This window comes from Pseudomonas sp. PARCl1, from assembly GCF_947311875.1.
GTDB classification, from domain to species: Bacteria; Pseudomonadota; Gammaproteobacteria; order Pseudomonadales; family Pseudomonadaceae; genus Aquipseudomonas; species Aquipseudomonas juntendi.
This window is the reverse complement of sequence record NZ_CAMZMX010000003.1, coordinates 57,456-172,798: the sequence shown is the minus strand read 5'-3', so window position 1 is coordinate 172,798 and position 115,343 is coordinate 57,456. Positions and strand designations below refer to the sequence as shown.

At 60.6% G+C, this 115,343-nt stretch carries 96 protein-coding genes, 2 tRNA genes and 1 pseudogene (2 of these 99 cut by a window edge); 69 read left to right on the top strand and 30 right to left on the bottom strand.

Annotated features, from left to right (window positions below; genetic code table 11):
* From QME24_RS03010 to QME24_RS02980, 7 genes are all read left to right on the top strand, one after another.
* Positions 1–983, top strand: the 3' portion of a protein-coding gene (locus QME24_RS03010; protein WP_281690761.1) for a phage tail tube protein. It extends 187 nt beyond the left edge of the window; 983 of the gene's 1,170 nt are visible here — the last part of the coding sequence; its start codon lies beyond the left edge, outside the window; its stop codon occupies positions 981–983.
* Positions 984–1,040: 57 nt separating this feature from the next.
* Entirely contained in the window at positions 1,041–1,526 is a 486-nt protein-coding gene (locus QME24_RS03005) for a hypothetical protein (protein WP_281690760.1), read from the top strand.
* Positions 1,527–1,600: 74 nt separating this feature from the next.
* Positions 1,601–1,870 (top strand): hypothetical protein, encoded by a 270-nt coding sequence (locus tag QME24_RS03000; RefSeq protein WP_230852949.1) that lies wholly within the window; start codon positions 1,601–1,603, stop codon positions 1,868–1,870.
* Positions 1,871–1,925: 55 nt separating this feature from the next.
* Positions 1,926–2,261, top strand: a complete 336-nt coding sequence (locus QME24_RS02995) for a superinfection immunity protein (protein ID WP_281690759.1) — start codon at positions 1,926–1,928, stop codon at positions 2,259–2,261.
* 56 nt (positions 2,262–2,317) lie between these two features.
* On the top strand, positions 2,318–5,224 hold the full coding sequence (locus tag QME24_RS02990; protein WP_281690758.1) for a phage tail length tape measure family protein: 2,907 nt from the start codon (positions 2,318–2,320) through the stop codon (positions 5,222–5,224).
* Between the two features lie 9 nt (positions 5,225–5,233).
* Positions 5,234–5,377: a hypothetical protein gene (locus tag QME24_RS02985; protein ID WP_281690757.1), complete on the top strand. Its 144-nt coding sequence runs from the start codon at positions 5,234–5,236 to the stop codon at positions 5,375–5,377.
* Between the two features lie 16 nt (positions 5,378–5,393).
* A complete protein-coding gene (locus tag QME24_RS02980; RefSeq protein WP_281690756.1) occupies positions 5,394–5,816 on the top strand; it encodes a hypothetical protein in 423 nt (140 codons plus the stop codon).
* On the opposite strand, the gene QME24_RS02975 is transcribed toward QME24_RS02980, so the two are convergent.
* Positions 5,804–6,019, bottom strand: coding sequence for a hypothetical protein (locus tag QME24_RS02975; protein ID WP_102084418.1), 216 nt, complete (start codon positions 6,017–6,019; stop codon positions 5,804–5,806). The genes QME24_RS02980 and QME24_RS02975 overlap by 13 nt on opposite strands.
* A gap of 134 nt (positions 6,020–6,153) precedes the next feature.
* On the opposite strand from QME24_RS02975, the gene QME24_RS02970 reads away from it, so the two are divergent.
* The 10 genes from QME24_RS02970 (at position 6,154) to QME24_RS02925 (ending at position 15,321) form a co-directional block, all read left to right on the top strand.
* Positions 6,154–6,606 carry a transposase gene (locus QME24_RS02970; protein WP_281690755.1) on the top strand — a complete coding sequence of 151 codons (453 nt, stop codon included), beginning with the start codon at positions 6,154–6,156 and terminating at the stop codon, positions 6,604–6,606.
* The gene (locus tag QME24_RS02965) at positions 6,603–7,082 is read left to right on the top strand and encodes a DUF1833 family protein (protein WP_281690754.1); all 480 of its coding nucleotides are present in this window, start codon (positions 6,603–6,605) and stop codon (positions 7,080–7,082) included. Before QME24_RS02970 ends, QME24_RS02965 begins: the two co-directional genes overlap by 4 nt.
* Positions 7,083–7,084: 2 nt before the next feature.
* Entirely contained in the window at positions 7,085–7,489 is a 405-nt protein-coding gene (locus QME24_RS02960) for a hypothetical protein (protein WP_281690753.1), read from the top strand.
* Positions 7,458–10,511 (top strand): host specificity factor TipJ family phage tail protein, encoded by a 3,054-nt coding sequence (locus QME24_RS02955; protein WP_281690752.1) that lies wholly within the window; start codon positions 7,458–7,460, stop codon positions 10,509–10,511. The genes QME24_RS02960 and QME24_RS02955 overlap by 32 nt, the downstream gene beginning before the upstream one ends.
* Before the next feature lie 56 nt (positions 10,512–10,567).
* Entirely contained in the window at positions 10,568–12,562 is a 1,995-nt protein-coding gene (locus QME24_RS02950; protein ID WP_281690751.1) for a sialidase family protein, read from the top strand.
* Between the two features lie 13 nt (positions 12,563–12,575).
* Positions 12,576–13,652 (top strand): hypothetical protein, encoded by a 1,077-nt coding sequence (locus QME24_RS02945; protein ID WP_281690750.1) that lies wholly within the window; start codon positions 12,576–12,578, stop codon positions 13,650–13,652.
* A gap of 61 nt (positions 13,653–13,713) precedes the next feature.
* Entirely contained in the window at positions 13,714–14,145 is a 432-nt protein-coding gene (locus QME24_RS02940; RefSeq protein WP_281690749.1) for a lysozyme, read from the top strand.
* Positions 14,142–14,651 carry a DUF2514 family protein gene (locus QME24_RS02935; RefSeq protein WP_281690748.1) on the top strand — a complete coding sequence of 170 codons (510 nt, stop codon included), beginning with the start codon at positions 14,142–14,144 and terminating at the stop codon, positions 14,649–14,651. The genes QME24_RS02940 and QME24_RS02935 overlap by 4 nt, the downstream gene beginning before the upstream one ends.
* Before the next feature lie 13 nt (positions 14,652–14,664).
* Positions 14,665–14,889, top strand: a complete 225-nt coding sequence (locus QME24_RS02930) for a hypothetical protein (RefSeq protein ID WP_125855462.1) — start codon at positions 14,665–14,667, stop codon at positions 14,887–14,889.
* 87 nt (positions 14,890–14,976) lie between these two features.
* Positions 14,977–15,321, top strand: coding sequence for a S24 family peptidase (locus tag QME24_RS02925; protein ID WP_281690747.1), 345 nt, complete (start codon positions 14,977–14,979; stop codon positions 15,319–15,321).
* Between the two features lie 5 nt (positions 15,322–15,326).
* Here QME24_RS02925 and QME24_RS02920 read toward each other — a convergent pair whose 3' ends face one another.
* Entirely contained in the window at positions 15,327–16,505 is a 1,179-nt protein-coding gene (locus tag QME24_RS02920; RefSeq protein ID WP_281690746.1) for a tyrosine-type recombinase/integrase, read from the bottom strand.
* Between the two features lie 236 nt (positions 16,506–16,741).
* The gene (locus QME24_RS02915) at positions 16,742–17,821 is read right to left on the bottom strand and encodes a patatin-like phospholipase family protein (protein ID WP_280091192.1); all 1,080 of its coding nucleotides are present in this window, start codon (positions 17,819–17,821) and stop codon (positions 16,742–16,744) included.
* Between the two features lie 201 nt (positions 17,822–18,022).
* On the opposite strand from QME24_RS02915, the gene QME24_RS02910 reads away from it, so the two are divergent.
* The 5 genes from QME24_RS02910 (at position 18,023) to QME24_RS02890 (ending at position 22,037) form a co-directional block, all read left to right on the top strand.
* A complete protein-coding gene (locus tag QME24_RS02910; protein ID WP_029886952.1) occupies positions 18,023–18,331 on the top strand; it encodes a PepSY domain-containing protein in 309 nt (102 codons plus the stop codon).
* Positions 18,331–18,645, top strand: a complete 315-nt coding sequence (locus QME24_RS02905) for a PepSY domain-containing protein (RefSeq protein ID WP_280091191.1) — start codon at positions 18,331–18,333, stop codon at positions 18,643–18,645. The genes QME24_RS02910 and QME24_RS02905 overlap by 1 nt, the downstream gene beginning before the upstream one ends.
* On the top strand, positions 18,646–19,314 hold the full coding sequence (locus tag QME24_RS02900) for a response regulator transcription factor (RefSeq protein WP_009685936.1): 669 nt from the start codon (positions 18,646–18,648) through the stop codon (positions 19,312–19,314). It abuts the gene before it with no gap.
* Positions 19,311–20,627, top strand: coding sequence for a sensor histidine kinase (locus QME24_RS02895; protein WP_280091190.1), 1,317 nt, complete (start codon positions 19,311–19,313; stop codon positions 20,625–20,627). The genes QME24_RS02900 and QME24_RS02895 overlap by 4 nt, the downstream gene beginning before the upstream one ends.
* Positions 20,628–20,879: 252 nt before the next feature.
* Complete coding sequence (locus QME24_RS02890; RefSeq protein WP_280091189.1) at positions 20,880–22,037, top strand: HPP family protein; 1,158 nt, start codon at positions 20,880–20,882, stop codon at positions 22,035–22,037.
* Here QME24_RS02890 and QME24_RS02885 read toward each other — a convergent pair.
* Complete coding sequence (locus tag QME24_RS02885; RefSeq protein WP_009685932.1) at positions 22,011–22,877, bottom strand: LysR family transcriptional regulator; 867 nt, start codon at positions 22,875–22,877, stop codon at positions 22,011–22,013. The two genes, QME24_RS02890 and QME24_RS02885, sit on opposite strands and share 27 nt — an antisense overlap.
* Positions 22,878–23,055: 178 nt before the next feature.
* Here QME24_RS02885 and QME24_RS02880 point away from each other — a divergent pair, with 178 nt between their 5' ends.
* Positions 23,056–24,945 carry a propionyl-CoA synthetase gene (locus QME24_RS02880; protein ID WP_054904142.1) on the top strand — a complete coding sequence of 630 codons (1,890 nt, stop codon included), beginning with the start codon at positions 23,056–23,058 and terminating at the stop codon, positions 24,943–24,945.
* A 5-nt stretch (positions 24,946–24,950) separates the two neighbouring features.
* On the opposite strand, the pseudogene zapE reads toward QME24_RS02880, so the two are convergent.
* Positions 24,951–26,018: pseudogene (gene zapE / locus QME24_RS02875) on the bottom strand (cell division protein ZapE); the annotation flags it as partial.
* 130 nt (positions 26,019–26,148) lie between these two features.
* Positions 26,149–26,391, bottom strand: coding sequence for a DUF465 domain-containing protein (locus QME24_RS02870; protein WP_009685928.1), 243 nt, complete (start codon positions 26,389–26,391; stop codon positions 26,149–26,151).
* Positions 26,392–26,648: 257 nt separating this feature from the next.
* Between QME24_RS02870 and QME24_RS02865 the strand changes: the two genes are divergently transcribed.
* Positions 26,649–26,723: transfer RNA gene (locus tag QME24_RS02865), tRNA-Gln, on the top strand.
* Positions 26,724–26,864: 141 nt separating this feature from the next.
* Here QME24_RS02865 and QME24_RS02860 read toward each other — a convergent pair.
* From QME24_RS02860 to QME24_RS02850, 3 genes are read right to left on the bottom strand one after another with little or no spacing between them, the layout of a single operon-like run.
* Positions 26,865–29,264 carry a response regulator gene (locus QME24_RS02860; protein WP_054904141.1) on the bottom strand — a complete coding sequence of 800 codons (2,400 nt, stop codon included), beginning with the start codon at positions 29,262–29,264 and terminating at the stop codon, positions 26,865–26,867.
* 13 nt (positions 29,265–29,277) lie between these two features.
* Positions 29,278–29,739 carry a response regulator gene (locus tag QME24_RS02855; protein ID WP_009685925.1) on the bottom strand — a complete coding sequence of 154 codons (462 nt, stop codon included), beginning with the start codon at positions 29,737–29,739 and terminating at the stop codon, positions 29,278–29,280.
* A 6-nt stretch (positions 29,740–29,745) separates the two neighbouring features.
* Entirely contained in the window at positions 29,746–32,004 is a 2,259-nt protein-coding gene (locus tag QME24_RS02850) for an ATP-binding protein (protein ID WP_054904140.1), read from the bottom strand.
* A gap of 267 nt (positions 32,005–32,271) precedes the next feature.
* Here QME24_RS02850 and QME24_RS02845 point away from each other — a divergent pair, with 267 nt between their 5' ends.
* The 7 genes from QME24_RS02845 to QME24_RS02815 are packed head-to-tail and all read left to right on the top strand — an operon-like array spanning position 32,272 to position 38,609.
* Positions 32,272–32,799: a spore coat U domain-containing protein gene (locus tag QME24_RS02845; protein WP_192439904.1), complete on the top strand. Its 528-nt coding sequence runs from the start codon at positions 32,272–32,274 to the stop codon at positions 32,797–32,799.
* Positions 32,800–32,829: 30 nt separating this feature from the next.
* Positions 32,830–33,366, top strand: a complete 537-nt coding sequence (locus tag QME24_RS02840) for a spore coat U domain-containing protein (protein WP_192439905.1) — start codon at positions 32,830–32,832, stop codon at positions 33,364–33,366.
* Positions 33,367–33,384: 18 nt separating this feature from the next.
* Positions 33,385–33,915, top strand: coding sequence for a spore coat U domain-containing protein (locus QME24_RS02835; protein ID WP_009685920.1), 531 nt, complete (start codon positions 33,385–33,387; stop codon positions 33,913–33,915).
* A gap of 3 nt (positions 33,916–33,918) precedes the next feature.
* Positions 33,919–34,422, top strand: a complete 504-nt coding sequence (locus tag QME24_RS02830; protein WP_054904137.1) for a spore coat U domain-containing protein — start codon at positions 33,919–33,921, stop codon at positions 34,420–34,422.
* A gap of 39 nt (positions 34,423–34,461) precedes the next feature.
* Entirely contained in the window at positions 34,462–35,238 is a 777-nt protein-coding gene (locus QME24_RS02825) for a molecular chaperone (RefSeq protein WP_054904136.1), read from the top strand.
* Between the two features lie 60 nt (positions 35,239–35,298).
* Positions 35,299–37,641: a fimbria/pilus outer membrane usher protein gene (locus tag QME24_RS02820; RefSeq protein WP_280091188.1), complete on the top strand. Its 2,343-nt coding sequence runs from the start codon at positions 35,299–35,301 to the stop codon at positions 37,639–37,641.
* Positions 37,638–38,609, top strand: coding sequence for a spore coat U domain-containing protein (locus tag QME24_RS02815; RefSeq protein ID WP_192439906.1), 972 nt, complete (start codon positions 37,638–37,640; stop codon positions 38,607–38,609). Before QME24_RS02820 ends, QME24_RS02815 begins: the two co-directional genes overlap by 4 nt.
* 21 nt (positions 38,610–38,630) lie before the next feature.
* Here QME24_RS02815 and QME24_RS02810 read toward each other — a convergent pair whose 3' ends face one another.
* The 4 genes from QME24_RS02810 to QME24_RS02795 form a co-directional block, all read right to left on the bottom strand.
* Positions 38,631–39,779: a M14-type cytosolic carboxypeptidase gene (locus QME24_RS02810; RefSeq protein ID WP_192439907.1), complete on the bottom strand. Its 1,149-nt coding sequence runs from the start codon at positions 39,777–39,779 to the stop codon at positions 38,631–38,633.
* A gap of 96 nt (positions 39,780–39,875) precedes the next feature.
* Positions 39,876–40,679 carry a 2,5-didehydrogluconate reductase DkgB gene (dkgB, locus tag QME24_RS02805; RefSeq protein ID WP_280091187.1) on the bottom strand — a complete coding sequence of 268 codons (804 nt, stop codon included), beginning with the start codon at positions 40,677–40,679 and terminating at the stop codon, positions 39,876–39,878.
* A 261-nt stretch (positions 40,680–40,940) separates the two neighbouring features.
* Positions 40,941–41,435: a DUF934 domain-containing protein gene (locus tag QME24_RS02800; protein ID WP_009685913.1), complete on the bottom strand. Its 495-nt coding sequence runs from the start codon at positions 41,433–41,435 to the stop codon at positions 40,941–40,943.
* Positions 41,419–43,071, bottom strand: coding sequence for a nitrite/sulfite reductase (locus QME24_RS02795; RefSeq protein ID WP_054904132.1), 1,653 nt, complete (start codon positions 43,069–43,071; stop codon positions 41,419–41,421). The genes QME24_RS02800 and QME24_RS02795 overlap by 17 nt, the downstream gene beginning before the upstream one ends.
* A gap of 214 nt (positions 43,072–43,285) precedes the next feature.
* On the opposite strand from QME24_RS02795, the gene QME24_RS02790 reads away from it, so the two are divergent.
* A complete protein-coding gene (locus QME24_RS02790; RefSeq protein WP_054904131.1) occupies positions 43,286–44,362 on the top strand; it encodes an ABC transporter substrate-binding protein in 1,077 nt (358 codons plus the stop codon).
* A 277-nt stretch (positions 44,363–44,639) separates the two neighbouring features.
* Here the strand turns inward: QME24_RS02790 and QME24_RS02785 are convergent, their stop codons facing one another.
* Together QME24_RS02785 and metH are read right to left on the bottom strand one after the other, a co-directional pair.
* Positions 44,640–44,858 (bottom strand): DUF2970 domain-containing protein, encoded by a 219-nt coding sequence (locus tag QME24_RS02785; RefSeq protein ID WP_009685910.1) that lies wholly within the window; start codon positions 44,856–44,858, stop codon positions 44,640–44,642.
* Positions 44,859–45,018: 160 nt separating this feature from the next.
* A complete protein-coding gene (gene metH, locus QME24_RS02780) occupies positions 45,019–48,726 on the bottom strand; it encodes a methionine synthase (protein ID WP_054904130.1) in 3,708 nt (1,235 codons plus the stop codon).
* Positions 48,727–48,906: 180 nt separating this feature from the next.
* On the opposite strand from metH, the gene QME24_RS02775 reads away from it, so the two are divergent.
* From QME24_RS02775 to QME24_RS02755, 5 genes are all read left to right on the top strand, one after another.
* The gene (locus tag QME24_RS02775) at positions 48,907–51,207 is read left to right on the top strand and encodes a fatty acid cis/trans isomerase (RefSeq protein ID WP_054904152.1); all 2,301 of its coding nucleotides are present in this window, start codon (positions 48,907–48,909) and stop codon (positions 51,205–51,207) included.
* 113 nt (positions 51,208–51,320) lie between these two features.
* Positions 51,321–52,355, top strand: a complete 1,035-nt coding sequence (locus QME24_RS02770) for an acyltransferase (protein ID WP_054904129.1) — start codon at positions 51,321–51,323, stop codon at positions 52,353–52,355.
* Positions 52,356–52,413: 58 nt separating this feature from the next.
* A complete protein-coding gene (gene nfuA, locus QME24_RS02765) occupies positions 52,414–52,998 on the top strand; it encodes a Fe-S biogenesis protein NfuA (protein ID WP_003250416.1) in 585 nt (194 codons plus the stop codon).
* Between the two features lie 301 nt (positions 52,999–53,299).
* Positions 53,300–53,908 (top strand): SCO family protein, encoded by a 609-nt coding sequence (locus QME24_RS02760; RefSeq protein WP_192439911.1) that lies wholly within the window; start codon positions 53,300–53,302, stop codon positions 53,906–53,908.
* Positions 53,909–54,391 (top strand): copper chaperone PCu(A)C, encoded by a 483-nt coding sequence (locus QME24_RS02755; RefSeq protein WP_029884912.1) that lies wholly within the window; start codon positions 53,909–53,911, stop codon positions 54,389–54,391.
* Positions 54,392–54,423: 32 nt separating this feature from the next.
* Here QME24_RS02755 and QME24_RS02750 read toward each other — a convergent pair whose 3' ends face one another.
* From QME24_RS02750 to QME24_RS02715, 8 genes are all read right to left on the bottom strand, one after another.
* Complete coding sequence (locus tag QME24_RS02750; protein WP_029884913.1) at positions 54,424–54,651, bottom strand: hypothetical protein; 228 nt, start codon at positions 54,649–54,651, stop codon at positions 54,424–54,426.
* 72 nt (positions 54,652–54,723) lie between these two features.
* Positions 54,724–55,557, bottom strand: coding sequence for an AraC family transcriptional regulator (locus QME24_RS02745; protein WP_280091184.1), 834 nt, complete (start codon positions 55,555–55,557; stop codon positions 54,724–54,726).
* Entirely contained in the window at positions 55,554–55,868 is a 315-nt protein-coding gene (locus tag QME24_RS02740) for an AzlD domain-containing protein (RefSeq protein ID WP_009685903.1), read from the bottom strand. The genes QME24_RS02745 and QME24_RS02740 overlap by 4 nt, the downstream gene beginning before the upstream one ends.
* Positions 55,865–56,557: an AzlC family ABC transporter permease gene (locus tag QME24_RS02735; protein WP_054904126.1), complete on the bottom strand. Its 693-nt coding sequence runs from the start codon at positions 56,555–56,557 to the stop codon at positions 55,865–55,867. Before QME24_RS02735 ends, QME24_RS02740 begins: the two co-directional genes overlap by 4 nt.
* A gap of 121 nt (positions 56,558–56,678) precedes the next feature.
* Complete coding sequence (locus tag QME24_RS02730; RefSeq protein WP_047149981.1) at positions 56,679–57,374, bottom strand: hypothetical protein; 696 nt, start codon at positions 57,372–57,374, stop codon at positions 56,679–56,681.
* A gap of 139 nt (positions 57,375–57,513) precedes the next feature.
* A complete protein-coding gene (locus QME24_RS02725) occupies positions 57,514–58,596 on the bottom strand; it encodes a hypothetical protein (RefSeq protein WP_054904125.1) in 1,083 nt (360 codons plus the stop codon).
* 39 nt (positions 58,597–58,635) lie between these two features.
* On the bottom strand, positions 58,636–59,274 hold the full coding sequence (locus QME24_RS02720; protein WP_054904124.1) for a LysE family translocator: 639 nt from the start codon (positions 59,272–59,274) through the stop codon (positions 58,636–58,638).
* A 2-nt stretch (positions 59,275–59,276) separates the two neighbouring features.
* Complete coding sequence (locus QME24_RS02715; RefSeq protein ID WP_054904123.1) at positions 59,277–60,065, bottom strand: YqcI/YcgG family protein; 789 nt, start codon at positions 60,063–60,065, stop codon at positions 59,277–59,279.
* 160 nt (positions 60,066–60,225) lie between these two features.
* On the opposite strand from QME24_RS02715, the gene QME24_RS02710 reads away from it, so the two are divergent.
* Together QME24_RS02710 and QME24_RS02705 are read left to right on the top strand one after the other, a co-directional pair.
* Entirely contained in the window at positions 60,226–61,146 is a 921-nt protein-coding gene (locus QME24_RS02710; RefSeq protein WP_054904122.1) for a LysR substrate-binding domain-containing protein, read from the top strand.
* A gap of 117 nt (positions 61,147–61,263) precedes the next feature.
* The gene (locus tag QME24_RS02705; protein ID WP_054904121.1) at positions 61,264–61,755 is read left to right on the top strand and encodes a GNAT family N-acetyltransferase; all 492 of its coding nucleotides are present in this window, start codon (positions 61,264–61,266) and stop codon (positions 61,753–61,755) included.
* A gap of 52 nt (positions 61,756–61,807) precedes the next feature.
* On the opposite strand, the gene QME24_RS02700 is transcribed toward QME24_RS02705, so the two are convergent.
* Positions 61,808–62,896: an asparaginase gene (locus tag QME24_RS02700; RefSeq protein WP_281690745.1), complete on the bottom strand. Its 1,089-nt coding sequence runs from the start codon at positions 62,894–62,896 to the stop codon at positions 61,808–61,810.
* 399 nt (positions 62,897–63,295) lie between these two features.
* Between QME24_RS02700 and QME24_RS02695 the strand changes: the two genes are divergently transcribed.
* From QME24_RS02695 to QME24_RS02665, 7 genes are all read left to right on the top strand, one after another.
* Entirely contained in the window at positions 63,296–64,249 is a 954-nt protein-coding gene (locus QME24_RS02695) for a sugar ABC transporter substrate-binding protein (RefSeq protein WP_009685894.1), read from the top strand.
* A gap of 26 nt (positions 64,250–64,275) precedes the next feature.
* Positions 64,276–65,829, top strand: a complete 1,554-nt coding sequence (locus QME24_RS02690) for a sugar ABC transporter ATP-binding protein (protein WP_054904119.1) — start codon at positions 64,276–64,278, stop codon at positions 65,827–65,829.
* Complete coding sequence (locus tag QME24_RS02685; RefSeq protein ID WP_054904118.1) at positions 65,826–66,818, top strand: ABC transporter permease; 993 nt, start codon at positions 65,826–65,828, stop codon at positions 66,816–66,818. Before QME24_RS02690 ends, QME24_RS02685 begins: the two co-directional genes overlap by 4 nt.
* A gap of 4 nt (positions 66,819–66,822) precedes the next feature.
* Complete coding sequence (locus QME24_RS02680; protein WP_029884924.1) at positions 66,823–67,845, top strand: LacI family DNA-binding transcriptional regulator; 1,023 nt, start codon at positions 66,823–66,825, stop codon at positions 67,843–67,845.
* A gap of 15 nt (positions 67,846–67,860) precedes the next feature.
* On the top strand, positions 67,861–68,769 hold the full coding sequence (gene rbsK / locus QME24_RS02675) for a ribokinase (RefSeq protein ID WP_054904117.1): 909 nt from the start codon (positions 67,861–67,863) through the stop codon (positions 68,767–68,769).
* Positions 68,766–69,164 carry a D-ribose pyranase gene (gene rbsD / locus QME24_RS02670; RefSeq protein WP_009685887.1) on the top strand — a complete coding sequence of 133 codons (399 nt, stop codon included), beginning with the start codon at positions 68,766–68,768 and terminating at the stop codon, positions 69,162–69,164. Before rbsK ends, rbsD begins: the two co-directional genes overlap by 4 nt.
* Before the next feature lie 72 nt (positions 69,165–69,236).
* Positions 69,237–70,238: a nucleoside hydrolase gene (locus tag QME24_RS02665; RefSeq protein WP_054904115.1), complete on the top strand. Its 1,002-nt coding sequence runs from the start codon at positions 69,237–69,239 to the stop codon at positions 70,236–70,238.
* On the opposite strand, the gene QME24_RS02660 is transcribed toward QME24_RS02665, so the two are convergent.
* Complete coding sequence (locus QME24_RS02660) at positions 70,210–70,422, bottom strand: hypothetical protein (protein ID WP_054904114.1); 213 nt, start codon at positions 70,420–70,422, stop codon at positions 70,210–70,212. The two genes, QME24_RS02665 and QME24_RS02660, sit on opposite strands and share 29 nt — an antisense overlap.
* Before the next feature lie 275 nt (positions 70,423–70,697).
* Between QME24_RS02660 and QME24_RS02655 the strand changes: the two genes are divergently transcribed.
* A complete protein-coding gene (locus QME24_RS02655) occupies positions 70,698–71,027 on the top strand; it encodes an I78 family peptidase inhibitor (protein WP_054904113.1) in 330 nt (109 codons plus the stop codon).
* A 76-nt stretch (positions 71,028–71,103) separates the two neighbouring features.
* Here QME24_RS02655 and QME24_RS02650 read toward each other — a convergent pair whose 3' ends face one another.
* Together QME24_RS02650 and QME24_RS02645 are read right to left on the bottom strand one after the other, a co-directional pair.
* Positions 71,104–71,316, bottom strand: coding sequence for a cold-shock protein (locus QME24_RS02650; protein WP_003250656.1), 213 nt, complete (start codon positions 71,314–71,316; stop codon positions 71,104–71,106).
* 162 nt (positions 71,317–71,478) lie between these two features.
* The gene (locus QME24_RS02645; RefSeq protein WP_054904112.1) at positions 71,479–71,784 is read right to left on the bottom strand and encodes a hypothetical protein; all 306 of its coding nucleotides are present in this window, start codon (positions 71,782–71,784) and stop codon (positions 71,479–71,481) included.
* A 334-nt stretch (positions 71,785–72,118) separates the two neighbouring features.
* Here QME24_RS02645 and thrS point away from each other — a divergent pair, with 334 nt between their 5' ends.
* From thrS to QME24_RS02540, 20 genes are all read left to right on the top strand, one after another.
* Positions 72,119–74,041, top strand: coding sequence for a threonine--tRNA ligase (thrS, locus tag QME24_RS02640; protein ID WP_054904111.1), 1,923 nt, complete (start codon positions 72,119–72,121; stop codon positions 74,039–74,041).
* A complete protein-coding gene (infC, locus tag QME24_RS02635; RefSeq protein WP_012052879.1) occupies positions 74,041–74,592 on the top strand; it encodes a translation initiation factor IF-3 in 552 nt (183 codons plus the stop codon). The genes thrS and infC overlap by 1 nt, the downstream gene beginning before the upstream one ends.
* A 60-nt stretch (positions 74,593–74,652) precedes the next feature.
* Positions 74,653–74,847 (top strand): 50S ribosomal protein L35, encoded by a 195-nt coding sequence (rpmI, locus tag QME24_RS02630; protein WP_003250667.1) that lies wholly within the window; start codon positions 74,653–74,655, stop codon positions 74,845–74,847.
* 27 nt (positions 74,848–74,874) lie between these two features.
* Complete coding sequence (rplT, locus tag QME24_RS02625; protein WP_003250671.1) at positions 74,875–75,231, top strand: 50S ribosomal protein L20; 357 nt, start codon at positions 74,875–74,877, stop codon at positions 75,229–75,231.
* Between the two features lie 109 nt (positions 75,232–75,340).
* Positions 75,341–76,357, top strand: a complete 1,017-nt coding sequence (gene pheS, locus QME24_RS02620; RefSeq protein WP_280091421.1) for a phenylalanine--tRNA ligase subunit alpha — start codon at positions 75,341–75,343, stop codon at positions 76,355–76,357.
* 31 nt (positions 76,358–76,388) lie between these two features.
* Positions 76,389–78,770: a phenylalanine--tRNA ligase subunit beta gene (gene pheT / locus QME24_RS02615; RefSeq protein ID WP_054904110.1), complete on the top strand. Its 2,382-nt coding sequence runs from the start codon at positions 76,389–76,391 to the stop codon at positions 78,768–78,770.
* Between the two features lie 4 nt (positions 78,771–78,774).
* The gene (gene ihfA / locus QME24_RS02610) at positions 78,775–79,077 is read left to right on the top strand and encodes an integration host factor subunit alpha (protein WP_003250679.1); all 303 of its coding nucleotides are present in this window, start codon (positions 78,775–78,777) and stop codon (positions 79,075–79,077) included.
* Positions 79,058–79,414, top strand: coding sequence for a MerR family transcriptional regulator (locus QME24_RS02605; RefSeq protein ID WP_009685877.1), 357 nt, complete (start codon positions 79,058–79,060; stop codon positions 79,412–79,414). The genes ihfA and QME24_RS02605 overlap by 20 nt, the downstream gene beginning before the upstream one ends.
* Positions 79,415–79,530: 116 nt before the next feature.
* Positions 79,531–79,607: transfer RNA gene (locus QME24_RS02600), tRNA-Pro, on the top strand.
* 351 nt (positions 79,608–79,958) lie between these two features.
* Positions 79,959–84,140, top strand: a complete 4,182-nt coding sequence (gene pglW, locus QME24_RS02595; protein WP_064590784.1) for a BREX system serine/threonine kinase PglW — start codon at positions 79,959–79,961, stop codon at positions 84,138–84,140.
* Between the two features lie 43 nt (positions 84,141–84,183).
* Positions 84,184–87,909: a BREX-2 system adenine-specific DNA-methyltransferase PglX gene (gene pglX / locus QME24_RS02590; protein WP_281690744.1), complete on the top strand. Its 3,726-nt coding sequence runs from the start codon at positions 84,184–84,186 to the stop codon at positions 87,907–87,909.
* A 16-nt stretch (positions 87,910–87,925) separates the two neighbouring features.
* Positions 87,926–91,600, top strand: a complete 3,675-nt coding sequence (locus QME24_RS02585) for a hypothetical protein (RefSeq protein ID WP_064590780.1) — start codon at positions 87,926–87,928, stop codon at positions 91,598–91,600.
* Between the two features lie 4 nt (positions 91,601–91,604).
* Positions 91,605–94,394 (top strand): BREX-2 system phosphatase PglZ, encoded by a 2,790-nt coding sequence (gene pglZ, locus QME24_RS02580; protein WP_064590921.1) that lies wholly within the window; start codon positions 91,605–91,607, stop codon positions 94,392–94,394.
* 18 nt (positions 94,395–94,412) lie between these two features.
* On the top strand, positions 94,413–95,732 hold the full coding sequence (brxD, locus tag QME24_RS02575; RefSeq protein WP_064590779.1) for a BREX system ATP-binding protein BrxD: 1,320 nt from the start codon (positions 94,413–94,415) through the stop codon (positions 95,730–95,732).
* A gap of 24 nt (positions 95,733–95,756) precedes the next feature.
* Positions 95,757–97,868: a DEAD/DEAH box helicase gene (locus QME24_RS02570; protein WP_064590777.1), complete on the top strand. Its 2,112-nt coding sequence runs from the start codon at positions 95,757–95,759 to the stop codon at positions 97,866–97,868.
* Positions 97,869–98,531: 663 nt separating this feature from the next.
* On the top strand, positions 98,532–101,993 hold the full coding sequence (gene recC, locus QME24_RS02565) for an exodeoxyribonuclease V subunit gamma (RefSeq protein ID WP_064590775.1): 3,462 nt from the start codon (positions 98,532–98,534) through the stop codon (positions 101,991–101,993).
* Positions 101,990–105,664 (top strand): exodeoxyribonuclease V subunit beta, encoded by a 3,675-nt coding sequence (recB, locus tag QME24_RS02560; RefSeq protein ID WP_064590773.1) that lies wholly within the window; start codon positions 101,990–101,992, stop codon positions 105,662–105,664. The genes recC and recB overlap by 4 nt, the downstream gene beginning before the upstream one ends.
* On the top strand, positions 105,661–107,754 hold the full coding sequence (gene recD, locus QME24_RS02555) for an exodeoxyribonuclease V subunit alpha (protein ID WP_064590771.1): 2,094 nt from the start codon (positions 105,661–105,663) through the stop codon (positions 107,752–107,754). Before recB ends, recD begins: the two co-directional genes overlap by 4 nt.
* A 291-nt stretch (positions 107,755–108,045) precedes the next feature.
* Complete coding sequence (locus tag QME24_RS02550) at positions 108,046–108,639, top strand: tetratricopeptide repeat protein (protein ID WP_064590769.1); 594 nt, start codon at positions 108,046–108,048, stop codon at positions 108,637–108,639.
* A gap of 510 nt (positions 108,640–109,149) precedes the next feature.
* Positions 109,150–109,932: an NAD-dependent deacylase gene (locus QME24_RS02540; protein ID WP_081272915.1), complete on the top strand. Its 783-nt coding sequence runs from the start codon at positions 109,150–109,152 to the stop codon at positions 109,930–109,932.
* Here the strand turns inward: QME24_RS02540 and QME24_RS02535 are convergent.
* The 3 genes from QME24_RS02535 to QME24_RS02525 all read right to left on the bottom strand — a co-directional run bounded on the left by QME24_RS02535 (position 109,929) and on the right by QME24_RS02525 (position 113,724).
* Entirely contained in the window at positions 109,929–110,465 is a 537-nt protein-coding gene (locus tag QME24_RS02535) for a GIY-YIG nuclease family protein (RefSeq protein ID WP_281690743.1), read from the bottom strand. The two genes, QME24_RS02540 and QME24_RS02535, sit on opposite strands and share 4 nt — an antisense overlap.
* 55 nt (positions 110,466–110,520) lie before the next feature.
* Entirely contained in the window at positions 110,521–111,552 is a 1,032-nt protein-coding gene (locus QME24_RS02530) for a WYL domain-containing protein (protein ID WP_281690742.1), read from the bottom strand.
* 75 nt (positions 111,553–111,627) lie between these two features.
* The gene (locus QME24_RS02525) at positions 111,628–113,724 is read right to left on the bottom strand and encodes an AAA family ATPase (RefSeq protein WP_064590760.1); all 2,097 of its coding nucleotides are present in this window, start codon (positions 113,722–113,724) and stop codon (positions 111,628–111,630) included.
* A 204-nt stretch (positions 113,725–113,928) separates the two neighbouring features.
* Between QME24_RS02525 and QME24_RS02520 the strand changes: the two genes are divergently transcribed.
* Together QME24_RS02520 and QME24_RS02515 are read left to right on the top strand one after the other, a co-directional pair.
* Positions 113,929–115,146, top strand: a complete 1,218-nt coding sequence (locus QME24_RS02520) for a hypothetical protein (protein ID WP_064590757.1) — start codon at positions 113,929–113,931, stop codon at positions 115,144–115,146.
* Positions 115,147–115,196: 50 nt separating this feature from the next.
* Positions 115,197–115,343 carry the 5' end (the start) of a hypothetical protein gene (locus QME24_RS02515; protein WP_281690741.1) on the top strand. The gene runs 1,794 nt beyond the window's last position, so the window shows 147 of its 1,941 coding nt (coding positions 1–147); the start codon lies at positions 115,197–115,199; its stop codon lies beyond the right edge, outside the window.

Here is a 115,343-nt window from a genome sequence, read left to right as displayed (position 1 = left end):
TTGGTGGCGATATCGAGAACAAGTGGCGCTTCGGTGCGCTGGACGAGTTCATGGCATCCTGCTTCGGCAAGGCCTGGGCCAGCAACCAGCTCACCATGGGCGACGACCGCATCACCTTCTCGATCGCCTCCTACGCGACCGACATCGGTGTGTCGGCCATCGCCCGCGGTGTGCAAGTCGCCACCATGAACTTCGATTTCCCAGGCGATAACGAGGTCACGGTCACCACGACCATGGCGGCGCGCGCCTGGGATGACAAGGGCGACAACACCTCGTTCATCATCAACGCCCAGCCCGAGACCAGCCAGCGCCGCTTCAGCTTCAAGGACATCAGCGGCCTGAAGATCAACGGCGTCCAAGTCGGCGAGGACAACGCCTGCGTCGACAGCTTCAACCTGCAGTTCGACAACGCCGTCCAGACCCAGCGCTGCATCGGCAATGGCAACCCGTACCCTGGCAACATCATTGCCACCACCTTCACCCCGTCCGGTGCGATCACCATCAGCTGGTCGAAGATGGCCTACGAACTGTGGAAGGCGCAGAAGACCAACGACGCGATCAGCCTGGAATTCACCATCGGCAATGCCGACGGCGGCTACAAGTTCCTGATCCCCGAGATGGAAGTGACCGCTGACTGGCCTGATGGCGGCTCGACCGACATCATCCAGGTGGAACTGAACTACACCGCCCGCCGCGTGGCCCCGACCATCACCCGCCTGCCGGCGCCGATCGTTGTGGCTGCCGTGGATGTCACCCCGGCCACCCTGAGCGTTGCAGTGGGCGACACCGGCGACCTCGAAGTCGTGGTCACCCCGGCCGGTGCCAGCCAGCAAGTCACCTGGACCAGCTCCGCCCCGGCCATCGCCAGCGTGAGCGAGACCGGCCTGGTCAAGGGCCTGACAGTCGGCACCGCCACCATCACCGCGACCAGCGCTGTAGACGGCACAAAGACCGACACCTGCGCTGTCACCGTTACCGCTTAACCCTTTGCCCGGCGCGCCCTGCGGTGTGCGTCGGGCCTTTTACCGCAGAGGAATACCATGGGCATCACCATTGCAAAGAAGCCTGAGCTGGACATCAACGGCGAGCGCTGGGTGCACTTCAAGGTCGGCCCGGACGGCCTGGCCGTGAAATGCGACAAGGGGCCGGACACTGCATCGATTCTGGTCGCATCCATCGCCAACCCGATCTACAAGTCGCACCAGGCTGTGATCCGCCGACACCTTGCCGCGCTGAACCAGCAGGCCGGCGTGGGAACCGCGGGCTTCACCATCGATTCCATCCCAGACGTCGAACTCGAAACCGACGACGACCTGTTCATCGACCTGGCGGCAAAGCACCTGATCAAGGATTGGCAGGGTATCGATGTCGAGGAACGCCCGGGCGAGCCAGCCAAGTACACCCCGCAGCTGTGCAAGGCGCTGATTGAGCAGCTGCCCAGCATCTACTTCCTGGCCCTGCGCACCGGCCTGGACATCGCCAAGCGCATCGAGGAGCAGGCCCAGGCCACTGCGGAAAAGCAGTAGCGGCATATCGCTGGGGTAGGGACTGGGCCGGGCCGGAAAACGAGAAAAAGCGCTGGAAGCATGAGCGCCTCGGGTTGAAGCCCCAAGAGCCGCCAGAGATCGACGATGTGGTCGCCGAGATCCTGGAGGCCTACGGGCACATCGGCCGGTCCCGGCAGTACGTCGGCATGATCGGCGCGCCGGCCCCGATCGCACCGTCTGCGATCACCGAATACCTCGACCGCTACCCCTCGGTGATATGCCGCGAAGAGTTCGATGCCTCCATCTTCGCCCTGGACGACGAGTTCCGCCGGCGGTGGGATGAACAGCAGGAGCAGGAGCGGCAGAAGAGCGCCAAGCGTTGAAGGCCATGTCTTCACTGGATTGTGATAAATTCAGCACAAATCAGGGAGATTTGATATGAACGATGGCTCAAGCCCGCTTGCGGGACTATTTCTGCTCGCGGCTTCCTTCGCGATTTACTTCCTTCCAACCTTTGTTGCTGCGAAGCGAGGCCACCCCAATGGCACCTCGATCTTCCTGTTGGATTTGTTCTTGGGGTGGACAGGCATTGGCTGGCTGGCAGCTCTGATCTGGTCTGCATCTGCAATCCGTAAAGAATCAGGATCAGCTCCAAGTGAGCCAGCCAAAACCGATGCATACGGAAAACTTGAGCGTCTCGCTGCCCTGAAAGACAAAGGGCATATCACGCCAGAAGAGTACGAGCGAGAGAAAGCTAAGCTGCTCAACAGCTGATAACGAATCATCCAAGAACCCGCCTAGTGCGGGTTTTTTTATGCCCGGAGAAAGACATGGCGCAGGAATCAAGGCTTGCGATAACGATCGATTCCCGTAGCGCCAAAAGGAACGCTGACGATCTGACGGCTTCGCTGGAGAAAATGGAGCGTGCCGGCGATGGTGCAAATTCAACGACCGAAGGGCTTTCGTCCAGCCTCGACGAGCAGAGAAAGGAACTGTCCCAGCTGCTCGGTCAGATCAATCCGACCGTGGCGGCTCTTGGGCGCCTGGATGACATGCAGGAAAAGCTGGCCAAGTTCAAGAAATCCGGCGTTGTCGAGAGCGACACCTTTGTGGAGTACACCAATCGCATAAACACGATGCGTGAGGCTCTGGGCGACACATCGGACGGCATGAACAGGGCAGGCATGTCAGCTAAGGCCTACCAGGCGGCCCTACGAGGCCTACCTGCGCAGTTCACTGATATCGCTGTAAGCCTCCAGGCCGGCCAGGCGCCGCTTACTGTATTCCTGCAGCAGGGCGGCCAGCTCAAGGATATGTTCGGGGGCGTTGGGCCGGCTGCAAAGGCAATGGGTGGGTACATCCTTGATCTGATCAATCCGCTAACGGTAGCTGCCGCAGCTGCTGCAACACTTGGCGTAGTCTTCTACGACGTTGAGAAGCAGATCAGCGCATTCAACGCTTCCTTGTTCCAAGGCGGCGCGAACTCAGGTCAGACAGTTGAATCACTGGCTGAGATTGCGAAGTCTGCTGCCAGCCTAACAGGCAGCCTTTCGAGCGCGAAAGATGCAGTAACCGCATTGGCTGCAGCTGGCCATACGAGTGAAATACAGTTCAGGAACCTTGCCCAGGCCGCAACGGCAGTGAGCAAGTTCACCGGACAAAGTGCGGCGGACGTCGGAAAGGCATTCGGCGACCTTGGCGACAATGCCACCAAGGCTGCTCAGAAGATCAGTTCGGAATATGGTCTGCTAACCGCGGCGCAGTATGAGGTCATCCGTGGACTTGACGAGCAAGGCAAGCGCCAACAAGCGCTGGACACCCTGAGCGAGTCGCTGAACAAGAATGCCCAGGAGCGGCTCCGGCGTTATCGCGAATCCCTGTCTGATATTGAGCGCGACTGGCAGGACATCGGAACAGCTATCAGCAACGCCTACAGCCAGGTGAAGGGTGAACTCTTCCCTGATGACGCCAAGCAGATGGAGATTGCTCAGCGAATTCTTGACACTCGCAAGGAAGGCGGCTTCGTTGGTGCGCTATCCAACCTGTTCAGCTTCGGTGACAACACCAACCAGGCGCTACGGGAGCAGATCAAACTGATCACCGAGCGGCGCGGAGCAGCAGCCGCTGCTGCCAAGGCTGAGGCAGAGATCACCACGCGAGAGCAGCGCCGGATAGAAACGTCCAAGCAGCTTGCTGACTTGGCGAAATCTGCAAGGACGCAGACGCAGAAGCTGCAGGACGATCTAAAGGATCTGGACAAGACAAAGGCTGAGTCCATAAAAAACGGTGGGTTTGGCGCGAAAGAAGAGGCCGACTACGCCAAGGCCCGCAAGAACATCGAGCAGGAAATCGCGGACATCAAAACCCGCGAGGCGAAGAAGAGCGCACCTAAGAACGTCAACCGTGGCGTGGCTGAGGCGGAAAACACCTTCGCTCGCCTGTATGGCCAGTACGACCCAGCGGCTCAGGCCGCCAGGGCGCTGACCAAGGAACAGGGCCAACTCGACCTGGCCCTGAGCAAGGGCAAGATCACCCAGGAGGAATACAGCAAGGCGCTGGCCCAAGCCTCGATCAACTACGCTGCTGCCATAAAAGGTGCCAAGGGCCTGACGGCTGCCGAGCAATATCGGGCGCAACTGGAGCGGCAACTGCAAACTGATCGTGAAGAAAATAGGGTCAATGCCGCAGCTGTCGGAACGGGCGACCTGCAAGCGGAGCGAGCAAGAAGTCAGATTCAGCTGGTCCGCGACACGAACACCACGATTCAGAATCTGATGACCGAGAGGGATCGGACTGAATCAGAAAGAGAAAAACAGGCCATCCAAAGGCAGATCGACCTACAGCGTGAGTACCTGCCTCAGCGCATAGCTGAGATGCAAAACGGTTGGGCGATGATGGACCAGGCCATGCTCAACCCGATCAACGGGTGGACGGCTGCCGTGCAGAACTTCGGTAACCAGGCGCGCGACATTGCCGGGCAAACGCAGTCGATCTTCTCCAACGCATTCAACACCATCTCGACCGATATCACCGACGCGATCATGAGCGGGCAGCTGTCCATGAGCACGCTTGGCGATATCGCTTCGAACGTGGTGCGCGAGATCATCGCCGGTTTCGTGAAGATGGGCGTGCAGATGGCGCTGAATGCTGCGCTGAACGCCACTCTCGGCACCGCTGCGGCCGGCCAGAGCATGATCCTGGCGGGTACCACGGCCACGGCCTGGGCACCGGCGGCGGCGATGGCATCCCTTGCAACGCTGGGCGCCAACTCCGTGCCAGCGGCAGCCGCGCTGACCTCGACCACAGCCCTGGCATCCAGCCTGGCTGTGATCCCGGGTTTCGCCACCGGTGGTTACGTGTCTGGCGCCGGTACCGGCACCTCCGACAGCATCATGGCCAGGCTCAGCGACGGCGAGTTCGTGGTGAATGCCGCGGCGACCAAGCGCAACCGGGCGCTGCTGGAGGCGATCAACTCGAATGAGCGGGTATCGGTGGCTGGTGGTGGCGGCTCGGTTGTTTCGACTCAATCGTCCGGTGGCATCCAGGCGCCCGTGGTCGCCCAACCAAACGTCACCGTGAACCTAATCGAAGACCGGTCCCGTGCCGGCACTGTTGATCAGCGCACCGGTGACGACGGCCAGCTGCAGATCGACGCCTTCGTGGCTGACATCTGGGGCGGGGGCGAGCGGGCTCAGGCGATCGAGGCGGCCTACGGGCTTTCGCGCAACCCAACGTAGGGAAACCACATGACTACCGAAACCGACGAGGCCGATGACGGGCCGGGCGCAACTGTGCCCGATCCCGTTCTCCCGCCTGATGAGAAAGAGCTCCTGCTGCAACGGCGGCTCGCCCGCATCGAGGAAGCGCTGGGCCTCAGCCCGATCACCTAAAAATCAGGAGATACACATGAAACAGCAAGCAGTGGCAGAAACCAAATTCCCAATTGGTCGGGCGAAGTCATTCCTCCTGGATCATGACTGGGTCGAGATAACCCGCGGTGAGCCGGTCGACTTGGCTGACTTCGATTTGGGCGTGTGCTTCCAGTGCGGGCTAGCAACCATCACCCGAGATGGCGAGATCTTGCCAGCCACGTCCGAGCTCGAAGTGGAAACGTCGCAGAACGGGTCTGATTGGGTCCCTGCATTCAAGGGTTCGTGGACCCAGCAGTCGCTTGATACCAGCGAGCACGGGATTCAGGTCGAAAGCAACGGCCTCGTACACGTCCGCGCTCGCAAGTCAGTGCAGGAAAACCGTGACGTGCGAGATGACGCAGCTATCAGGGTTCGGCGCAAGGCGGGGCCAAGCGCCGAGATTTGTCAGCCCTCCTGACCTCCTGATTGTGCGCTAGCACGCTCGTCATTGATGCGCTCGATGTCCTTCAGGATGAGATCAATCGAAGATCCTAGGCGGCCTAGGGCTTGATGAAGGAATGCGTTGCACCGCTCATCCTTAGAATCAAGCTCCCCGTATTGGCCAAGTAGCGTTTTGAACTTGTTCAGTTCGTCTCTGGCGACGCTGTGTCGTCCGGTCATGTTTCTCTCCTTATTCACCTATGAAACCCCACTTCCCTTGCTGGGCCCTCACGCCCAGGAAGCGGAGGCGGTCGAGCATAGGTCAGATAGCCATCACATTGCTATCTAGGCCATGCCCTTGACGAGGAACGGCAATGATTCAATACCCGGCAGAATTGCCACTTCCTCTGCAGGAGGGGTATGGGCTGAGCACGGTGGACCCGATGCTTGCCACTCAGATGGTAACGGGGCGCACGCGGTACCGAATCCGGCACCGCTACGTTCCCACGGAAGTGCGGTTCAACTTCAATTTCAGCCAGGCTGAGGCGGGGTTATTTGAGGCCTGGTACGCCCGCACCCTCAACAATGGGCTGGAGTGGTTCGAGATTCGGCTGCAGACGCCAGCCGGATTCATGATCTACCAAGCCCATTTCAAGAGCATACCGGCCGGGCCAGACCTAACCCAGATCACGCGCTGGCGGTATTCGGCCGTAGTCCAGCTCAAAGAGCGGCCATTGATCCCGCCTGGCTGGGAGCAGTTCCCGCAGTACTGGCTGAACAAAGAGATCATCGACTTGGCGATCAACAGGGAGTGGCCTGAAGCATGAGCCTGATTGAGGAGTGCTACGCCTCGGGCAGGGGTGAGCTGGTCGACACGATCGAAGCCAGGAAGGAGGGGGGCACCGTATCCCACCTGTACTGCTCCGGCTGGGAGGACCGGGTGTGCACCACCGAGGACGGTCGGACGCTGACGTTTGTGGCCATGGCCATGGACCTGGCCTTGCCGAAGAACGACAACAGCGCGTTCCAGAACCTGGTCCTCGGCCTGGACAACGTGACCGGGGAGGTGCAGGAGGTCGTGGAGGAGGCGAAGGCAACCGGCGACCGCTTCATCATCACCTTCCGGCGCTACCTTGCTGAAGACCTGTCGTTCCCGCAGGAGCGGTACCGGATGACGCTGCTGAGCCGGGAGTATGAAGACGACGTGGCCAAGCTCACTGCCGGATTCTTCGACCTGCTCAACACCAACGGTCTGCGTACCGTGCTGACCACCACCCTGGCACCTGGCCTCAAGTACCTCTAACCATGATCGAGAAATTCATGCGCGCCCCGTATCGCGAGGGTGCACGGGGGCCTATTGCCTTCGATTGCTGGGGGCTTTGCATAGCCGTGCGCCACCAGGTATTCGGCCTGCCGCTGCTGCCCAGCCTGGGCGCCGTGGGCAAGAACAAGCCCAGAGCCAATACCGAGGCCTATCACGACCTGCGCCAGGGCATGGAGGAGTGCCAGCCCGAGCCCGGAGCCATTGCGGCAGTGTTCCGCGGCTCGCTGTGCCTGCACGTAGGCGTCGTGGTGGAAAGCGAGGGCCGGCTCAAGGTGCTGGACACAAACCCCGGCGGCGCCTGCCTCCGGACAACCGGCGAGTTTGAAGCCGCTCACCCCAAGGTGGTCTATTACCGTGATCGAGTTCTACCCGAACAAGCTGAGTGATACGGCGCCTCTCGGCACCTGGAAGACTGGCCGCCGTATGTCGATCGAGGAGTGGCTGAAGGCACTGGCCCCATCCTACGAGCGCCGGGAAAGCCCGCCAATCAGCGTTGTGCTGAACGACGAGGTGATCGAGCAGCACCTGTGGCACAAGGTAAAGTTCAAGCCCGCTGACCTGCTGCAGATCTACCGCGAGCCGAAGGGCACTGACCCGTTCTCCATCACCTTCGCGCTGTTCAAGGGCGTCAAGGCGGTGGCGAAGGCGATGATGCCAAAGATGCCAGGCATGCCATCCAGCGCTGGCACCCAGCAGGGCGATCCCCTGACCGAGGCCAGCGCCAAGGGCAACAAGGTCAAGCTGGGCGACCCGGTGCGGCAGATCGCCGGCCACCAGCGGGTTTACCCGTCGTACCTGACCCAGCCACGCCGCTACCACCTGGCTCCCCGTGACCAGCGCGTCGAAATGCTGCTCTACATCGGCGAGGGTGAATACGAAGTCCCATCCACCAAGGTGAAGGTTGGCGAAACCCCGCTGATATCCCTCGGCGCAGATGCTTCGTTCACGATCTACCCGCCAGGCGCTGACCTTTCGGCAGATCCGGCTCACATCAACTGGTTCAACGTGCCCGAGGTTGGGGCAAGCTCCAGTGGATCGGCCGGCCTGGAGCTGACGATGGCAACCGAACTCACCCGTTCGGCCACGGCTTCGGCCTACCAGTTCGTTGGCGACACCATCAGCGTTCCGGCCGGCTCCGGCCAGTTCCCGGCCGACTGGTCGAACGGCATCATCATTCGGGTGCTGTCCCCTTACACCTACACGGTGATCGACGGCGGCGCCGGGCGCGACATCATCCGCGGCCCGCTGGAAATGCTGAACCCAACGGTTGGCATGCTGATCGAGGTTGCTGGTGCGAACGCCGGGCTGTACGTGGTGAACAGCTATACGCCATACAGCCCTGGCGTGCCTGCCAACCCGGGTACTGCGTCCACGCTGACCGGTTCGGCTGCGCCAAGCCGCTACGACTTCAACGTCACGCCTCTGACGTTCAGCCTGGTGCGTGGCGGATCCACGTACCCGATCACGCTCAACACGGCAACGACCGACCTCGCTGGACTGGTATCCGCACTGAACACCCAGCTCAGTGGCAAGCCGTTCCAGGCGCAGCAAAGTAGCGGGCGCGTGCGCTTCGTTGAGGTGACGCCATTTGCCGGCCAGGCCATCACCGCCACCGGCGCATCGACCATCTTGGGATCATCCCCAGTAGGAGCGACAGGGACGGCAACCACCAGCGCAATACCCGAGCAGCCAGCTGAAATGACGCTGGACTACGACGGCGGCGCGCCAGTGGTGGGCCTTGCGCTTGGCCAAGGCCTGGCCACTATCGGCCCGCGCGGTCTGCGGTACCGGATTACCGCGTTCAGCACCAGCCTCATTGAGGTGGACAGGCTGACCTCGTCTGGTTCGACCGATGCGGGCTGGCCTGGCTTCAACAACATGCAGACGGTCAATGGCTTGATCACGCTGGACGCCTCGAACCTGCAGGGTGGGTACCGAGGCCCGTTCGCCTGCTGCCCGGAAAATGAGAAGGTGACCGAGCTGGAGTGGACGGTCACCTACGCCAATGGCCTGGCGGGTATCGGCCGGGAAGGGCAGATTTACGAGATCCCGACCTACTATGTGTTCGAGTACCGTGACATGGATGTTGCAGGGGCCTGGACGGTCATAGAGCTTGAGAAATTTGGTGGCTCACTCGATGCCCAAGGCTTCACCGAGCGGATTTTTCTACCCTACGCCATGAGGCCCGAGGCTCGCGTGCGCAAGCTGTACAAAGATCGTCCTGGCAGAATCAACGATGAGGCCCGGGATGACGCAACTTGGACAGACCTGCGTGGGCGAATGCTGAACTCCCCCACAAGCTATCCCGGCCTGACTGTGATGACTTGCAATATCAGGGGAGGGGATAGGTTATCTGCCCAGTCTGAAAGCCAGGTAAATGTGGAGGCCACCTGCATTATCCCCCTGATGGACGCAAGCAAGGGGCCGACGCGGGATATCGCCCCATGGTGCATCCACCAGTTGAAGCAGCGCGGCTACACCAATGATGACCTCGATCTTCCGGAGTGGCATGCATTCCATAATCTATGCGTGGCCAGGGGTGACACCTACGACGAAACTCTGGATTCAACAATCACCGTCAAGGACATGGTGAACAACGCTCTGGCGTGCGGCTTTGCGGAGCTTGTGACCTTCCGGGGCCTGCTGCGCCCGGTTCGTGACAGCGCCCGTGCCGCGTTCGACGTGACCTATGGCCCGAAAACGCAGACCTACTCGCCGCAGAACATGACCAAGATGTTGAAGATCAGCGGCGCCATGCCGTCGATCAACGACTTCGACGGCGTAGACGTGGAGTACTTCTCCAGGGAAACCTGGGCGTGGGAGACGGTCGAGTGCCGCTGGCCGGGCGATCTGGGCAACAAGGTCGAGAAGATCAAGATGCCCGGGTTCAGCGAAAAAGCCAGGGCCTGGCGCTTCGGCATGCGCCGGCGCGGCCACCAGAAGTACCGAACCGACATCTACACCTGGGAAACCGAGATGGACGGCAGCAACAGCGGCTATCTGAGCTTTGCGGCCGTTGCAGACGATGCGCCTAAGCGTTGCCAGAGTGCGATCCTGCTGGACTTCTCGATAACCGGGTCGGGGACCCTTCTGCACAGCTCTGAGCCCCTGGCCTGGTCCTTCACTGAGGCCAACCTGATTGGCTTGCGGCGCCTGGATGGAACCCTCTCCGGACCTTGGGATGCAGTGCGGATCGACGACTACACCGCCGTGGTCGCAGCATTGGACTTCACCCCTGACCTGAACAGCCCGGAGCCGCCGCACATACTGTTCGGCCAGGCTTCCCGATGGGCATACCCAACACTGATCACCAGCTCAGACCCAGGCAAGGACGGAAACGTGTCAATGAAGGGCATGCCCTACGACGCCCGCGTTTACACCTACGACGACTTATTCCCGCCGGCCTGACCGGACCCTGACGAGCATGCCCGCCAAGTGCGGGCTTTTTTGTGCCCGGAGATCCCATGCGCTACAACACCAATAACCCGGCTCCCAGCAATGACCCGCGCGATCTAAACGACAACGCCATCGGATTTGATGAGGGCATGGTCAGTCTGGAAGAAACGTTTACAGATAGATTTGGGCGTCAGCGTTACACGTGGCAGGCCTACCACAACTTGGTTATCGATGCGAAAGCCCAGATTGATCCAACTGTCGAAGCTGCACAGGAGGCGGTCAATTCGACAGCGGCTGCTGCCATCTCCCAGATGGAGGAGACCGCCGCCAACCTTGGCGACGACCTCAATAACAAGCGGTATGACACCTACGCCGAGATGCTGGCGGACCCACAGACCCGCGATGCGGTCATGGCGGTGGTGGACGGGGATGAAGACCCAAACCTGAACGGATGGTATTCCTGGAGCGCAACCAGCGGAGCCTGGATTCGGTTTGTCAATCAGCCTGCAATCAAGTCTGCGGTTGATGCGCATTTCTATAGAACAGACAACCGAGTTACTGGATCAGGCGATTCGCTCATGGATTCGACTGGCGGCACGCTTTACGTTTCGGTTGAGCCAGAAAAAACTGATTCTCTTTCGATTATCAGCGGCCTTGAAGAAGTGGCAAGCATTGATACCCTGAACGGAACTTTCAGGATCAATCAAAAGCTCGCGCGACAGATCGATGTTTTAGAGCTATCGGAAGAACATGTAGACCGTACTGGAACTCCAGCATACGAAGTCCTTGCATATGAACCTGATGCAAAAGTGATACTCGACCGAAATGGTTTCGAGGCGCTGGCCATCGACCCTATTACCAAGACTATTCGTAGCAACTACCACTTCGAAACCGGCCAGGAGCAGCGGCCGCCGACGATATTCGTTGATGTTCCACCGCGCCTTGAGCGCAACACCAACGACCCAGACTATCGGCTCTCGGGCAGGGTGTATCAAGCCACGGCGACCATCGAGCGATCCGGGCCTAGCAGGTACTGGAGTGCCTGGCGCGCCGACAACCAAACTGCAGCCGAAGCACCGGGCAACTTTGTCGTTTTGGCCTACTCGGACGATAACAACGCCAGTGTCAACGAGTACGGCTATTTCACCTTCACGGCTGCAGACGATCCGGACAATCCTCTGCCGATTGAACAGCGCGCAGGCCGCGACAAGCACTTGGTCGACCCAATGCTTTGGAGAGACCCGGAGGGCAGGCTGTGGCTGTTCTTCGGAGTGATGGGCAACAACAAGCACTTCGACGGCGTGCAGGGCACCTGGGCGGTGATCTGCCAGAGCCCGAACGCAGAGTTCCCCGTATGGGGCCAGCCTTTCCGCCTGTCGTACTTCGGTGACCCCCGCCACCCCGTTCTGGTGAACGGCAAGTGGTACCTGGCTGTGGATGGCTGGCGCTTCTCGGCAGAGTACCCGCCGCTCTATATGCAGCACGTCGGACCCCACATTTATGAGTTCGATTGGCGCAACCAGAAACTCAAGCACGTATCCCAGCTGCCGCCGAACAATGGGACCGGCTACAGCGGGTTCTTCGAGACAGAGTTTGTCCAGCTTGCAGACGGTCGGGTCATGGCCCTGCTGCGCTGGACGGCGGGCGACTCCGGTGTGTTGGTTTCCTACAGTAGCGACCTGATGAAGACCTGGACACCGTGGGTCAACTACCTGGTCCTGGCTCCGGCAGCTTCTTCGAGGATCTGGCTCGGGCGCTCGCCGAGCGGGCGCCTTCTGGTCGTCTGGAACAACGATACCAACCGACTCGCGCTGACTCTTGGACTCTCGGATGACGATGGAGTGACTTACCCCTACCGCATCCAGCTCGAGCCTAACTCAGCAGGACAACTGACTTATCCGGTGGTCGCTTTTGGCGATAACGGCGAAATTTTCATCGAGTACGACAACCAGCGGACCTCAGGGAAGCGGCAGATCCACATCGCAAAAGTTATCGAGCAGGAAGTGGTCGCAGGCACGAGTATTCCTGTAATCACTATCGCGAGCGACCCTTTCAAGGCATAAGGAAAAATAGGCAATGACTGTGATTTCCGAACTTAATTACCGGGTCTCGACTTTTGCAGCCCATGCGACAAAGCTCCGAAAGTCAATCCAGAGCTTCGCTGGAACTACGCCGAACGTTTACACTCGCGGACCTTCAGCCACTGCCGCAACCGAGAAGTTCGCAGGCGTTATCAACTTGCCTGACGACACCATGCTGTTCGTCCCCTACGGTAAGGGCAACATCGGTTTGTACAACCCGCTGACCCAGGCTTACACCGAAGGACCTGTTACCACAGGTTCTGCTCGCTTCCGGGGCGGCGTTCTGCATGGAAGCACAGGCCTTGTGATCCTGGCCCCAATGCTTTCGCAGCAAGTCGGCATCTACGACACCCGCAATGGGCAGTTCAGGCTAGGAGCAAGCGTCGGCGCGAACTTCGGTAGTGCCGGGGCCGTGGTATCCAGCGTTACCGACAAGGTCATCTTGATTCCTAGATCCAGCCCGTATCTGTGGATCTATGACCCCGTAATGGATACGGTGACTCAAGGACCTGCGCATGGCGCAACTGGAACTCCGTTCTTCAGCGGTGCCGAGGAATTGCCGAACGGCAACATCCTGCTGATCCCGTACAGCGCGGGCTCGTTCAAGATCTACAACCCGCGCACCGGAGTCGTCACGAACGGCCCATCTGGAGTTGCTTCGGCAGGTTTCTACGGGTCGGCCAAGCTTTTCACCGGCGAGGTCGTCTGCGCTCCGTACAGCTCCAACGTGATCTCGATCTACCGCTGGGAATCCAACACCCTGTTCAACGTGGCGTGCCCGACTGGTGGCGCCAAGTTCCGAGGCGCCGCGCTGGCGCCCGATGGCCGCGTGATCTTCGCCCCGCACACCTACGACAAGGTCGGCTGGTACGACCCAAAAACGCTTGCATACGGCGAAGGTGAAGCGCTGGGACTCGGCACGGGCGATAAATGGATGGGGATCGCGCAGGCTTCCAACGGCGAAATGATCTTGGTGCCCCACATTATTGAGCATGTTGGCCGGTTTCAGGCGGTCTCGGAAGGGGCTTCCCCGCGCTCTTCCATTCTGAGCGCGCAGTGGAACAAGAGCTGATCACACCTGAATCCAACCCAAGCCCGCCCCGAGCGGGTTTTTTCATGCTTGGAGAAAACCCATGCGCACATCGCAACGCGGCTTGAGCCTCATCAAGTCGTTCGAGGGCCTGCGCCTGCAGGCCTATCAGGATTCTGTCGGCGTCTGGACCATAGGCTATGGCACCACCCGTGGCGTGAAGTCCGGCATGAAGATCAGCAAAGAGCAGGCCGAGCGCATGCTGCTGAACGACGTGCAGCGTTTCGAGCCGGAAGTGCGGCGCCTGGTCACGGCGCCGCTGAACCAAAACCAGTGGGACGCACTGATGAGCTTCACCTACAACCTGGGCGCTGCCAATCTTGAATCGTCCACGCTCCGCCGGCTGCTCAATGCGGGCAACTACGCAGCTGCTGCCGAGCAGTTTCCGCGCTGGAACAAGGCCGGCGGGCAGGTGCTGTCCGGACTGGTGCGCCGGCGGGCCGCGGAGCGGGATCTGTTCCTGGAGGCTGCTTGAACTGGCTCGGCGCGGTACCGGCCTGGTGCTGGTGGCTGATCGCTCTGGTGTTGGTCGCTGGCGGCCAGCAGTACCGCGTGGTGGTCGCCCAGGGCACTACGGCCCAGGCCCGAACCGAACTGTCCGATTACCGCCTGCAGGTAGCTGAGCGCGACCGGCGCGCTGCGGCCCAGGCCCGACAGGAAGATCAACGCCGCCAAGCTGTGGCGGACAAGGAGGGCGAGAGTGCTCGACAAAAACTGGAACTGGCCCAGGGCCGCGCCGCTGCTGCTGAGTCTGCTGCTGGTGGGCTGCGGGGTGAAATCGCCCGACTGCGCGACGGCCACCGAGCCACCTGCGACACCATCGCTACCCAGCAGCGCCAGGCAGGAACCTCTGCCGTCGTGGTGCTCGGGGGATTGCTTGAAGAGTCTGACCGAATGGCGGGCAGCTGCGCAGCAGCGCTTGAGCGAAGCCGAATAGCGGGCCTGGCGTGCGAGTCCATCTATAATGGCCTGACCAAATGAGAAGGTCACCGGAATGGACAAGCGCACCTTTATCGGCATGGTCGAGGCCGGCGAGCCTCTGATTCAGCAGGCCATCGACGCCATGCGGGAGTACCACCAGGCCCAGGACTATGGCGCGCCGGCGGAGGAGGTCGAGCGGCTGCGCCTGCTGGCCGAGTCCCTTTTCCAAGCTGTATCCGACTATCAGCTCAGGGCCGTCGCCAAGGCGCGAGGCAAGGATCTGCCGCCACTGCATTAGGCCGCCGGCCGGTGCTTGCCACATGTGGCCAAGTCACCAGATACTGTATCTATATCCAGTTATCGGCCAGCCACCATGCCTTCAACCATGCCCTCAGAAACTGACCACCTGCAGGTCTCCATCGACGATCTGCTCCAACTGCGCGCGCCCAACGTCTACCTGGTCAAGGTGGAGGGCGACAGCATGCAGGGCGCCGGCATCTATACCGGTGACCTGCTGATAGTCGATCGCCTGGCTGAGCCAACGTCAGGCAGCATCATCATCGCCGCGCTGAACGGGGATGCCACTTGCAAGCGGATGATGATCCGTGACCGCCAGGTGGTGTTGGTGCCGGACAACCCCAAGTTCCCGTCCAGGTACATCATGGAGGGTGATCAGTTCGAGGTTTGGGGTGTGGTGACCCACAGCATTCGGGACCATGACCGCCGCTAGAGTTCTCAATGACGATCCGGCAATACCATGTCAGCCCATTCCTGCATCATCCCGCGGCGCTGCTCTATATAGGTGGCGTGGTTGTATACGTCGCGGATTGTACTGCTGTCGGCATGGGCAAGCTGGCGCTCGATCCAGTCCTTGTTGTAGCCGCGGCTGTTCATCTCGGTCGAGAACAAGTGTCGGAACCCGTGCGGCGACTGGCGGCCGGTGTAGCCACACCGGTCCATCAGGTTCACCGCGTAGTTGATGCCGATCGGCCGAACGGCGTCCGTCCGGTTCGGGAATACGTACTTCAGGTTCCCGGATATCGGCAGCATCAAGCGCAGAATCTCGACCGCTTGGCGCGATAGTGGCACCACGTGGTCGCGGCGCATCTTCATCTTGGCGGCCGGGATGGACCAGGTCGCGGTTTCCAGATCGATCTCTGACCACTCGGCCTTGCGCACCTCTGCCGGGCGGCAGGCTGTCAGGATGAGCAGCTTGGTGGCGCACTGAAGCTGTAGGCCTGACTGGCTCGCCTCAATAGCCTTGATGATGGTCGGCATCTCGTCGAAGGTCAGGAACGGTCGGTTCTTGTGCGGCGCCATCTTCTCTGTCACAGCGTGCATTTCCGCCGTGGGGTTTACCTCAATCATTCCGATCGCAACCGCATAGCGGAAGACCTGGCCCGTCCACTGCCGAGTCTTAACGGCGGTAGTGATCGAGCCGCGCCGCTCTATGCGGCGGATCAGCGTAATCACGTCGGCGCGCCTGATGCTGTCGATCTGGCGCGGGCCAAATGCCGGAAGTACATCCAGCTCCATTGCGTTTGAAATAACCTTGACCGTCGACTCGGTCAGGCCTCCCTTCCTGAATTCAAGCCACTCTTCATAGACGCGGCGGAATGTCCTTTCTTGGGCGCCTAGGCGCTCAATCTTCTTCTCCCTCCTCGATTCGCGCGGGTCCTTACCTTGCGCAACCTCTTCGCGCGCTTCATCCCTCCGCGCACGCGCTTCCTTCAATCCGACTTCTGGGTAAGTACCAAGCGAGATCCTGGCCTGCTTGCCAAGCCAGGTGAACCTGAAGTGCCAGCTCTTCACGCCAGTGTTGGCGATGTACAGCGTCAGCCCGAGCGAGTCCGCTAGGGTGTAGCCCTTTTCCCGGGGCTTGGCCTGCCTGGCCGCGGTGTCCGTGAGCGCCACTAGTACATTGCCTCTTGCTGGTCGTTGGATGTACTGGATGATGTACTACGTTTTGGTCATTGGGAAGGTACAGCGTGGTACGCGGCGATACGCCAATGACGCCGCATTCAGGGCGTCATGGCTGTTTGTGGTATCGCGCGGTTTTCGGCGGGAATCCACTGTGGAATCCTTGAAGATTTCCACGCTGTCAGAACTCTGAGTGAATCAATAATGCGCGCAGTTTAACAGCATGACCGCTACAAGGCTTGCAGGCGTTCATGCAGCCGCCCGGTGGCGATCAGTTCCAGCAATTCGTCGCCCAGCCGCTGGCTTTCGGCAATGGCCTTGTACCAAAAGCGTTTGCGCCCCGCGGCATCACCCATGAAACGCTTGAAGTCGTTGCGGTCTGGCAACTTGCCGAAGGGCAGGGCGGCCAGATAGTGCGGTGAGGGCGTCATCAGCAACACGTTCTGCAGCCGCCTGGCATCGCCCTTGCGCCAGGGCAGCGCCTTGTCGAACCAGCCGGGTATGACCTTGTCGGTGAAGTGCGGGTACAGCACCAGGTCGTCGCCGTGGTAAGGCAGGTCGAGGTGGTAATCGAGCAAGCCGCCGTCGCGGTAAGTACCGGCGCCCGCCCCAGGAATATCCTTCACTCCCTGCATGACCATCGGGATCGAGCCCGAGGCGAGCAGGGCCTGGCGCAGGTTGGCCAGGTCCAGCGGCAGGCAGCGCGAAGGGAAGTCGGTCAAGGCATCGAGCGGCGGCGCGCTACGCCCGTCATGCAGGATGATGCGCTCGAAGTGGCGCGCCAGGCGTGCCCGGCCCAATAGATTGCTGGCGACCACCGAGCCCAGGCCGAGGCCCAGGCGGGCACGCTGGTCGTGGGCGAGCTGACCATGGCTTTTCACCACCAGGATGTTCAGGCGATAGTGCGGGTTGGCCAGCAACTGGGCGTCGCGGCCCTGCAGCAGGTCATCGAGCATTGTTGCGCAACTGCGGCTGATTTCGGCCGGTGTTACCCCTTTGGCGAAGTCTTGCTCGGTATACAGTTCGCCAAGCCGGCGGATGCCGGCCACCGGGTCTTGCAGGCAGGCACTGGCGAAGCGCCAGGCGCCGATCGAGGCGCCGATCAGTGCGCGTTGGCGCGGTGCCGACGGTAGCCACTCACCGAACAGGGCCAGGTCCAGGCCTTGGATGCCGAGTGGCTTCGGCCCGCCCGCTGCGCCTGGCAGCACACCCACATCGGCCGCCTGTAGCCCGCGCTCGCGGATGTGCCGTAGGGCACGGTGGCCCGCCTTGAACGTGAGCGCAGGGTATTTGATGTGGATGGCGCTCATGACGGATCTCCTGGGTATCGAGCCGGTGATTATAAGGTTCGGTGAAGCGAATACTGCGTAGCGATGCAACGGCGCGGTGGAACATCACACGGCCCCGCAGGCTGCGCTATCATGCCGCCCGTTGCTTTCAGGTTGAATTAAGGACCGCCGGGTAATCTTAACCCCGTAGACAACTTGTACAGCTCTCAGGAGAGAAGCACGATGAAAACCTTGACTGCCCTGTTCACCGCCGCCGCCCTTGCCCTGGGCGCCAATGCCGCTTTCGCCAAGGATGTGCAGCCCGACGAAGTGGTCAAACTGGTAAACGCCAAGACAATCAAGTCGCTGGACGAACTCAAGGCCACTGCCATGGCCAAGCACCCCGGCGCTACCGTTACTGATTCCGAGCTGGAAGACGAGTACGGCCGTTACATCTACAAAGTCGAGCTGCGCGATACCCAGAACGTGGAATGGGACGTGGCACTGGACGCCAAGACCGGTGAAGTGGTGAAGGACGAGCGAGACAACTGATGCGTCGCTTACCACGGCTAGCGCGCTACCTGGCGCTGGCGCTGCTGGCCGTGTGCTCGCTGGCAGCCGCCCGCGACCTCGACCAGGATGAAGCCCTGAAACTTCGGCAAAAGGGCGTCATCCTGCCACTCGAACAGTTGCTGGAAACTGCCCTGGGGCGTTACCCCGGGGCGCGTTTACTGGAAGCCGAACTGGAAGAGGACAATGATCGCTACGAATATGAGGTCGAGCTGCTGACGCCTGCTGGCGTGGTTCGCGAAATCAAGCTTGACGCCAGCACCGGCGCCCTGCTCAAAGATGAGGAAGACGACTGAATGCGCCTGTTGCTTGTCGAGGACAACGTACCGCTGGCCGATGAGCTGATTGCCGGCTTGCAACGCCAGGGCTATGCCGTGGACTGGCTGGCCGATGGCCGTGACGCCGTGTACCAGGGCCAGAGCGAGCCTTATGACCTGATCATCCTCGACCTCGGCTTGCCGGGCATGCCGGGCCTGGAGGTGCTCGCCCAGTGGCGTGCCGCTGCGTTGGCCACGCCGGTGCTGATCCTGACCGCGCGCGGCTCTTGGGCCGAGCGTATCGAAGGGTTGAAGGCAGGGGCCGATGACTACCTGAGCAAGCCGTTTCACCCCGAGGAGTTGCAGTTGCGCATACAGGCGCTGTTGCGCCGTGCCCGCGGCCTGGCCAACCAGCCCAGGCTGGAAGCGGCCGGCTTGCACCTGGATGAAGGCCGCCAATGCGTGAGCCGCGACGGTGTAGATATCCAGCTGACCGCTGCCGAGTTCCGCTTGCTGCGCTACTTCATGCTGCACCCACAGCAGATCCTGTCCAAAAGCCACTTGGCCGAACACCTGTACGACGGTGAAACCGAGCGTGACTCCAATGTATTGGAGGTGCACGTCAATCACTTGCGCCGCAAGCTGGGGCGCAGCGTGATCGAAACCCGCCGTGGGCAAGGTTACATCTACGCCGGGAGCGCCGAGTGAAGTCGATCCAGGCGCGCTTGAGCCTGGGCCTGGTCGCTGTGCTGGTGGTGGTGGGCGTGGTGTTGGCACAACTGACCCTGTGGTTGTTCGAAGCCGGCCTGCAACGCTACCTGGAAAACGGCCTGCGCAAGGAAAGCGAGAACCTGCTGGTGGCCCTGGTGCGGGGGCCGTCTGGCCTGCAGCTGGACGAGCGGCGTATCTCGGCGGCTTACCAGCGGCCGTTTTCCGGCTACTACTTCCGCATCGACTTCGACCAGGGCACCTGGCGTTCTCGCTCGTTGTGGGACCTGGATATGCCCAAACCGCCGGCCCCAGGGCTTTCCGACAGCCATGAGCTGCGGCCGGAAGGGCAGCACCTATTGGCACTGCGTGCCGACTACCGGCGCCTGGGGCAGGATATTTCCATCAGCGTGGCCCAGGACTATTCCCCGGTACGCCAGGGATTCCGGCGCCTGCAACAGATCGGCCTGGGCATGGGCCTGGTGGCGTTGATCCTGGTGCTGGTGCTGCAGCGCATCACCGTCACCCGCTCATTGCGGCCGCTGGAGCGGGCACGCCAGCAGATCGCCCAGCTGCAGCAGGGGCAGCGTTCGCAACTGGATGCCGAAGTCCCCAGCGAGCTGGCCCCGTTGGTGGGGCAGATCAACCATTTGCTCAGCCACACCGAAGACAGCCTGCGCCGTTCCCGCAATGCCCTGGGCAACCTTGGCCATGCGCTGAAAACACCGCTGGCGGTGCTGCTCAGCCTGGCGTCGAGCGAGCGCCTCAAGGATTTGCCGCAAGTCAGCGCGCAGATGCGTGAGCAACTGGAGCAGATCCAGCAACGCCTGGCCCGTGAGTTGAACCGGGCGCGCCTGGCCGGCGACGCCCTGCCAGGCGCGCAGTTCGATTGCGATGCCGAGTTGCCCGGCCTGCTCGAAACCCTGGGCATGATCCATGGCGAAGGTTTGCTGCTGGCCAGTGATGTGCCGCCCGGGCTGTCACTGCCATGGGACCGGGAAGACGTTCTGGAGCTGCTGGGCAACCTGCTGGACAACGCCTGCAAATGGGCTGACAGCGAAGTGCGCCTGGGGGCCGAGGCGGATGCCGAAGGGTATCGGCTGTGGGTCGATGATGATGGGCCGGGCATTCCCGAGGGGCAGCGCCAGCAGGTGCTGGGGCGCGGGTCGCGGCTGGACGAGCAGGTGGACGGGCACGGCCTGGGCTTGGGCATCGTGCGTGACATCGTGGAGGCCTGGGGAGGGCAGTTGGCGTTGCAGCAAAGCCCGTTGGGCGGGCTGCGGGTGAGCCTGAACCTGCCGCGCAAGGCCTAGTGATCCCGAGCCGCGCCTGCGGCTGCGGCGGCCTGCTTTGCCGATAGGCACTGCAAAAAAATTGCAGTACAGGCGCATTTTTTTGAATTGGCCCAATCGCGCCGCTGCCGGCACAATGCCTTCACGAAACCGCGTGGTTTCCATCTCTCCATGGACGGAGCCCCTTGTGATATTGCCTGCGCAATACCAGGCCCAGGCAGCTGCCCTGGGCTTTCTTTTCAAACCGAAAAAAACACGACCCCGATAGTTCAAATGCCTGCCTCGCGTTCCGAAAGTCGTCTGCTGCGGCTATTGCCGCCCGCCCTGAATATCCCCCCCAAAGAATGGTTGCGTGCTGGTATTGGTGCACTGCTTAGTTTGTTCCTCGCCGGCTGGCTGACCAGCATGGCCTACGGCCCGGGCATTGCTCTGCACTTGCTCGGCCCGTTGGCCGCGTCGGCGGTGCTGGTGTTCGCGGTGCACTCTGGCCCGTTGGCCCAGCCTTGGCCGGTGCTGGGCAGTTACGCCCTGGCAGGCGCTGTTGGCCTGGCCATGCGCCAGGGGTTCGGCCCCGAGTTGTGGGTGGCCGCCGTGGCGCTGGGGATCTCGATCCTGGTCATGTGCCTGCTGCGCTGCCTGCACCCCCCGGGTGGCGGGGTGGCCGTGAGTGCGGTACTGGCCGACCCGGGCCTGACCGCCCTGGGCGACCACCTGTTGCAACCGGTGTTGCTCAATGCACTGATCCTGGTAACGGTGGCAGTGCTCTACAACCGCCTGACGGGTGTGCGCTACCCCAAAGGCGCGGTAATCCGCAAGGACCTGCACCATACCCATGACCCGCTGCCTACCGAGCGCGTTGGCGTGCGCAGCGAAGACCTGGACCATGCCCTCGAAGAGCTGGGCGAGTTCGTGGACGTCACCCGTGACGAACTGGAGCGCATCATCCTGGCCACCGAGCAGCATGCCTTGCAGCGCAGCCTGGGCGGCATCACCGCGGCGTCAGTGATGTCTGGCGATGTGCAATTCGCCAGCCCCGACACGACGCTGGAGCAGGCCTGGGCCATGCTGGCCAGCCATCATCTGAAAACACTGCCGGTGCTGCAGCACGGCAAACTGGTGGGCATTGTCAGCCTCAGCGATCTGGTTGGCCCGGCCATGCAACGTGGCCGCTTCACCTGGCGCGGACTGTTCGGCCGCCCGCCCGTGCGCCTGGCCCAGGTGATGATGCAGCCAGTGGTCAGCGTCAGCAGCCAGCACCCGCTGGAGCGCCTGCTGCCGCTGCTGTGCGAACAAGGCCTGCATTGCCTGCCGGTGCTCGACGATGGCCGCCTGGTGGGGGTGATCACCCAGACCGACCTGATCGCCGGCCTCAAGCGCCAGTTGCTCAGCAAGGCCCAACAGGTTTCAGAGAACAGGGTCCCAGCGTTGTGACCAGTCGCTTGCGCCGGCGGCCACCAGCCGGCGCAGCACGCTGAACGCCTGTTGCAGGGCTTCGCTGTCGCGTTTGCGCGGGTAGACCAGATAGGTTGGGTAGGTGAATTCCGGCGCGTGCGGGACTCGCTCGAAAACCCCGCTGTCGAGGTAGGCTTGAACTACCCGTGTGCGGAAGTAGCCGCTACCGCCTTGGTCGAGAATGAACTGCAGCGCCAGTGGGCCGAGGTTGAAGCTCAGCGCCGGGCGCGCGCAGTCGGGCAAGGCGGCGTCATGCTGGCGACGGAAGGCCTGGCCCCAGTCGATGTAGATATACGGCTCTGGCCGATCGACCCGGCGCACGCGGATCAGCTTTTCTTCCATCAACTGCTCGACCTGCAAACCCGGGCCATAGGTTGGCTGGTAGACCAGCGCAGCGTCCAGCAGGCCCATCTCGACCTTGCGCAGCAGCGCCTCGCCGTCGCTGACCTCGCTGCGGATTGCGTGGCTGGGCAGTTCGCGATGCAGGGCGCTGACCCAATCGAGCATCATCGGGTTGCCCAGGCTCACTTCACCGCCTACATGCAGCACCTGCTGGCAGCCCTCGGGCAGCGGCAGGTCACGGCGCGCCGCCTCCCAGGTCTGCACCAGTTGGTTGGCGTAACTGACGAAAGCTTCGCCATCGCAGGTCAAGCTGGCGCCACTGCGGCTGCGCACGAACAACTGGCAACCCAGCTGCTGTTCAAGGCGCTGCACCCGGGCGGTGATCGCCGTTTGCGAAACGAACAGTCGCTCGGCGGCAGCGACCAGGCTGCCGCAACGCACGATCTCCAGAAAGGTACGGGCCTGTTCGATATCCATGGGCTGCTCGGTGGCTTGAGGGGGGCCTATTCTAGGGGTTTTGCACCGAAATAGGGCGCATTGGCGCGTTATGCAAATTTGCAGGTCGGTTGTGACTTTAGTCGCCTGGCGAGGCGGGCGGTGCAGGCCATACTTCAGGTTCGCCCTTCAATAACAACAAAATCGGGTTCCCTTCGATATGAGCTACCAGCACAGCTACGCCCAGTCCATCTCCGACCCTGCCGCTTTCTGGGCGGAACAGGCCGCTCAACTGGCCTGGTATCAAAAACCTGCCCAGGTCTTGCAAGAGAACGCCGATGGCACCCACCGCTGGTTCGCCGATGGCCGGCTCAATAGCTGCTACCTGGCCCTCGATCACCAGATCGAGCAGGGCCGCGGCGAGCAGTTGGCGCTGATCTACGATTCGCCGGTGACTGGCGTGCAGCAAACCTACACCTACCTGCAGTTATGCGACGAGGTGGCGCGCCTGGCCGGCTTGCTGCGTGAACTGGGCGTTAACAAAGGCGACGGCGTGATCATCTACATGCCCATGGTGCCGCAGGCGGCCATGGCCATGCTGGCCTGTGCGCGGATTGGTGCAGTGCACTCGGTGGTGTTCGGTGGCTTCGCCGCCAACGAGCTGGCCCTGCGCATCGATGACGCGCGGCCGGCGCTGCTGCTGACGGCTTCCTGCGGGCTGGAGTTCGACAAGGTCATCCGCTACAAGCCACTGGTCGACCGTGCGCTGCAACTGGCCAGGCATCAGCCGCGCTCGGTACTGGTGCTGCAGCGGCCGCAGGTGAAGGCCGATCTGCTGCCAGGGCGCGACCTGGATTGGCAGGTGGCGGTGCAAACTGCCAAGCCGGTTGAGCCGGTAGCGCTGGATGCCGGTGACCCGCTGTACATCATGTACACCTCGGGCACCACGGGCAAACCCAAGGGCATCGTCCGCGAAAACGGCGGCAACGCGGTGGCACTGTGTTACGCCATGCGCCATATCTATGGCATGCAAGCCGGTGATGTGTGGTGGGGCATTTCCGATGTGGGCTGGGTGGTGGGGCACTCGCTGATCGTCTACGGGCCGTTGATGAGCGGCTGCACCACGATATTCTACGAGGGCAAGCCGATTCGCACGCCAGACGCCGCTGCCTACTGGCGGGTGGTCGAGCAGTATCGGGTCAATGCGCTGTTCTGTGCGCCCACGGCCATGCGTGCCATTCGCAAGGAGGACCCGCAGGGCGAACGGGTGCGCACCCATGACCTCAGCTCGCTGCGCCATGTGTTCCTGGCGGGTGAAAAGCTCGACTCGAGCACCCATCAATGGCTGGAGCAGGTGAGTGGCAAGCCTGTGCACGACCATTGGTGGCAGACCGAGACCGGCTGGCCAGTCACTGCGCCCTGCGTGGGGCTGGAGGGCAGCGCGGCACGGCCGGGTTCGAGCAACCGCGCCGTGCCCGGCTATCACGTGCGTGTGCTGGACGACGAAGGGCGCCTGCTGGGCCCCCACCAGCAGGGCTCGATCGTGATCGCCCTGCCATTGCCGCCCGGTTGCAGCCAGACGCTGTGGGGCGACCACGCACGTTACCTGCAGGCCTATCTGCACAGCTACCCTGGCTACTACCACACGGGCGATGGCGGCTACCTGGACGATGATGGCTTCGTTTACATCATGGGGCGCACCGATGATGTGATCAACGTGTCCGGGCATCGGCTTTCCACGGGGGAAATGGAAGACCTGGTGGCGCGCCACCCTGCGGTGGCCGAGTGCGCGGTGATTGGCGTGCATGACGAAATAAAGGGGCAGGTGCCGTTGGCGCTGGTGGTGCTCAAGGACGGCGAGGGCATTGCCGAGGCGCAGTTGCTGGTCGACCTGGTGGCCAGCGTACGCGAGGAAATAGGCCCGTTGGCGTGCTTCAACCGAGTGCGACTGGTGAAGCGCCTGCCCAAGACCCGGTCCGGGAAGATCCTGCGGGCGGTGTTGCGCAAGATTGCCGATGGGCAGGACTACGTCCCGCCTTCGACCTTGGACGACCCGGCAGTGTTGGGGGAAATCGAAGTGCTGCTGGCTGATCTGCCCAGGGCGGTGTAGCCCTGCGGCCCGACCACCTGCAGCTGCCCCAGGCGGCTGCGGGTGCGCATCAGGTCGGCAAGCGGCCCACCCAGGCTTTCTTTCAGTGGTCGTTTGCCGATCACCGTCACCTGCCTGTCCTGGTCGTACAGCACATCCACCAGGTTGACGAAACGTTGTTGCGCCGCCAGTGAGCAGTCCGCCAGGTCATCCAGCCCATCGATGACCCATTCGTCGTACTGCTCGGCCAGCACCAAGTAGTCGATCACCGCCGTGGCCTTTTCGCACAGGTCGTCAAAGCTAAGCACCACGCGCCGGCCATCCACTGCCAGGGCGCGCAGTGGGCGCTTGTTCACGTTCAGCTGCACTGGCCGTGGCGCGGGCACCTGCAACGCCTGGCGCTGCGCGGCAGTGCCGGGCCATACATAATGCCCCTGGGTGAACCGCTGCTGCTCGCGGTTGGCCGGCAGGCTGCGAAAGTCGGTATCGCCACCGACTTCGAGGACCTCCATCGAGCTGTTGATCAGGCGGATCACCGGCAGGAAACGCTCATGGTACAGGGGGTTGGGCAGCAGCCCCTCAGGCGCGTAGTTGGACGTCACCAGCAAAAACACCCCGCGGCTGAACAAGGCATTGAACAGCCGGGTGAGCAGCATGGCATCGCCAATGTCATGTACATGGAATTCATCGAAACACAGCACCCGGCAATCGCCTATCAGCTCGTCCAAGGTCGCGCCCAGTGCGTCGTCCAGCGCCCGGTGGCGATGCATGCCTTGGTGCAGGCGGGCAAAAAAATCATGAAAGTGCAGGCGCTTCTTGGCTTCGACCGGTACGGCCTGATAGAAGCCGTCGAGCAGCCAGCTTTTGCCCCGGCCGACCGAGCCGTACAGGTACAGGCTACGCGCTTGGCCTTGCTCCAATTGTGCCAGTTGCCTGGCCATGCAGTGGATCACCCGGCGCTGGCCATCGCTGAGCTGATAACCGCGGCTGTGCGCCTTGTCTTCGAACCAGGCGAGCAGTTCGCTCTGATGCGCGGCAGCGCCGCGCAGGCGTTGGCCAAGTTGGCGCAGCGGGGTAGGGATCCAGGCAGGCAAAAGCACAGCTCCTTGGGCATTGACGGGGCAGTGTTCAGCTTGCCCGAGGGCGGCGATTTTGACCAATACAGAAATTGCGCGGCAATCATCACTTCTCGCGATAGGTGTCGCCGCCACGGCTGCCGCTGGGCTATGCCTTGCGTTCCAGCTGGCGCTCGATCATGTACTTCACCGCCAGCCGGCGCTCTTTCAGGTGGCGCAGGTCCTCGTCGACGAAATTGCCTGCCGAGATGGCCTCGGCGGCCAGTACCTGGTTGTCGATATCGACGTACTCATCCAGCAAGCGATCCAGTGCCTTGTCGGCCTGGCGACGTTGTTGAACGATCTCGCGTGGGTAGTGCAGGTCCTGGTAAAGGTCGTGAGAGACAGGCATGGGTTCCTCCTTGGTCAATGCAGATGGGTTATCTGATTTGAAGGGAGGAACGCGAATGTGTTGAAGCGAAGCGAGAAGAAAACGACGGATGGTAGGCGGCGGCGGCAGAAATGACTAAGCCGCTGTTTTTTGGCAATTTTTTTTCATCAGGGGGTTCACAGACCGAAACTTTGTTGTTAAAGTGCCGCGCATTCCAAGACAACACGCAGTTGTCACTCACTTGGAATTGTCAGAGCAGCTCACGCTGCATCCGATACAGGGGCGTCGCCAAGCGGTAAGGCAGCAGGTTTTGATCCTGCCATGCGTTGGTTCGAATCCAGCCGCCCCTGCCATTTCCCAGTTCCAAACGTAACTTGCCCGGTGCTTATTCTGATGAGCGTCGGGTTTTGTCGTTTCTGCGCGTGCGAACTGCCACACCCACTGTGGCCGCAGCGTTGCGTTGGCCCAGGGCCGCAAAGCGGCCCAGCCATTGGTCAGCCCTGGCGCACTGCCAGGCCGCCCAGCATCTCGTTGAGCACCCGCGCCAGTTCATCGGCTTGCACCGGTTTCTGCATCACCAGGCTGCCCGGCAATTCCAACCCTTGCAACTCCGCATAGCCAGTAAGAAACACCACCGGCAGGTGCGGGCGCCGCTCGCGGGCTGCCAAGGCCAGTTGCCCACCGTTGAATTCCGGCATGGCGAAATCGGTCAGCAGCAAGTCGATCTCGTCATCCAGCAACGCCAGTGCCTGTTCGCCGCTGTGCGCCTGGCGCACCTGGTAGCCGTACTGGCGCAGTACATCGCCGAGCATGTCACGTACTAGGTGGTCATCGTCCACCAGCAGTACGGTCCGGTTACGGCCGCTATCGTTGATCGAAAGGCTGAGCACGGCTGCTGCCGGTTCACTGACCGCGCGGTCTTTCACTGCTGGCAGGTATACCGCCACCTCGGTACCACGCCCTGGCTTGGTGTCGATGCGCACACCACCACCGGACTGTTTGGCGAAACCAAAGACCTGGGCCAGCCCAAGCCCGGAACCCTTGCCGATATCCTTGGTGGTGAAGAACGGCTCGAACACCTTGGCCACCACCTCTTCGCTCATGCCGCACCCGGTGTCGCGAATGCTCAGCATCACGTATTCGCCCCGCTCAGGGTCTTCCGGGCGCTGTGGGGGGGTGTCGATGCAGGTGTTGTGGGTCGCCAGGATCAACTGGCCGCCATCGGGCATGGCATCGCGGGCATTGATGGCCAGGTTGAGAATGATCATTTCAGTCTGGGTCGGGTCGGTCAGCGCCTGCCACAGGCTTGGGTCCAGGTCCAGGCGCACCGAGATATTGCCGCCCAAGGTGCGGCGTAACAGTTCCTCGAGGCCCGCCAGGGTGCGGTTGAGGTTCAGCGGTACCGGTTCCAGGCGCTGGCGACGGGAGAAGGCGAGCAATTGCGAGGTCAACTTGGCACCGCGCTCACCCGCTTCGCGAACGTGCTTGAGGCGCGACCGGGCTTTGTCCAGGTCGCCCCGGGTCAGGTCGCGCTCAAGGAAACTGGCACCGGTGAGGATCACGGTCAGCAGGTTGTTGAAGTCGTGCGCCACGCCGGCAGTCAGCTGGCCGACCGCTTCCAGGCGCTGCATCTGCTGCAAGGCGGCCTCGATGCGCTCGCGCTCATCGATCTGCTCGCGCAGGCGCGCATTGGCTTCGGCCAGGCCCAGCGCGGTTTCGCGCTCGCTGGTGATGTCGCGGGCGACCACGTAAAGCAGGGTGTCTTCGGGCACCACGACCCACGACAGCCAGCGTTGCTGGCCACTGGCGTGAAGGATGCGGCCAACGAAACGCACGCTGGTACGGCCGTGCGCGAGCGCGGCCAGTTCGGTCAACAGCAGTTCCTGATCGCTGTCGGGCAACAGGTGCAACAGCGACGACTGGCTCAGGCGCTCGCGGGAAAAGCCCAGGCTGGCTTCCCAGGCGGGGTTCAGCGCCACCGGGGTGAGGTCCTTGTTCAGCACTGCCAGCAGATCCTGTGACAGCTCCCAGGCGCGGTCGCGTTCACGGGTACGGCGTTCCACCCGCTCGCCCAGCATTTCGTTGAGCTGGCGCAGTGCCTGGGTGGCCAGGCGCTGGGTGTTGATGTCTTGCAGCACGCCGGAAAAGCGCACGCACTGGCCGTTGACGAACTGGCTCTGGCCACTGCTAAGCAACCACCGCGGCTCCTGGCCGCTGGGTTGGGCAGTGCGAAATTCCACCCGGTACTGGCCACCGCTTTCGGGCAGCATGGCGTATTCGACAGCATTGCGCACCAGCGCAAGGTCGTCTGGGTAGATGCCGTCGTAGAACACCTGCATGGTCATTTCCATGCTGGCGGGCAGGCCGAACAGGGTCTTGCAGCGCTCGTCCCATACCAACGAGCCATCTTGCGGGCGCAGGTCCCAGGTGCCCATGCCCGCGGCGTCGATGGCGATGCGCGCCCGCGCCTCGACATCGACCAGCGCCTCTTCGGCGCGGCGCCGGCGCTGGCGCTCCTGCACTTCGGTCAATGCCCGGCGTACCGCCTTGGGCAGTAGCGGCAGGTTCTTCTTCAGCACATAGTCGGTAGCGCCCAGGCGGATCATTTCCACGGCGTGCTCTTCGCCGTAGATCCCGGAGAGAAAAATGAACGGGGTATCTGCGGCCAGGCGCTGGGCAATGGCCAGCACCTCGGTGCCGGACGAGCCCGGCAGCACGCAGTCGCAAAGGATCAGGTCGTAGTGGTCCTGCTCCAGGGCATGCTCGACGCCCGTATGGTCGAATACCAGATGCGATTGCACATGCAGCCCGCTGCGCTCCAGGCGCATCAAGGTCAGCTCGGCGTCCATCGAGCTGTCTTCGACCATCAGTAGTTTCAACGGCGTTTGCGGCATCGTTGCGGCGGCCTCAATTGCTACCGCGACGGTTCAGCCGCAGCGAGCCAGGTGGTGGTTCATTCAGTACGGCCCAGAAGATTCCCAGGTCGGAAATGGCGGCGACGAATTCCTTGAATTCCACGGGTTTGACCACATACGCGTTCACCCCTAGCTCGTAGGCGCGCAGCAGGTCGGGCTCTTCGCGGGACGAGGTCAGCATGACCGTGGGGATGCTACGTAGCTCGGCAGTGGCGCGCACTTCCTTGAGCACCTCCAGGCCGTCGACTTTGGGTAGCTTCAGGTCCAGCAGCATTACAGCAGGGTTGCCGTCATCACGATCGGCATAGGCGTTGCGGCGCAACAGGTAGTCCAGCGCCTCGGCACCGTCGCGCAGGACGATGACCTCGTTGGCCAACTGGCTACGCTCCAGAGCCAAAAGCGTCAGCTCCAGGTCTCGTGGATTGTCTTCGACCAGCAGGATGGGTTTGAGCATGATTGTTCAAGTGCCTCGGGTAGTCGCGGGTTGGCGCGGTAGAGAAAAGTGGAAACTGGCGCCATGGTCGATCTGGCCCTCGGCCCAGACACGGCCATCATGGCGCTCGATGATACGGCGCACGCTTGCCAGGCCAATCCCTGTGCCTTCGAACTCTTCCATACGGTGCAGGCGCTGGAATACCCCGAAAAGCTTGTTGGCGTAGGCCATGTCGAAGCCCACGCCGTTATCGCGGATACAGATTTCGGTTTCATCCGGGTGTTGCTCGGCGCTGATCGAAATGCGCGCGGGCTCACGACCGCGGGTGTACTTGATGGCATTGGCGATCAGGTTGTGCAATGCCAGGTTGATGAATGCCGGGTCCCCGATCACCTTCGGCAGTGGCGCAATGTCCCAGATGATCTCGCGGCCTTGGTAATCGGGTGCCAGTTCGCTGCGGATAGCCACGACCAGGGCGTTCAGGTCGACATCGGACATGCGCAGGGCAGAGCGGCCCATTTGCGAGAAGTTGAGCAGGTTGTCCACCAGGCTGCCGGCGAAATTGGCGGCTTCACCGATGTGTTGCAGGAAGCGCTGGCCACGCTCGCTCAACCCTGCGCCCTCGATTTCGCCGAGCAGCTCGGTATAGCCGGCAATGTGCCGCAGCGGCGCGCGCAGGTCGTGGGAAACGCTGTACGAAAACGCCTCGAGTTCCTTGTTGGAACGGCGCAGTTCACCGGCCAACTGTGCCAACTCCTCGGCCTTGCGCAGCACAATGCCAAGCACTGCGGTGCGCAGCTCCTGTACGCCCTCGACCACCAGTGGCTCCCAAGGTGCGCAGTAGCCATGCAGTCGCTCCTGCCAGCGCTCGAAACTGTGCCGCGGGTCGAGGTTGCCCTGCGGCCCCACCTGCTTGGTCGGCTGGCCTGCCCAATTCACCGTGCGTACCTGTTCGGGGCGGAACCACAGCAGGTAGTGCGAATGGATCTGCGAAATCGCGACGGCCAGAACGCCACCGGCATGGTCTGCCAGCTCGGGCAACTCGTCGATATCGCGGCGCACGTTGTCGGTGCAAAATACATGTTCGTCGCCACGCTGGCTCAGCCAGTGCACCAGCGCCGTGACCTGGGCGGTGGGTGGCGTCTGGCCGAACAGGTCGCAGCGTTCTGCCGAGATCACCGCGGCGCCCTGGGCGTCGGCAAAGGCCAACAGGACTTCGGGCACCTCGCGCAGGCCATCGCTGACGCTGTCATGGTCGGCCATGGACGAAATCATGCGGACAATGTGCTGGCGCAGCTCCAGTACCTTGCTGGTGCTGGCATGTGACTCGCGGGATTCGACCTGCAACGACAGCACGCTGGCCAGTAGCTCGCAGGCGGTGCGCGTACGCAAATCTACAGGCCTGGGTTGCTGATGGTGGCAAGAGATCAGCCCCCACAACTCGCCATCGGCCATGATCGACAGGGACATCGACGCCAGGGTACCCATGTTGCGCATGTATTGCAGGTGCACCGGTGAAACGCTGCGCAGTGTCGCAAAGCTCATGTCCAGCGCCTTGCCGGTACGCGGGTTGGCTGCCGGCAGCAGCGGCGAAGGCTGATAGTTGGCGTCCTCGATCACGCGGATACGGTTGACCCGGTACAGTTCGCGCGCCTGGCGCGGGATGTCCGAGGCCGGAAAGCACAACCCCAGGTAGCTGGGGTAGCCCGGGTCGGCGACCTCTGCCAGAACCTGGCCATTGCCTTCTGCATCGAAGCGGTAAGCTTTGACCCGGCCAAAACCGGTGATGCGCTTGAGTTGAGCCACCGTTTGCTGCAGCAGCTCTTCAAGGCTGCCGGCCAGGTGCAGGGTGCTGACGAAGTTGCGCACCAGCGGGTAGTAATCGCCTTGCCCGGTGAGGTCGGACGGCAGCCGCGGTGGTTCGAATTCGGCGATCAGCACCTGATCGTGACGGTGGGCCAGCAGGTGCAAGGCGGCGGTGTGCGGTGCCCCTTCGCACAGGTGCACATCACCAATGTGAAAGGGGAATACTTCGTCTTCGGGTAACCGCGAAAGGTGCATGCGCAAGTCGAACCCGCCACTGACCAGCTCGGCGAAATGGCAACCGATAAGCTCCCTGGCCGGCTTGCCCAGCCACTGTTCGAGGTTTTCACTGGCCTGGAGTACCCGCAAGTCGGCTTCGTCGACGACCAGCAGGAAACCGTGGGGCTGGACGCTGCCGGGCACCTGGATCGGTTCCTGAGCGCAACGCTCCACGGCTTGGGCGAGCGTGCTATCTGCAGTCATCAATTGAAAGCTCCTGTCTTGTCGGTCCATGCTTGCCGCACGAGTTTGAGGCAGGATGATGGAGGTACACCTTATCAGAATATCGGCCCATTCGCCGGCTTCTGGCCATTTGAGGTCTGTGAATCACGATGGGTTCTGCCCCTTGCAGGTTTTTTTTCATCGAACGCTATCGCTTTGTTGCTAATACCAAAAAACGGTCGGTTGCAGCTTTTGGCGCCGTGCCTCGCTGCTAGGCTCAACTGAGCATAGAGCGATAAGGACAACAAGGTGAAGGAGCGCTTACTGGCCGGGTTGTTTGGCCTGTTACTGAGCAACGCTGGCGCAGCGGCAGACTTCCTGGTGGAGGTGCGGGTGCTGGTGCAGCGCGGCTGCATGCTGGTCACCCAGGCACGCGACGCGGGCGGGCAGGCTGCTGGGCGAATCGACCTGGGTGCTGCGCCGCGGCTGGATGGCCCGGCGGCACCGCTGGCCGGGGTGTTGCTGAGCCAGCGCCCGCCGCGCCTTGAATGCAACCCCGACACGCCTTATCAAGTACAGGTCGACGGCGGCCAGCACGGCGGCACTGGCGATGTGCGTTTCCTGGCCAGCGACGACGCCCCGGGCCGGCCTATTCCTTATCGGCTCTATCGCGACGCGGCTTGGCGCGAGCCACTGCCAGTGAACGTTGCGCAGGCGGCCCGGGTGCCCGATAGCGGCTCGGCCGAATTGCCGCTGTATGCGCGAATCGACACGCTGGCCTGGGTGCCGAAAGCCGGCCTGTACGCCGACCTGTTGAAAGTCACGGTCACTTGGTGAGGATGCTGCCATGCACAAGGACGCGCAGCCATGAACCGCACCTCGATCCTGCTGTTGACCCTGGGGCCTTTACTGGTGCCAGGCGGTGCAGCGCATGGCAGCGCCACTGGCTTCATTCAGGCGCGGCTGGTGATCAGCGCCGCCTGCCAGATCAGCAGTAACGAAGCGCAACCGGCGACCCTGGCCAACCCGGGCTTGCTGGACTTCGGCGAGCGGGGCCCGAACTGGGACCAGCCGCTGCGTAGCCGGGTGGATGAAGCGGGCGGCGAGGGCAGCCTGCAAATCAGTTGCACCCCCGAAGTGCGTGCATTCAACGTGCGCATCAATGGTGGCATGCATGGTGACGACGGCATTCGTCGCCTCAGCAACGGCAGCCACCTGATTCCCTATCAGCTGGCAGTGGACCCGGGCGGTAACAGCCGTTACGGCATCGGCCAGGCACGGGCCTTCGTCATCAGCAGCACGCAACAGATACCGATCCCCATCTACGGCGTGGTGGTGGCGCAACCGCGTGCGCTGCCAGCCGGGCTGTACCGCGACACCCTCCGGGTGACCCTGGACTGGTAACCACGCAAGGAGACTCCGATGCGAACGAACCTTTCATGCTGCATCCTCGCCGGCCTGGGTTTGGCCCTGGCCACGCAGGCCCAGGCCGCCACGGTGACCGGGACCATCAACTCGACGCTGACCTTGACGGCGGCCTGCCAGGTGAATGGTAGTTCAGGCACCTCGGGGTTGAACTTCGGCTCGCTGGATTTCGGCACCCAGGATGCCTTGTTCACCACGGCCAACGCACAGGTGCTGGGTAGCGGTGGCGCGCTGAGCATTCTGTGCTCGGCGGGCACGGTGCCGGCGATTCGCGTGCGTGCAGGGTCGCATGATGGTCAATCGACCGGCGGCACCCGTGCACTGGCTGATGGCGCGGGGAATTTCGTGCCCTACGACTTCTATACCGACTCCGGGCGCACCACCGTGTTGGCCATCGATGGCACCATCACCCTGCCAACCAGTACCGGTGTGGCGCAAACCGTCAACCTGTACGGCCAGGCGCGTGGCAAGGCCGGGTTGCCGGCTGGGGTGTACACCGACACGGTCGCCGTCGAGTTGTCGTTCTGAGCCATGCGCCATTGGCTGACGGTGGGCCTGGCTGGCCTTGGTGCGCTACTGGCGGCGCCACTGGATGCGGCCACTACCAGCACCTTCACGGTCGCGGCGCAGGTCGCTGCCGGTTGCCTGGTGGTGGGCGGTGTCAGCCAGTATGGGGTGCTGAACTATGGCACCCAGTCGGCGTTGTCCACCAGCGTGCTCAGTACCTCGCTGGGCGGCACCACGGTGACCTTCCAGTGCACCCCGGGTGTGGCAGTGAGCATGAGCCTGGGCGGTGGCCAGAACAGTACCAGCGGTACGCGCTATCTGAAGAACACCAGCGGCAGCCAGGTCCTGGCCTACCAGTTGTACCGGGATGCCGCCTACAGCCAGCCGTTGGGTGTAGGGCAGAGCGCCACCGTGAGCTACAGCGACGCCACGGCGATCAAGCTGCCGGTGTATGGGCGGGTTCAGCTGACCGGCAAGCTGCCGGCAGGGACTTATACCGACGTTGTGCAAGTGATGGTGACCTGGTGAACGCCAGCGGCGCCAATGACCAGTGCTAAGGAGAGCTTGATGGCAGTAGGCGCGAAGTGGGCGCGAGGGCTGATCGGGTTGTGGTGGCTGGCAAGCCTGCCGGCTGGTGCAGCCACCTCGGTGTTGATCTGGCCGATCGACCCGGTGCTGGAGGCCGATCAGAAGGCCGGCGCACTGTGGCTGGAGAACCGCGGTACCGAGGCTGCCAACTTGCAGGTGCGGGTGTTTGCCTGGCACCAAGGGCGTTACCAGGAGCAGTTCCAGGCCCAGCGCGAGATCATCGGCAGCCCCCCAGTGGCCAATATTCCCCCTGGACAGAAGCAATTGATCCGCCTGACCCGCACCGGCCCTTCACCTGCCGGCCAGGAAAAGGCCTATCGCATCATCATCGACGAAATTCCGCCGGCCATCCCGCTCGACAAGGCCGGCCCCGGCACCACGGCCGCCATTCGGCTGCAGATGCGCTATTCCGTACCGCTGTTCGTCTACGGCGAAGGGCTGTGGGGCAAGGCGGACCCCGAGGGCGGGCGCACCGCCGCCAGCGTGGGCAAGCCCCAGTTGAGCTGGCGGCCTGTCACGGTGCAGGGCAAGCCTTATGTGGAACTGCGCAATACCGGCCCGGTGCATGCACGGCTGACCGACGTGGTGCTGCAGCAGGGCGGCCAGCGCAAGGCGCTGGCCGAAGGTTTGCTGGGCTATGTGTTGCCGGGTGCGAGTATGCGTTGGCCGGCACCCGTGGCGCTCAATACAGGCAGTGTGCTGCAAGGCCGGGTCAACGGCCAGGCCACGGCCGGCACCCTACCCCAGGGGCAGTGAACCAGCACCAGAATGCAGCGCAGGGGCCAAGGAGGACCCGGCAATGGTTGGATACCGTGTGTGAAATGGCTAGCGCTGAGTTTGCGCCGCGGGTGCCTGCAGTTGGCTGTGCTTGGCCCAGCGCTGGCGCTGGCCGACGACCTGCCGCCGCCGCCCACGGAGCTGTCCGCCATCGCCGACGCCACGCTGTTCCTCGACCTGATGGTGAACCGCATGCCCAAGGCTGAGCTGGTGCCGGTGCAGCAGCGGGCCGGCCAGTTGTACCTGGACAGCGCCGTGTTGCGCGCGGCAGGTGTGACACTGCCCGGCGACCCGCAGGGCGAGGTCGCCCTCGACGCGGTGAGCGGGCTGCACGCCGATTACGACAGCCGGAACCTGCGGCTGTTGCTGCAAGTGCCGCCGGCCTGGTTGCCCGAGCAACAGGTCGGCGATCGTAACCTGTACCCGCCCAGCGATGCGCGGAGCAGCTTCGGCGCGTTGTTCAACTACGACCTGTACCTGAACGACACCGATGACGGCGGCACCTACCTGGCGGCCTGGAACGAACTGCGCGTGTTCGACGGCTGGGGCACCTTCGCCAGCACCGGGCAATGGCGCCAATCGTTCAATGGCGCGCAGGCCGACGCGGCAAGGCGGGGCTTTCTGCGCTACGACACCACCTGGCGCTTCACCGACGAGCAGCGCCTGTTGACCTACGAGGCCGGCGATTTCGTTACCGGGGCACTGCCCTGGACCCGTTCGGTACGGGTGGGCGGCGTGCAACTGTCGCGCGACTTCGCCGCGCGGCCGGACCTGGTCACTTACCCCTTGCCGGCCTTTGCCGGCGAAGCCGCGGTACCGACCTCGCTCGACCTGTTCATCAACGGCTACAAGGCCAGTTCCAACGAATTGCAGCCAGGCCCCTACACGCTGACCAACGTGCCGTTCATCAACGGTGCCGGCGAAGCGGTGGTGGTCACCACCGACGCCCTGGGCCGGCAGGTTTCCACCACCTTGCCGTTCTACGTCACCAGCAGCCTGTTGCAAAAAGGCCTGTCAGACTATTCGATAGCGGCCGGGAGCCTGAGGCGTGACTACGGTGTGCGGGACTTTGCCTACGGCGCGGGGGCGGCCAGCGCCAGCCTGCGCCATGGGGTAAGCGACACGTTCACCGTGGAAACCCACCTTGAAACCGCTGCCTCGCTGATGCTGGGTGGCCTGGGTGGCAACCTGCGGCTGGGCAACTTCGGTGTGCTCAATGCCGCGCTCGCGCAGAGCCGTTTCGACGGCGATCAGGGGCAGCAGGTCGCGCTGGGTTACCAATACAACAGCCAGCGCTTCGGTTTCAGCTACCAGCGCCTGCAACGGCGTGCCGACTATGCCGACCTGAGCCGGGTCGACACCCCGGACATACAGGCAAGCACACGCAGCGAGCAGGTCAGCCTCAGCCTCAACCTTGACAGGTACGGCAATGTCGGTGCCGGCTACTTTGACGTGCGCGCTGCAGACGGCACGCGTACCCGGCTGATCAACCTGAGCTACAGCAGGCCGTTGTCAGGCAGCAGCAGTGTGTACCTGTCGGCCAACCGCGAAATCGCTGGCGGGCAGTGGGCCGTGCAGGCGCAACTGGTGATTCCGTTCGACACCCATGGCACGCTGGCGCTAGGCCTGGAACGCAGCAACACCGGTGAAACCCTGCAGCGGGTCAATTACGGGCGCGCCGTGCCGGTAGGCAGCGGCGTGGGCTATAACCTCGGCTATGCCCAGGGTAGCGACCGCGATGCCTATCGCCAGGCCGATGTGACCTGGCGCTTGCAGTCGGTACAGCTACAGGCCGGCGTATATGGCAGCAGCGGCGCAACGACCCGCTGGGCCGATGCCAGTGGTTCGCTGGTATGGATGGATGGGCTGTTCGCCGCCAACCGGATCGACGACGCTTTCGTCGTGGTCAGTACCGACGGCTATGCCGATGTACCGTTGCGCTATGAAAACCAGGAGGTCGGCCGTACCGACGCCGGCGGCCACCTGCTGGTGCCGTACAGCAGTGGTTACTACCGCGGCAAGTACGAGATCGACCCCATGGACCTGCCGCCCGATGTGCTGGCGCCGAATGTGGAGCAGCGTGTGGCCGTGCGCCGCGGCAGTGGCTACCTGCTGGAGTTCCCGCTGAAACGGGTACTGGCGGCGAGCATCGAGCTGGTTGATGCCAGCCAGCAGCCGCTGAAGCTGGGCAGCCGGGTGACCCACGAGCAATCGGGCAGCCAGGCTGTGGTCGGTTGGGACGGGCTGGTGTACCTGGAGAACCTGTCGCCACGCAACCGCCTGCAGGTCGCGCTGGAGGGGGGCGGGCGCTGCCAGGTCGAGTTCGACTTCCCCGAAGCGCAAGGTTCGATCCCATTGCTTGGGCCGTTGGTGTGCCGATGACGGCCTGGCAGCGGGGCCTGCTGGCAAGCTTGCTGTGGTTGCCGATGGGGGCCGCCTGGGGGTTGTGCTCATCGGTGGCGACCCTGCCGGCCGCGTTCGGCAGCCTCAATTCCACGCAGGTGCGCACCACGGCACAGAACGCCTCGACCCTGAACTCGGGGTTGCAGTGCACAGGGTCGCTGCTGAGCGTGCTGAGCAACAGCGACCATTTCTATCTCACTATCACGTCGCCCAGCAGCGGCCTGGTAGGCCCGACGGGGGATGTGATTCCTTACACGGTGTACGGCGACAACACCACCAATTACCCGATTGCCCGCGGCGTGGCCTATGACTTCGCCCGTACCGGCATTCTCGACCTGTTGGGTTTGCTCGGCGGCACCACCCCCAAATCGGTGCCGCTGTACATGCGCACCCAGGTGGGCAGCAATGTTGCCGCTGGCCTGTACCAGGAAACCCTGACCATTGCCTGGAGCTGGGACTACTGTTCGGGCATTGGCTTGCTCGGCGCCTGCCTTGGGCGCGACATCGGTTCAGGCAGCAAGACCCTGACCGTGAGCCTGACAGTGACCAACGATTGCCAGATCACCACGCCCAACATCAACTTCGGCAGTGCCCCGGTGGTGGCAGGGTTCGCCACGGTCAGCCAGAGCCTGAGTGTGTCCTGCACCAAGGGCAGCAACTACACGGTTGGCCTGGACGACGGGCAGAACGTGGCCAATGGCAGGCGGCGCATGAAATCTACCCTCAGCAATTACCTGGCATACGACATTTTCAAGGGTGCCGGTACGGTGCGGTGGGGCGCGGTTGGTGCGGCACGCCGCGCGAGCACTGATGCGGATGTGAACCCCGGTGCCGGTACCGGCACCGGCAGCCAAGTGTTCAACTACAACGCCAAGGTCTACACCGACCAGGCCACGCCGCCCGTGGCCAGCTATACCGACAGTGTGATCCTGGATGTGCAGTTTTGAAGGCGTGCGCCAGCTGCGGGGTCAGCGCAAGTCGCCAAGCATGTCTGCCAGCGTCTCCAGCACGGCGCCGGCCAGTGCCTTGGAGCGCGTGCCCGACCAGCCGGTGGCGGCGTTGGGCGCATCATCATGGTCCTTGAATGGCATTTCCAGGGTCAGCGACAGGCAGTCGTACGCCATGCCCACCGCATTGCAGGCCAGGGTGGTGTTCGCCTGGCCAGGCTCGTCGCGGGTGTAGCCATGTACCGTCTGGAAGTCGCGGGTAAGGCTGCACAGGGTGCTGCGGAACTGCGCCTCAAGCTTTGCCAGCCGGGGTGTGTAGCCTGGGTTGCCCTCGCACGCCGCCGTGAATACATGGGGGATTTCTTCATCACCGTGCACGTCGATGAAGGCGTCCACACCATATTGCTTCATCTGCGCCTGGGCGAAGAACACTTCCGGGGTGAGTTCGACACTGGCGTCCTGCCAGGCACGGTTGAGGTCCTTGCCTTTGAAGTTGGTGCGCAAATGGCCAAGGAAGGCGCCGTCGGGGTTCATGTTGGGGATCAGGTACAGATCGGCTTTGCCCAGCAGTTGCTGGATCACCGTGTCGTTAGCCTGCAGGCGGTCTATCACGCCCTCCATGAACCATTCGGCCATGTGCTCGCCGGGGTGTTGCTGGGCGATCAGCCATAGCTTGCGCTTGCCCTCGGCACCATCACCCGCCCGTAGCAGGGGAATGTCCCGGCCTTGCACGCTGCGGCCGCTGGCCAGCAATTCGACACCGGGCAGTTGCCGGGCCCGCTCGATCAACTGGTTGTGGCGAGCGCGCGGGTAAGGTTCGAAGTAGGCGAACCAGACCTGCGGCTGCTCAGCCTTGAGTTCGAACGAAAGCGCGCTGCCATCGAACTGGCTGGGCACCCGGAACCAGCGTTGCTGGTCGTAACTGGCAACGGCGTTGTAGCCGCTCCAGGCATGCTTGTACGAAGCGCCAGAGGCGTTGTCGAGGCTGAAGCGGTGGACCTGGCCCGGCGTCAGCCCGCTGACCCTGAAGTGGAACCACTGGTAATGGTCGCTGTGGGTGTCCGGGCGGATGGCCAGGCGCACCTGCGCCGGGTTGCTGGCATCCAGTACCTGGATATTGCCAGAATCGAAATCGCAGTCGATGTGCAGGGGGGACAGCGTTACGCTCATGGGCCGGGCTCCTTTGTGGGCATTGTTGTAGGCGTACTGTACACGGCTTGGCCGTGCAAAGTGGCGCTCGGTCCCATGCCCCCCCTGCAGAGTGTCTCAGTCCCAATCAGGGGCAAGGCCCGGCGGGCTGACTTCACGGCCATTGCGTTCCAGCGTGGCGATGCGTGCCATGTCCTGGTCATCCAGCTTCAGGCTACGGGCCAACAGGTTGCTGGCCAGGTTCTCGCGCTTGGTCGACGAGGGGATCACCGCGTAGCCCAGTTGCAGTGCCCAGGCCAGGGCAACCTGGGCCACGGTGGCCTTGTGCTTGGTGGCGATCTCGGTCAGCACCGGGTCCTTCAGCACCTTGCCGTAGGCCAAGGTCATGTAGGACGTGACAGTGATGCCTTGCGCCTCGAGGTAGGCAGCCAGCTTGCTGTTCTGCAAGTACGGGCTGAGCTCGATCTGGTTGGTGGCGATTTCGCCTTTGCCCACCACCTCGATGGCTTGCTCGGCCAACGCGATATTGAAGTTCGACACCCCGATCTGGCGGGTCAGGCCCGCTTTCTTGACCTCGGCCAAGGCGGCCATGTAGGCGGGCAGGTCAACGCCGTTGCCCGGGGCTGGCCAGTGGATCAGCAACAGGTCCACGTAGTCGGTGCGCAGTTTTTTCAGGCTTTCCTTCAAGCTGTCTTGCAGCTTGTCATGGGCATAGTTGTCGACCCAGATCTTGGTGGTAATGAACAACTCACCGCGTGGTACACCGCTCTCGGCGATGGCCTGGCCGACCTCTGCTTCGTTCTTGTAGACCTGCGCGGTGTCGATGGCCCGGTAGCCCAGCTTGAGGGCGGCCTTGACCGAGTCGATGACCGTCTGGCCTGTGAGGCGAAAAGTACCGAGACCAAAAGATGGAATGCTCATGAGGTGGCTCCTGCTAGGTGAGGGAAGGGGCTGGAATTCAGCCAGGGGGGGCAGCCCCGTCCGTTGTTTGAGTGTGGAGCAGTGTGCAAGTTTGATGCGGTTTGATTAAGGCGGGGTTCGACCAAGGACATTTGATCCCCAGGCAAAAAAGGGCGCAGGCGTGGGTGGGCTGGGAGGAAGCTGGGGCAGGGTTGAGCGGTACCGGCGGGTACAAATGAAACGGCCCGCCATTGCGGCGGGCCGTGGTGTTGCAGGTGGCAATCAGCGGCGACGGAACAGCGGCAGCGGCTCGTCGGTAGCGGCCTGGTAGGTCACCGAGAAGTCCTTGAGGCCCTGCAATGCGTCTTCCGGGTCCTTGTCGGCACGGATGGCGAATGCATCGAAACCGCAACGGGCCATGTAGAACAACTGGTCGCGCAGTACGTCACCAATGGCACGCAGCTCGCCCTTGAAGCCGTAGCGGTCACGCAGCAGGCGCGCGTTGGAGTAGCTGCGCCCGTCGGTGAAGGCGGGGAAGTTCAAGGCGATGACCTGGAAGTACTGCACGTCTTCACCGATTTCTTCGGCTTCCTGGTCGCTGTCCAGCCACACGCCAAGGCCGCCGTCGCGGGCCTTGAGCACATGGGCATGGTCACGCCACATCTGCAGCGGAACGATGTAGTCGTCGCAGTTGGTCAGCTCGTCGAAAGACGTTTCCTTGGGCAGCAGGTGCCAGGTTTCGTCGACGATCTGATTGTTCTTAATGATTCGCTGCATAGACGCGTTCCTTGAAGGGGTCGATACCGATACGCTGGTAGGTGTCGATGAAACGCTCTTCCTCGGTACGTTGCTCGACGTACACCGCGATCAGCTTTTCGATCACATCGGCCATGTCATCCTGGGCGAAGGACGGGCCGAGGATCTTGCCCAGGCTTGCGCCGCGTGCAGCGTTGCCGCCCAGCGACACCTGGTAGAACTCCTCACCTTTCTTGTCCACGCCGAGGATGCCGATGTGGCCCACGTGGTGGTGGCCGCAGGCGTTCATGCAGCCGGAAATGTTCAGGTCGATTTCGCCGATGTCGAACAGGTAGTCCAGGTCGTCGAAGCGGCGCTGGATGGACTCGGCAATCGGGATCGACTTGGCATTGGCCAGCGAGCAGTAATCACCGCCCGGGCAGCAGATGATGTCGGTCAGCAGGCCGATGTTCGGAGTGGCGAAGCCGCTTTCGCGTAATTCCAGCCACAGCGCGTGCAGTTGGCGCTGCTCGACATCGGGCAGGATGATGTTCTGCTCGTGCGAAGTACGCAGGAAGCCGAAGCTGTAGCGCTCGGCCAGGTCGGCCACGGCGTCCAGCTGCTTGTCGGTCAGGTCACCCGGGGCCACGCCGGTGGGTTTGAGCGACAGGGTAACGGCCACGTAACCCGGCCGCTTGTGAGCGCGGGTGTTGCGCGAGCGCCAGCGGGCGAAGCCAGGGTACTCGGCGTCCTGGGCGGCGAAGTCGACGTTGTCCAGGGCCAGGTATTCGGGGTCGACGAAGTGGCGCGATACCCGCTGCACTTCGGCTTCGGTCAGGGTAGTGCTGCCGCCACGCAGGTGGACCATTTCGGCCTCGACCTTTTCGGCGAACACTTCCGGGGTCAGTGCCTTGACCAGGATCTTGATCCGCGCCTTGTACTTGTTGTCACGGCGACCGTAACGGTTGTACACGCGCAGGATGGCGTCGAGGTAGCTGATCAGGTCTTGCCACGGCAGGAATTCGTTGATGAACGAGCCGACCACCGGGGTACGCCCCAGGCCGCCGCCTACCAATACGCGGAAGCCCAGCTCACCGGCCGCATTGCGCACCGGCTCCAGGCCGATATCGTGCACTTCGATGGCGGCACGGTCTTCCTGCGAGCCATTGATGGCAATTTTGAACTTGCGCGGCAGGAAGGCGAATTCCGGGTGGAAGGTGGTCCACTGGCGCACAATTTCGCACCATGGCCGTGGGTCGATGACCTCGTCTGCAGCAACCCCGGCGAACTGGTCGGTGGTGGTGTTGCGCAGGCAGTTGCCGCTGGTCTGGATCGCGTGCATCTGCACTTTGGCCAGCTCGGCAAGGATGTCTGGAACATCTTCCAGCGCCGGCCAGTTGTACTGCACGTTCTGCCGGGTGGAAATGTGGGCGTAGCCCTTGTCGTAGTCGCGGGCGATCTTGGCCAGGGTGCGAACCTGGGTGGCGTTCAGCTGGCCGTACGGCACGGCGACACGCAGCATCGGCGCGAAACGTTGGATGTATAGGCCGTTCTGCAGGCGCAGAGGGCGGAATTCTTCTTCGCTCAGCTCACCGGCCAGGTAGCGGCGGGTCTGATCACGGAACTGCTTGACGCGGTCCTCGATGATCCGCTGATCGTACTCGTCGTATACGTACATAAAAGTCCTGTCTCAGGCATGCAGCTATTCGCGCGCACGGCCGCGCACTCCGGTACGGAGCCGGGGAACGATAGCAGGTTGCGTTTATGCGCTAAAGTGATGTTTTTGCATATGAAAAGAACCAAATGGACTATGTGAGACTGACTGCCATTTGTGCCCAGTATACCGGCGCGGCGGGTATAATCCGCGGTTTGCGTTACAGGGATGCCAGCCCATGTTGAAGGCGTTGTGCCAAAGCATTTGTCTTGCCTTGCCGCTGGCGGCGAGCGCACAACCGGCTTCGGTGGTGTTCCTCAACCCGGGGCTGTCCAGTGAGACGTTCTGGAACAGCTACAGCCGGTTCATGCAGGCCGCCGCCCAGGAGCTGGGCATGACCCTGCGCGTGCAATACACCGAGCGCAGTGCCGACCAGGCGTTGACCCAGGCAAGGGCGATACTCACCGCGCCGCAGCGGCCCGATTACCTGATAGTGGTCAACGAGCAATACGTGGCGCCGGAAATCCTGCGCCTTTCGCGCGGCACGGGGGTGAAGCTGCTGCTGGTGAATAATGGCCTCACGGCCAGTCAGGAGCGCAGCATCCTGGCCCAGCCCGACAAGTTCGCCGCGCCACTGGGCACACTGACCAGCAATGACGAACAGGCGGGTTTCGAGATGTTGCATCAGATGGTCGCGCGATTGCCACGTGGCCATGGCCCGGTAGAGTTGCTGGCGTTTGTCGGCGTCAAGACCACGCCGGCCTCGCAACTGCGCGAGCAGGGTATGCGCAGGGCGCTGGCCGATTTCCCCCAGGTGCGCCTGCGTCAGGTGGTGTATGGCGGCTGGAGCCGACAGCGGGCCTACGAGCAGGCGCAGCTGCTGCTGCAGCGTTACCCGAACATCGGCCTGGTGTGGTCGGCCAATGACGAAATGGCCTTCGGCGCCATGCAAGCTTTCCAGGAAGCCGGCCATACGCCGGGGCGTGACGTGCTGTTCGGTGCTGTGAACAGCTCGCCCGAGGCGCTGCGTGCGCGCATCGACGGCCGCCTGAGCGTGCTGTTGGGTGGGCATTTCACCCTCGGTGGCTGGGCCATGGTGATGCTGCACGATGATGCCCAGGGGCTGGCGCTGAACCGTGATGGCTTGCGTGTACACACCGCGCCGGTCATGCAGGTGATTGACCAGGCCAAGGCCAGGCGTTGGCTGAAACTGCTGGAGCGGGACGACTATGGCGTGGATTTTCAGCGCTACAGCGCCGAAGGGCGGCCTGCCAGTTACCAATACCCGTTTTTGACGTCGCCGGTCGAATATTGAAAGACCCTGCTTGAGAGAAGGGCATTGCTCGTCTTAACTGCTGGTTGTGAAGTGCATTCCCATAACCACTACAAGAGGCAATGCAATGGGAAACTCAACCAAGGTCCGCAAAGCTGACAGCAGTGTCGATGCCTGGGCGATCCTCTGCCTGATCGTGCTGGTGGTCGTCACCGCCGTGTACTGGGTCAGCCACCAGTGACTTGAACCTTCCGACCGTGATGCAGCCACGGCGCCTGCGGCAGCCATTGCGCAGGCGTTGTGCTTTGCGGCCCCGTGATTAACGCGCGGTAAGGTGTAGCGCCAGTTGCACCAGGCCAATCAGCACGGCAATGAACACCAAGGTGAACAGTGTGCCCATGACGATGAAATGGCTTGCCTTGCCATGGGTGAAGTCGCGGGCGCGGTTCTTGCCGCTTTGCACGCCGAAGGCGGCGGCGAGGATGCTGTGCAGCATCTGCCAGAAGGTCGGCGGTTTGCCTTGGCTGGAATCGTCCATGGTGGCTCCTGAATAATCAGAGGCAATCAGGGACAGTGTAGGTGGGGTTTGCCGCTACCGTGCAACCCGTTCGCGACCCGAGCCCGCGCCTGCCGAAGCAACCGGGCCCGGGCAGCCGCAACCGGGTGTCGCGAAGGGCCGCAAGGCGGCCCCGGCAGACTCAGCTGTCGTAACCCAGGTTAGGGGCCAGCCAGCGCTCGCTGACGCTGACATCCTGGCCTTTACGCGCGCTGTAACACTCGATCTGGTCCTTGTCGACCTTGCCCACGGCAAAGTACTGCGCATGCGGGTGGGCGAAGTACCAGCCACTGACCGCCGCGGCCGGGAACATCGCGAAGTGCTCGGTGAGGAACACGCCGCTTGGCCCGGTTTCGCCAATGGCCGTGCCATCGAGCAGGCGGAACAGGGTCTCTTTTTCGGTATGGTCCGGGCAGGCCGGGTAGCCCGGTGCCGGGCGGATGCCGCGGTACTGCTCCTTGATCAGCGCTTCGTTGTCCAGTTGCTCGTCGCGGGCATAACCCCAGTGTTCCTTGCGCACCTGTTCGTGCAGCCATTCGGCACAGGCTTCGGCCAGGCGGTCGGCCAGGGCCTTGACCATGATCGAGCTGTAGTCGTCGCCTTTGTCCTGATACGCCTTGGCCACTTCCTCGGCACCAATGCCGGCCGTGGTGATGAAGCCCCCCACGTAATCGGTCACGCCGCTGCCTTTGGGCGCGACGAAGTCGGCCAGCGACCAGTTGGCCTTGCCGTCCGGCTTGATGGTTTGCTGGCGCAGGTGGTGCAGGGTGGCCAGGGTCTGGCCATCTGCACCGTAGACTTCGATATCGTCATCGGCGACCTGGTTGGCCGGCCAGAAGCCGAACACCGCCCGGGCACTGATCAGCTTTTCGTCGATCAGCTTGTCGAGCATTTCGCGGGCATCGTTGTACAGCGCCGTGGCCGCTTCGCCGACCACCTCGTCGGTGAGGATGCGCGGGAACTTGCCGGCCAGGTCCCAGGAAATGAAGAACGGTGTCCAGTCGATGTATTCGGCCAAGGTGCGCAGATCGATGTCTTCCAGCACCTTCACGCCGGTGAAGGAGGGTACCGCTGGCTGGTAGCCGGCCCAATCGTATTGCGGCTTGGCGGCGATGGCCTGGGCGTAGCTCAGGCGCTCGGTACGGGCACTGCGGTTGGCGGTGCGTTCGCGTACTTCCACGTACTCCTGGCGGGTCCGCTCGATGAAACCTGGCTTGAGCTCCCTGGACAGCAGCTGGGTAGCCACGCCAACCGCGCGCGAGGCGTCGGTGACGTAGACCACGGCATCGTTGCTGTACTTCGGTTCGATCTTGACGGCGGTATGCGCCTTGGACGTCGTGGCGCCCCCGATCATCAGCGGCAGCGTGAAGCCCTGGCGCTGCATTTCGCGGGCAACGTGGACCATCTCGTCCAGCGACGGCGTGATCAGGCCGGAGAGGCCGATGATGTCGCACTTTTCGTCGCGAGCGGTTTGCAGAATTTTCTCGGCCGGCACCATCACGCCAAGGTCGACGATATCGTAACCGTTGCAGCCCAGCACAACGCCAACGATGTTCTTGCCGATGTCGTGCACGTCGCCTTTCACCGTGGCCATCAGGATCTTGCCTTTGGCTTCGGGCTTGTCACCTTTCTCGGCCTCGATGAAGGGGATCAGGTGCGCCACTGCCTGCTTCATCACCCGGGCCGACTTGACCACCTGGGGCAGGAACATCTTGCCCGCGCCGAACAGGTCCCCGACCACGTTCATGCCGTTCATCAGCGGGCCTTCGATCACTTCGATCGGGCGTGCGCACTGCTGGCGGCAGGCTTCGGTGTCCTCGACGATGAATGCGGTAATGCCCTTGACCAGCGCGTGCTCCAGGCGTTTTTCCACCGGCAGCGAGCGCCACTCTTCGTTTTCCACTTCTTTGGTGGCGCCGCCGCCGCGGTAGTCTTCGGCGATTGCCAGCAGGGCGTCGGTGCCGTGCGGGGTGCGGTTGAGCACCACGTCCTCGACCTTTTCGCGCAGCGCAGCGGGAATTTCGTCGTAGATTTCCAGCTGGCCGGCGTTGACGATACCCATGGTCAGGCCGTTCTGGATCGCGTGGTAGAGGAACACCGAGTGGATCGCCTCACGCACCGGGTTGTTGCCACGGAACGAGAACGACACGTTGGACACACCGCCCGAGCTCAGCGCATGCGGCAGGTGGTCGCGAATGTAGGCACAGGCCTCGATGAAATCGACGGCGTAGTTGTTGTGCTCTTCGATACCGGTGGCGACGGCGAAGATATTCGGGTCGAAGATGATGTCTTCCGGCGGGAAGCCCACTTCGTTGACCAGGATGTCGTAACTGCGCTGGCAGATTTCCTTCTTGCGCGCAGCCGTGTCGGCCTGGCCCACTTCGTCGAAGGCCATGACCACCACGGCGGCGCCGTAGCGCTTGCACAGGCGGGCATGGTGCTTGAACTGCTCCACGCCTTCTTTCATGGAAATGGAGTTGACGATGCCCTTGCCCTGGATGCACTTCAGGCCCGCCTCGATCACTTCCCACTTCGACGAGTCGATCATGATCGGCACGCGCGAGATGTCCGGTTCGCCAGCGATCAGGTTGAGGAAGCGGACCATGGCGGCCTGGGAGTCGAGCATCCCTTCGTCCATGTTGATGTCGATCACCTGGGCGCCGGCTTCGACCTGCTGCAGGGCGACTTCCAGGGCTTCGGTGTAGTTCTCTTCACGGATAAGCCGGGCGAACTTGGCGGAGCCGGTGATGTTGGTACGCTCGCCAACGTTCACGAACAGCGACTGGCGGTCGATGGTGAACGGCTCCAGGCCCGACAGGCGGCAGGCCTTGGCGATTTCCGGAATCTCGCGCGGCGGGTATTTGGCGACCGCTTCGGCAATCGCCTGGATGTGGCCCGGGGTGGTACCGCAGCAACCGCCGATGATGTTGAGGAACCCGCTGGCGGCGAACTCCTCGACCACCGCGGCCATTTCGGCAGGGCTTTCGTCGTATTCACCGAAGGCGTTGGGCAGGCCGGCGTTGGGGTGTGCCGAGACATGGGTGTCGGCCTTGGTCGACAGTTCTTCCAGGTACGGGCGCAAGTCCTTGGCGCCCAGGGCGCAGTTCAGGCCCACGGAAATCGGCTTGGCGTGGCGTACCGAGTTCCAGAACGCTTCGGTGGTCTGGCCCGACAGGGTGCGCCCGGAGGCATCGGTAATGGTGCCGGAGATCATGATCGGCAGTTCGATGCTGTCTTCCTCGAACACCTGTTGCACGGCGAAGATCGCCGCCTTGGCGTTGAGAGTGTCGAAGATGGTCTCGATCAGGATCAGGTCGGCGCCGCCTTCGATCAGGCCACGGGTGGCCTCCACATAGTTCACCACCAGCTCGTCGAAGGTGACGTTGCGGTAGCCAGGGTCGTTGACGTCCGGTGAAATCGAGCAGGTGCGGCTGGTAGGGCCGAGCACGCCAGCAACGAAGCGCGGCTTGTCGGGGGTTTCCAGCGTCTTGGCATCGGCCACCTGGCGGGCAATGCGCGCACCTTCGACGTTCAGCTCGTACACCAGCGATTCCATGCCGTAGTCGGCCTGGGAGATTTGGGTGGCATTGAAGGTGTTGGTTTCGAGAATATCCGCGCCCGCATCCAGGTAGGCTTTCTCGATGGCAGCGATCACGTCTGGGCGGCTGAGCAGCAACAAATCGTTGTTACCCTTGACATCGCTTGGCCAATCGGCGAAACGCGTGCCACGATAGTCGTGTTCCTCGAGCCGGTAGCTTTGGATCATAGTGCCCATGCCGCCGTCGAGGATCAGGATGCGCTCTTTGAGGGCGTTCTGGAGTGCTTGGAGACGAGCGCTGCGGTCGGACATAGGAACTACCTGGTCGGGCGAATATCAGAAGGGGCCGAATCATAACAAAGCTGCGCGGTTTTTAGGTGCATCGCCCATTTCCATGAATTCTGCTCATGTTGGCCTAGCCGGTGAAAAACGGTGGCCAAGGACGACCAGGCAACAAATCGTGATGGCTTCAAGAACCAGGACTTTCCGCACATGGTGCAACGTATCCTTGCCGGCGCTTTCGCCCTGCTCCTTAGTGGCGCGGTGCTTGGGCAAGCTCCCCAGTCGAGCCCGGCCATATCCTACACCCGGGACATCCAACCCATTTTCACCGAGAAATGCGTGGCCTGCCACGCCTGCAACGATGCCGCCTGCCAACTGAAGCTGGAAAGCCCCGAAGGCGCAGTACGCGGGGCCAGCAAGGTTCCGGTGTACCAGGGCGAGCGCAGCCAGGCAGTGCCCACCACGCGGCTGTTCTACGACGCCCACAGCGAGAGCGAGTGGCGCAAGAAAGGCTTCTACTCGGTGCTCGACAACCAGGGCAGCCAGGCCGCGCTGATGGCGCGCATGCTCGAACTGGGGCACAAGACGCCACTCACGCCCAATGCCAAGGTGCCTGACGAGATCGTCCTGGGCCTGAACCGCAACAACATGTGCCCCTTGCCCCATGAGTTCGATGCCTACGCCGGCGCCCATCCCAAGGAAGGCATGCCGCTGGCCGTGACCGGGTTGACGGACCAGGAATACGACACCATGCGCCGTTGGCTGGCCGCCGGCGCGCCGGTCGAGTACCAGCCGATCCAACCCAGCGCTGCCGAAGCCCGGCAAATCGCCGAATGGGAGGAACTGCTCAACCGCCCAGGCTCCACCGAAGCGCTGGTTGGCCGCTGGCTGTACGAGCACCTGTTCCTGGCGCATATCTATTTTACAGGGGGTGAGCAGGGTCATTTCTTCCAGTGGGTGCGCTCGCGCACGCCAAGCGGCCAGCCAGCAGACATCATCGCCACGCGGCGGCCCAACGACCCGCCCGGTACCGACTTCTACTACCGGTTGATCCCGGTGCAGGGCGTGATCGTGCACAAGACGCACATCACCTACCCAATGGGGCCGCAAAAGCTCAAGCGGGTGAAGCAGCTGTTCTATGCCGGTGACTGGCATGCCAGCGCGCTGCCCGGCTATGGCCCACGCCACCGCGCCAACCCGTTCGAAACCTTCGAGGCCATCCCGGCGGTGGCGCGCTACCAGTTCATGCTGGATAACGCCGAGTACTTCGTGCGCACCTTCATCCGCGGGCCTGTTTGCCGGGGGCAGATCGCCACCGACGTCATTCGCGACAACTTCTGGGCATTGTTCCAGGAGCCCGCGCACGACCGCTACATCACCGATGCGCACTACCGCGGCGAAGCCACGCCGTTGCTGGCCATGCCAGGCCAGAACGACGACGTGGGCAGTGTGCTGAGCCTGTGGCACGCGTACCGCGACAAGCGCAACGCCTATGAAAAGCTGCGCCGGGAAGCCTATGCCGAGCTGCCGGCCCCAGGCTGGGCGACGCTGTGGGCCGGTAACGACAATGCCTTGCTGAGCATATTCCGTCATTTCGACAGCGCCTCGGTAACCAAGGGCCTGGTCGGCGACGTGCCCCTTACCGTCTGGCTGTTCGACTACCCACTGCTCGAACGCACCTATTACCAGCTGGCAGTCAATTTCGATGTGTATGGCAACGTGTCCCACCAGTTGCAGACGCGCCTGTACTTCGACCTGATCCGCAACGGTGCCGAGGTCAATTTCCTGCGCCTGATGCCGGCAGACCAGCGCAAGGCGATTCTTGGCGACTGGTACCAGAACAGCGGCAAGGTCAAGATGTGGCTGGACTACGAGGACATCGACAGTGACACGCCGAGCGGTATCAAGCTTGACCCGCGCAACCCCACGCGCGACTTCGGCCTCAAGCTGTTGCAGCGCACCGGCAGCCTGAATGCCGCGCCCGACCCGATCAACCGCTGCCAGGGCGCCTTCTGCTCGCGGCCGCAAATGAGCGAAGAGTTCCGCAATGCCGAGCAGTCGCTAAGCCGCCTGGTCTCGCGCCCGGCGGCCGGGCTGAAGGTGATCAACCAGCTGCCCGAGGCGACGATGTTGCGCATCGAAGGGCAGGGCGGCCAGCGCCAGGTGTACAGCCTGCTACGCAATCGCGCGCACAGCAACGTGGCCTTCCTGCTTGGCGAGGCCTATCGCTACCAGCCTGGCCTGGACACCCTGACCCTGTACCCCGGTGTGCTCAGCAGTTACCCCAACTTCATGTTCAACATCCCGACCAAGGATGTGCCGGAATTCGTCGAGGACATGGAGTACGCGAAGGACGATGCGGCGAAGTTCGAACGCATTGTCATGCGCTGGGGCGTGCGCCGCAGCCACCCCGAGTTCTGGCGCTACTTCCATGACCTGAACAGCTACATCAAGGAAACCGAGCCGCTCGAGGCCGGGGTGCTGGACATGAATCGCTACGAAAACCTCTGATCGGTTTGGCTGACCTTTCCGATACACCTGCGGTCGGAAAGTGTTAGGTGGCCTGTATCGGTGCTCACGCAGCCGATACGGGCCTCAATGCACCGAAAAGCGCAGGTTCTTTCATGTTGTATTCGCTTCAGGCATTGCGGGCGTTCGCCGCTTGGGTGGTGGTCTGCCACCATTTCATGCAGATCTTCTTCGATTTCCATGCCACGGGCCCCGTCGGCCAATTGCTCACTGACCGCGGCGCCGTGGGCGTGGACATCTTCTTCGTGATCAGTGGGCTGGTTATCTACCTGTCGACCTGCGACAAGCCGGTCGAGCCGCGCCAGTTTCTGCTCAACCGGGTGCTGCGCATCGTTCCCGCCTACTGGTTCTATACGGCCCTGATGGCCTTGTTGTTGCTGGCGTTCAGCCAATGGATGCCGCACCAGGTGTTCAGTTGGCATCACCTGCTGCTGTCGCTGCTGTTCATCCCGGCGGAGAACCCCGGCGGTTATGGCCTGTATCCCACCTTGAACGTGGGCTGGACGCTGAACTTCGAGATGTTCTTCTACCTGTTGTTCGGCCTGGCTTTCCTTGTGCGCAAACGTCACCACCTGTTGATGGTGGCTGGCGCCTTGCTGCTGGTCAGCGAGGTGCTGGGGCGGTTCGGCTTGCTCAGCCACTTTTACAACAACGACATCATCTATGAGTTCTTGCTCGGCATCGGCCTTGGGGTCTTGTACCGCCATGGGCTGATCCGCCAGGGCCGGGTGCTGGCGTTGCTGTTGCTGGGGGCGGCAGGCCTGGCCATCTATCACCTCGATGCATCGCAGCGTTTGCTGCATTGGGGCGTGCCGAGCGCAATGATCGTGCTGGCCTTCATCGCCCTGGAACCGATGTTCAAAGGCAACCGGCTGCTCAAGGCGCTGGGCGACTGCTCGTATTCCGTGTACCTGATCCATGTGCTGGTGCTGTATGCCGGCTGGTTCGCCAGCCAGCGGCTGCAGTTGAATCCTTACTGGGTATTCGCGGTGTGCGTGCCGTCCATTGGACTAATGTCGTGGTTCAGCTATTGCTGGCTGGAACGTGGCCTGTACCGGCGCATGCAGGCGTGGCTGGCGGCGCCGCGAGGGGGCGAGCCGGCCTATGCGCTTTCCCGAGTCAAATACTAGGACTTTGTTCGATGCGCCGGTTGGCGTACACTTGGCGGCAAGTCTGTGAGGAACCTACATGAGCGCTATAACCATTACCGACGCCGCCCATGACTACCTGGCCGATCTGCTCTCCAAGCAGAACACGCCTGGCATCGGCATTCGTATTTTCATCACCCAGCCGGGCACCCAGTACGCCGAAACCTGCATCGCCTACTGCAAGCCGGGCGAAGAGAAGCCTGACGACACCGCCGTTGGCCTCAAGAGCTTTACCGCTTACCTGGATGCGGTCAGCGTGCCGTTCCTGGAAGATGCCCTGGTCGATTACGCCACCGACCGCATGGGTGGCCAGCTGACCATCAAGGCGCCGAACGCCAAGGTGCCGATGGTCAATGAAGACAGCCCGATCAACGAGCGTATCAACTACTACCTGCAGACCGAGATCAACCCTGGTCTGGCCAGCCATGGCGGCCAGGTCAGCCTGGTAGATGTAGTGGACGACGGCATTGCTGTGCTGCAGTTTGGCGGTGGTTGCCAAGGGTGCGGCCAGGCTGACGTGACGTTGAAAGAAGGCATCGAGCGCACCCTGCTCGAGCGTATCCCGGAGCTGAAGGGCGTGCGTGACGTGACTGACCACAGCCAGAAAGAAAACGCCTACTACTAAGCCTTCCGGCGGCTGCGGGGCTGCAGCCTCACCGTTGCCATGGCGCATGCTTGCTCGGGCTGCGTTGCAGCCCGATCGCGACACGAGGCCGGGTCTGAACAGGCCGCTAAAGTCCCCGCACTTAGCAATAAAGTGTTACGTTTTCAAGCCCTGCGACAACAGGCCGCAGCCCGTATTTCAAGGGCTGCAGGCCCTACCTGCCCAGGTCGGGTAGAACCCCTCTGGGTCTCATGCCAGAATGCCCCGGTTTTTCGACTGGCCCGTCCCAAGGGCCGGCACCTTCCCTGTAAAGGATGGTTTCATGAATGATCTATATAGCCGGCGGGCAGTCGTCGCCGGCATGGGCGTTCTCGGGGTCGGCCTGCTGGCGGGCTGCAGCCCGGCGCGGGGGCTCGAGTTCAAGTACGGCAAGAACATGAGCAATGAGATCCTCGGGCGCAAGTTCAGCCTCAAGGACCCGCAAGGCAACGTGCGCACCCTGTCGAGCTTTTACGGCAGCATGCCCATGATTTTCTTCGGCTTCACCCAGTGCCCGGCGGTCTGCCCCACCACGCTGGCGCGTGCGGCGCAGATCCGCAAGACGCTGCGCGGCCGCGACCGCGACTTGTTCCAAGTGGTGTTCATCACCCTGGACCCGGAGCGCGACACCCCCGAGGTGCTCGATGCCTACGTCAAGGCCTTTGACCCCACGTTCATCGCACTGACCGGCACCCCCGAAGAAATTGCTGCAGTAGCCAAGGAATTCAAGGTGTTCTACGAGAAAGTCCCGGCCGGGGACACCTACACCATTTCTCATTCGTCCACCAGCTACGTCTACGATACACGTGGCACCCTGCGCCTGAGCCTGGGCCATTCCCTGACTGCCAAGGAATGCGCCGAAGACCTGGTCACCCTGATGGAGATCTGCTGAATGTTGATGCAACCGATCAAACGCGGCCTGGCTGCCCTGGCCCTTGCCGGGCTGGCACTGCCGGCCCTCGCCCAGACCACCGTGAGTGAAGCCTGGGTGCGTGCCAGCGTGCCGCACCAGCAGTCCACCGGCGCATTCATGACCCTGACCGCCAGCAGCGACAGCAAGCTGGTGAGCGTGGCGTCGCCAGTTGCCAAGACCGTTCAGGTACACGAAATGACCATGAACGGCGATGTGATGGGCATGCGTGAGGTGAAGGCTGTCGAGCTACCCGCGGGCAAAGCCGTTACGCTGGACCCAAATGGCCTGCATGTGATGCTGATGGGCCTGAACGGCCAGGTCAAGGAAGGCGAAAAAGTACCGCTGAGCCTGACCATCGAAGACGCCAAAGGCGCCAAGGAAACCGTGGAAGTGCAGGCTGAAGTGCGCGCGCTCACCGCCGAGGCGGGCGGCGGCCACGACCACATGCACATGCAGCACTGACAGGTTCCAGCAAGGCAGCCTTGGCGCGCCGGTCAACTGCGAAACTTGGGCAGTGGCCGGTCGAGGGTCAGCGAGGTCAAGGTCTTGCGGACTTGCGCCTCGTCGGCTTCCAGCGCCCGTAAACTCGCGCGAATCTTGCCTGCGGCGGGCACATCGCCCTGCCGGTCGATCCAGTCGGCAATCTCCTTGCACGCGCTACTCAGGCAGGCCTGGCGCTGGTTCATCAGCGACAGTAGGGTGGTGAGCTCTCTTTGGGACATGGCAGGATCCTCCGTTCAGCCCTGTTAGTGTAGCAGTGGCTAGGCGGCCTGCCTGTGGCGAGGTGCCACAGCTCAGCCTGACCTCCAGGCGCTGCGATAAACGCCCGGCGGCACGCCGTAGGCCTGCTTGAACTGCCGGCTCAGGTGGCTCTGGTCGGCAAAGCCCAGGTCGAACGCGACCTGCGACGCTACCAGGCCGCTTTTCAGCATTTCCCGTGCACGGGCCAGGCGCCGCTGTTTGAGCCAGGCATGCGGCGGCAGGCCGGTAGCCTGGCGAAACACCCGGGCGAAGTGAAATGGCGACAGGTTGACCGCCGCTGCCAGCGCCTCCAGCGAAGGCGGGTCGGCCAGCCGGCTTTCCAGCAGTTCGCGCGCGCGGGCCACTGCCAGGGGCTCTTGGCCCGGGGCCGAAGGCGCCGCGCATTGCCCATGGCGCTGCACCAGCGCCAGCACCGCCTGGCGCCAGGCGGTTTGCTGCTGCAGGGCGCTGGCACCGGCTTCTGACAACTGGTGCAGTTGACTGAATGCAACGGCCAGCGCAGGGTCTTGGATCACGCTGGCCTTGAAGCTGCGCATGCCGTGACGCCCCAGCTCCAGTTCCTCGAGCACCCCTGTGACCCGTTCATGATCGGGGTAGAAACCGCGATAGCGCCAACCTGCTTCGTGAGCGGTGGCGCCGGTGTGCAGTTCGTCCGGATTGATCAGCACCATGCTGCCGACCGGGGCCAGGTGCTCGCTGCCGCGGTGCCAGAAACGCTGGGCGCCGGACTCGATCACGGTGAACACATAACCCTCGTGGACGTGCGGGGCGAAGCGTTGCTGAACGTAACGCGCGTGCAGCATCTCGACGTCGCCCAGCGCTGGCGCCTGCCAAAGGTGTGTCTGCTCGCGCAGTGCCTCGCTCATGCCAGCCAACTGCGCAAAAGGAAGAAGATCAACATGCTCACCAGCATGCTCAGCACTACGCTGCGGGTCAACAGCACCAAGGTGATGGCCGCCAGTGAGCCCAGCAGGTAGGGGTTGAGCAGGCTCAGTTCGAGCTGGTGCTCGGGCAGGAAAATGATGGGGCCGCAGATGGCCGTGAGCATGCCCGGCACGGCAAAGCCCAGAAATTGCCGCGCGTTGGAGCTAAGCCGTAAGGGCAGGCGTGGCTCCAGAAACGCGTAGCGGTTGAGAAACACGATGGCCCCCATGGCAAAAATCAGCACCCAGGTCATGTGCGTGCTCCGGCAAATTTCTGGCAGATGAAACCGGCGCTCATGCCCAGCAACCCGGCGGCGACCAGGGCGGTCTCCCAGTGCCAGTAGCTGAACAATACCGAGCAGAACAGCGACACGGCTACGCACGCCAGCGTGGCGAGGTTGCGCACCAGCGGCGCGATCAAGGCCACGAAGGTGGCGACGATGGAAAAGTCCAGCCCGTACTGGTCCAGGTGTGGAATGCTCTGGCCCAGCAGGATACCGGCCAGGGTGAACAGGTTCCAGGCAACGTAGAAGGTCAGGCCCACCCCTAACGCGTACCAGCGGTTGAACTGCTGCTGCTCGTACTGGCTGGTCAGGGCGAAGAATTCGTCGGTCAACAGAAAGCCTAGGCCCAGCCGCCAGCGCAGCGGCTGGTTGGACAGCACTGGGCGCATCGACAGGCCATACAGCAGGTGCTGTGAGGTCAACAGCAAAGTGGTCAGCAGTATCGATGCCAGGTTGGCGCCGCCCTTGAGCATGCCGATGGCCACCAGTTGCGCGGCGCCGGCAAAGACGATGGCCGACAGCCCTTGGCCCTGCCAAGGGCTTAGGTTGGCCTCGATGGCCATCGACCCGGCGAGCAGGCCCCAAGGGGCGACGGCAAGGGACAGCGGCAGGATGGCGATGGCGCCGTGGAGAAAGGCTTGGCGAGCAATGGTGGGCATGGTATCTGCAATGCGTTTACAGGGCAGGCCAGCATGCCAGACGGTCAGGGGGTTGGCTTGAACGATCTTGCTGGTCGACAGCGCTTTTGGCGTGAGCGCCCGTAATGCCCCCGGGCACCAGCTAGGGGTGCCGGGTCAGGTGTTGCTGCGCTGTCACGCAGCCATTGATGTCGACCGCCTTCTGCAGCAGGCTCAACCGGTGCTGTGGGTCCAGTTCGCTGAGCAGGCGGTACACCTCGGCCTGGTAGTCACGCTGGCGCCCCCACAGCATTTCCAGGCCTTGTGGCTGGTTGCGTCGGCAGGCCAGCTGGGTGGCAGGCTGCGGGTAATAGGGGGCGTACACGGTGGCCATGCTGGGGATGGCCTCCAGGGCTGTGCGGTAATCGCTACTGGCATTGTAGGGCTGGCACCAGGTGGCGATGGCCGGTGCGGGTGCGGCAAAGCCCTGCTTTAGGCTGGCTTCGAGCAACGGGCAGGCAGCTTCAGGGATCTGCGCCGCGGGAAGGTAGGTCATGTAGTACAGGGCCAACCGGTATTGGGCGACCGGGTGGCCCAGCTCGACCGACTTTTTCAACAGGGCCACCGCTGTAGGCAAGGTGTGAGCCATTGCCTGCCCCTGGCGGCTGAGCTCCGGGTCGGCGCCCAGCGACGTGCGCAGGGTGCTGCTGCCTTCTTCCTGATTGTCGGCCTGTTCCAGCAATGGCAACGCCTGGCGGTAGAGCAGGTCGGCATGCGGGTCGATATTAACCTCCAGCGCCTGGGCAGCCAGCGGCAGTAACGCAACCAGCAGCGCGGGCAGGCGCATGGCCAGGCTCACAGGTGAACCCCATGGGCGGCCAGGTGAGAGTGCACGGTTTCGACGGTCATGGCGGTCAAGCATTGCGCCTCGGGGAAATCGGAACGACCACGTATTCTAGCCAGCCAAGGGGCCTGGCCGAAAGGCCGCTGTGCAAATGTCAGACGAGTCTGATAGGGGTGACATTACGCTGGGCGTGTTTTTCCTGGGCCAGGCCCAGCTTGGCGGTGATCACCTTGGCCAAGGCATTGTTGCCCAGGTCGTTCAGGTGCAGGCGATCGATGAACAAATCTGCCCCGAACACGGGCGAGCTGCTGAGCATGCCGTTCATGTCGTAGCAGGGGACCGGATCGGCCTGGCTCTTGATGCGGCGGAAAAACGCCGAGTGCAGTTGGCTGTCGAACGCGCCGTCGAGCAGCCGGTCGAAGTTGCCCGGCTGCTGCTCCAGTGCCGCCAACATGGCCTGTTCACCGGCCGGCAGGGTTTCCCGGCACCAGGGCAGCAACGGTTGCAGGATGAAGGTCAGGGTGGCGTGGCTGTCGGCCAGCAACCGGTCCCACTGCCGCAGCGTGCGGCCAATGGTGTCGGCGGCGCGGGCCAGGCGCTTCTCCGGGGCGGATAGCGGCCAACTGCCCACGGCTTCGGCTGGCGGCGGCGGCGCCAAGGCTTGACCGATGCGCCGCCACAACGACTGCCGGCGGGCGGCGGTGGCAGGCTGCAGGCCTTCGCTGAAGCTGTTGAGAAAGTCCTGGTAAGCCCTGCCATGGGCCGCTGCGGGGCTGGCGAGCACTTCGCACAGGGCTTCGTGGGCCAGGCTGTTCAGGCCGCTGAGCACGACCACGTGGCCGAGCTGGCCCAGGCGATGCTGGTGGGTCAGGAACAACAGCAGCTCCTGGCTGGCATTGAGCCCGCAGCCGGCCAGGCTCAGCCAGACTTCGCCAGTGAGCATCGACAGGTGCGAAGCCACGGTGTGCTCGTCGGAGCTGGCGCCGATGCCCAGGGCTGTCGAGCCACCGACCAGCAAGTTGATGCGCGAAGCGCCGCCGCGCTCGCCCGCAGAAAAGCGCTTGCCGGCGCAATGGCTGTAGCGCAGGCCTAGGGCATCGGTGTTGATGGTGCCGGAGCGGTAGCCGGTTTCGTGCACATGCACGGTGTGTGGCGCGCGGCGGCTGCCGCGCAGCAGAAAGCGCTGGTAGTCCTGTGGCAGCGGCGAAGGAGGCGGGCTGGTGCGGGTGGAGTTCATGAATGCTCCTTCAATGGCGCCGTAGGGTGCACAGCAGTTTCAGGCCGCCAGTTCTTTCAGGTTGTACAGCAGGCCGCCTGCGGCGATCAGCAGCAGCGCCACGCCGGACGCCAGGCTGATGACCCGGTTGCTACGCTGCGAGGCGATCTTGCCGATGGCGAAGATGTACAGGCTGAGCACGGCGAAGTCGATGGCCACCCAGAGCAGCGACAGGACCACCATGCTTTTGCCGAACGACTCGGTGATCTGGATGAACTGCGGGAAGAAGGCGATGAAGAAGATGATGTCCTTCGGGTTGGAAATGCCCACCATGAACCCGTGCAGCAGCCCACCACGGCCGGGCTTGGCCGCCTCGTTAGGGGCCTCGTTCGAGGCCGCTGCAGCCGGCGCCTGCAGCGCCTCGCGCAGGGTACCCACGGCAATGTGGCCGATGAACAGGCAGCCCAGCAGGCTCATGATGTTGAGCCAGGTCTTGTCGATGGCCGCGCTGGTGAGGATGATCCAGGCGGCTGCGCCAATCAGCACCAGGGACGCCCAGTTGGTGCCGACGGCGGTGAACATGGCCTTGCGCGAGCCCGAAGCGGCCGCAGTGTTGACGATCAGTGCCACCACTGGGCCGGGCGTGGCGATCAGCAGCAGGACGGTGAGGGCATAAGTGGCGGTGAGTGCGGTATTCACGGTCAGTTCTCGATCAGTATGTCGGGTGTCGGCTGGTGTGCGGTGTGGGTATGAAACGGGCAGCGCGCCGGGTTCAGCGAACCTGCCTCCTGCAGCTGGTACTGCTTCCATTCGTAGTTGTCGGCATCGCCAAAAGCGCCAAGGGTGTCGGGCACGACGCCATCGTTGTAGTGGTGTACCCGCTCGCGGATGCGCGCGCGGATGCGCCGGCCGCTTTCGCTGCGGGTGTCGGCCACTTCGTCGAAGTTTTCCCGGGGGTTGATGACGAAGGTGATGTGTTGGCCCAGGTTGCGGCTTTTCATGCGCTCGTGGCCGGGGAAGTTCATGTTGATGAACAGCGGCATGCCGGCGTAGCAGAACGACCAGCCGGTATCGGCGGGGTCGGTCGGTATGCCCTGTGGCCAGGGGTGGGGGTCGCGCGCATGCACCCCGCGCAGCACCTTCCAGGCCAGCGCCTGCTGTTCGCTCAGGCTGCTGTCGGCTGCAGTCTGCAGAAACACCACCAGTGGGCTGCCGATGCGCTGCCGGGGTGTGACAGGTGCGATGAGGCGCACATAATCGGCCAGGCCCTGTGCGATATCATCCGACAGTTGCTCGGCGCGTGCGAACAGGATGTAACAGGTTTCGCCGTTTACCGCCTTGCGGCCGAACAGGCACGGAAATTCGGGGTTGGCGAGAATGGTGCGAAATTGTTCTACGGTGGTGTACGTCCAGTGTTGCATGTCATGACCATGTTCAGCGGCGAGCTCTAGCGCATCCAGGCGATAGCAATTTCCATATCCCGTAAACATGATTTCCCCAGGCGTGAATTTAAATGAACGTTCCAGTCATATGCAGGCAGGATCTTGGTTATATTTGTTTTTTACCTGCATTTTCCGAGACGCACTTCACGTTGTAAAACGCGTGGAACTATGACCTACTATTAGTCTCACTCATGCTCGGGATATCGCCATGTCGGAACGCATCCAGGCCCTGCACGCATTGCGTGCCTTCGAGGTGGCGTCACGCTATGGCTCCTTCACCCGTGCGGCCGAAGAGCTTGCCTTGACCCAGGGTGCGGTCAGCCACCACATCAAGACCCTCGAAGCCATGTTTGGTTGCGACCTGTTCGAGCGCCGTGGGCCCAAGCTGAGCCTGACCGAGCATGGCCGTGTGCTGGCCCAGGAACTGAAAGTGGGCTTCAAGATCATCGAAAATGCCTGCGCGTTGTTGCGCCAGGACCGTTATGGCTTGCGCCTGAAGGCGCCTTCCACGCTGACCGTACGCTGGCTGCTGCGGGCGCTGGATGCGTTCAAGAAGCACGAAGACCACTGCAGTGTGCAGCTGTCGAGCGTGTGGATGGACATCGACAGCGTCGACTTCTATTCCGAGCCTTACGACTGCGCCATTCTTCTGGCCAGCGGGCGCTTCCCTGCCGACATCGACAGCTTCAAGCTGTTCGACGAGTGGCTGATACCGGTATGCCACCCCGATTACATGGCGCAAGCGCAGCCAGCCCTCAGCGACCTGCCGCAGTGCGAGTTCCTGCACCCTTCCCCCGACCGGCGCGACTGGCGGCGCTGGTTGGCGCGGATGGACGCGCTGCACATCAGTATCGACCAGGGGCAGGTATTCGACACGCTGGACCAGGGCATTTCGGCTGCACAGCAGGGCCTGGGCATTTCGGTCGTCGACCTGGTACTGGCCAGTGCCGACCTGGCGGCCGGGCGCCTGGTTACGCCATTCAAGCATGCCGTGGCCACCGGCGACGGGTACTACATGATCTGGCTCAAGGCCAGCCCCAAGGCGCGGCAGATGCACAAGCTGCGTGACTTCCTGATGGGCCAGGTGCCGCCGCTGGCCTACAAGGATATCGACTATCTGTACGGTTGAGCCGTACTGCTTCGCGGTGGCAGAGCGCTGTGGCCAAAATGCCTTGCAACGGCTGCGCGCATGCCAGCCAGCGGTTTAGAATGGCCGGCTTGCCATTTTGGTACCCGGAGCCTGCCCATGAGCAACCTGCAATTCCGCCAGCCCGTCATGACCGACGCCGAGCACTGCTACCAGATTGAGGTGAGTGCCTACGAGGGCGACGAGGCGGCCACCCTGGAAAAGATACGCACCCGTATCAGCCAGTACCCACAAGGCTTCCTGTTGCTCGAAGAGCAGGGCGGCATCGTGGGGTTCATCAACAGCGGCTGTGCCCATGCCGTGGTGATGGCTGACGAGGCGTTCAAAGACTTGGTCGGGCATGACCCGCTGGCAGCCAATGTGGTGATCCTGTCGGTGGTGGTGGACCCCGCGCACCAGGGCAAAGGCTACGCCAAGCGGCTGATGGACGAATTCATTGCGCGGACCAAGGCGCAAGGCAAGCAGACCATTCACCTGATGTGCAAGGAGCAGCATGTCGAGCTGTACCGCAAGATGGGCTACCAGTACGTGCGGCCTTCGCCCTCCGACCACGGCGGCATGGCCTGGCACGAAATGGTCATGGCCCTCTAGGCAACCGTGAAGCGGGCCTCAGCAGCCTGTGGCTGCTGAGGTTGCTGGGGTATCAGTACTCCCAGAAGATCCGCTGCAGCTCCTTGCTGTCCTGGGTCTTGGTCATTGCCACCATGGCCAGAATCCGCGCCTTCTGCGGGTTCAGGTCATGTGCCACCACCCAGTCGTTCTTGTCATCTGGCTGTTCGGCGTTACGCAGCACGAGGCCACCCTGGTTGACGTGCGACGAGCGAATGATCTGCACACCCTCCTTGCGCAGTTCCTGCAGCGCCGGCACTACCCGTGAAGACACCGAGCCATTGCCGGTACCGGCGTGGATCAGCGCCTTGGCGCCATGTTGCGCCAACGCTTTGTAGGCAGTGTCGGTCACGTTGCCATAGCCATAGGCAATGTCCACCTGCGGCAGGCTGCTGATCTGTTTGATGTCGAACTCGGAGTTGACCGTGTGACGCTTGGCCGGCAGGCGGAACCAGTACGACTTGCCTTCCACGACCATGCCCATTGGCCCCCAGGCGCTCTTGAACGCTTCTGTCTTGATGTTGACGGCCTTGCTCACGTCACGGCCAGACTGGATCTCGTCGTTCATGGTCACCAGCACGCCCTTGCCTCGCGACTGCTGGTCGCCGGCCACGGCCACTGCATTGTAGAGGTTGAGCATGCCGTCGGCGGACATGGCGGTGCCCGGGCGCATCGAGCCGACTACCACGATTGGCTTGTCGGTCTTCTCGACCAGGTTGAGGAAGTAGGCGGTTTCTTCAAGCGTGTCGGTACCGTGGGTGATGACGATACCGTCCACATCCTTGCTGTCGGCCAGTTCGGCGACGCGTTTGGCCAGCTTCAGCAGGTCATCGTTGCTGATGCTTTCCGAGGCGATCTGCATCACCTGCTCGCCGCGCACATTGGCGATGTCAGCGAGCTCCGGCACGCCGGCGATCAGCTTGTCCACCCCCAGCTTGGCAGCCTGGTAGGTGGCGCTGTTGGCGGCGCTGGCGCCAGCGCCGGCGATGGTGCCACCGGTGGCGAGGATGACCACGTTGGCCAGTTTCTGCCGGGTTTCGGCTTCCTTGGCCGAGGCGGCGGTGGGCAGGACCAGCAGCAGGGCGAGGGCGCTGGGGGCAAAGGTTTTCAGTGCGGCATGCATCGTTCTTGTGCTCTCTTCCAAATGAGATGGTTTTTGAATCGCGCAGCTTGCAAGGCATCTTTCATACCAGCTTGCGCGCGCAGTGGTGCAGGCACCGCTTTGTGTTGCAGTGCTGTGCGCAGCAGCCCCGAAACCACGGCCGCAGTGCAGGTTGGCGCAGGTGCAGCGCAGCCCGGCTCGACCTAGGGGGGGGCGTTGCGGGGGTAGTGTTCCATTCGAGAATCCGAACAGGCGTAGGAAAAGGTGTTCGGTTTTGCGGAAAGATTCTGGATAATCAGCGCCAACGGTTTCGGCCGCTGACCTGAAAAACGGATTTGACAAACCCTGCTACTGTTTCCATAGTTACGTACCGCAAACGTTTGCGATCCGATAAAAAAACAAGATTCGGAGTCATCGTCCATGAAACTGCCGTTCCCCGGTCGTCTGCTGGCCCTCGCTGTCGTTTCCTCACTCTCCCTTGCCTTGCCGTTTTCTGCCGCCCACGCCGAAGACAAGCCCAAGGTCGCCCTGGTCATGAAATCGCTGGCCAACGAGTTCTTCCGCACCATGGAAGACGGTGCCAAGGACTACCAGAAAAGCCACGCCGCTGAGTTTGATTTGATTGCCAACGGCATCAAGAACGAAACCGACACTGGCGAACAGATCCGCATCGTCGAGCAAATGGTCAACGCCGGCGCCAAGGCGCTGGTAATTGCCCCAGCCGATTCCAAGGCGCTGGTATCAGCGGTGAAGAAAGCCATGGACAAAGGCGTGGTGGTGATCAACATCGATAACCGCCTGGACCCCGACCTGCTCAAGAGCAAAGGCATCAGCGTGCCCTTCGTCGGCCCTGACAACCGCAAAGGCGCGCGTATGGTGGGCGAGTACCTGGCCCAACAGAAGCTCAAGGCCGGTGACCAGGTGGGCATCATCGAAGGGGTGCCAACCACCACCAACGCCCAGCAGCGCACTGCAGGCTTCAAGGACGCCATGGAAGCCGCCAAAATGAACATCGTCTCGGTCCAAAGCGGTAACTGGGAGATCGACAAAGGCAACGCCGTCGCCGCTTCCATGCTCAACGAATACCCCGACCTGAAGGCCCTGCTGGCCGGTAACGACAGCATGGCGCTGGGTGCAGTTTCGGCTGTGCGTGCCGCCGGCAAGGCGGGCCAGGTGCAAGTGGTCGGCTATGACAATATCAACGCCATCAAGCCCATGCTGGCCGATGGCCGCGTGCTCGCCACCCTTGACCAGGCAGCCAGCCAGCAAGCCGTATTCGGTATTCAGGCAGCATTGAAAATGGTCAAAGGCGAAAAGCCTGACGTGGATGCCGACAACGTCATCCAGACCCCAGTCAAGCTCGTTACCAAGTAGCCCCGACCCTGCCAGGAGAACCGGCCATGCCTGCATCGGCCAATGAAGTGGTGCTCGCTGCCAGCGGCCTTGGCAAGACCTACGCCCAGCCGGTGCTGGGCGAGGTCAGCCTGAATCTGCGGGCCGGCGAAGTGCTGGCCCTGACCGGCGAGAACGGTGCGGGCAAGAGCACGCTGTCCAAGTTGATCAGCGGCCTGGAAACCCCCACCACCGGGCACATGACCTACCGCGGCCAGGCCTACGCCCCCGCCAGCCGCAGCGAGGCCGAGCGCCTTGGCGTGCGCATGGTCATGCAGGAACTGAACCTGCTGCCAACCTTGACCGTGGCGGAAAACCTGTTTCTCGACAACCTGCCCAGCCGTTTTGGCTGGATCAACCACAAACGCCTGCGCCAGTTGGCCACGGCGGCCATGGCCAGGGTCGGGCTCGATGCCATCGACCCGGATACCCCAGTCGGCGAACTGGGTATCGGCCACCAGCAAATGGTCGAAATCGCCCGTAACCTGATCGGCGACTGCCACGTGCTGATCTTCGACGAACCCACCGCGATGCTGACCGCGCGCGAAGTGGAGCTGCTGTTCACCCAGATCGACCGCCTGCGCGCGCGCGGGGTGGCCATCGTGTACATCTCTCACCGCCTGGAAGAGCTGCAGCGCGTGGCCCAGCGGATCGTCGTACTGCGCGACGGCAGGCAGGTGTGTGACGAGCCCATCCAGCGCTACAGCAGCGCCGAACTGGTCAACCTCATGGTGGGCCGCGAACTGGGCGAACACATCGACCTGGGCCGGCGGCAGCTTGGCGCACCCTTGCTCAAGGTCGACCGGCTTACCCGCAGCGACAAGGTGCGCGAGGTATCTTTCGAGGTCAGGGCAGGGGAGATATTCGGCATCTCCGGCCTGATCGGCGCGGGCCGCACCGAGTTGTTGCGCCTGATCTACGGCGCCGACCGTGCTGACAGCGGCAGCATCGCATTGGGCCAGCCACCGCAGCCGGTGACCATCGACTCGCCCAAGGCGGCCGTGCGCGCAGGCATAGCCTTGATCACCGAAGACCGCAAAGGCGAGGGCCTGCTGCTGAGCCAGTCGATCAGCGCCAACATTGCCTTGGGCAACCTTGGCGCCGTGTCACGGGCCGGCGTGCTCGACGGCGAGGCGGAAAGGGCCTTGGCCGAGCGCCAGATCCAGGCCATGCGTATTCGCAGCGCCGGTGCGCAGCAGGTGGTTGGCGAGCTGTCGGGTGGCAACCAGCAGAAGGTCGTGATCGGCCGTTGGCTGGAGCGCGACTGCCAGGTACTGCTGTTCGACGAGCCCACCCGGGGCATCGATGTCGGTGCCAAGTTCGACATCTACGGCCTGCTGGCCGAGCTGGCACGCCAAGGCAAGGCCCTGGTGGTGGTGTCCAGCGACCTGCGCGAATTGATGTTGATCTGCGACCGCATCGCCGTGCTGTCTGCCGGGCGCCTGATCGACACCTTCGACCGTGAGCACTGGACGCAGGATCAACTGTTGGCGGCAGCCTTTGCCGGTTATCAGAAACGTGACGCTCTGCTGCATGAGGCAGCCCCCAGGATGGACGTATGAAAACCACACCGCTCGACAGCCAAGGCGACGCCGTGCGCCGCAACGGTTCCTATTATGGCCTGGGCACCTACCTGGGCCTGGCCGGCGCCTTGCTGGCGATGATCGTGCTCTTCTCGTTCCTCAGCAGCCACTTCTGGTCGTACAACACTTTCAGTACATTGGCCAACCAGATCCCGGACCTGATGGTACTGGCGGTCGGCATGACCTTCGTGCTGATCATCGGCGGTATCGACCTGTCGGTGGGGTCGGTGCTGGCCCTGGCCGCGTCTACGGTGAGCGTGGCGATGCTCGGTTGGGGCTGGGGCGTGCTACCCGCCGCGCTGCTGGGCATGGCCGTGGCTGCGCTGGCCGGCAGCATCACTGGCAGCGTGACCGTGGCCTGGCGCATCCCGTCGTTCATCGTCTCGCTCGGCGTGCTGGAAATGGCCCGTGGCCTGGCCTACCAGTTCACCGACTCGCGCACCGCCTATATCGGCGATGCCTATGCCTGGTTCTCCGACCCGGTCGCCTTTGGCATCTCGCCAGCGTTCATCATCGGCTTGCTGGTGATCGTGCTGGCCCACCTGGTACTGACCCGCACGGTGTTCGGCCGCTACCTGATCGGCATCGGCACCAATGAAGAGGCCGTGCGCCTGGCAGGTATCGACCCACGGCCCTACAAAGTGCTGGTGTTCGCGCTGATGGGCCTGCTGGCCGGGCTGGCTGCGCTGTTCCAGATTTCTCGGTTGGAAGCGGCCGACCCGAATGCCGGCTCTGGCCTGGAACTGCAGGTCATTGCCGCCGTGGTGATCGGCGGCACCAGCCTGATGGGCGGGCGTGGCTCGGTCATCAGCACCTTCTTCGGCGTGCTGATCATTTCCGTACTGGCCGCGGGGCTGGCGCAGATCGGTGCCAGCGAACCGACCAAGCGCATCATCACCGGGGCGGTGATCGTCATTGCCGTGGTGCTCGACACTTACCGTAGCCGGCGTGCAGGCCGGCGGAACTGACAACATGGCAACCATCAAAGATGTCGCGGCATTGGCGGGTATTTCCTATACCACGGTGTCCCATGTATTGAACAAGACCCGACCGGTCAGCGAGCAGGTGCGGCAGAAAGTGGAGGCCGCGATTGTCGAGCTCGACTATGTGCCCAGTGCCGTGGCGCGTTCGCTGAAGGCTCGTAGCACGGCGACCATCGGCCTGCTGGTGCCCAGCAGCGTGAACCCTTACTTTGCCGAGCTGGCGCGGGGCATCGAGGACGCCTGTGAACGCAACGGCTATTGCGTGATTCTGTGCAACTCCGACGACAACCCGCAAAAGCAGCGCAGTTACCTGCGCGTGTTGCTGGAAAAGCGCATCGACGGGCTGGTGGTGGCGTCGGTGGGCGAGGACAGCGACCTGCTGCAGAGCCTGGCCGGCGTACGTACGCCCATGGTGATCGTCGACCGCGAGCTGGAAGGGGTGGACGCTGACCTGGTGCGCATCGACCATGAGCACGGCGCTTACCTGGCGACCCAGCACCTGCTGGCCCTGGGGCACCGCGACATCGCCTATATCGGCGGCCCCGCCGATACCGGGGTAACCCAGCTGCGCCTGCGCGGCTTTCATCGGGCCATGGCCGAGGCGCAGGCGCCGGTGCACAGTGACCGTGTGCTGCACTGCGACTTCACCAGCCCAGGCGGCCATGCCGCCGCTGCGCAAGTGTTGCAGGGGCGGCGACCTACGGCCATTTTTGCGGGCAACGACATGATCGGTTTCGGCGTGCTGCGCGCTGCCGCCGAACGCAATATCAACGTGCCCGGCGAATTGTCGGTGATCGGCTTCGACGACATCGAGCTCAGCCGCTACGTGTACCCGCCGTTGACCACCGTGGGCCAGTCGATCCGCGAACTGGGCGAGAGCGCTGCCTCGCTGTTGCTGGCGCGCATCGGCACCCCCCGGCAAGGCATGGCCGAGCAGCGCATCGTCGCCCCGCGCATTGTCTTGCGCGAATCCACCGGGCCGCGCCCGGACCTGTTCAACGATTACCGCTAACGCTAAGGAACTGTCATGAATGCCAAGGTTGTGGTGGTCGGCAGCCTCAACATGGACCTGGTGGTCCGCGCCCAGCGCTTGCCTCGCGCCGGCGAAACCCTGCCCGGTGAGCGTTTTTTCACGGTGCCGGGCGGCAAGGGGGCCAACCAGGCCGTAGCAGCTGCGCGCCTGGGCGCCAGCGTGGCGATGATTGGCAATGTCGGCGATGACGATTATGGCCGCCAGTTGCACCAGGCATTGTCCGCAGAAGGCATCGACTGCCAGGGCGTCAGTACCTGCCCCGGCGTGTCCAGCGGTGTAGCCCTGATCACCGTGGATGCCGCCAGCCAGAATTGCATTGTCATCATCCCCGGCGGCAACGGCCTGCTGACGCCGCAGTCGGTGCAGCACTTCGAGGCGTTGTTGCAGGCTGCGCAGGTGGTCATCTGCCAGTTGGAGGTGCCGGTCGACACGGTGGCCTGGACGCTGAGGCGGGCGCGTGAACTGGGCAAGCAGGTGATCCTCAACCCGGCGCCTGCCACCGGCCCGCTGCCTGCGCAATGGTTCGCGCTCATCGATTACCTCACCCCCAATGAAAGCGAGGCCGAAGCGCTGACCGGCATTGCGGTGACCGACCAGGCGAGCGCGCAGCTTGCCGCAGAGCGCTTGCTGCAGGCGGGGGCGGGCAAGGTGATCGTCACGCTGGGCGCGCAAGGGGCATTGCTGGTAACGCCCGAGGGCCACCAGCATTACCCCGCACCGGTGGTGCAGCCGCTGGACACCACTGCTGCTGGCGACACCTTCATTGGCGGCTTCGCTGCGGGCCTGGTGCGTGGCCTGGAGGAGGGCGAGGCCATCGCCTTCGGCCAGCGTGCTGCGGCGCTGTCGGTGACACGCGCTGGCGCGCAGCCATCAATCCCTTACCTGGCGGAGCTGGTGCCATGAAGAAAACCCCGCTGCTGAACGTTGCCCTTTCGCGCACCATCGCCGGCATGGGCCATGGCGATATCCTGGTGATCGGCGATGCGGGCCTGCCGGTGCCGCCAGGCGTGGAAATGATCGACCTGGCGATCACCCCTGGCTTGCCGGACTTCGCCAGTGTGTTGCGGGCCGTGCTGAGCGAGCTTCAGGTAGAGCGGCATGTGCTGGCCGAGGAAATGCAGAAAGTGGTGCCGCCAGCGCTGGTCGAGCTCGAGCGCCTGAAGGGCAAGCTGGGCAAGCGCGAATGGCTTAGCCATGAAGCATTCAAGGTGCTGTCGCGCAGTGCCCGGGCGGTGGTGCGTACCGGTGAGTGCCAGCCCTACAGCAATATCGCGCTGGTTTCCGGCGTCACGTTCTGAGCCGTTTACCAGCCGCCGGTGCCACCCGGCGCGTCTGGCGTTATTCACCAAAGGCAACAGGAGTGCCATTCCATGCTCAAGCCCTGGCTTCAAGGACTCGCTTTCATGCTCACTGCCACCAGCTTGCAGGCTGCCCCCATCGACCTGATCATCGACACCGACCCCGGTGCTGACGACGTGGTCGCCTTGTTCCTGGCCCTGGCCTCGCCAGAAGAACTCAATGTTCGCGCCATCACCACCGTGGCCGGCAATGTGCGCCTGGATAAAACCTCCCGCAACGCGCGCCTGGCGCGCGAATGGGCTGGCCGCGAAGACATCCCGGTTTACGCGGGGGCCGGCCGCCCGCTGGTGCGCGCCCCTGTCTATGCCGCAGAAGTGCACGGCGAAGAAGGCCTGGCCGGCGTTCAAGTGCATGAGCCGAAGGCCCCGCTGGCCGCCGGCAACGCCGTGCAGTACCTGGTAGACACCTTGGCGGCCGCCAAGCCGCACAGCATCACCGTGGCCATGCTCGGCCCACAGACCAACCTGGCCCTGGCGCTGATCCAGCGCCCGGAGATTGCCAAGGGCATCAAGGAGGTGGTGGTCATGGGCGGCGCCCACTTCAACGGCGGCAACATCACCCCGGCGGCAGAATTCAACCTCTACGCCGACCCCCATGCAGCCCAGGTGGTTCTGGCCAGCGGGGTGCAACTGACCTATCTACCGCTGGACGTCACCCACAAGCTGCTGACCAGCGACGCCCGGCTGCAGCAGTTGGCCGCGGTGAATACACAAGCCAGCAAGCGGGTGGTGGACATTCTCAACGTGTATATCAAGCACGACATGGCGTTGTACGGCATGCCCGGCGGTCCGGTGCATGACGCCAGCGTCATTGCCTACTTGCTCAAGCCCGAACTGTTCAGCGGCCGGCGCATTTACCTGAGCATCGACAGCCGCGAAGGCCCGACCTTTGGTCAGACCGTCGCTGACTGGCACGGCGTGCTCAAGCAGCCGGCCAATGTGCTGTGGGTGGAGCAGGGTGACGCCCAAGGCCTGTTCGACCTGCTTAGCGCCCGGTTGGCGCGGCTGCAATAGCTGCGCGCGGGGCGTAGCGCTCCAGCACCTGCTCGATGAAGCTGCGTGCTGCTTCGGGGCCGCGGTCGCGCACCAGCAGGTCGATGCCGATCAACAGCAACTCCTCTGGTGTGCCAGGGCTGTACGCACTCTGGCCCTCGGCCCACTTGACCTTGATATCGGCATCGATGGTGTGGCTGCTCATGAAAAGCTCTCGCTAGGGGCCCGGAACGAAGGGGTGAACACCTGACCCTGGTGTTCGATGGAGGCGGGATGCACTCCACTTCTTGCAGCAAATCATGGCTTTGCGCCAGTGACCGTGCGCGCTAAGCATATGGCAAACGCAGCGGGTTGTGCAAAATCCGGTCACGATTGCTTTTCCCCCTCGTTGATCGAGTTCAGGCAGACTTGACCGGTTTTGCAACAAATGATGAGCGGAACTGTCGGATCAGACATTCCCATACCGATTTAGGAGGCTTCATGTTCCGTACCCGTGCTTACCTGGCAACCCTGGCGATGGCTGCTGTCCTGGCTGGTTGCAGCACTGGTGGCGATGCTGGTGGTAATGCCAGTGGGGCTGCACCGGCTGCGCCGGCCGGCAACGACGGCCGCTGCGATGCCAGCGGCGCAGACTTTGCCATGGGCAAGCAAGCCAGTGCCGAGTTGCTGGAGCAGGCGCGCAAGGCCAGTGGTTCGCAAATAGCGCGTATTCTCAAGCCGCACGACGTGGTAACCCTGGAGTACCGGTCCGAGCGCTTGAACCTTAACGTCAATGAGCAGGGTGTGGTCAACCGCGTCAACTGCGGCTGATTCAGCTACCCCCGGCCCCTGGGGCGCGCCCAAAAAAAACCCGCCACAAGGGCGGGTTTTTTTACAGCTATCCGAATTACTCCGGACGAACCTGTGCAGCCTGCATGCCTTTCTGGCCGCGCTCGGCGACGAAGGAAACAGTCTGGCCTTCTTTCAGGCTCTTGAAGCCGTCAGATTCGATGGCTTTGAAGTGAACGAACAGGTCGTCGCCGCCGCCTGCTGGGGTGATGAAGCCGTAGCCTTTCTCATCATTGAACCATTTGACGGTGCCTTGTTGGCGATTGGACATGGGTGAATCTCCAGAACATTTAGTTTTTTCGGTGGTGCAATGCGGCCGAGGCTACGGAGCACGGGACGTATCATAGTCCATTTCTGCGCATCTAGCGCCTTTTACCTTCGCCGGATATTGATCCAGCTCAAAGATTTACCGGCCGACTTTGGCTTTAAGGTTTCAGCTCTTCGGTGCGCAGGCCTGTTTCACAACCGTTTGCGCTTTCTGCATCAGCTTGGCGTCCACGCCATCCTTGCTGTCCAGGTCGGCAATTTCGGCATCGGTGAAGTTCTTCTTGATGGCTTGGGCGCCACAGTCGCAGTGTTTCTTCGCAGTTGCAGCATCAACGCCCTGGCCGCTGGCCACCTGCGTGCACTGGGCCATGTAGCCGGCCTCTTTCCCCGGTGGGAAGTTGCCAGCGTTCGCGGCTACCGGCAGCAGCAGGGCAGCAGTGGCCGCCAGGGCCAGAAGAGACGGAACTCGCATAACCAGTTACTCCTTGGGTTAAGGTCTCATCAAGAGTAGGTTGCTTCCCAAAGTCTGATAGGGCTTTTTCCGGGTTAGTTCACCCCGACCCTGTAATTTCCAAATATTTCTGCCTGCGGTGCAACCCGCGTGCTAGCATGCTCGGCTTGTGTTCGCGCCTTTGCCCGGCGCAGCCATTTTTCTTTCCAGTCACTCTGGTTCGTCCCTCGCAAGCCGAAAGGCTTCTGCCACTGTGAGGCAGGCTTCCTTTGCAGGAAGGCAGGTCGGATCTTGTACTGGCTCATCCCAACCCACGTGACCTTTGGTAGGGGTCACCACTAGGAGAGGAGGCGCCATGCCCGTTATTACTCTTCCCGATGGCAGTCAGCGTTCGTTTGATCACGCCGTATCCGTAGCCGATGTAGCCGCATCCATTGGTGCAGGCCTCGCCAAGGCCACCGTGGCCGGCAAGGTCGACGGCAAGCTGGTCGACGCCTGCGACCTGATCAGCCACGACGCCACACTGCAGATCATCACCCCTAAAGATGCAGAGGGACTGGAGATCATCCGCCACTCGTGCGCCCATTTGGTTGGCCACGCGGTGAAGCAGCTGTACCCGACCGCCAAGATGGTGATCGGCCCGGTGATCGACGAAGGCTTCTATTACGACATCGCCTACGAGCGCCCCTTCACCCCTGAAGACCTGGCCGCCATCGAAAAGCGCATGATGGAGCTGATCGACAAAGACTACGACGTGATCAAGAAGGTCACCCCGCGCGCCGAAGTCATCGACGTTTTCACCGCCCGTGGCGAAGACTACAAGCTGCGCCTGGTCGAAGACATGCCGGACGAACAGGCCATGGGCCTGTACTACCACGAAGAATACGTTGACATGTGCCGTGGCCCGCACGTGCCCAACACCCGCTTCCTCAAGGCTTTCAAGCTGACCAAGCTGTCCGGCGCCTACTGGCGTGGCGATGCCAAGAACGAGCAGTTACAGCGCGTGTACGGCACCGCCTGGGCGGACAAGAAGCAGCTGGCAGCCTACATCCAGCGCATCGAAGAAGCCGAAAAGCGCGACCACCGCAAGATTGGCAAGCAGCTCGACCTGTTCCACTTGCAGGAAGAAGCCCCAGGCATGGTGTTCTGGCATGCCAACGGCTGGACCGTCTACCAGGTGCTCGAGCAGTACATGCGTGGCGTGCAGCGCGAAAACGGCTACCAGGAAATCAAGACCCCGCAGGTTGTCGACCGTATTCTGTGGGAGCGTTCCGGCCACTGGTCCAACTACGCCGAGAACATGTTCACCACTTCGTCGGAAAGCCGCGACTACGCGGTAAAACCGATGAACTGCCCGTGCCACGTGCAGGTGTTCAACCAGGGCCTGAAAAGCTACCGCGACCTGCCGCTGCGCCTGGCCGAGTTCGGTGCCTGCCACCGTAACGAGCCATCCGGTGCCCTGCACGGCATCATGCGCGTACGTGGCTTCGTACAGGACGACGCGCACATCTTCTGCACCGAAGAACAGGTGAAGAAAGAAGCAGCCGACTTCATCAAGCTGACCCTGGACGTGTACAAGGACTTCGGCTTCAGCGACATTGCCATGAAGCTGTCCACCCGCCCGGCCAAGCGTGTCGGTTCCGAAGAGCTGTGGGACCGTGCCGAAGGTGCACTGGCCGACGCCCTGAACGAATCCGGCCTGGAGTGGGAATACCAGCCAGGCGAAGGCGCCTTCTACGGTCCGAAGATCGAGTTCACCCTGCGTGACTGCCTTGGCCGTAACTGGCAGTGCGGTACCCTGCAGTACGATCCGAACCTGCCAGAGCGCCTGGATGCCAGCTATATCGCCGAAGACAACAGCCGCGTGCGCCCGGTAATGCTGCACCGTGCCATCCTCGGCTCGTTCGAGCGCTTCATCGGCATGCTGATCGAGCACTACGCTGGCGTGTTCCCGGCCTGGCTCGCACCGACCCAGGCGGTGATCATGAACATCACCGACAAACAGGCCGATTTCGCCCTTCAGGTGGAGAAATCTCTGAACGGTAGCGGTTTCCGTGCCAAGTCGGACTTGAGAAATGAGAAGATCGGCTTTAAAATCCGCGAGCATACTTTGCTCAAGGTCCCGTACCTTTTGGTTATAGGGGACCGCGAAGTCGAAACGCAAACCGTCGCTGTGCGCACTCGCGAAGGTGCTGACCTGGGCTCCATGCCCGTCGCCCAGTTCGTTGAGCTGCTGAATCAAGCGGTTTCCCGGCGTGGTCGCCAAGAATCGGAGTAATGACTATTAAGCGTGAAATGAGAAACGATAAGCGTGCTGTACCGAAGGCCCCGATCAACGAGAATATCTCGGCCCGCGAGGTTCGGTTAATTGGCGCAGACGGCGAGCAAGTTGGCATCGTCTCGATTGATGAAGCGCTGCGTATCGCTGATGAAGCGAAGCTGGACCTGGTAGAAATCTCTGCAGACGCAGTACCACCTGTCTGCAAGGTGATGGACTACGGCAAGCACCTCTTCGAGAAGAAGAAGCAGGCTAACGAAGCCAAGAAAAACCAGAAACAGATCCAGATCAAAGAAATCAAGTTTCGTCCAGGGACGGAGGATGGGGATTACCAGGTAAAACTACGCAACCTGGTACGTTTCCTTACCGATGGGGACAAGGCCAAGATCTCTCTGAGATTCCGCGGCCGTGAGATGGCCCACCAGGAGCTGGGCATGGAGCTGTTGAAGCGGGTCGAAGCCGACCTCGCCGAATACGGCACCGTTGAGCAGCATCCCAAGATGGAAGGACGCCAGCTTATGATGGTCATCGCCCCCAAGAAAAAGAAATAATCTCCCGGGCACGGCAGGCCTGATGATTATGTGTAATTTTATCGAATGCGGAGTTCCAACATGCCAAAAATGAAAACCAAGAGCGGTGCTGCGAAGCGCTTCCTGAAGACTGCTTCGGGCTTCAAGCACAAGCACGCTTTCAAGAGCCACATCCTGACCAAAATGTCGACCAAGCGTAAGCGTCAACTGCGCGGTGCCAGCTTGCTGCACCCGTCCGACGTGGCGAAAGTCGAGCGCATGCTGCGCGTACGTTAATTCTGGTTAAGATAGAGGAAGTTACTCATGGCTCGTGTTAAGCGCGGCGTTATCGCTCGTAAGCGTCACAAAAAAATTCTGAAGCTGGCTAAAGGTTACTACGGTGCACGTTCGCGCGTATTCCGTGTAGCCAAGCAAGCGGTCATCAAGGCTGGCCAATACGCCTACCGCGACCGTCGCCAGAAGAAGCGTCAGTTCCGCGCACTGTGGATCGCTCGTATCAACGCCGGTGCCCGCACCAACGGTCTGTCCTACAGCCGTCTGATTGCTGGCCTGAAAAAGGCTTCGATCGAAATCGACCGTAAGGTTCTGGCCGATCTGGCAGTGAACGAAAAAGCGGCGTTTGCTGCGATTGTCGAGAAAGCTAAAGCCGTTCTGGCTTAAGTACCCGCGACAATCACCCGGCGGCGCTCGCGGCGCCGGGCATTGAACGTCATCGATAGGGGAAGAGCCTTCAAAGCTCTTCCCCTATTTTCGTATCTGGAGTCTGTACATGGAAAACCTGGATGCGCTGGTCTCCCAAGCCCTAGAGGCCGTGGAGCGCGCTGAAGACATCACTACCCTGGAACAGATCCGGGTTAACTATCTCGGCAAGAAAGGCGAGCTGACCCAGGTGATGAAGACCCTGGGCAACCTGCCAGCCGAAGAGCGGCCGAAAGTCGGCGCGCTGATCAACGACGCCAAAGAGCGCGTTACCGTTGTGCTCAATGCCCGCAAGGCTGCCTTTGAAGAAGCCGAGCTCAGCGCTCGCCTGGCTGCCGAATGCATTGACGTCACCCTGCAAGGCCGTGGCCAGGCCACCGGTGGCCTGCACCCGATCACCCGTACCCTCGAGCGCATCGAGCAGTTCTTCACCCACATTGGCTACGGCATTGCCGAAGGCCCAGAGGTGGAAGACGACTACCACAACTTCGAAGCGCTCAACATTCCCGGCCACCACCCGGCGCGGGCGATGCACGACACCTTCTACTTCAATGCCAACATGCTGCTGCGTACCCACACCTCGCCGGTGCAGGTGCGGACCATGGAGTCCACCCAGCCGCCCATCCGCATTGTCTGCCCGGGCCGCGTTTATCGCTGCGACTCGGATATCACCCACTCGCCGATGTTCCACCAGGTCGAAGGCCTGCTGATCGACCGCGACATCAACTTCGCCGACCTCAAGGGCACCATCGAAGAGTTCCTGCGCGTGTTCTTCGAGAAAGAACTGGCGGTGCGTTTCCGCCCATCGTTCTTCCCCTTCACCGAGCCGTCCGCCGAAGTCGATATCCAGTGCGTGATGTGCTCCGGCAACGGCTGCCGGGTGTGCAAGCAAACCGGTTGGCTGGAAGTGATGGGTTGCGGCATGGTGCACCCGAACGTGCTGCGCATGTCTGGCATCGACCCGGAAGAGTTCCAGGGCTTCGCCTTTGGCATGGGGGCCGAGCGCCTGGCCATGCTGCGCTATGGCGTCAACGATTTGCGTCTGTTCTTCGACAACGACCTGCGGTTCCTGGCGCAATTCCGCTAGGCCCAATCGACGCAATTTTCAGGAGAACAGCATGAAATTCAGTGAACAGTGGCTGCGCGGTTGGGTAAACCCGCAAGTCTCTCGTGACGAACTGGTTGCCCGCCTGTCCATGGCCGGCCTTGAAGTCGACAGCGTTACCCCCGCTGCCGGCCAGTTCAGCGGCATCGTGGTAGGCGAGATCCTGGCCACCGAACAACACCCGGACGCCGACAAGCTGCGTGTGTGCCAGGTAACCAACGGCCAGGAAACCTTCCAGGTCGTGTGCGGCGCCCCTAACGCCCGCCCAGGCATCAAGGTGCCATTCGCCATGATCGGCGCCGAGCTGTCTGGCGACTTCAAGATCAAGAAGGCCAAGCTGCGTGGCGTCGAGTCCTTCGGCATGCTGTGCTCGGCTGCCGAGCTGGAAATCAGCGAAGAAAACGACGGCCTGCTGGAACTGGCAGCCGATGCCCCGGTAGGCGAGAACATTCGTACCTACCTGAGCCTGGACGACGCCAGCATCGAAATCGGCCTTACGCCGAACCGCGGTGACTGCCTGTCCATCGCCGGCCTGGCGCGTGACGTCAGCGCCCTGTACGACACCCCGGTCAGCCGCCCGGTAGTGCCTGCTGTACCACCAGCCCACGACGAAGTGCGCCCGGTTGAAGTCAGCGCCCCGGCTGCATGCCCGCGCTACCTGGGCCGCGTTATCCGTAACGTCGACCTGAGCAAGCCAACCCCGTTGTGGATGGTCGAGCGCCTGCGCCGCAGCGACGTGCGCAGCATCGACGCCGCCGTAGACGTCACCAACTACGTGATGCTCGAACTCGGCCAGCCGATGCACGCCTTCGACCTGGCAGAAATCAACGGCGGTATTCGCGTACGCATGGCCGAAGAGGGCGAAAAGCTCGTTCTGCTCGACGGCCAGGAAGTGGCCCTGCGCGCCGACACCCTGGTGATCGCCGACCATACCCGTGCCTTGGCCATCGCCGGCGTCATGGGTGGCGAGCACAGCGGTGTAAACACCGAAAAGACCCGCGACCTGTTCCTGGAAAGTGCCTTCTTCGAGCCGATTTCCGTTGCCGGTAAAGCCCGTTCCTACGGCCTGCACACCGATGCCTCGCACCGCTACGAGCGCGGCGTCGACTCGCACCTGGCCCGCGAAGCCATGGAGCGCGCCACCCAGCTGCTGCTGGACATTGTCGGCGGCGAAGCCGGCCCGGTCGTCGAAGCCGTCAGCGAGCAGCACCTGCCGCAGGTGGCCCCGGTTACCCTGCGCGCCGAACGCATCACCCAGATGCTTGGCATGGAAATGGACCCAGCCCAGGTCGAGCAACTGCTCAACGCCCTGGAACTGACCACCAGCAAGGCAGCCGAAGGGGAGTGGACCGTCACCGTGCCAAGCCACCGCTTCGACATCAGCCTGGAAGTGGACCTGATCGAAGAACTGGCCCGCCTGTACGGCTACAACAACCTGCCGGTCCGCTACCCGCAAGCGCGCCTGGCGCCACAGGGCAAGCCGGAAACCCGCGGTGACCTACCGACCCTGCGCCGCCTGCTGGTTGCCCGCGGTTACCAGGAAGCCATCACCTACAGCTTCATCGACCCGAAACTGTTCGAACTGTTCAGCCCGCGCGTAGAGCCACTGCTGCTGGCCAACCCCATTTCCAGCGACATGGCCGCCATGCGTGCTTCGCTGTGGCCGGGCCTGGTCAAAGCCCTGCAGCACAACCTGAACCGCCAGCAAGACCGCGTGCGCCTGTTCGAAAGCGGCCTGCGTTTCGTCGGCCAGCTGGGTGACCTGCAACAGCAGCCCATGATCGCTGGCGTGGTCACCGGCAGCCGCCTGCCAGAAGGCTGGGCCAACGGCCGCGACGGCGTCGATTTCTTCGACGTTAAAGCCGACGTGGAAGCCTTGCTGGGTTATTCCGGTGCCCTGAGCGACTTCACCTTCAGCGCCGGCAAGCACCCAGCCCTGCACCCAGGCCAGACCGCCGCCATCGAGCGCGACGGCAAACTGGTCGGTTACCTCGGCGCCATCCACCCAGAGCTGGCCAAAGCCCTGGACCTGGACCGCCCGGTGTTCCTGTTCGAGCTGGTGCTTGGCGACGTGGTCGAAGGCCGCCTGCCGAAATTCAGCGAACTGTCCAAGTTCCCGGAAACCCGTCGTGACCTGGCCTTGATCGCCGGCCGTGACGTGGCAGCCAGTGCGGTGCTTGAATTGATTCGTGACAATGCAGGCGAATGGCTCACAGACCTCAGGCTGTTTGATGTCTACCAGGGTAAAGGTATTGATCCTGATAGAAAAAGCCTGGCCGTCGGCTTGACCTGGCAGCATCCATCGCGCACTCTTAACGACGATGAGGTGAACACTACCCTGCAAAACATCCTCACCTCGCTCGAACAAAGGTTGAACACCACGTTAAGGAAATAACGGCATGGGTGCTCTGACGAAAGCTGAGATGGCCGAAAGGCTGTACGAGGAGCTGGGGCTTAACAAGCGTGAGGCCAAGGAGCTGGTCGAGCTGTTTTTCGAAGAAATTCGGCACGCACTTGAAGAGAACGAGCAGGTCAAGCTGTCCGGTTTCGGCAACTTCGACCTTCGCGACAAACGCCAGCGGCCGGGCCGCAACCCCAAAACCGGGGAAGAAATCCCGATCACCGCACGGCGCGTCGTCACCTTTCGTCCAGGGCAGAAGTTGAAGGCCCGGGTTGAGGCCTATGCTGGAACCAAGCCATAACGACGAACTGCCCCCCATACCGGGCAAACGCTACTTCACCATTGGCGAAGTGAGCGAGTTGTGTGCCGTAAAGCCACACGTGCTGCGGTATTGGGAGCAGGAGTTCGACCAGCTCAACCCTGTGAAGCGGCGGGGGAACCGGCGGTATTATCAGCGGCAAGACGTGCTGATGATCAGGCAGATTCGCGCGCTGCTGTACGAGCAGGGGTTCACCATTGGCGGGGCGCGGTTGCGGCTCTCCAGTGATGAGGCTAAAGATGATTCGAGCCAGTACAAGCAGCTGATTCGGCAGATGATTGTCGAATTGGAGGATGTGCTGGTCGTGTTGAAGAAGTGAGCTGTGGCTTTTCGGGTGAGTGAAAATTTTTTTGAGAAAAAGCTTTCATTTATCAGAGGGTTAGGGTACATTCTTCAACGTTCTCGGCAGTATTGAGAACATGCTTCAAGCCCAGTCGGGGCGTAGCGCAGCCCGGTAGCGCACTTGCATGGGGTGCAAGGGGTCGAGTGTTCGAATCACTCCGTCCCGACCAAAATACTCCAAGAAATCCAAGCACTTACGGGTGCTTGGATTTTTTTATTTCCGCCTTTTTTGCTTGCCACCTCTTAAATGGCTATTCTGGTTGCCAATTGGTTGCCAGTTGAGATTGGCTTGGCAGATTGGATGGCGCATCTGAAGAGTCGAAGCTGACGCGCAAAGTTCATTAGCCCAGCACAGGCGTCTGTTGGGGTTGTCCGTCGAGCTCGAATCACGCGTAGCCTTGTTGTGGTGGTATGCCACGTGATTGGTTTAGGTGCGTTGTGGTGTCCTGTATCGTGAGGCTGTTTGGTTTGAAAATTCTTGATCGCAGTTCGCGCCAGTTAAAGAGCAAGGATGACCATTGATGGACAAACTTTGGAAGCAGATCACCCAATCCGATTACACATGGGAGCGGGAAGCGCTGGAGTTTGCCAAGCGACTGCTCCCTGATCACGATCCGTATCGTGCATGGGCCAATTTCGAGTTCATCGCCCAGGACGGCTCAATCAACGAAGTTGATCTCATGGTGCTCACGCCTAAGGGTATGTACCTTATCGAGATCAAGTCTCATCCGGGCGTCATTGCTGGTGACGCAGCCAACTGGGTTTGGGAAAGGCCTCTGCCCAAGGGGGGGCAAAAGATCTTCGATAACCCCCGCCTGCTCGCGCGACGTAAGGCGCAAAAACTAGCTTCGCTGCTAAAGATGCAGCCTTCATTCCATCGAAGCAAGGAAACAGTCCCCTTTATCGATGCCTTGGTGTTCCTCTCTGCGGAGGACTTGATCATCAAGCTAGAAGGTAATGCGCGCCAAGGGGTGGTGAGCAGGCAAGAGTTGCTCCGCGAAATCACGCTTATCGATGAGAGCTGGAAGCATCGGCAGATTTCTGCCTACGCGGCCAAGGTCATCTCGCGTGCTGTCGAAGAGGCGGGTATCAAAGAGTCCGTACGTATGCGTCGCGTCGGCAGCTATGAGCTCCAGAGCCTTCTCTACGAGTCAGACACATATCAGGATTGGCTGGCTTTGCATCCAGACCTAGGTCTGCAACGCAAGGTGCGCATTTACCTGACGCAGGATAAGCCCGAGGAAGAGGTTTCTCGGCTCGAAAAAGCAGCAAAGCTTGAGTTTCGTTTGCTTGAGGGAATTGAGCACCCAGGGATTTTACGGGCTTACGAATTTCAGCAGCACGATAGCGGTCCTGCTGTGGTCTATGAGCATGATCCCAAAGCGTTTCGTCTCGACCATCTATTGATGCATCTGGGCAAGGATCGCCGCCTGGATATTGTTGAGGCTACTTACCTGCTTCGCCTAATAGCAGAAGCTGTGCAGTACGCGCACGGGCAAAAGCTCTATCACCGTGGGCTAAGTCCTCAGTGTATCTGGGTCAAGCAGCTGGGTGAGGAGAAGTTCAGTGCCAAAATCAGCAACTGGGCCACTGCCGAGCGAGTATTCGAGAGTGAATCGCGCAACATCAGTGCGCTAACCCGTCTGAGCAACCTTGTACATGAAGAGGCCGGGCCTTATGTCGCTCTGGAAGCGCACACTGGTGCTGCAGACGGTGTGCACTTGGATGTGTTCTCCCTGGGTGCGATCGCCTACCACTTATTTACAGGTAAGAAGCCCGCGCAAACCGATATTGAGTTACTGGACAAGCTGCGCCGAGGCAGTGGTCTGCAGGTTACCGATGAGATCAACGGTGCAAGCGAGGCTATGCAGTACCTGGTGCAGTACGCCACGCACCCTGATGTCGGCAGCCGGTTGGAATCGGTCAGTGAGTTCATCAAACGACTGGATGACCTTGAGGACGAGCTTAGCCAGCCAAGCACGCTTCGAACTAACCCAACGGAGGCCCGTAAAGGTGACCTCCTGCCAGGAGGCTTCCAGGTTATTCAGTCACTTGGCAAAGGTGCGTGCTCAGTCGTATTCCTGGTTGATTACCAGGGGCAGTCTCGCGTCCTGAAGATCGCTTCGACACCTGACCACAATAGCCGTCTTACGAGAGAGGGCGAAGTGCTGGCCAGGTTGCGGCACCAGGCCATTGTTCCTTACTACAAAACCCTGGATGTCGTTGGCCATACCGCTCTGCTACTCGACTATGCGACCGAGGGCACCCTGGCTCAGCGCCTCCGCCATGCCGGCGCTGTGCAGTTGGAGTTGCTTGAGCGCTTCGGTGACGACTTGCTCAGTGCGGTTGTGCATCTAGAAGACCAGGCGCTGGTGCATCGTGATATCAAGCCAGAGAACATCGGCTTGGTGATGCAAGGCAGCGTTCTTCACCTCATGCTTTTTGACTTCTCCCTGTCCAGTGCCGGTGCTGACAATATCAGTGCTGGCACTCTGGCCTACATGGATCCGTTCATCCGTGATCCTGGCCGCCGCCGTTGGGACGACCATGCCGAGCGATTCTCCGTTGCGCTGACCCTTTACGAGATGGCCGCAGGCGCTTTGCCCGGGTGGACGTCCTCTGAAGGGCTGCCACATCAACTCGAAGGTGAGCTGGAGGTTGATCGAACCGTCTTCGATCCGAGCATTCGCGATCGCATGGTTGAGTTCTTCAAACGTGCCTTGGTTCGTGATGTGCGCAAGCGCTTTGCCAGTGCCGGGGAGATGCTGCGTGAGTGGCGCAAAACATTCCATGACGCGCGCAGTGAGTCTCTGCATACGACTCAGCAGCCTGTGGAGCGTACTTGCCCCGTCAGCGAGGCTCAGCTGGATACGCAGATTGGCCTGTTGGCTCTGAGCCCACAAGCGCTGGACACCCTCAGCCGCCGGAACATCAACAGCGTTGCTGACCTCATCAAACTGAATCGCTCCCGCGTTCGAGTCTGGACGGGAGTGGGGGTGAAGACCCGTAATGAGCTTTCCGATGTCATAGGTCAGCTTCAGGCGCGCCTTCTGGACGGCCAACAAGTTCAGCAATTGGATAGCAGTGATACCAGCGTTGTAAGTGTCGACCGTCTGTTCCAGCAGGTTCTGCCAAAGTCCACCGATCAGACTCGCTTGAGCTTTCTTAACGAATACCTGGGTCGACTGGACGAGGATGCGCCCAAGGGCTCTCACAACGTTCATTGGCCTACGCCGGCAGCCATCAGCGGCCACCTCGGCATTGAGACTCTGCTGGTGCGCGAGCTGGTCGATAAGGTTCTGACCCAGTGGGGTAAGACCAAAGCGATTACGGACTTGAGAGAAGACATCGTCGGCCTGCTGGAGGATAACGGCGGCGTAATGACGGCGGTCGAAGTTGCTGACGCAATCCTGCTTCGTCGCGGCTCGGTGCAAGACAGCCCGCTGCGTGAGCGCTGGGCCTATGCCGTCGTGCGGGCAGCCGTGGAAACGGAATTGAGTAAACAGGAGCCTCGTTGGCTTTTGCGTCGCTCCGGTAACCGCTTCCTGATTGCCGATAATCGTCAGGGGCGAGGGGAGGAACTGGCCGATTACGCTTGCGACCTTGGCAGCCTGGCAGATGAGTGTGCGCGCCAGCTGCCACTGCTGGCTCCTGTTCGTACGCTAGAGAAGATCCGGGCTGTGCCAGCGCCAGAGTCATTTGCAGGTCTGAGCAACCACCGGCTTCTGCGTTTGGCTGCAGCTGCATCCGAGAGTGCAGCGCTATCCAGCCGTGTGGAATTCTATCCGCGAGAGATGCTCGCCAAGCTTGCTTTGGAGTTGGCCCAGGGTGCGCTATTGGGCAGCAAGGCGCTTACCGTCAAAGATGTTCAGACACGCGTAGCCGGCCGCTATCCCGCAGCGCAGGAGCTACCTGGCCGTCCCGAGCTGGATGATTTGGTGCGCTCCCTCGATATCGGTTTCCAGTGGAATGGCAGCTTTGAGTTTGCCAACGGCGATAGGGGCGGTTACTGCCTGCCAAGCGCAGGGATGACCAGCTTCGCATCAGCCGGGTCTACTCACTACAGCCAGACTCAACAAGGCGAAGACGACACCACCACACTCAAGTCGGTTAAAGAGCTGGGCTTGATGCTGGAGAAGGCAGTGACTGCCTCCCACTTCTTGGCGCTGACCGTCAGGCCGCGTCAGTGGTGGCAAGCGCAGGAAAAACTCTGCCGAGACTATCCGTTTAAGTGCATCAGTTTTGATGAACTGCTACTTCGCCATGTACAAGCTGTATGCGCCAGTATGCCCAAAGCGCCGGATTGGCAAGTGGTGCTCAAGGCAGACGCCTGTGAGCACAGTTCACGTGATTGGCAGAACCTGCAGCGCCTGGTGCAGCGCGCGTTACCGGGCATGGCTGAGGAGATTCTGCAGGCCGGTCAACCAGTGCTTCTGACGGAGCCAGGGCTGCTGGCGCGCTATGAGCTGGTGACAACATGGCTGAATGATCTGCGCCAACAGTTGATGAACGTTATCGGTCGCAGTGGCATTGCGTTGCCTGGGTTGGTTCTGCTCATCGCCGTGGATGCGCAGCGTTCCGCGGCCATGATCGATGACGTATTGGTGCCTACAGGCGCAGGTAGCAAAGAGTTTGCCCATATTCCCAGTAGCTGGCTTGACGATTCCCAGTCACTGCCTCAGGCAGTTAAAACCACTGCCTAAGAAAAATTGATAGCAGACCCAGAACCTTCAGGTATTGGGCCACATGCATAAGGATTTACCTGTGATTAACCGTGCCGATCTTCTGAAAAACCTGCAGTCCCTGTTACCGCATATTGAGAAGGACATCCTCGCCTACAGCGAGTCCAACGCGGAGCTCAGTGAGCATTTACAGAGCCAATATCGCGCGGCAGTTGAGGCCGAACGCACCGCCGAGCACTTCGTTTCCTGGCGCGAAGCGCAAATAACCCAGGCTGCAGTGGCCTGGGTATTGAGCTGTGTGTTTGTGCGTTTTCTTGAAGACAACGGCTTACTGAACGAGCCAGTGTTGGCTGGCCCGGTAAGTGATGCGCAGGGGCGAAATGCCTTGCAGCAGGCTAAAGAGCGCATGGTGGCTTACTTCAACGAGAACCCGACCTTTGAAGAGCGTCACTACCTGCTGGATCTATTCGCGGAACTGGAAAAATATCCGGTGATCGCGGAGCTCTTGGATCATCGCCATAACCCCCTCTGGCAGATTCCGGTTTCGGCTGATGGTGCCAAACGTCTGATCGATTTCTTCCAGAAGATCGATGCAGACAGCGGTGAGATCCTCCACGACTTTACCGACCGGGAATGGGATACTCGCTTCCTTGGCGACCTCTATCAGGATCTCTCTGAATCTGTGCGCAAGCGTTATGCGCTACTGCAAACTCCGGAATTTGTTGAGAGCTTTATTCTCGATTACACCCTGGAGCCGGCGATTCAGACTTTCGGTCTATCGGGGTTGCGCCTAATCGATCCTACATGCGGTTCAGGGCACTTTTTGCTGACGACCTTCGAGCGGGTGTTCAATCAGTGGTTGAAGCGCGAGCCAGGAACTAATACCCGTGAGCTGGCACAGCGCTCACTGGATGTGGTGCATGGCACCGATATCAACCCTTATGCCATTGCCATTTGTCGTTTCCGTCTGCTGATGGCTGCCATGAAGGCTTCAGGTAGCAGCAAGATGAAGGGTGCGCCCAGCTTTCATTTCAATCTGGCGTGTGGTGATTCACTGTTGCATGGTCGTCGATTTGAGTGGCAGGGGCAGGGTATCCAGGGTGGATTGTTGGATGAGGGAAATCAGCACGTTTATGAGGTGGAAGATCCCGCGAGACTCGAAAAAATTCTCGGGCAGCGTTACCACGTTGTAGTGGGTAATCCACCTTATATTGTCGTTCGCGATAAATCTTTGAATCAGGCTTATCGAGATAGATATCGAACTTGTAAAGGCAAGTACTCATTAGGTGTTCCGTTTACGGAGCGTTTTTTTGATTTGACAGTTATTGCGGAAGGTAGTCGACCTGCTGGCTTCGTGGGAATGATAACTGCCAATAGCTTCATGAAGAGATTGTTTGGTCGAGAGCTGGTCGAAAAATACCTGCACCGGAAGGATGTGACGCACGTTATTGATAGTGCCGGTGCTTACATACCGGGTCATGGTACGCCAACTGTAATTCTTTTCGCGCGCAATCGTGCCCCTGGCGCTGAGCATGTACGTGCGGTTATGGGTAAGAGAGGTGAGCCTGCTACCCCGGTTGATGCGTCCCAAGGTGAGGTGTGGTGTTCTATTACCGATATGGTAAATACGCCAGGCCGAGAAAATGATTATGTCAGTGTGGCTGATCTTGATAGGTCTTTGTTTTGTGTGCATCCATGGAGTATTGGTGGTGGTGGTGCTGGTGAGCTAAAGGCGCTACTTGATGAAACACACAGTCAGCGCTTAAGTGTAGTCGCTAACAATATTGGGATTGCAGCTGTTACACTTGAAGATGAAGCTTTTTCCTTTTCAAAGCATGTCATTGAGCGTCTCGTTGGAGATCAGGCTGAGTTTGTTACGATGGTGGATGCGGACGCCATTCGTGATTGGGCAGATTTCTCTAAGAATTTGGCCATATTCCCATATAGTGGAGAAGATCTGAAGGTGGCTGTGCCCTCTTCTATTAGGAGTTTTCTTTGGCCGATCAGGACTAATCTCAATAACAGGGTTTGGTTCCGTAAGAGTCAGGCTGAGCGTGGTTTAGATTGGTGTGAGTATGGTCATATTTCAAGGGATAACTATTCATTTGACTTGGCGCTCTCATATCCCGAGGTTGCAAGTCATAATCACTTCTATCTAAGTCAGTGTCGTAAAGTCTATCAGCAGACGTCACCCTTAATTACTCTTGGTAAAAAAGCAGTTAAGGACGACTACTATTCTCTGCTGGGTATCCTCAATAGCTCTTTGGTATGTTTCTGGATGAAGCAGGTGAGCCAGCAGAAGCAGATGACTGGCGGTGATGGTGTTCGTGTTGAGTCAAGGGCCAAGGTTCCTTATCAGTTCTCCAGCACGTCTTTAAAGAAGCTGCCTATACCTGAAATATTTGAGAGGCCCGAATTTAGAAGGACTGTTTCTAGCCTGGCTGCCCAGGCAGATGAAGCGGCAAACCGAATTTTGCAGCTTTCTGCGGATCAAGTTTTAGCTCGGGCGCTTGAGCAGGGGCTTGACCTTGAACATTCCTGGCTTGATGCACAGGCAGAGAGGAATAAGCTCAATAGTAGGCTTGTCCTTATACAGGAGGAGTTGGACTGGTGCTCTTATTATGCCTATGGGCTATGCGACTACTCACTGTTGGCTGATGTTCAGGCTTGGTTTGATTCTGATATTAAAGCTGGTGAGAGGCCTTTTGAGATACTCGCAGGGGTAAGTGAGGAAGGCTTTTCCGTTCCAGATAGTATTCCCCATAATTGGCCAGAAGAGATGCAAGGCAAATGGAGGCAACGGATAGATGCCATCCATACAAATCAGTGGGTTCGTGTTGTCGAGGATTCGCATTACAAGCGGCGCTGGATTGGTCGTCAAGGATTATTTAATCATGTGGCGAAAAATGATGAAATAAAAACGGCATGCAAAAATTGGATGCTGAAGCGACTTGAGCATTCTTGTAAATTGAGTGAACTAAAAACGTGCGCTCAATTGGCTGATGTCATCCGGGCTGACGAAAATGCGGGTCGTGTTGCTGATTTTTGCTATGGCGAATTTTTTGATCTGCAATCGATTGTCGCTGATTTAGTAGATGCTGAGCATGTGCCGCAAATGGCTGCGGTTCGTTTGAAAACAGTCGCAATGGATAAGTTCAGGGCATGGCAGGAGGTATGGGAGAAGCAACGTCTGGAGGATGCGATTGATGTTAAATATGGAGTTGATCAGCCGCTGCCTGAGGAAGACGCCCTGATTTCTGAAGAGAAAGCTAAATACGACCTGGCTTTAGCTCAAGCAAAGCTAGAGAAGACTGAGCGAGTGGGCACCGTCCCGTTGCCCCCGCAATACAAGTCCACTGATTTCCGTAAGCCCAGTTATTGGCCGCTGCGCGGCAAACTGGATGTCCCTAAAGAGCGCTTCTTCTCATTACCTGGCTGTGAAAAAGACGGCGATACCACGCTTGTCATCGGTTGGGCCGGCTTGAACCACTTGCAGCGTGCTCAGGCCATTGCAGCTTGGTATCTGGATCGCAAAGAAAGCGAGGGTTGGGAAGCTGAGCGACTGAAGCCCATGCTAGTGGCGCTGGATGAGTTGATCCCCTGGTTGAAGCAGTGGCACAACGAGGTGGATCCAGAGTTCGGCGAGCGCATGGGGGATTACTACGAGGGCTTCCTTCTCGAAGAACTGCGCAATCTGGAAATTACTCGAGCCGACCTTTTGAGTTGGCAGCCGGCAGCTGTAGCTGGAAAGCGTGGCGGTCGAAAAAAGAAAGTGGCCGAGCAGAACTGATTCTGGGGTTTGACGCATGACATTGATTAAAGAGCTGATCGAGATCCCAGAAAAGGTTCAACGGGGTGATTTCGTTCTTAACCTGTCCAGTGGTTTGGCTGATGCAGCTATCAGTCAAACGCTGGAGCAGTATGTGGTGACACCGCAGCTGCGGCTGTCGTTCGAGGATGCCTTGAGCTTTATCAAGAGCACCGTAGAGCGCAATCAGAACCGTCAGAAAGGCGCGTACCTTCACGGCAGCTTCGGTAGTGGTAAGTCGCACTTTATGGCGGTGCTGCACCTGCTGTTGCAGGGCAATCCCCAAGCCCGGGCGATCAACGAGCTGGCGCCGGCTGTAGCCAAGCATGATGAGTGGCTGCAGCAAACCAATATCCTGCTGGTGCCCTACCACATGATCGGTGCCGCCAGCATTGAGGCGGGTGTGCTGGGTGGCTACGCGCGGCATATCAAGCACCGTCATCCAGATGCACCGGTACCCGGCTTCTACATGAGTGACCGGTTGTTCCGTGATGCGCGACAACTGCGCAGCAATATGGGCGATGAGAATTTCTTTGCCACGCTGAATAAAGGGGCAGGAGCGGCAGAGGACGACGGCTGGGGAGATCTCTCGACCGGTTGGGATGCAGCCAGTTTCGATGCAGTGCTCAATGACCAAGCCGGTGCTGACGATAAGGCTCGCTTGGTTGGAGATCTGATCGGCACCTTTTACAGCTCCATGGCGGATATGGCCAACAGCGAGTACGGCGGCTACGTCGATTTCGATGAAGGTCTGCGCATCATGACGGAGCATGCCAAAGCGCTCGGGTACGACGCGATTATCTTGTTCCTCGATGAGCTGATCCTCTGGCTGGCCAGTCACCTATCTGACCAGCGCTTTATCGCCAACAACATTCAGAAAGTGGTGAAGCTGGTTGAAGCCAGTGAGCAGCGTGCGTTGCCCATGGCCAGCTTTATTGCCCGTCAGCGTGATCTGCGTGAGTTCGTTGGAGATCAGTACAACGGCGCGGAGCAGCAAGCACTGAGTGACTCGCTTAAGTACTGGGATGGTCGTTTCCACACCATCACTCTGGAAGACCGCAACCTGCCAGTGATTGCCGAGCGTCGCTTGCTCAAGCCGATCAATGCGGCTGCCAAGGCGGAAATCGACAGTGCCTTTGCGGCCATGGATGCCGGTTTGCGCAGCGAGGTGCAGGAAATCCTGCTAACCAACAAGGGTGACCGCGAGATGTTCCGCTCGCTGTATCCCTTCAGTCCTGCTCTAGTGCAGGCGCTGGTGGCGCTTTCTTCCGCTCTTCAGCGCGAGCGTACTGCGCTCAAGGTTATGCTGATGCTGTTGGTCGATCAGCGCGAAACCCTGGAGTTGGGTGGATGCATACCGGTCGGTGATTTGTATGACGTGATTGCCTCCGAGGCTGAGCCGTTCTCGGAAGTGATGCGCATGCATTTCGACAATGCTCGCCATCTGTTCGAGCGCAAGTTGGTGCCATTGTTGGAGGAGGAGCACAACCTCAAGCTGGACCAGTTGCTCGCGCTGCCGGTCAATGACCTCGGCCGTCGTGCATTTACCAATGACATGCGCCTGATCAAAACGTTGTTGCTGTCGGCGCTGGTTCCTGAGGTGGAGTGCTTCAAGCAGCTCACAGCCAACAAGCTCGCTGCGTTGAACCACGGCACCATCAAATCACCGATCCCTGGGCGTGAAGCGCAGACGGTATTGCAGAAGTGCCGAAAATGGGCGGGGCGTGTCGGTGAGATCAAGATCAGTGATGACTCCAACCCTGTCATCGCGATTCAGCTTTCAGGCGTGGATACAGAAAGCATTCTTGAGCAGGCGAAGATCCACGACAACGACGGAGCGCGTCGCAAGCTGATCAAGGATTTGCTGTTCGAAGCGTTCAGTGTTCAGGATGACAACCAGCTGTTTATCGAACATCCCTTCGTCTGGCGCGGCACTCGTCGTACCGTTGAGGTTATGTTCCAGAACATTCGCGAGATTTCAGACTTCACCACCTTTGAGGCGCGTGGTGATGATTGGAAGGTGCTGGTCGACTTTCCATTTGACCAGGGCAATCACTCTCCCGCGAGCGATAGGGCACGCATCCAGGAGTACGAAGCCACTGGTAATGCGACACAGACCCTGTGCTGGTTGCCGTATTTCTTCAGCCAGTCGGCCCAGCGCGATCTGGGAACCTTGGTGACCCTAGAACACGTACTGAAAAGCGATGATCGCTTCGCTTCCTTCAGTAAGCATCTGAGTCCTATTGAGAGGGGCCAGGCACGTACGCTTCTCGATAACCAGCGTAGCCAGTTGCGCCAGCGTATCCGTGATTATCTGATGGGCGCATTCGGTGCTGCGCAGCCGCTGCCGGGTTCGTTGGATGATTCGGTCCAACTGGAGAGCCAGGTCTATTCGCTAGAGCCTGGATTTACTCCGCAGCTGCCGGTCGGTAGTAACTTGCGAGCGGCCTTCGAGCACCTGCTTTACCAGGCTCTGAGCTTCCAGTATCCGGATCATCCTGAGTTCGATGGTGAGGTCAGGCTCCCTGACCTTGGGAAGGTGATGGAGCAGTTGCGTCGGGCTGTGCATGCCAGTAATGGCCGCATCGATATCGATACGCAGTTGCGCTCGATCATGCGTTCCATTGCTCAGCCATTGAAGCTGGGTGAAATGCATGAGCGGCATTTCATTTTCAAAGATGACTGGTCAAGGCACATGACTCGTGAGCTGGCTAAGGATGAGTACGCCGGGGATCCAGTGACGGTGAAGCGACTAAGATCGGCCATTGATCAGCCGACACCAAAAGGTCTGCCAGACATTGTGCAGAACCTGCTGATCATGGTGTTTGCCGAGCATGGCCAGTATGCCTTCTCACTGCATGGCCAGGATTATGAGCCGACGCTCAAGGACATGCCCGATAACCTGCTGCTGACCAAGCAGGATCTAGCTGAGCCAAACATCTGGAAGCTTGGCGTAGATAACGCCTCTGCCATATTCGGCATGACGCCTAACAAGCTGCGCACCGCCAACCATCAGAATGCACTGGAAAAAGATGTGCAGGATGAGGTTAAGCGTCAATTTGGGCATTGCGAGGAACTGGTTACTGAACTCAGAAGCGCATTGAGCCGGGTTAGCCAAGCGACGCAATGTAATCGTCTGCGCAATGCTGAGTATGCCGTGAGTTTGTTGCAGACCTTACAGGGCAAGCAGGGGGCAGAGCTGATCGCTGCGCTGGCAGATATACAGCCTCCCACAAACTCGATGGCTCTCGCCAAAAGTATCGTTAGTGCTGCGAGCGTGACCCAGGCAATCCAGGACAATAACTGGCAACTGCTGGAAACCGTGTGGCAGTCGGGGGCTGCTGAGGCGCTGCAGATTAAGCAACGTGTCAGTGCCGCACTGGCCGCCGATGAGTTGGTTACAGCGTTGGCACAAGTACTTCGCCAGGCGCAGGCTGATGCCACGTCGCAGCTGACGCGCAACGTCATACCGCCGACCACACCGGATGTGCCGCCTGCCGATACCGGTAGTAAGGGTGCCGGCGGCAGAAAGGTGCTGGAGCAGGTTCAGCAGAGTGGCTTGACCAGCAAGCAGGCGCGCAGTTTGTTCGCCGAGATTGAGAGTAAATTGCAGGGCGGCTATGTGCTGGATGTGAGTTACAGCATTGTGCGCACGGATGGTGTCGAGGATTGAGGTGATGTTGATCATGCAGGCGAGCGCGACATTGCCGATGCCGGTGGTGACCCAACTGCAGGCAGTTTTTCAGCGTGATGCTGAGGCTGACTGTGTGGCATTAGTGTGGCACAACCCATTAACTGCTTTGGCTGTAGAGCAAGTGGTCGAAGGGCGAAGAGTCAGGGCCGTCTACTGCGTGTCTGAGCTGGCGATGCGTGAGGCCTTGGTCAAGCATTTCCAGGAGCGAAACGACACCTCAGAGCGTCTTGTGCTGCTGTCGGGCTTTGCCGAGACGGATCTGGCTATGGACGTGCTGGCGAGAATCTGGCGCAACGAGCCGCAGCGGATAAGCCCTTGGAAGACCCTGCAGCAACTAATTCGTGTCAGGGACATTGATCCTCGTCTAACGCGCAAACATGGCCGTTGGGTAGCTGAGGCGATGCTCAATGGTGTTGACCGTTATCAGGGGAAAATCAGCTTCGGCGAGATTCTGGATGAGGAGACGGCCTGGCGCGCTATCGCCATGTCTAATCTGAACTACCAAGAAGCCACGTTGGATCTGCAGTCGGTATTGAGTTGGAGCACTAAGGGTGATGTGAGTGCGCTGATTACGGCTCTGCCAGGCGATATTCGAGACAACCTCGGAGATTGGTTGGCCCGCGGCCTGCCCGACACTCATGATGTGGTATCGACGCTGCTTCTGAATGATCAGGGGAGTGATCTGCTCCCCGTCGCCTTGGCGTGCTCCGTGTTGTTTTCCTCGGACATTGAACGCTTGTCCGAGCTTGATTTAAGCCAGTTGCATATCAGTCGAGGGATCTTCCGTGAGCGCTTTTTGGGTGGGAAGAAGATCGAATTCCGAGCCCTGCAGCCACTGGGCGAGATTGCAGTTGCTCTGGTCCGGCAATGGGTAGGTGCTCTCGGTTTTCCTAGCTATGCGCGTTTTTTGTCGAAAGCAGAGCAGATTCTTGCGAGCTTAGATATGCAGGCTGCCGCCGAGCATTCTGCTCTGTTACCTTGCGGTCTACATGCTCGCTTTAGCACTTTTGCCACCGCTTTGGATCAAGCTCTGAATGGTGGCGACTCCATGCCTGCGGAGTCCGCTCTGCTGCTGATAGAGGGGCACCGTCTGGCTGGTTTGGACCGCTACAGCGAGACGGTTGCTCGGGCCAATATGGCCATGCGACTGCTGCGTTGGCTCAAGCTGGCGCCGAACATGGACGGGACAGTAGTTAGCCTGATCGGTGATTACATCGAGCACGGTGGTTTTTGTGATTGGGCACGAACCGCGATTTGGGCGGGAGATGCTGAGGAGTCCCTGAGTGCGGTTTACCTGAAGCTCTCAAAGCAAGTCGGGCGTTACAGGGAGCAGCAAAACCAGGCATTTGGACATCAGCTGGCAAGCATTGCTCGTGGTGATCATCTGCCTGCTCGACTCATTCCCGTCGAGCGCGCCCTGGATGATCTTGTTGCACCATTGGCTGAGCAGGGACAAGTGCTTTTGCTTGTGCTGGATGGGATGAGCGAAGCCGTCTACCGGCAGTTGAGTGCAGACCTCACCCGTAATCATTGGTTGGAGCTACAGCCTGCTGGCGTACAGGGCGATGCATGCCTGGTTGCAGCCTTGCCCACGGTGACTCAGGTCAGCCGTTGTTCGCTACTGTCTGGGGCGCTGTGTGAAGGCAATGCCAACGACGAGAAGAAGGCTTTCAGTAGTCATCCGCAACTGAAAAAACTGGCTTCCACCAAGTTCCCACCGCAAGTGTTCCATAAGCAGGATTTGTCCCAGTCTGGATCGGGCAGTTTGCAAAGTAGCGTTCGAGGGGTGATCGCGGGTACAGAGCACCGAATTCTGGCGGTGGTGATCAATGCCATCGATGATCAGCTGTCCAGTAGCTCACAAGTAAAGGTCGACTGGTCGTTTGAAACCGTGGCCTTGCTGCGCCATGTGATGGAGGCCGCTCGCGAGGCTGGACGTGTGGTGATCATTACCAGTGATCACGGCCACGTGCTCGATCATGATTCGGTTTACCAGCAGTCGGCCGCCGAAAACGGCGAGCGCTATCACCCAGTTGCACCTGGCATTGCTCCATCTGAGCTGGAAGTCCTGTTGTCTGGTGAGCGTGTCGTGACCACCAATAAGCAGGTAATCCTGCCCTGGTCAGAACGATTGCGCTATATCCGAAGCAAGAGTCATGGTTACCATGGTGGCGGTTCACTCCAGGAGGTGGTAATCCCGCTTGGGGTTTACATCAATGCCGCCACGCGACAGGCGATGGATGGTTGGCGGGAGGTGCCTCGTCGCCTACCAGCCTGGTGGCATTCGACAAATTCCATTCAGGGAGAGGCGCCGAGCGCGGCTGATCAGTTCAGTGTGCCTGCCGATGCACCCACTAAGAAAGTAGTTGGCAAGAAGCACGCTATGGCTGAGGTTGTCGACGATATGTTCGGCTTTGGAGCACCTTTAACCACAGCGAGTAATAAGGCCTCGCAGGCAACCACCAGCGACTGGATTGGAGCGCTGCTCTGTTCGCCTGTTTATCGCCAGGTTCGCGATAGGGCAGGCCGTACAGCGATCAGTGATGAACAAATGCAGGGGTTGCTGAGGCTGATGGAGAAACACCGCTGGCAGGTTATGGAGGCTGTGCTTTGTTCCGAGTTACAGATCCCGAAACTGCGGATTCGTGGGTTCCTCGCAGGAGCGCAGAAACTGCTCAATGTGGATGGCTATCCAATCCTTTCAGTCGAGCGTGATTCCCAGACAGTGCGTTTGACCGTTGCAGATCTGAAGAAGCAGTTTGAAATTCAATAACTACAAGGTGTAGTAGGCATGTCGATTAGCCAACAACGTCGTCAGGATATTCTGGATGCTCTGCGGCGAGGAACTGTGCCGCAGTATGGTTTAGATGCCTTGGCTGTTGGTTTGTTGCCCTTTGAGCGCGCCTTCGATGAAGAGCTGGAAAAGGTCAGTCGGGGCGGGGCTGTTTTCAAGGCTATTCGTGGCGAATACGGCAGCGGTAAAACTTTTGCGTCACGCTGGCTGCGAGAGAAAGCCCATCGGCTCGGCTTTGCCTGCGCCGAGGTACAAATTTCCGAGACTGAGACGCCGCTGCACCGCCTTGAGACGGTCTACCGACGCCTGATGGAGCGTTTGACCACGCCGGAGATGCCCTCGGGCGCGTTTCAGAATATTGTCGAAGCCTGGTTCTACACCCTGGAAGAGGATGTGCTTGCCCAGCATGACATCGACCCCAATGACTCAGAAGCGTTGATTGATGCCACTGATTTGCTGATGGAGAAGCGCTTGGGTGAAGTAGTGCGCTCTGCACCTGCGTTTGCCCTTACCTTGCGGGCCTATCGAAGAGCTCTACTGGAAGGCGAGGAAGAGATTGCTAACGGGCTTTTGGCTTGGATGGCAGGTCAGCCGAACATTTCTGCTGCGGTTAAGCGCTATGCAATGATCAAGGGCGACATCGACCATTTCGGCGCGTTGAGCTTCCTGCAAGGTGTGCTGACCATCCTCAAAGATTCTGGGCACCCAGGACTGCTGCTTGTGCTCGATGAGGTTGAAACCCTCCAGCGCATGCGCGGAGATGTTCGCGACAAGAGCCTGAATGCGCTGCGTCAGTTGATGGATGAAGTAGACTCTGGGCGATTCCCTGGTCTCTATCTGGTGATCACGGGTACTCCAGCCTTCTACGATGGCCCTATGGGTGTTCAACGTCTGTCTCCTCTGGCCCAGCGCCTGGCTGTGGACTTCACCACTGATGCTCGGTTCGATAATCCTCGCGCCGTGCAAATCCGCCTTCGTGGCTTCAGTCAGGAGTCACTGGAGGAGGTCGGTCGCAAGGTGCGTAACCTGTATGCTGATAACAGCGCTATGGCTGACCGCATTCTTCGGCTGGCGGACGATGACTACATCGTTGAGCTGTCAAGGGCAGTCACCGGAAAGCTGGGTGGCAAAGTTGGGATTGCACCACGGATCTTCCTTAAGAAGCTGGTGGGTGAGGTTCTGGATCGTATTGACCAATTTGAAGACTTCAATCCGAGGCAGCATTACGCATTGACCATCTCGGATACCGAGCTGACATCGGTCGAGCGCGCCACAAGTGCGGCAAACTCAGTTGACGATATTGAGCTCGATCTTTGATCCGCCTGAGTGGAGCTTTGCTGCATGAGTGAGTTCGATAAGCTCCATCCAGCCTTGCAGCATCACATCGTCAACTCTCTAGGTTGGAATGGTTTGCGGCCTTTGCAAGAGGCCACTATTCAGCCCGTTCTGGATGGCGAGCACGCGATCTTACTGGCTCCTACGGCAGGCGGAAAAACCGAGGCAGCAAGCTTTCCCGTGTTTTCACGCATGCTCAGTGAGAGCTGGGAAGGGCTTTCTGTTCTCTATATCTGCCCGATCAAGGCGCTGCTCAATAACCTTGAGCTGCGGTTGAGTTATTACGGGCATCTCCTGGGGCGCAGCGTTGCTCTGTGGCATGGGGACATCAGCGCTGCGCGTAAGGCCAAGATTGTGGCCTCGCCACCAGACATTCTGCTGACAACCCCTGAATCGCTAGAGGTAATGCTGGTCTCCAGCAAGGTTGATCATCAACAACTGTTTGCCAATGTGCGGACGGTGATTATTGATGAGGTACATGCCTTTGCCGGTGATGACCGTGGCTGGCACTTGTTGTCTGTCCTTGAGCGAATTAGCGTTCTTGCCGGGCGAGAGATTCAGCGATTGGGGCTCTCTGCAACCGTGGGTAACCCTGACGCTCTATGCGACTGGCTGGCAGGTAGCTGTGCAGCAAGAAGGAGCGTGATCAACCCTCCTGCTGAGAATAATGTGATTCCTGACGTCCAGGTCGATTGGGTCGGGTCGCTGAAAAACGCAGCAATTGTGATTTCAAGATTGCACAAAGGCGAGAAGCGCCTCGTTTTTGTGGATAGCCGTTCCAAGGTCGAGGAGCTTGCGGTTGAGTTACGTTGCCTAGGTGTTGCCACCTACATCTCCCACAGCTCTTTGAGCTTGGAAGAGCGGAGAGCTGCTGAAGAAGCGTTTTCCCAGGGCAATGACTGCGTAATCGTTTCTACTTCGACGTTGGAGTTGGGTATCGATGTGGGCGACCTTGATCGGGTTATCCAGATCGATGCTCCGTATACGGTGGCTTCGTTCCTGCAGCGTATTGGTCGAACCGGCCGGCGCGCGGGCAGCTCTCGAAACTGTCTGTTTCTGACTACCAAGGAAGATGCATTTCTCCGTGCTGTGGCGTTGTTACAACTATGGCGGCAAGGCTATGTCGAACCTGTCGAGCCGCCCGCGAGGCCAATGCACATTTATGCCCAGCAAACGATGGCATTGGTGCTTCAGCAAAAAGGAATCATCGTCGCCGACGTCGATCAGTGGATGTGCCGCATGCCGGGTTTTGCCGGAGTAACGCCCGATGACCGTGCTGGCGTTATCAGCTACATGCTTGCGGCCGGAATATTGCACTCTGATGAGGGGCTTATCGGGATTGGCAAGGCCGGAGAGAGGGCATTTGGTGAGAAGAACTTCATGGAGCTCTTCTCGGTGTTCACGACGCCTCCCATGGTTAAGGTTTTTTGGGGCAAGCAGGAGCTAGGGGAAGTTCATCAACTGACCTTTGCTGTCCGTGATAATGGCCCGGCGTTGCTTACTCTTGGCGGGCGCAGCTGGCAGACGACCTATATCGACTGGCCGCGGAAAAAGGCTTTTGTCGAGCCTTCGGAGGTGCGAGGTAAGTCGCAATGGGTCAGCGATGCGCAGCCGCTGAGATACGAGCTATGTCGTGCGATTGCAGATGTGTTGGTTTCAGATCTTGTTCCAGAGGGGCTTTCATCCAGAGCTCAGGCACTGCTTGCCGATCTGCGTGACCAATATGGCTGGATGGAGTCAGGTAAAAGTACTCTGATCCTTGATGCCGATGGTAATGCGATTTGGTGGAACTTCGCAGGCAAGTTGCTGAATTCGGCAATGAAGGATCTGCTGGCTAATGAGGCAGATAAGCTCATCGCCGACAACGAGTGCTTGAGTTTTCGGCACGTCTGTTCTGGCGAGGCGCTGGTAAGTGCTATTCGAGAGATTCTTGCGGGTGATGCGCGTGATTTGGCGGTGCTGCTGGATGAGGCCTTTGTACAAGAGCTGAAATTTGCTGAGTGCTTGAGCCAGAAAGAGATTGATCGTGAGCTGGGACAGCGGTACTCAGTTGATAGTGACTTCCAGAAGTTCTGTCGTAATTCACTTGCAGTTCTTAGGGTAAGGGATAACGCCTGATATGAGAATCATCCGTCTTAGCGAAGTCATTCGGACAGTTGGTCTTGCTCGATCAATACAAGTTGATAGGTGAGGTGTGGCGTTGAGGATGAGTATGAGAAAGCGCTGTGGCAGCAGTATCCTCAGCTAGCCCGTCTAGAGGCACAAACGAAAGTGTACATGGCATGTTGGGTCATTATGAATAACTTTGTGAGCGCGCGCCTACGCATTCTCCGTATTAAAAATTCGCTGCTTTCGCCATACGATAATCAGTCACCTAATCCATAAAATTGATTTTTACAAATTTCGAGTCGACTTTCCCAGTGCAGTCACTCCCTTGAAGGCCTCACGCATGCTCTCGACAGCTTCAAGCACGCCCGTAAGGTTATCCGGCGTGTTTGCTGCAAAGGCCATTACTTACCGATTTATGCATGAGGATAGTTATTAGAATACTGTTCGTTGAGTCGGGTGGCGCATTGAGAGGCCGTTTTATCAAATCTTAAATGCTCAATCTTATTACTGTGTCTGCGGCCTGCCTAACGGTTTGACAAAGATCTCGAAGTACTCAAATACCGCTTCCTGCGTTAGGCGGAGACCATGGACCACGCCCCCTTATTGGCATACAGTGATGGCTTTTTGATGCTCCACTGAAAAGCCGAACGTTCAGAACTGAGGGAAGCGGTTATGCTGGATACGGACTCGTTGAAGCCTGGCTTTATGATCATCCACGGCAATCGCCTGGATGATCTACGTGAGCTGGCTGTTGGTTGGATGCAGCGTTACCCGTTGGCACCGCTAGAGAATGAGGTTGTACTGGTACACAGCAACGGCATCGCGCAATGGTTGAAGCTGGCATTGGCTGAGGATCCACACAACGGTGGGTGCGGTATTGCGGCGGCTTTGGATGTTCAATTGCCGTCACGTTTTCTGTGGCAGGCATATCGCTCGGTTTTGGGGGCGCAGACGACCCCGGAATCCTCACCGCTGGACAAGGCGGCTTTGAGTTGGCGGCTGATGCGCTTGCTGCCTCAGTTACTGGGAAATCCTCATTTCAGCAGCCTGCAGCGGTTCCTTGAAAACGATGACGATCAGCGCAAGCGCCATCAGCTGTGCGAACGGCTGGCAGATTTGTTCGACCAGTATCAGGTCTATCGCGCTGATTGGCTGGAGGACTGGGCGGCCGGACGGGATCAACTCAAGTCGATCAAGGGCGGTGTGAAGCAGCTGGATGCGGACAATCTCTGGCAAGCTCAGTTATGGCGTGAAGTCTTGGCGGATGTTGGCGAGGGCGCGCTTGAGCATAGTCGCGCGGGGGTTCACAAGCGCTTTGTCGCGCACCTGCGTGAGGCCGTACAGGCGCCGAGTGGATTGCCACGGCGGGTGGTGGTGTTCGGTATTTCGTCGATGCCGGCGCAGGTGCTCGAAGCCTTGGCCATGCTGTCGCGCTACAGCCAGGTATTGCTGTGCGTCCACAACCCGTGTCGCCATCATTGGGGCGATATCGTCGCCGATAAGGAGCTTTTGGCGCACAGCTATCGCCGTCAACCCTTGCGCAATGCGCCCATGGCGGCGAATGAACACGGCCAGCCCTTGCTCGCTGCGTGGGGCAAACAAGGCCGCGACTATATTAACCTGCTCGACCACTATGATGAGCCCGGCAGCTACCGGCACCTGTTCGACGGCCTCAATGGAGGGCGGATCGATCTGTTTACCGACCCTGCGCCCTCAAGCTTGCTGGGGCAGTTGCAGAGCGACATTCTTGAATTGCGCCCGCTGGCAGAAACACGTGGAGCCTGGGGACCTGTCGATGCTGCACAGGATCGCTCGATACGTTTTCACGTGGTCCACAGCGCGCAGCGTGAAGTGGAAGTGTTGCATGATCAGTTGCTCGCGCGTTTCAGTGCCGACCCCCAGCTAAGCCCGCGTGATGTGATCGTGATGGTGCCGGACATCAACGCATATGCCCCGCATATTGAGGCGGTATTCGGCCAGGTACCACGGCACGACCCGCGTTACTTGCCCTTTACTGTGGCCGACCAGGGCCAACGTGGGCGCCAGCCTTTGCTGATTGCACTCGAGCACTTACTCAAACTGCCCCATAGCCGGTTTGCCGCCAGCGATATTCTTGACCTGCTGGACGTGCCGGCACTGCGCGCGCGTTTTGCCATCAAGGAAGCGGATGTGCCGATCCTGCAGCGTTGGATCGACGGTGCCGGTGTGCGCTGGGGGCTCGATGCGCAGCAGCGTGAGAGCCTGGACATGCCCGCAGGCCTGGAACAGAACACCTGGCGCTTCGGGATGCGTCGCATGCTGCTAGGCTACGCGGCTGGTCGCGGGCCGGAGCTGAATGGCATCGAGCCCTACGATGAGGTGTCGGGGCTTGAAGCGGCCCTGGCCGGGCCGTTGCTGACCCTACTCGACCACCTGGAAATTGCTCGCCAAGATCTGCAGCAGCCAGCCACACCGGTGCTCTGGGTCGAGCGCCTGCAATCGCTGTTGAAGGTGTTCTTCCGCCCGGTGGGCGATGCCGAGGAACTGCTGGTCAACCAATTGCTCCAACTGCTCGATGACTGGTTGCGTACGTGCGAGGCTGCGCAGTTTGTGCAGGCGCTGCCGTTGAGCGTGATACATGAAGCCTGGCTATCTGGCATTGAAGAGGGCGGCCTGTCGCAGCGCTTCCTCGCCGGTACAGTGAATTTCTGCACCTTGATGCCGATGCGGGCGATCCCGTTCAAGGTGGTGTGCCTGCTGGGCATGAGCGATGGTGATTACCCGCGCCAGCAATCGCCCGTCGATTTTGACCTGATGCGCAACGACTATCGCCCCGGTGATCGGTCGCGGCGTGAAGATGACCGCTACCTGTTGCTCGAAGCGCTGTTGTCTGCCCGGGAGCAACTGTACGTGAGCTGGGTAGGTCGCAACATCCGCGATAACAGCGAGCGCGTGCCTTCGGTGTTGATTGGCCAATTGCGTGATCATCTGGCCAGCGGCTGGCGCTCGGCCACGCCCGATTCACTGCTGCATGCGCTGACCCAGGAGCATCCGCTGCAACCGTTCAGCGCTGCCTATTTTGCCGACCAGCCTGGTCCTGATGGCTTGTTCACGTACTCCCACGAGTGGCGTGAGGTGCATGACGCGCAAGACGGACAGCAGGCGGTCGAGCTGTTGCCAACGCTCGCGCAAGACACGCCATTGACCCTGCGGCAACTGGCCGGGTTTGTGCGTGATCCCGTCGGTGCCTTCTTCCAGCAGCGGCTCAAGGTCAATTTTGACAATGACGAGTTGACCAGCCGCGATGACGAAACCTTCCAGCTCGATGGCCTTGAAAACTGGCTGCACCAGGATCGGCTGAGCCAAGCGCTCAAGCGTTGGGTCGAAGAAGATTACTGCCCAGAGCAGACGATGACCGAGCTTGATCTGCACGTACAGCGTTTGCAGCGCGAAGGCAAGTTGCCGTTGGGCGGTTTCGGCCGTTTGAGCGCATCGGCCCTGGTGGAACCGATGCCGGACATGCTGGCGCGCTACCACGCGCAATTGCAGGCGTGGCCTGAAATCGAGGAAGGCCAGACTGCCACAATGATCGCCGCCGATGAGACGACCCCGGGGTTGAGTGACTGGCTGGGCGGTATTCGCCGCAACGCCCTAGGTGAGCGCGCCTATCTGCAACTGGACAGCAAGAAGTTGTGCACCGACGACAGCTGGCGCTGGCACAACCTGGTGCGCCCTTGGCTGCGGCACCTGGCGTTGCAGTTGAGCGGGCAAGGCTGCACGACGATTCTGGTCAGCTTGAACGGGGATGTGGTGTTCCGGCCCGTGCCCGTGCAACAGGCTCAGGCACAGTTGCACGCGCTGCTCGACGCCTGGGTGGCGGGCATGCGAGAACCGCTGCCAGTGGCTTGCAAAAGCGCCTTTGCCTGGCTTGCAGCCGGCGGGGACGGCAGCGATACAGCCCGCGACAAAGCACGTGAGGCGTTTGAAGGTGGCTTCAAGCACACAGGAGAGGCTGAGAGTTCGTTTGCCTTGCGCCGCGCGTACGTCGATTTCGACCAACTGTGCGCTAGCGGCCAGTTCCCCCTCTGGGCCACACGTTTGTATGGCGGCCTGTTCAATCACCTGACTTCGAGCTGCGCAGGGAGCGACCAATGACAACGGTAAATCTCAACCCCCTCGACTTTCCCCTGCATGGCAGCCGTTTGATCGAGGCGAGTGCCGGCACCGGCAAAACCTTCACCATCGCCTTGCTCTATGTGCGCCTTGTGCTTGGCCATGGCGGCGAAGCCGCGTTCAAGGGCCCACTGACACCGCCTCAGATCCTGGTGGTGACGTTCACCGACGCAGCTACCCAGGAGCTGCGCGACCGTATTCGCGCCCGCCTGACCGAAGCCGCGCAGTGCTTTCTGGAGCCTGATCTACAACATGACAAGCTTCTGCAGCAACTGCGTGCCGAATACCCAACTGAGCAGTGGCCCGCGTGCGCCCGCCGGTTGCAACTGGCGAGCGAGTGGATGGACGAAGCGGCGGTCTCGACCATCCATGGCTGGTGCTATCGGATGTTGCGTGAACATGCCTTCGATAGTGGAAGCTTGTTTACCCAGACACTGGAAACCGATCAGAGCGAACTGCTGGCCGAGGTGGTCAGGGACTACTGGCGTCGGCATTTCTATGAGTTGCCTGTCGAGCAGGCGCGTGCGATCAGTGATTGCTTCAGCAGCCCTCAAGACTTGGGCAATGCCCTGGGTGTGCTGATGGCTCGCCGAGATGCCAGCTATCAATACGAAGCAACGCCACTTGAAGCCCCCGGCTCGTTGCAGGCATTGCTCAAGGAGCCAGGCGAGTGGTACCAAACGGTCGCCGAACTGGAGCACAACGCGCGTAAGCTCTGGCTTGAGCATCAGGGCGAGCTTGAGGATCTGCTGCGCAGCATTCGCCCTCACATGAGCGGTACGACTTACAAGAAAATCGATCGGGATGACGTCTTCAACGGCCTTCTGAACACGTTGGCGCAGTGGGCCAGGGGGCAGTCTGCACCGCACAACGTGCATGCTTTCGGGGTGTCTGGTATCAAACTGAAGGGCAAAGCCGTAGTGCCCGAGCATGCGGCTTTCAAGGCGATCGATCTCTGGATCGCACAACGAGATGCCAAAATCGACATCCGCGCTCAACTGCTGCTTCATGCCTTGCATGAAGTGCGCGAGCGTTTTGATGAAGAGAAACGCCGCCGTGCCGAAATTGGTTTCGACGACCTGCTCAATCGCCTTGACCAGTCCTTGCAAGGGCCGTCCGGCCCTCGGCTGTCCGAGACCATTCGCCAGCAGTACCCGGTCGCTTTGATCGATGAATTCCAGGACACCGACCCGGTTCAGTACCGGATCTTCGATACTATCTACCGCATTCCCGACAACCTGGATGACAGTGGCCTGTTCATGATCGGCGACCCGAAACAGGCGATCTATTCCTTCCGTGGCGCAGATATCTACACCTACCTGCAGGCGCGTGAGGCCACGGTTGGCCGGCATTACACGCTGGGTACCAATTACCGTTCGACCCAGGCCATGGTAGAGGCGGTCAACCACTGCTTCAGCTACGCCGAAGGCCACCCCCGCGGTGCGTTTCGGTTCGCCGAAGAGGGCCAAGGCAACCCAGTGCCGTTCACCAGCGTTAATGCCAATGGCCGCGACGATGTGCTGCAGATCGCGGGTAAAGACCAACCTGCCTTGACCTTCTGGCAACTGCAAACCGATGGCGTGATCAATAACGCCACATACCTGCGCGAGGCCGCCGAAGCATCGGCATCGGCGATTCAGGCCTGGCTCGACCCCGCCGCCCCTGAACGTTCGGGCTTGCGGGCGGCCAATGGCGAAATCATCGCCTTGCGGCCTGCCGATATCGCCATTCTGGTGCGCAATCGCAAGGAGGCCGAAGCCATTCGTAAAGCGCTTGCGCACCGGCAGCTGGCCAGTGTCTACCTGTCCGATAGGGACTCGGTGTTTGCCAGCGAAGAGGCCCAGGACCTGCTGTACATCCTGCGGGCCTGCGCGCAACCCACCAGTGACCGCTTGCTGCGCGCAGCGCTGGCGACTCGCAGCGTTGGCCTGCCATGGCAGACGCTGGAGCTATTGAACCAGGATGAATTGTTCTGGGAGCAGCAAGTCCTGCGATTCAGGGATTTTCGTGCGTTGTGGCAGCAACAAGGCGTGCTGCCCATGCTGCGCAAGCTGTTTGCCACCTTCAAGGTCCCGGCCCGCTTGCTGCTGGAAGACCAAGGGGAGCGCCGCCTGACCAACCTGCTGCATTTGGCCGAGTGGCTGCAGCGCAGCGCCGCCGAGCTCGATGGCGAGCATGCGCTGATCCGCCACTTGGCCGAGCAGGTAGATGGCCAGAGTGAAGAAGAGATTCTGCGCCTGGAAAGCGATTCGGACCTGATCAAGGTTATTACCGTGCACAAGTCCAAGGGGCTGGAATACCCGTTGGTGATGTTGCCATTTGCCTGTAGCGCCAGAGCGATCGATGGCCGCAGCACGGCACCGCCCATGTTCCATGACGACGATGGCCTGGTAATTGAGCTGGCCAAGGGGGACTCGGCAAAGCCGGCACAAGGGTTTGCCAACGATGAGCGTATGGGTGAGGAAATGCGCCTGCTCTACGTCGCCCTGACCCGCGCCCGTTATGCCACCTGGATTTGCGTTGCCCCTCAGGGCTCCAGGGCTGGAGGAAGGTCGACAGACTTGAACAAGGCGGGTTTGGGTTACCTGCTGGCGGGCGAGGGCGCAATAGCACCAGACCAATTGGCTGGCGTAGTCGAGGCGTTGGCATACGGCTGCAACGACATTGCCGTGTGCAGCGCACCCGCCGCAACCGACAGTGTCCACGTGGCGCCTGCTCTGCCCAGTGTCGGGCCGGCCTTGCGTCCCGTGCATACGCTTGCGGCAAACTGGTGGATTGCCAGCTACTCCGCCTTGGCCATTGCGGACGGTCATGTGCTGATGGGAGCTGACTCGGCTATCAGCCTTGAGCCGGCGACCGCGCTCGAAGCCAATCTGCAGGAGGAGGGCGACGCTGAAAGCTTGCCTGTGGGGGTCGGGATTCACGGTTTCCCTCGGGGGGCGGGTCCGGGCACCTTCTTGCACGGGTTGTTCGAATGGGCCGGCCGGGAAGGCTTCGCCAAGGCTGCTGGTGATCTCGAAGCTTTGCACAACACCGTGGCCCGGCGCTGCAACCTGCGCGACTGGGAGAACTGGATCGAACCATTGTCCGCCTGGCTGGGCAGCTATCTGAATGCGCCGCTGCGCTTCAACGGTACCCAGAGCACACTCTCGGCCCTGAGCACCTACCAGGTCGAGATGGAGTTCTGGTTCTCCAGCCACTACGTGAACGTCCAGCGCCTCGATGCGCTGGTGCGCCGGTACACCTTGGCTGGTGCACCGCGCCCTGTGCTGGCCCCCAATGAGTTGAACGGCATGTTTAAGGGCTTCATCGACCTGACGTTCGAACACCAAGGCCGCTTCTACGTGGCGGACTACAAATCCAACTGGCTGGGCAGCAACGACCATGCCTATGCCGCTGAGGCGATGGCCGCGACGATGCTGGACAAGCGTTACGACCTGCAGTTGTGCCTGTACCTGCTGGCCTTGCATCGTCAGCTTAAGCTGCGTCTTCCAGGCTATGACTACGAGCAGCATATGGGCGGGGCGTTGTACCTGTTCATCCGTGGGCATCAGGCGCTCACCCATGGCGTGCACTTCGAGCGGCCGCCACGGCAACTGATAGAACAGCTGGACCAACTTTTCATGGGGCAGCACACGGAGGTCAGCGCATGAGCCAAACCCTTAAGCAACTCAGCAACAGTCAACGCACGGTCGATCATGCACCGGTATTCATTGGTGAGGCTAGCAACACTGCGCTGCTGCAGCAACTGGACAACTGGGTGGGCCGCGGCTGGTTGCGTGCGTTGGACCGCTCGTTCGTGACCTTCATCCTTGAGCAAGATCCTCAGGCCCAGGCCTGTGTGTTGTTGGCCGCCGCGATGACCAGCCACCAACTCGGTCGCGGGCATTCCTGCCTGGACCTGGCGGCAACGCTGAATGCCCCAGACTTTGTGTTGTCGTTGCCACCTGAGGGAGAGGAGGGCAACCAGCTACCGTCGCAATGGTTGCTCGGCCTGCGTGTTGAACAATGGCGCTGGGCGCTGGCCGCGAGCCCGTTGGTCGAGGACCGGGACGGGCAGCAGCTCAGCCCTGAGCGCCCGTTGGTATTGGCAGGACAGCGCCTGTACTTGCGTCGTTACTGGAACTACGAGCGCAGCATCGCCCAAGCCCTGAGCGCACGCTTGAGTATTGCCACGGCTACGCCGGAAAAACTCGCCAGCCGGCTCGATGCCTTGTTCCCAGATGCTTTTGAGATCAACGGCGAACGCTGCAGCGACTGGCAAAAGATTGCGTGCGCACTGGCTGCGCGAGGCAATTTCAGTGTCATCACTGGTGGTCCTGGTACGGGCAAGACCACCTCGGTGGTGCGCCTGCTGGGGTTGCTGCAAGCCCCTGCGGTGGAAGAAGGAAAACCACTGCGCATCCGCCTCGCCGCCCCCACCGGCAAGGCGGCTGCGCGCTTGTCCGAGTCCATCGGCAAGGCTGTAAGTGTATTGCCTGTCAGCGCCAAGGTGCGCGAGGCGATACCGACAGATGTTTCAACCTTGCACCGCTTGCTCGGCAGTCGACCGGATTCGCGTAACTTCATTCACCAGCGTGACAAGCCGTTGGAATTGGATGTGCTGGTGGTCGACGAGGCGTCGATGATCGACCTGGAAATGATGGCCTGTCTGCTGGATGCCTTGCCCCGTCAGGCGCGCTTGATCCTGTTGGGTGACAAGGACCAGCTGGCGTCGGTGGATGCCGGTTCGGTGTTGGGCGACTTGTGCCGTGAGGCTGAAAAGGGCGGCTACAGCGAGCAGACGACGGCCTGGCTGAACACCCACAGTGGCGAGGCGCTCAATGCGCCTGGTTTGCAACTGGCAGCCGGCCTGGGCGACCCACTGGCGCAGCAGACCGTCATGCTGCGTTACTCGCGGCGCTTCGATCCCCAGCAAGGGATCGGGCGCCTGGCGAAGTTGGTCAATGAAAAAGATGTCGCTCAAGCCCGCAACTTGCTGGAACAGCCCTCCGCGCAGTTGTGCAACCTCAAGCTGCGTGGCGAGCATGATGCCGCGCTCACTGACGTGATCATCAATGGCAAAGGCGATGCCCCGGGTTACCGTCATTACCTTGAGAAGCTACGGGACCTGCGCCCTGCAAGTGATACGCTCTGGGACAGTGGCCTGTGGGCCAGCTGGGCTGGCAGCGTATTGTCCGCGTTCGATGAGTTCCGCCTGCTCTGTGCGCTGCGCCGTGGGCCTTGGGGGGTTGAGGGGCTGAACCAGCGGGTTGCCGCAGAACTGCACCGCTGCGAACTGCTGGCAGGCGAGCAGGGGTGGTACGAGGGGCGACCGGTGCTGGTCACCCGCAACGACTACAGCCTGAACTTGATGAACGGTGACATTGGCATCGCCCTCTGGGTGCCAGGTCCCAACGCTGAGCGGGCGTTGCGCGTAGCCTTCCCGCGCAATGATGGCAACGGTGGAGTCCGCTTCGTGATGCCAAGCCGGCTGGTGGAGGTCGAGACAGTGTTTGCCATGACGGTGCACAAGTCCCAGGGTTCGGAGTTCAACCACACGGCCTTGGTATTGCCCGATGCGCTGAACCCGGTCTTGACTAAGGAGCTGCTGTACACCGCCATCACCCGGGCCAAGCAATGGTTCAGCTTGATAGAGGCCAGCCCAGGGGTGTTCGAGGGGGCGGTGAGCCGCAATGTGCAGCGTACTAGCGGGTTGGCGCTGCAGTTGCAGGACGGGCTGAGGAGCGTTTACCGCACCTGAGTAGGAGCATTTAGGCATTTGTAACCTGGGTATTGGGCTTCGGCAGTGACCTTTGCCATGGTAGAGGTTACTGCCTGAACTGTAATGGTGAAATTGGCCTGCGGGCCGGCGGTGGCAACTACACGTTGCATAAAGGCTCGGTACGTTTTCATTGATTCTGCTCTGGTTGAAGGTGAGCCCTCACAATGAGGATCGCTTACGACGGAATGTGTCGTTGTTCAATTACGACACAAGATGTCGTTTGAGTCTCGAGAATGGGCTTGTCGAGCGATCAAATAGAAGGCTGTCCGAATGAGCCCAGATGATAAGGTCTTTAAATTTTTGGATGCGCTGCTGCCCCGTGCAGAGTGCGTGCGCTTTGTTGAGAGGCGATTTCCATGCGTTGTCGATATTATCGGGATGCCTTCTTTAAGGGGGCCAAGACTGAGAATCGATGGGGTCCATAAAATGATAGGTGTTGTGGCCAGTCCACTGACTAATTTCCAAGATCCCTCATTGCTGGGCTGTCTCTATGAATCTCTGCGTGATGATGCGCTAGCCTCTGATCCAGATGCGATCAATGATCTGGGGTGGCTTTGGATGAATGGTAGTCGACTGTCTGTCGATTACGTTCTTGCCCGACGTTTGCTTAGACTTGCGTATGTGTTGGGTTCAGGTGAGGCGGCGTTCAATCTTGCTGAGCAAGCCTGGCACGGTCGAGGAATAGCTATTAATCACGACCTTGCGGCCTGCTATTACGAACACGCATATGATCGTGGTATCAGTTGGGCGGGCAAAGCGCTGGGGCGGCTGTACGAGACTGGTGCAAAGGGCCAGGCGCCGAATTTTGAACAGGCTGCTTACTGGTACCGAAAGGCAGTCGAATCTGCATTGTTTAGGGGTTAAAGGCATGATCATTGGAGCTTGGAGCATGTATGCGCTGCTAAGTCTGATCTTGATTTTGCTGTTATTTCAGTATTTGCAGTATACTAAACTCTCGAGTTTGATTAACCACTGGCAGGTTAACATTCAGGAGCAGCGGCAGAGTACCTATTTCCACATTGAGGAGAACCGCGAGCTCAGATCAGCCCTGCGAGCGGAGCAAGCGCACGTAGAGCAACTACAGCGCCAGGTGGAGATCTTGAGGGCTTTGCTTCCTGTAGTTTAAAAGTTATAAATTCTATTTCACTTCAAGCGTAATTGAGAGGGCCGATTATGCCTGTAAGACTAAGACCTTCTACATTAGTATGCTGCGAATGTGGCTGGAAGAAGACGGTTGCGCCACTGAGCGATGCCCTAAGCCCAGCAGACTGGTGTGAGCGATGTGGGCATGATGCGTTGAGCTTGCAAGCAACTAGCGCGATCGACCGCATACTGGCCGAGTGGTACGCGAGGTTGTGGAGATAAGGGCGACTTATGATTGAGTTTCTTGGGGCGCGTTTACGTCGCGCGCATCATGTGGTGGTGTTCACAGGCGCGGGTGTCTCGGCAGAGAGTGGCATACCAACATTTCGCGATGCCTTAAGCGGTCTATGGGAATCATTTGACCCCGCTGCTTTGGCGGCTGCCAATGCCTTTCGCATGGATCCTGCGTTGGTATGGGGGTGGTACGAATGGCGACGAGCGATGGTACTTGCCGCTATCCCTAATCCTGCCCATTTGGCTATAACTAAACTTTCTGATCAATTGCCCAAGCTGACGCTAATTACCCAGAATGTTGACGATTTACATGAGCGGGCGGGTTGTCATGAGGTCATTCATTTGCATGGTAGCTTGAACACGCCACGTTGCTTTGCGTGTGCGCGCCCCTATAAATGGAATATAGAGGCTGAGCATGAAATTAAGAATATGTGCAGGATCGAGCCACCACGCTGTCAGCATTGCAACGGTAAAATCCGACCTGGGGTGGTCTGGTTTGGGGAGTCACTACCGGAGCAGCCTTGGCGCAAAGCGCTAGCAGCTGCTAAAGATTGTGATCTGCTGCTTTCAATCGGGACTTCGGGCTTGGTTCAACCTGCGGCAGAAATTCCCAGAATCGCTAGAGAGCACGGTGCTTTGATTGTGCATATCAATCTCGACTCCGAGGCGTTTGAAGAGGAGAAGGCGTTTAGGCTGGTCGGTAGAGCGGCAGAAATTCTACCGCGCTTACTTGACCAGATGAGCGAAGAGCAAAGGTTTCCTAGCCGACCGATAGCTTAGCGAGCACCTTGCCTGCCGAACATAGGCCTATTCAGTGCCCATAAACCATCCTCAATGGCTTGGATGACGCTATTGTCGACATTCTGAGCGAACCGCCATGCTTGAATGTTCAACGCTCCTTCTAGTTCTGGCAACCAGTGGCAGAGCTGCATGGCATAGGTGCCTTTGTTGCCGAATCCCAAGTGCTGCTTGATTCGTGAGTGCAGGTCTGTGGAGCTTCCAACATACAGCAATGCAGAGGCAGCATTTACTCGGCAGTAGGCCCGATCATTTCTCCCGGCTGACTTTGCCGCCTTAAATGCTTGATGCAGAGTTTCAGATAAAGTTTGCTCGACGGTGAATTGATATATGTAACGCCCTTTGGGGGCGGACAAGGATTTCAGTTTCTCCAGCAACGTAGCGCGATTGCCATTGTGGATTGCACTAAAGGGAATGCTTACCTGGTAGGACTCATCGATAGTTGCCTCTTGAACGCCCGCGGCCAGGTTGTGTAGCTGGGTGGCAATACTATTCAGCATGGAAGAATTTAGCATGATGTTGTTACTTCATTCGAGCTGGGTTGAACACGTGACGAGTTATGCCGACTGCTTACAGTGAGCAATCCTCATGCTCATACGCTGCGACAGCGCGGCGTAATGAGTCGCACACTTGTTGGCGAAGTGTTGCAGGCTCATGTACCACGAATGAATCTCCTAGTGAGAGAATCCACCAGTGCAGTTGCCAGGTATTAGTTACAGTCGCTTGAAGCTGGAAGCCTTGAGCCAACGGCTCAAGCAACATATCTGTGCTCAAAGGCGTCTCCCGAATCAAACGAGCTTGCTGCTCACTCACCCAGGCCTTGAGGCAGATTTTTTCCGGCTTGCCGAAGTGCAAGGCGTCGGTGGCGAGGTAGGTTTGCAACTCGAAGGACTCCAGCCCTTGGCAGGTCGAGTCGAGCACCTTCACTGAGCGGAAGCGGTGTACCGCGAATTGCCGGACATCGGTGTAGGGGGCTGCGGTTGCAATCAGGTAGGTGACCAGTCCGCGCTGTACGATGGCCAACGGATTGAGGGTCAACTCGCTCTGCTTGTCGCTGTGCGCAGAGTAGTACTGACACCGAACCTGCTGTTCGCTAATCAATGCGTGCTGCAGGGCCTCTAGGGTTTCTGGCTGGATCTGCGGGGCGCGGAGATTGAAGTCAGGTCGAACACTTGCCACTTTGTTGGGCCAGCGAGCGGCAGGGTTATCGCCTCCGAGGCCTCTGAGCTTTTGCCGAGCGTGCTCGAAGCGTGGTTCTAGCGTGCTTAACATACTCCCCGGTAGCAACGGGCGAACAGCATCCTCCACCAGAGTGAGGCTCACCGCTTCAGTCAGAGTAATGCCCTGCAACTCGACACTCACACCTGGCTTCCAGAACCAACCGAATGGTGTGCCTGCATCGTTGCATTGTAACGGGAACACCAGAGAAAGGTCATGCAGGTCGCGTTCGACGCTGCGGCGGCTGATTGAGTAGCCAGCAGCCGTCAGGCGGGTATGCAATTCAGTCACGGTGATGCCGGGAGAGCGTTTGGGAAGTTGCTGTAGCAGCTCCCATTGACGGCTCAAGGCGTTGTGGGTCTTGGTAGAGGGCACAAAACGCATCCTTGTTGTGTAAAGGCTGGCCACTGGCTAGCAGTATGACAGGTTATCTGCCTATCGGCGTCGAGAGGACGACCTTTAGTGCGTCCACTGCTGGAAGCCAATAGAGCGTTGCTGGCCGGTGGCCTTCAAGCGGCATTCGGCCAGCAGCGCGGCGGCCAGTTCGTCGGCATTGGCGAACGGTTTGAAACGCGCACGTCGTGCCACCGCTGCAAAATCACCAGGGGTTAGGAATGCTTCGTTGCGCAATCGTCCAGTTGCGCTTTGTTGCGGGTCCTTAAGCGACAGCGCTTTGAGGTGCGCGGCGAATAGGGCCTGGGCCTGGGCTGTATTGAGGTAGCCGAAATGCACCTTTAGGTCGAAGCGCCGCAGAGACGCCTCGTCCAGGTCGCGGATCAGGTTGGTGGAGGCGATGAACAGCCCCTGGTAGCTTTCCATCTGCGTGAGCATTTCATTGACGGCGGTGACCTCCCAGCTTTGCCGAGCCTTGCGCCTGTCCTGCAAAAAGCTGTCAACCTCGTCTAGTAGCAGGACGGCATCTTCCTGTCGGGCGCGTTCGAAGGTGCTCGCCAGATTCTGCTCGGTCATGCCCACGTAGGGCGACACCAGGTCGGATACTCGCTTGACCATCAGCGGCTTGTCCAACGCTTGCGCCAGCCACTGGCCGAACGCGGTCTTGCCGGTTCCGGGCGGGCCGTAGAAGCATAGGCGTGCCTGAGGATGGGCGCGTAGGCCGTCTACCAAACCGTCTAGCGGTTGGTCGGCATTCACCCACTTTGGCGAGTAGAACGTAGGCAGCCCCTGGTCGGTACATTGCAGCTTTTCGAATCCCTGCGCCCTCAACGTGCCGTCGACGATGCAGCGAATAGTACTGTCCAGTACCTTGCTGGCGCGCGGGGCCACGCTAAGCCCAACGCGCACGGCGCGCTCTAGTACAGCCGGGGTGATCTGCTCATGGGCGCACAGTTGCTCCACCAAAGCGTCGCTAACCTTGCCACCGCCACATTCACGCAGCATCTGCTTGCGTTGCGCTAAGGGTGGGTTGGGCACTTCAATTACCAGATCGAAGCGCCGTATGTGGGCAGCATCGATCGCTTCGATGCTATTACTCAGCCAGAAGCACGGCAGAGCGTTTTCTTCGAGCATGCGGTTGATCCAACCTTTTTGCGAGCGGTTACTGACAGCTGCCTCCGCTACCTGGAAGATGTCTTCGATCTCGTCGAGCACCAGCACGGCTCGTTGGGAATGCAGCACGCTGTTGGCTGCGCGCAAGGAGCACAGGCGTTGCTTGGCCGAGACGGGGTCACCGTCGCTGTTGGTGCAAGCGACTTCATAGAGTGCGCTGTCCAGCCGGCTGGCGATTAGGCGCGCCAGTTGCGTCTTGCCAGTGCCGGGAGGGCCGTACAGCAGTATGTTCACGCCGGCTCGCGCTTGGGCAAGGGATTTGCTCAGGTAGCGTTCGGCGATTACCAGTGGCTGCCTGATATGGCTGTAGTGCTCCCAGCTCAAGGTGCCGGGCGGACTGGCGCGGAATGCATAAGCAAACAGCTCCAGTGGCGTCCCTTTGCTGAAACGCAGCAAGCCTGGCAGGTCCGGATTGCTGATCGATAGCATCGAACTGAGCGCCATCGCCGCACGGTTGCTGGAGCTGATATCCAGCAGCCCAGTGCGCATCAGTGTGCTGTCATGCGCAAGGCACGACTCGACCTGTGATAGGGGCAGGGCCAGCAATACGGACAGCACTTTCAATGCCCGGTTGAATCCCAGCATGCCCAATTGGTCGGTAGCGTCATTAAGCGTCGGATCGCTGTGCATCAGCACGCAGAAGCCCAGCACCTGTAGCTCGGCGTCGGGCAACGCCAGCAAGTCGCCCAACGCTTCGAGGTTGCCTGCAAGATTGTCCGGGTACGGGGTGCTTGGGTGATCTTCCGGAAAGCTGCGGGCACATTTTCGTAGCGTCGACAGGGCTAGGGATGGGTTGTAACGGTCATCGTCTACCCATTGGGCGAGGCCCAGTTCATGGGCCAGGTCATCGTCATTGAAACCGTGTCGGCCGATGAAAGTGCGATGTCCACCCAGCTCTAGCAAGAGCTGGAAACTCCACTTGATCGACAGCGCGCAAGTATCTACCGCACGGTAGCTGCCGTTTGCGAAAGGGTTTAGACGGGCGGCCATACTGATCTCCTCTTGCTGTAGAGCCGTCAGCTTGGTGTAGATGGTAGTCAGAATGTGTCGTCTCTATCGCCGTCAGAGAGTAAAGATGGCATATTGCCTGCAATTTTGATTTGGCCAGTCCAATGGTTGCAGACCACGACGTAGATTGTCGGGATCAGATGCAATGATTGCCATGCGTTGTGTCTTTCTCAAGGATGTGTGTTGATGCTTACCGTTCTATCCCTGCTCGATGACAGGTTGCGTCCAAAGGGATCCAGAGACCCCTTGGCCATCGAGTCCATCTGGAGCGCTGTGGGCCGCAAGCTAGTAGGTAACCTGACCACGGTGACCAGTCGTGCTGACCATTTCATTGTGGCTCTCCTGGCCTGCCGCTATGCCCATGAAGGTTCCAGATCCCGCTCCCTTGACGATATACAGGAACGTTATGCCAGGGCCGAGCAACTGGCTGCCTACCTGCGACTGGATGCCTCTGTGCAGGCCAGCCTGTTAGGTCGCCAGCTAGCCGTTGCCAATTTCAGGCGCGACTCGATGGCGCTGGGCATGCACAAGAAAGCCCAGATCCTCAGCAATCAACTCAGCTACGGATTGTGGGGGCTGTATTCCTCGGCATTGCAGGAGGCCGGCCTGATCAAGGGCAGCGACAGGCGCTTGACCGGCGCAGGGATCGCCCTGACGGATGCCTTGCTAGACACCTTTGGCCTGTCGCAGTGGCAGCGATTCGGCGAACTGGCGAGCCAGGGCACGGTAAGAAAAGCGCAGCTGTCGCCACTGGCTGGTAGCTTTGCCGCCCTGCTCGATCATCAAGGCATGCGTAAACAACTGGTGTCGGCGCTGCTGCGGTATGCCGGCGCGCGGCCCTTGCAGTTGGCGTTGTATGAGGCGGTTCAGCAATGGTTGCCAGTGTCCGCCGAGCAACCTGTATCGGCTCGACTGTTCGCTCGCTGGGCGGTGGCCGCCAAGCAGGTCGATGCGCAGGTGCAGGACGTTCTGAGGCAGATCCTGTCGTTGCAACCGCTTCTGGTCTTCGCCAACATCGTGGTCGTCTGGTTGCAAATGCAGAACGGGCGAACCCGCAGTGAGTTGGTCAAAGACCTGCGCTCGCGGCTTGGTGCGCCCTTTATCCACCCGGGTTGGGACCGGCCCGGTCTACCTCATGCCCGCTTTCTCCAGTGTTTGACCGATGCCGCCAATGATGGCGATGCGGGTCGGGTCATCGACCAGCTCATGGAGCAGAATTCGGCTGTGACGGGCGCACGGGGAGGGGCGGCCTGGCTTCATTGGGAGGGCGACAGGCTCAGGGTCAGGGTCCCTGTCGATCGCGCCAGCCTGCCTGAGGATCTGGCTGCACATTGTCATCAGGCGTGGGACTACAGCTTTTTCCTTCACGCCTTCCTCGCCATTGCCAAGGCCGGTCACCCATGAAAGCACATACCATCAGTGACGCGTTTCGCCAGTGCATCGGTGAGCGTGAAGTGCGCTTTGCCTTCTTCACGACCTACAGTTTTGAACCGGACTTTTTCGAGCTCGAAGTCATTCCTTTGCTCCTGGGCGATCAAGCGCTCTCAAGTCAGGATGAAATTCGCTATGTCCAGTTGCAGGCCTTGATGCAGGACAAGGCC

Excerpts from the sequence above, each read along its gene's own strand:
- QME24_RS02690 (WP_054904119.1), top strand. The coding sequence starts at position 64,276 with ATGCCTGCATCGGCCAATGAAGTGGTGCTCGCTGCCAGCGGCCTTGGC.
- QME24_RS02735 (WP_054904126.1), bottom strand. The coding sequence starts at position 56,557 with ATGCCCACCATTGCTCGCCAAGCCTTTCTCCACGGCGCCATCGCCATC.
- rpmI (WP_003250667.1), top strand. The coding sequence starts at position 74,653 with ATGCCAAAAATGAAAACCAAGAGCGGTGCTGCGAAGCGCTTCCTGAAG.
- QME24_RS02925 (WP_281690747.1), top strand. The coding sequence starts at position 14,977 with ATGCCCTCAGAAACTGACCACCTGCAGGTCTCCATCGACGATCTGCTC.
- QME24_RS02700 (WP_281690745.1), bottom strand. The coding sequence starts at position 62,896 with ATGCATGCCGCACTGAAAACCTTTGCCCCCAGCGCCCTCGCCCTGCTG.
- QME24_RS02750 (WP_029884913.1), bottom strand. The coding sequence starts at position 54,651 with ATGTCCCAAAGAGAGCTCACCACCCTACTGTCGCTGATGAACCAGCGC.
- recC (WP_064590775.1), top strand. The coding sequence starts at position 98,532 with ATGCTGGATACGGACTCGTTGAAGCCTGGCTTTATGATCATCCACGGC.
- QME24_RS02825 (WP_054904136.1), top strand. The coding sequence starts at position 34,462 with ATGGCAGTAGGCGCGAAGTGGGCGCGAGGGCTGATCGGGTTGTGGTGG.
- QME24_RS02940 (WP_281690749.1), top strand. The coding sequence starts at position 13,714 with ATGCGCACATCGCAACGCGGCTTGAGCCTCATCAAGTCGTTCGAGGGC.
- QME24_RS02945 (WP_281690750.1), top strand. The coding sequence starts at position 12,576 with ATGACTGTGATTTCCGAACTTAATTACCGGGTCTCGACTTTTGCAGCC.
- rplT (WP_003250671.1), top strand. The coding sequence starts at position 74,875 with ATGGCTCGTGTTAAGCGCGGCGTTATCGCTCGTAAGCGTCACAAAAAA.
- recD (WP_064590771.1), top strand. The coding sequence starts at position 105,661 with ATGAGCCAAACCCTTAAGCAACTCAGCAACAGTCAACGCACGGTCGAT.
- QME24_RS02775 (WP_054904152.1), top strand. The coding sequence starts at position 48,907 with ATGGTGCAACGTATCCTTGCCGGCGCTTTCGCCCTGCTCCTTAGTGGC.
- QME24_RS02540 (WP_081272915.1), top strand. The coding sequence starts at position 109,150 with ATGATTGAGTTTCTTGGGGCGCGTTTACGTCGCGCGCATCATGTGGTG.
- QME24_RS02860 (WP_054904141.1), bottom strand. The coding sequence starts at position 29,264 with ATGCCGCAAACGCCGTTGAAACTACTGATGGTCGAAGACAGCTCGATG.
- brxD (WP_064590779.1), top strand. The coding sequence starts at position 94,413 with ATGTCGATTAGCCAACAACGTCGTCAGGATATTCTGGATGCTCTGCGG.
- QME24_RS02665 (WP_054904115.1), top strand. The coding sequence starts at position 69,237 with ATGCTCAAGCCCTGGCTTCAAGGACTCGCTTTCATGCTCACTGCCACC.
- QME24_RS02710 (WP_054904122.1), top strand. The coding sequence starts at position 60,226 with ATGTCGGAACGCATCCAGGCCCTGCACGCATTGCGTGCCTTCGAGGTG.
- QME24_RS02745 (WP_280091184.1), bottom strand. The coding sequence starts at position 55,557 with ATGAGCGAGGCACTGCGCGAGCAGACACACCTTTGGCAGGCGCCAGCG.
- QME24_RS02550 (WP_064590769.1), top strand. The coding sequence starts at position 108,046 with ATGAGCCCAGATGATAAGGTCTTTAAATTTTTGGATGCGCTGCTGCCC.
- QME24_RS02890 (WP_280091189.1), top strand. The coding sequence starts at position 20,880 with ATGCCTGCCTCGCGTTCCGAAAGTCGTCTGCTGCGGCTATTGCCGCCC.
- infC (WP_012052879.1), top strand. The coding sequence starts at position 74,041 with ATGACTATTAAGCGTGAAATGAGAAACGATAAGCGTGCTGTACCGAAG.
- QME24_RS02685 (WP_054904118.1), top strand. The coding sequence starts at position 65,826 with ATGAAAACCACACCGCTCGACAGCCAAGGCGACGCCGTGCGCCGCAAC.
- QME24_RS02975 (WP_102084418.1), bottom strand. The coding sequence starts at position 6,019 with ATGACCGGACGACACAGCGTCGCCAGAGACGAACTGAACAAGTTCAAA.
- QME24_RS02660 (WP_054904114.1), bottom strand. The coding sequence starts at position 70,422 with ATGAGCAGCCACACCATCGATGCCGATATCAAGGTCAAGTGGGCCGAG.
- QME24_RS02885 (WP_009685932.1), bottom strand. The coding sequence starts at position 22,877 with ATGGATATCGAACAGGCCCGTACCTTTCTGGAGATCGTGCGTTGCGGC.
- ihfA (WP_003250679.1), top strand. The coding sequence starts at position 78,775 with ATGGGTGCTCTGACGAAAGCTGAGATGGCCGAAAGGCTGTACGAGGAG.
- QME24_RS02585 (WP_064590780.1), top strand. The coding sequence starts at position 87,926 with ATGACATTGATTAAAGAGCTGATCGAGATCCCAGAAAAGGTTCAACGG.
- QME24_RS02655 (WP_054904113.1), top strand. The coding sequence starts at position 70,698 with ATGTTCCGTACCCGTGCTTACCTGGCAACCCTGGCGATGGCTGCTGTC.
- metH (WP_054904130.1), bottom strand. The coding sequence starts at position 48,726 with ATGTCCGACCGCAGCGCTCGTCTCCAAGCACTCCAGAACGCCCTCAAA.
- QME24_RS02570 (WP_064590777.1), top strand. The coding sequence starts at position 95,757 with ATGAGTGAGTTCGATAAGCTCCATCCAGCCTTGCAGCATCACATCGTC.
- QME24_RS02755 (WP_029884912.1), top strand. The coding sequence starts at position 53,909 with ATGTTGATGCAACCGATCAAACGCGGCCTGGCTGCCCTGGCCCTTGCC.
- QME24_RS02725 (WP_054904125.1), bottom strand. The coding sequence starts at position 58,596 with ATGAACTCCACCCGCACCAGCCCGCCTCCTTCGCCGCTGCCACAGGAC.
- QME24_RS02605 (WP_009685877.1), top strand. The coding sequence starts at position 79,058 with ATGCTGGAACCAAGCCATAACGACGAACTGCCCCCCATACCGGGCAAA.
- pheS (WP_280091421.1), top strand. The coding sequence starts at position 75,341 with ATGGAAAACCTGGATGCGCTGGTCTCCCAAGCCCTAGAGGCCGTGGAG.
- QME24_RS02760 (WP_192439911.1), top strand. The coding sequence starts at position 53,300 with ATGAATGATCTATATAGCCGGCGGGCAGTCGTCGCCGGCATGGGCGTT.
- QME24_RS02715 (WP_054904123.1), bottom strand. The coding sequence starts at position 60,065 with ATGTTTACGGGATATGGAAATTGCTATCGCCTGGATGCGCTAGAGCTC.
- QME24_RS02980 (WP_281690756.1), top strand. The coding sequence starts at position 5,394 with ATGAAACAGCAAGCAGTGGCAGAAACCAAATTCCCAATTGGTCGGGCG.
- QME24_RS02880 (WP_054904142.1), top strand. The coding sequence starts at position 23,056 with ATGAGCTACCAGCACAGCTACGCCCAGTCCATCTCCGACCCTGCCGCT.
- QME24_RS02965 (WP_281690754.1), top strand. The coding sequence starts at position 6,603 with ATGAGCCTGATTGAGGAGTGCTACGCCTCGGGCAGGGGTGAGCTGGTC.
- QME24_RS02810 (WP_192439907.1), bottom strand. The coding sequence starts at position 39,779 with ATGAGCGTAACGCTGTCCCCCCTGCACATCGACTGCGATTTCGATTCT.
- QME24_RS02970 (WP_281690755.1), top strand. The coding sequence starts at position 6,154 with ATGATTCAATACCCGGCAGAATTGCCACTTCCTCTGCAGGAGGGGTAT.
- QME24_RS02680 (WP_029884924.1), top strand. The coding sequence starts at position 66,823 with ATGGCAACCATCAAAGATGTCGCGGCATTGGCGGGTATTTCCTATACC.
- QME24_RS02530 (WP_281690742.1), bottom strand. The coding sequence starts at position 111,552 with ATGCGTTTTGTGCCCTCTACCAAGACCCACAACGCCTTGAGCCGTCAA.
- QME24_RS02520 (WP_064590757.1), top strand. The coding sequence starts at position 113,929 with ATGCTTACCGTTCTATCCCTGCTCGATGACAGGTTGCGTCCAAAGGGA.
- QME24_RS02950 (WP_281690751.1), top strand. The coding sequence starts at position 10,568 with ATGCGCTACAACACCAATAACCCGGCTCCCAGCAATGACCCGCGCGAT.
- rbsK (WP_054904117.1), top strand. The coding sequence starts at position 67,861 with ATGAATGCCAAGGTTGTGGTGGTCGGCAGCCTCAACATGGACCTGGTG.
- QME24_RS02800 (WP_009685913.1), bottom strand. The coding sequence starts at position 41,435 with ATGCAGCGAATCATTAAGAACAATCAGATCGTCGACGAAACCTGGCAC.
- QME24_RS02535 (WP_281690743.1), bottom strand. The coding sequence starts at position 110,465 with ATGCTAAATTCTTCCATGCTGAATAGTATTGCCACCCAGCTACACAAC.
- pglX (WP_281690744.1), top strand. The coding sequence starts at position 84,184 with ATGCATAAGGATTTACCTGTGATTAACCGTGCCGATCTTCTGAAAAAC.
- QME24_RS02815 (WP_192439906.1), top strand. The coding sequence starts at position 37,638 with ATGACGGCCTGGCAGCGGGGCCTGCTGGCAAGCTTGCTGTGGTTGCCG.
- QME24_RS02695 (WP_009685894.1), top strand. The coding sequence starts at position 63,296 with ATGAAACTGCCGTTCCCCGGTCGTCTGCTGGCCCTCGCTGTCGTTTCC.
- QME24_RS02990 (WP_281690758.1), top strand. The coding sequence starts at position 2,318 with ATGGCGCAGGAATCAAGGCTTGCGATAACGATCGATTCCCGTAGCGCC.
- nfuA (WP_003250416.1), top strand. The coding sequence starts at position 52,414 with ATGAGCGCTATAACCATTACCGACGCCGCCCATGACTACCTGGCCGAT.
- QME24_RS02905 (WP_280091191.1), top strand. The coding sequence starts at position 18,331 with ATGCGTCGCTTACCACGGCTAGCGCGCTACCTGGCGCTGGCGCTGCTG.
- pglZ (WP_064590921.1), top strand. The coding sequence starts at position 91,605 with ATGTTGATCATGCAGGCGAGCGCGACATTGCCGATGCCGGTGGTGACC.
- recB (WP_064590773.1), top strand. The coding sequence starts at position 101,990 with ATGACAACGGTAAATCTCAACCCCCTCGACTTTCCCCTGCATGGCAGC.
- QME24_RS02785 (WP_009685910.1), bottom strand. The coding sequence starts at position 44,858 with ATGGACGATTCCAGCCAAGGCAAACCGCCGACCTTCTGGCAGATGCTG.
- QME24_RS02915 (WP_280091192.1), bottom strand. The coding sequence starts at position 17,821 with ATGAGCGCCATCCACATCAAATACCCTGCGCTCACGTTCAAGGCGGGC.
- QME24_RS02930 (WP_125855462.1), top strand. The coding sequence starts at position 14,665 with ATGGACAAGCGCACCTTTATCGGCATGGTCGAGGCCGGCGAGCCTCTG.
- QME24_RS02960 (WP_281690753.1), top strand. The coding sequence starts at position 7,085 with ATGATCGAGAAATTCATGCGCGCCCCGTATCGCGAGGGTGCACGGGGG.
- thrS (WP_054904111.1), top strand. The coding sequence starts at position 72,119 with ATGCCCGTTATTACTCTTCCCGATGGCAGTCAGCGTTCGTTTGATCAC.
- QME24_RS02910 (WP_029886952.1), top strand. The coding sequence starts at position 18,023 with ATGAAAACCTTGACTGCCCTGTTCACCGCCGCCGCCCTTGCCCTGGGC.
- pglW (WP_064590784.1), top strand. The coding sequence starts at position 79,959 with ATGGACAAACTTTGGAAGCAGATCACCCAATCCGATTACACATGGGAG.
- QME24_RS02795 (WP_054904132.1), bottom strand. The coding sequence starts at position 43,071 with ATGTACGTATACGACGAGTACGATCAGCGGATCATCGAGGACCGCGTC.
- QME24_RS02850 (WP_054904140.1), bottom strand. The coding sequence starts at position 32,004 with ATGACTGCAGATAGCACGCTCGCCCAAGCCGTGGAGCGTTGCGCTCAG.
- QME24_RS02870 (WP_009685928.1), bottom strand. The coding sequence starts at position 26,391 with ATGCCTGTCTCTCACGACCTTTACCAGGACCTGCACTACCCACGCGAG.
- QME24_RS02900 (WP_009685936.1), top strand. The coding sequence starts at position 18,646 with ATGCGCCTGTTGCTTGTCGAGGACAACGTACCGCTGGCCGATGAGCTG.
- QME24_RS02995 (WP_281690759.1), top strand. The coding sequence starts at position 1,926 with ATGAACGATGGCTCAAGCCCGCTTGCGGGACTATTTCTGCTCGCGGCT.
- QME24_RS02790 (WP_054904131.1), top strand. The coding sequence starts at position 43,286 with ATGTTGAAGGCGTTGTGCCAAAGCATTTGTCTTGCCTTGCCGCTGGCG.
- rbsD (WP_009685887.1), top strand. The coding sequence starts at position 68,766 with ATGAAGAAAACCCCGCTGCTGAACGTTGCCCTTTCGCGCACCATCGCC.
- QME24_RS02705 (WP_054904121.1), top strand. The coding sequence starts at position 61,264 with ATGAGCAACCTGCAATTCCGCCAGCCCGTCATGACCGACGCCGAGCAC.
- QME24_RS02525 (WP_064590760.1), bottom strand. The coding sequence starts at position 113,724 with ATGGCCGCCCGTCTAAACCCTTTCGCAAACGGCAGCTACCGTGCGGTA.
- QME24_RS02650 (WP_003250656.1), bottom strand. The coding sequence starts at position 71,316 with ATGTCCAATCGCCAACAAGGCACCGTCAAATGGTTCAATGATGAGAAA.
- dkgB (WP_280091187.1), bottom strand. The coding sequence starts at position 40,679 with ATGAGCATTCCATCTTTTGGTCTCGGTACTTTTCGCCTCACAGGCCAG.
- QME24_RS02770 (WP_054904129.1), top strand. The coding sequence starts at position 51,321 with ATGTTGTATTCGCTTCAGGCATTGCGGGCGTTCGCCGCTTGGGTGGTG.
- QME24_RS02985 (WP_281690757.1), top strand. The coding sequence starts at position 5,234 with ATGACTACCGAAACCGACGAGGCCGATGACGGGCCGGGCGCAACTGTG.
- QME24_RS02645 (WP_054904112.1), bottom strand. The coding sequence starts at position 71,784 with ATGCGAGTTCCGTCTCTTCTGGCCCTGGCGGCCACTGCTGCCCTGCTG.
- QME24_RS02840 (WP_192439905.1), top strand. The coding sequence starts at position 32,830 with ATGAACCGCACCTCGATCCTGCTGTTGACCCTGGGGCCTTTACTGGTG.
- pheT (WP_054904110.1), top strand. The coding sequence starts at position 76,389 with ATGAAATTCAGTGAACAGTGGCTGCGCGGTTGGGTAAACCCGCAAGTC.
- QME24_RS03005 (WP_281690760.1), top strand. The coding sequence starts at position 1,041 with ATGGGCATCACCATTGCAAAGAAGCCTGAGCTGGACATCAACGGCGAG.
- QME24_RS02835 (WP_009685920.1), top strand. The coding sequence starts at position 33,385 with ATGCGAACGAACCTTTCATGCTGCATCCTCGCCGGCCTGGGTTTGGCC.
- QME24_RS02740 (WP_009685903.1), bottom strand. The coding sequence starts at position 55,868 with ATGACCTGGGTGCTGATTTTTGCCATGGGGGCCATCGTGTTTCTCAAC.
- QME24_RS02855 (WP_009685925.1), bottom strand. The coding sequence starts at position 29,739 with ATGCTCAAACCCATCCTGCTGGTCGAAGACAATCCACGAGACCTGGAG.
- QME24_RS02830 (WP_054904137.1), top strand. The coding sequence starts at position 33,919 with ATGCGCCATTGGCTGACGGTGGGCCTGGCTGGCCTTGGTGCGCTACTG.